The organism is Methylocystis sp. WRRC1, from assembly GCF_020733155.1.
Classification (GTDB): Bacteria; Pseudomonadota; Alphaproteobacteria; order Rhizobiales; family Beijerinckiaceae; genus Methylocystis.
In genome coordinates this window covers 611,567-725,819 of the sequence record NZ_JAJFZJ010000001.1, presented here as the reverse complement: position 1 = coordinate 725,819, position 114,253 = coordinate 611,567, and the positions used below count along the sequence as shown (strand labels likewise).

The 114,253-nt window shown below is 62.4% G+C and carries 103 protein-coding genes, 3 tRNA genes and 1 pseudogene (2 of these 107 cut by a window edge); 58 read left to right on the top strand and 49 right to left on the bottom strand.

Translation table 11 applies throughout. The annotated features are described in order from the left end of the window. The 3 genes from LG047_RS03675 to LG047_RS03665 all read right to left on the bottom strand — a co-directional run. A protein-coding gene (locus LG047_RS03675) for an arylsulfatase (RefSeq protein ID WP_227965475.1) crosses the window boundary here: on the bottom strand, nt 1–1,366 show its 5' portion. The gene continues 1,088 nt to the left of window position 1, outside the view; only the first 1,366 of its 2,454 coding nucleotides appear in the window; the start codon lies at nt 1,364–1,366; the stop codon falls past the left edge of the window. Between the two features lie 140 nt (nt 1,367–1,506). Beyond that, nucleotides 1,507–3,825, bottom strand: coding sequence for a tetratricopeptide repeat protein (locus LG047_RS03670; protein ID WP_227965474.1), 2,319 nt, complete (start codon nt 3,823–3,825; stop codon nt 1,507–1,509). 514 nt (nt 3,826–4,339) lie between these two features. Further along, on the bottom strand, nt 4,340–4,678 hold the full coding sequence (locus LG047_RS03665) for an HdeA/HdeB family chaperone (protein ID WP_255679531.1): 339 nt from the start codon (nt 4,676–4,678) through the stop codon (nt 4,340–4,342). A 347-nt stretch (nt 4,679–5,025) separates the two neighbouring features. On the opposite strand from LG047_RS03665, the gene LG047_RS03660 reads away from it, so the two are divergent. Then, on the top strand, nt 5,026–5,448 hold the full coding sequence (locus LG047_RS03660) for an alpha/beta fold hydrolase (protein ID WP_227965473.1): 423 nt from the start codon (nt 5,026–5,028) through the stop codon (nt 5,446–5,448). Between the two features lie 139 nt (nt 5,449–5,587). On the opposite strand, the gene LG047_RS03655 is transcribed toward LG047_RS03660, so the two are convergent. Further along, complete coding sequence (locus LG047_RS03655) at nt 5,588–6,088, bottom strand: MEKHLA domain-containing protein (protein WP_227965471.1); 501 nt, start codon at nt 6,086–6,088, stop codon at nt 5,588–5,590. Between the two features lie 313 nt (nt 6,089–6,401). Here LG047_RS03655 and LG047_RS03650 point away from each other — a divergent pair, with 313 nt between their 5' ends. Together LG047_RS03650 and LG047_RS03645 are read left to right on the top strand one after the other, a co-directional pair. Beyond that, nucleotides 6,402–7,514 (top strand): glycerol dehydrogenase, encoded by a 1,113-nt coding sequence (locus tag LG047_RS03650; RefSeq protein ID WP_227965469.1) that lies wholly within the window; start codon nt 6,402–6,404, stop codon nt 7,512–7,514. Nucleotides 7,515–7,744: 230 nt separating this feature from the next. Then, a complete protein-coding gene (locus LG047_RS03645; protein ID WP_036282384.1) occupies nt 7,745–8,290 on the top strand; it encodes a DUF992 domain-containing protein in 546 nt (181 codons plus the stop codon). Nucleotides 8,291–9,365: 1,075 nt separating this feature from the next. Here the strand turns inward: LG047_RS03645 and LG047_RS03635 are convergent. Then, on the bottom strand, nt 9,366–10,076 hold the full coding sequence (locus tag LG047_RS03635) for a L,D-transpeptidase (RefSeq protein WP_036287420.1): 711 nt from the start codon (nt 10,074–10,076) through the stop codon (nt 9,366–9,368). Nucleotides 10,077–10,257: 181 nt separating this feature from the next. Further along, nucleotides 10,258–10,333: transfer RNA gene (locus tag LG047_RS03630), tRNA-Glu, on the bottom strand. A gap of 115 nt (nt 10,334–10,448) precedes the next feature. Here LG047_RS03630 and LG047_RS03625 point away from each other — a divergent pair. Then, nucleotides 10,449–12,302 carry an ABC-F family ATP-binding cassette domain-containing protein gene (locus tag LG047_RS03625; RefSeq protein WP_227968423.1) on the top strand — a complete coding sequence of 618 codons (1,854 nt, stop codon included), beginning with the start codon at nt 10,449–10,451 and terminating at the stop codon, nt 12,300–12,302. A gap of 461 nt (nt 12,303–12,763) precedes the next feature. On the opposite strand, the gene LG047_RS03620 is transcribed toward LG047_RS03625, so the two are convergent. Beyond that, on the bottom strand, nt 12,764–13,051 hold the full coding sequence (locus LG047_RS03620; protein WP_227965467.1) for a GNAT family N-acetyltransferase: 288 nt from the start codon (nt 13,049–13,051) through the stop codon (nt 12,764–12,766). Nucleotides 13,052–13,152: 101 nt separating this feature from the next. Next, nucleotides 13,153–14,706 carry a sulfatase-like hydrolase/transferase gene (locus tag LG047_RS03615; RefSeq protein ID WP_036282381.1) on the bottom strand — a complete coding sequence of 518 codons (1,554 nt, stop codon included), beginning with the start codon at nt 14,704–14,706 and terminating at the stop codon, nt 13,153–13,155. Nucleotides 14,707–14,962: 256 nt separating this feature from the next. Between LG047_RS03615 and proS the strand changes: the two genes are divergently transcribed. From proS to LG047_RS03600, 3 genes are read left to right on the top strand one after another with little or no spacing between them, the layout of a single operon-like run. Beyond that, a complete protein-coding gene (proS, locus tag LG047_RS03610; protein WP_227965464.1) occupies nt 14,963–16,306 on the top strand; it encodes a proline--tRNA ligase in 1,344 nt (447 codons plus the stop codon). Beyond that, nucleotides 16,303–17,595 carry a lipoprotein-releasing ABC transporter permease subunit gene (locus LG047_RS03605; protein ID WP_227965459.1) on the top strand — a complete coding sequence of 431 codons (1,293 nt, stop codon included), beginning with the start codon at nt 16,303–16,305 and terminating at the stop codon, nt 17,593–17,595. Before proS ends, LG047_RS03605 begins: the two co-directional genes overlap by 4 nt. 5 nt (nt 17,596–17,600) lie before the next feature. Continuing rightward, nucleotides 17,601–18,284, top strand: coding sequence for an ABC transporter ATP-binding protein (locus LG047_RS03600; protein WP_036282376.1), 684 nt, complete (start codon nt 17,601–17,603; stop codon nt 18,282–18,284). Nucleotides 18,285–18,288: 4 nt separating this feature from the next. Here the strand turns inward: LG047_RS03600 and LG047_RS03595 are convergent, their stop codons facing one another. Then, entirely contained in the window at nt 18,289–18,864 is a 576-nt protein-coding gene (locus tag LG047_RS03595; protein ID WP_227965458.1) for a hypothetical protein, read from the bottom strand. 364 nt (nt 18,865–19,228) lie between these two features. Between LG047_RS03595 and LG047_RS03590 the strand changes: the two genes are divergently transcribed. Then, a complete protein-coding gene (locus LG047_RS03590) occupies nt 19,229–19,930 on the top strand; it encodes an enoyl-CoA hydratase (RefSeq protein ID WP_227965457.1) in 702 nt (233 codons plus the stop codon). Nucleotides 19,931–19,937: 7 nt separating this feature from the next. On the opposite strand, the gene LG047_RS03585 is transcribed toward LG047_RS03590, so the two are convergent. The 3 genes from LG047_RS03585 to LG047_RS03575 form a co-directional block, all read right to left on the bottom strand. Next, nucleotides 19,938–22,229 carry a bifunctional diguanylate cyclase/phosphodiesterase gene (locus LG047_RS03585; RefSeq protein ID WP_227968421.1) on the bottom strand — a complete coding sequence of 764 codons (2,292 nt, stop codon included), beginning with the start codon at nt 22,227–22,229 and terminating at the stop codon, nt 19,938–19,940. Between the two features lie 25 nt (nt 22,230–22,254). After that, nucleotides 22,255–23,193, bottom strand: coding sequence for a crotonase/enoyl-CoA hydratase family protein (locus LG047_RS03580; protein WP_051134082.1), 939 nt, complete (start codon nt 23,191–23,193; stop codon nt 22,255–22,257). 303 nt (nt 23,194–23,496) lie between these two features. Beyond that, nucleotides 23,497–24,843 (bottom strand): multicopper oxidase family protein, encoded by a 1,347-nt coding sequence (locus LG047_RS03575; RefSeq protein WP_227965456.1) that lies wholly within the window; start codon nt 24,841–24,843, stop codon nt 23,497–23,499. Between the two features lie 602 nt (nt 24,844–25,445). On the opposite strand from LG047_RS03575, the gene LG047_RS03570 reads away from it, so the two are divergent. From LG047_RS03570 to LG047_RS03550, 5 genes are all read left to right on the top strand, one after another. Further along, nucleotides 25,446–26,000 carry a hypothetical protein gene (locus LG047_RS03570; RefSeq protein WP_227965454.1) on the top strand — a complete coding sequence of 185 codons (555 nt, stop codon included), beginning with the start codon at nt 25,446–25,448 and terminating at the stop codon, nt 25,998–26,000. 221 nt (nt 26,001–26,221) lie between these two features. After that, nucleotides 26,222–26,306, top strand: a tRNA-Leu gene (locus LG047_RS03565). Nucleotides 26,307–26,385: 79 nt separating this feature from the next. Continuing rightward, nucleotides 26,386–27,735, top strand: coding sequence for a trigger factor (tig, locus tag LG047_RS03560; protein WP_227965452.1), 1,350 nt, complete (start codon nt 26,386–26,388; stop codon nt 27,733–27,735). A 115-nt stretch (nt 27,736–27,850) separates the two neighbouring features. Then, nucleotides 27,851–28,483 carry an ATP-dependent Clp protease proteolytic subunit gene (locus LG047_RS03555; RefSeq protein WP_036282353.1) on the top strand — a complete coding sequence of 211 codons (633 nt, stop codon included), beginning with the start codon at nt 27,851–27,853 and terminating at the stop codon, nt 28,481–28,483. A gap of 131 nt (nt 28,484–28,614) precedes the next feature. Then, nucleotides 28,615–30,624: an acetyl/propionyl/methylcrotonyl-CoA carboxylase subunit alpha gene (locus tag LG047_RS03550; protein ID WP_227965450.1), complete on the top strand. Its 2,010-nt coding sequence runs from the start codon at nt 28,615–28,617 to the stop codon at nt 30,622–30,624. Nucleotides 30,625–30,672: 48 nt separating this feature from the next. Here the strand turns inward: LG047_RS03550 and LG047_RS03545 are convergent, their stop codons facing one another. The 3 genes from LG047_RS03545 to purE all read right to left on the bottom strand — a co-directional run bounded on the left by LG047_RS03545 (nt 30,673) and on the right by purE (nt 33,055). Continuing rightward, entirely contained in the window at nt 30,673–31,404 is a 732-nt protein-coding gene (locus LG047_RS03545; protein WP_227965448.1) for a DUF2490 domain-containing protein, read from the bottom strand. A gap of 104 nt (nt 31,405–31,508) precedes the next feature. Then, on the bottom strand, nt 31,509–32,588 hold the full coding sequence (locus tag LG047_RS03540) for a 5-(carboxyamino)imidazole ribonucleotide synthase (protein ID WP_227965446.1): 1,080 nt from the start codon (nt 32,586–32,588) through the stop codon (nt 31,509–31,511). A 2-nt stretch (nt 32,589–32,590) separates the two neighbouring features. Then, entirely contained in the window at nt 32,591–33,055 is a 465-nt protein-coding gene (gene purE / locus LG047_RS03535) for a 5-(carboxyamino)imidazole ribonucleotide mutase (RefSeq protein ID WP_227968420.1), read from the bottom strand. Between the two features lie 188 nt (nt 33,056–33,243). On the opposite strand from purE, the gene LG047_RS03530 reads away from it, so the two are divergent. Beyond that, nucleotides 33,244–34,446, top strand: coding sequence for a sodium:proton antiporter (locus LG047_RS03530; RefSeq protein WP_227965444.1), 1,203 nt, complete (start codon nt 33,244–33,246; stop codon nt 34,444–34,446). A gap of 2 nt (nt 34,447–34,448) precedes the next feature. Here LG047_RS03530 and LG047_RS03525 read toward each other — a convergent pair whose 3' ends face one another. The 4 genes from LG047_RS03525 to LG047_RS03510 form a co-directional block, all read right to left on the bottom strand. Beyond that, nucleotides 34,449–34,682, bottom strand: coding sequence for a hypothetical protein (locus LG047_RS03525; RefSeq protein WP_036282348.1), 234 nt, complete (start codon nt 34,680–34,682; stop codon nt 34,449–34,451). Between the two features lie 97 nt (nt 34,683–34,779). Beyond that, on the bottom strand, nt 34,780–34,998 hold the full coding sequence (locus LG047_RS03520) for a YdcH family protein (protein ID WP_036287403.1): 219 nt from the start codon (nt 34,996–34,998) through the stop codon (nt 34,780–34,782). A 119-nt stretch (nt 34,999–35,117) separates the two neighbouring features. After that, nucleotides 35,118–36,536 carry a protein adenylyltransferase SelO gene (locus LG047_RS03515; protein ID WP_227965442.1) on the bottom strand — a complete coding sequence of 473 codons (1,419 nt, stop codon included), beginning with the start codon at nt 36,534–36,536 and terminating at the stop codon, nt 35,118–35,120. Nucleotides 36,537–36,665: 129 nt separating this feature from the next. Then, the gene (locus LG047_RS03510; protein ID WP_036282345.1) at nt 36,666–36,845 is read right to left on the bottom strand and encodes a YdcH family protein; all 180 of its coding nucleotides are present in this window, start codon (nt 36,843–36,845) and stop codon (nt 36,666–36,668) included. Between the two features lie 279 nt (nt 36,846–37,124). On the opposite strand from LG047_RS03510, the gene LG047_RS03505 reads away from it, so the two are divergent. Continuing rightward, a tRNA-Val gene (locus LG047_RS03505) sits at nt 37,125–37,199 on the top strand. Between the two features lie 334 nt (nt 37,200–37,533). Here LG047_RS03505 and LG047_RS03500 read toward each other — a convergent pair. Further along, nucleotides 37,534–37,770, bottom strand: a complete 237-nt coding sequence (locus LG047_RS03500) for a helix-turn-helix transcriptional regulator (protein ID WP_227968419.1) — start codon at nt 37,768–37,770, stop codon at nt 37,534–37,536. A 110-nt stretch (nt 37,771–37,880) separates the two neighbouring features. Between LG047_RS03500 and LG047_RS03495 the strand changes: the two genes are divergently transcribed. From LG047_RS03495 to LG047_RS03480, 4 genes are all read left to right on the top strand, one after another. Further along, nucleotides 37,881–38,192 carry a type I restriction endonuclease gene (locus LG047_RS03495; protein ID WP_227965440.1) on the top strand — a complete coding sequence of 104 codons (312 nt, stop codon included), beginning with the start codon at nt 37,881–37,883 and terminating at the stop codon, nt 38,190–38,192. Between the two features lie 58 nt (nt 38,193–38,250). After that, a protein-coding gene (locus tag LG047_RS03490; protein ID WP_370634952.1) for an IS3 family transposase occupies nt 38,251–39,401 on the top strand; the annotation gives its coding sequence in 2 pieces (ribosomal slippage) (nt 38,251–38,512 and nt 38,512–39,401; 1,152 coding nt in all). Nucleotides 39,402–40,140: 739 nt separating this feature from the next. Next, nucleotides 40,141–42,396 carry a tetratricopeptide repeat protein gene (locus LG047_RS03485; protein ID WP_227965438.1) on the top strand — a complete coding sequence of 752 codons (2,256 nt, stop codon included), beginning with the start codon at nt 40,141–40,143 and terminating at the stop codon, nt 42,394–42,396. A 64-nt stretch (nt 42,397–42,460) separates the two neighbouring features. After that, on the top strand, nt 42,461–43,423 hold the full coding sequence (locus LG047_RS03480; RefSeq protein ID WP_227965436.1) for a TylF/MycF/NovP-related O-methyltransferase: 963 nt from the start codon (nt 42,461–42,463) through the stop codon (nt 43,421–43,423). Nucleotides 43,424–43,875: 452 nt separating this feature from the next. Here LG047_RS03480 and LG047_RS03475 read toward each other — a convergent pair whose 3' ends face one another. Further along, nucleotides 43,876–44,028, bottom strand: coding sequence for a hypothetical protein (locus LG047_RS03475; RefSeq protein WP_227965434.1), 153 nt, complete (start codon nt 44,026–44,028; stop codon nt 43,876–43,878). 224 nt (nt 44,029–44,252) lie between these two features. On the opposite strand from LG047_RS03475, the gene LG047_RS03470 reads away from it, so the two are divergent. Beyond that, the gene (locus LG047_RS03470) at nt 44,253–44,606 is read left to right on the top strand and encodes a hypothetical protein (RefSeq protein ID WP_227968418.1); all 354 of its coding nucleotides are present in this window, start codon (nt 44,253–44,255) and stop codon (nt 44,604–44,606) included. A gap of 305 nt (nt 44,607–44,911) precedes the next feature. Here the strand turns inward: LG047_RS03470 and LG047_RS03465 are convergent, their stop codons facing one another. Continuing rightward, nucleotides 44,912–45,142 carry a hypothetical protein gene (locus tag LG047_RS03465; protein WP_227965427.1) on the bottom strand — a complete coding sequence of 77 codons (231 nt, stop codon included), beginning with the start codon at nt 45,140–45,142 and terminating at the stop codon, nt 44,912–44,914. Nucleotides 45,143–45,369: 227 nt separating this feature from the next. Between LG047_RS03465 and LG047_RS03460 the strand changes: the two genes are divergently transcribed. Continuing rightward, nucleotides 45,370–46,908, top strand: a complete 1,539-nt coding sequence (locus tag LG047_RS03460) for a PLP-dependent aminotransferase family protein (protein WP_227965426.1) — start codon at nt 45,370–45,372, stop codon at nt 46,906–46,908. Nucleotides 46,909–46,929: 21 nt separating this feature from the next. Here the strand turns inward: LG047_RS03460 and LG047_RS03455 are convergent, their stop codons facing one another. From LG047_RS03455 to rsmI, 7 genes are all read right to left on the bottom strand, one after another. Further along, the gene (locus tag LG047_RS03455) at nt 46,930–47,184 is read right to left on the bottom strand and encodes a hypothetical protein (RefSeq protein ID WP_227965424.1); all 255 of its coding nucleotides are present in this window, start codon (nt 47,182–47,184) and stop codon (nt 46,930–46,932) included. Nucleotides 47,185–47,302: 118 nt separating this feature from the next. Continuing rightward, on the bottom strand, nt 47,303–48,256 hold the full coding sequence (gene haoB, locus LG047_RS03450; protein ID WP_227965422.1) for a hydroxylamine oxidation protein HaoB: 954 nt from the start codon (nt 48,254–48,256) through the stop codon (nt 47,303–47,305). Nucleotides 48,257–48,388: 132 nt separating this feature from the next. Beyond that, the gene (locus LG047_RS03445; protein WP_227965420.1) at nt 48,389–50,110 is read right to left on the bottom strand and encodes a multiheme c-type cytochrome; all 1,722 of its coding nucleotides are present in this window, start codon (nt 50,108–50,110) and stop codon (nt 48,389–48,391) included. Nucleotides 50,111–50,291: 181 nt separating this feature from the next. Continuing rightward, complete coding sequence (locus LG047_RS03440; RefSeq protein WP_227965418.1) at nt 50,292–51,248, bottom strand: transketolase family protein; 957 nt, start codon at nt 51,246–51,248, stop codon at nt 50,292–50,294. Beyond that, a complete protein-coding gene (locus LG047_RS03435; protein WP_227965416.1) occupies nt 51,241–52,071 on the bottom strand; it encodes a transketolase in 831 nt (276 codons plus the stop codon). The genes LG047_RS03440 and LG047_RS03435 overlap by 8 nt, the downstream gene beginning before the upstream one ends. Before the next feature lie 64 nt (nt 52,072–52,135). Continuing rightward, nucleotides 52,136–52,516 carry a YraN family protein gene (locus LG047_RS03430; protein WP_036282303.1) on the bottom strand — a complete coding sequence of 127 codons (381 nt, stop codon included), beginning with the start codon at nt 52,514–52,516 and terminating at the stop codon, nt 52,136–52,138. Between the two features lie 112 nt (nt 52,517–52,628). Next, a complete protein-coding gene (gene rsmI / locus LG047_RS03425; protein ID WP_227965415.1) occupies nt 52,629–53,558 on the bottom strand; it encodes a 16S rRNA (cytidine(1402)-2'-O)-methyltransferase in 930 nt (309 codons plus the stop codon). A 320-nt stretch (nt 53,559–53,878) separates the two neighbouring features. Here rsmI and LG047_RS03420 point away from each other — a divergent pair, with 320 nt between their 5' ends. Beyond that, entirely contained in the window at nt 53,879–54,991 is a 1,113-nt protein-coding gene (locus LG047_RS03420; RefSeq protein ID WP_227965414.1) for a penicillin-binding protein activator, read from the top strand. A 128-nt stretch (nt 54,992–55,119) separates the two neighbouring features. Here LG047_RS03420 and glyS read toward each other — a convergent pair whose 3' ends face one another. The 7 genes from glyS to carB form a co-directional block, all read right to left on the bottom strand. Then, a complete protein-coding gene (gene glyS / locus LG047_RS03415) occupies nt 55,120–57,729 on the bottom strand; it encodes a glycine--tRNA ligase subunit beta (RefSeq protein WP_227965413.1) in 2,610 nt (869 codons plus the stop codon). A 72-nt stretch (nt 57,730–57,801) separates the two neighbouring features. Further along, nucleotides 57,802–58,176 carry an endonuclease domain-containing protein gene (locus tag LG047_RS03410; RefSeq protein ID WP_051134081.1) on the bottom strand — a complete coding sequence of 125 codons (375 nt, stop codon included), beginning with the start codon at nt 58,174–58,176 and terminating at the stop codon, nt 57,802–57,804. Nucleotides 58,177–58,349: 173 nt separating this feature from the next. Beyond that, nucleotides 58,350–58,589 (bottom strand): CDGSH iron-sulfur domain-containing protein, encoded by a 240-nt coding sequence (locus LG047_RS03405; protein WP_036282297.1) that lies wholly within the window; start codon nt 58,587–58,589, stop codon nt 58,350–58,352. 12 nt (nt 58,590–58,601) lie between these two features. Further along, the gene (gene trxB / locus LG047_RS03400; protein ID WP_227965412.1) at nt 58,602–59,543 is read right to left on the bottom strand and encodes a thioredoxin-disulfide reductase; all 942 of its coding nucleotides are present in this window, start codon (nt 59,541–59,543) and stop codon (nt 58,602–58,604) included. A gap of 71 nt (nt 59,544–59,614) precedes the next feature. Further along, nucleotides 59,615–60,604, bottom strand: coding sequence for a mitochondrial fission ELM1 family protein (locus LG047_RS03395; protein WP_227965411.1), 990 nt, complete (start codon nt 60,602–60,604; stop codon nt 59,615–59,617). Then, nucleotides 60,597–61,070, bottom strand: a complete 474-nt coding sequence (greA, locus tag LG047_RS03390; RefSeq protein WP_036282292.1) for a transcription elongation factor GreA — start codon at nt 61,068–61,070, stop codon at nt 60,597–60,599. The genes LG047_RS03395 and greA overlap by 8 nt, the downstream gene beginning before the upstream one ends. Before the next feature lie 204 nt (nt 61,071–61,274). Next, nucleotides 61,275–64,607, bottom strand: a complete 3,333-nt coding sequence (carB, locus tag LG047_RS03385) for a carbamoyl-phosphate synthase large subunit (protein ID WP_227965409.1) — start codon at nt 64,605–64,607, stop codon at nt 61,275–61,277. Between the two features lie 461 nt (nt 64,608–65,068). On the opposite strand from carB, the gene LG047_RS03380 reads away from it, so the two are divergent. Next, nucleotides 65,069–65,320, top strand: coding sequence for a hypothetical protein (locus LG047_RS03380; RefSeq protein WP_227965407.1), 252 nt, complete (start codon nt 65,069–65,071; stop codon nt 65,318–65,320). Between the two features lie 174 nt (nt 65,321–65,494). On the opposite strand, the gene LG047_RS03375 is transcribed toward LG047_RS03380, so the two are convergent. Beyond that, nucleotides 65,495–66,280, bottom strand: a complete 786-nt coding sequence (locus tag LG047_RS03375) for a LuxR C-terminal-related transcriptional regulator (RefSeq protein WP_051134080.1) — start codon at nt 66,278–66,280, stop codon at nt 65,495–65,497. 43 nt (nt 66,281–66,323) lie between these two features. Here LG047_RS03375 and LG047_RS03370 point away from each other — a divergent pair, with 43 nt between their 5' ends. Together LG047_RS03370 and LG047_RS03365 are read left to right on the top strand one after the other, a co-directional pair. Continuing rightward, entirely contained in the window at nt 66,324–66,854 is a 531-nt protein-coding gene (locus LG047_RS03370) for a cytochrome c (protein ID WP_227965405.1), read from the top strand. Further along, nucleotides 66,854–67,234 (top strand): GtrA family protein, encoded by a 381-nt coding sequence (locus LG047_RS03365; RefSeq protein WP_036282276.1) that lies wholly within the window; start codon nt 66,854–66,856, stop codon nt 67,232–67,234. Before LG047_RS03370 ends, LG047_RS03365 begins: the two co-directional genes overlap by 1 nt. On the opposite strand, the gene hemF is transcribed toward LG047_RS03365, so the two are convergent. The 4 genes from hemF to LG047_RS03345 all read right to left on the bottom strand — a co-directional run bounded on the left by hemF (nt 67,235) and on the right by LG047_RS03345 (nt 70,264). Then, nucleotides 67,235–68,143, bottom strand: a complete 909-nt coding sequence (gene hemF / locus LG047_RS03360) for an oxygen-dependent coproporphyrinogen oxidase (protein WP_036282273.1) — start codon at nt 68,141–68,143, stop codon at nt 67,235–67,237. A gap of 92 nt (nt 68,144–68,235) precedes the next feature. Continuing rightward, the gene (locus LG047_RS03355) at nt 68,236–68,883 is read right to left on the bottom strand and encodes a hypothetical protein (protein WP_227965398.1); all 648 of its coding nucleotides are present in this window, start codon (nt 68,881–68,883) and stop codon (nt 68,236–68,238) included. 181 nt (nt 68,884–69,064) lie between these two features. Continuing rightward, complete coding sequence (locus LG047_RS03350; RefSeq protein ID WP_227965391.1) at nt 69,065–69,694, bottom strand: hypothetical protein; 630 nt, start codon at nt 69,692–69,694, stop codon at nt 69,065–69,067. Nucleotides 69,695–69,787: 93 nt separating this feature from the next. Beyond that, complete coding sequence (locus LG047_RS03345; RefSeq protein ID WP_227965384.1) at nt 69,788–70,264, bottom strand: tRNA (cytidine(34)-2'-O)-methyltransferase; 477 nt, start codon at nt 70,262–70,264, stop codon at nt 69,788–69,790. 261 nt (nt 70,265–70,525) lie between these two features. On the opposite strand from LG047_RS03345, the gene petA reads away from it, so the two are divergent. Genes petA through LG047_RS03330 form a run of 3 tightly spaced genes read left to right on the top strand, consistent with a single transcriptional unit; the run spans nt 70,526 to nt 73,243 of the window. After that, the gene (gene petA / locus LG047_RS03340) at nt 70,526–71,059 is read left to right on the top strand and encodes a ubiquinol-cytochrome c reductase iron-sulfur subunit (protein ID WP_036282265.1); all 534 of its coding nucleotides are present in this window, start codon (nt 70,526–70,528) and stop codon (nt 71,057–71,059) included. Nucleotides 71,060–71,118: 59 nt separating this feature from the next. Continuing rightward, complete coding sequence (locus tag LG047_RS03335; RefSeq protein ID WP_227965382.1) at nt 71,119–72,348, top strand: cytochrome b/b6; 1,230 nt, start codon at nt 71,119–71,121, stop codon at nt 72,346–72,348. A gap of 1 nt (nt 72,349) precedes the next feature. Beyond that, a complete protein-coding gene (locus LG047_RS03330; RefSeq protein WP_227965380.1) occupies nt 72,350–73,243 on the top strand; it encodes a cytochrome c1 in 894 nt (297 codons plus the stop codon). A gap of 17 nt (nt 73,244–73,260) precedes the next feature. Here LG047_RS03330 and LG047_RS03325 read toward each other — a convergent pair whose 3' ends face one another. Continuing rightward, the gene (locus LG047_RS03325) at nt 73,261–73,884 is read right to left on the bottom strand and encodes a MarC family protein (protein WP_227965378.1); all 624 of its coding nucleotides are present in this window, start codon (nt 73,882–73,884) and stop codon (nt 73,261–73,263) included. Between the two features lie 99 nt (nt 73,885–73,983). Between LG047_RS03325 and LG047_RS03320 the strand changes: the two genes are divergently transcribed. Then, nucleotides 73,984–74,466 (top strand): hypothetical protein, encoded by a 483-nt coding sequence (locus LG047_RS03320; protein ID WP_227965376.1) that lies wholly within the window; start codon nt 73,984–73,986, stop codon nt 74,464–74,466. Nucleotides 74,467–74,470: 4 nt separating this feature from the next. On the opposite strand, the gene smbP is transcribed toward LG047_RS03320, so the two are convergent. Then, nucleotides 74,471–74,827, bottom strand: a complete 357-nt coding sequence (smbP, locus tag LG047_RS03315) for a small metal-binding protein SmbP (protein WP_227965374.1) — start codon at nt 74,825–74,827, stop codon at nt 74,471–74,473. Nucleotides 74,828–75,024: 197 nt separating this feature from the next. Here smbP and LG047_RS03310 point away from each other — a divergent pair, with 197 nt between their 5' ends. Next, nucleotides 75,025–76,323, top strand: coding sequence for a homoserine dehydrogenase (locus tag LG047_RS03310; protein ID WP_036287380.1), 1,299 nt, complete (start codon nt 75,025–75,027; stop codon nt 76,321–76,323). Between the two features lie 19 nt (nt 76,324–76,342). Beyond that, on the top strand, nt 76,343–77,329 hold the full coding sequence (locus LG047_RS03305) for a fructose-bisphosphatase class II family protein (RefSeq protein ID WP_227965372.1): 987 nt from the start codon (nt 76,343–76,345) through the stop codon (nt 77,327–77,329). A gap of 87 nt (nt 77,330–77,416) precedes the next feature. On the opposite strand, the gene LG047_RS03300 is transcribed toward LG047_RS03305, so the two are convergent. Next, nucleotides 77,417–77,902 carry a hypothetical protein gene (locus tag LG047_RS03300; protein ID WP_084678937.1) on the bottom strand — a complete coding sequence of 162 codons (486 nt, stop codon included), beginning with the start codon at nt 77,900–77,902 and terminating at the stop codon, nt 77,417–77,419. Nucleotides 77,903–78,251: 349 nt separating this feature from the next. Between LG047_RS03300 and LG047_RS03295 the strand changes: the two genes are divergently transcribed. The 3 genes and pseudogenes from LG047_RS03295 to LG047_RS03285 all read left to right on the top strand — a co-directional run. After that, on the top strand, nt 78,252–79,553 hold the full coding sequence (locus LG047_RS03295; protein ID WP_227965371.1) for an RsmB/NOP family class I SAM-dependent RNA methyltransferase: 1,302 nt from the start codon (nt 78,252–78,254) through the stop codon (nt 79,551–79,553). An 8-nt stretch (nt 79,554–79,561) separates the two neighbouring features. Then, a complete protein-coding gene (gene guaA, locus LG047_RS03290) occupies nt 79,562–81,166 on the top strand; it encodes a glutamine-hydrolyzing GMP synthase (RefSeq protein WP_227965369.1) in 1,605 nt (534 codons plus the stop codon). Nucleotides 81,167–81,459: 293 nt separating this feature from the next. Beyond that, nucleotides 81,460–81,795, top strand: a pseudogene (locus LG047_RS03285) (Arm DNA-binding domain-containing protein); the annotation flags it as partial. A gap of 38 nt (nt 81,796–81,833) precedes the next feature. Here the strand turns inward: LG047_RS03285 and LG047_RS03280 are convergent. Beyond that, nucleotides 81,834–83,228: a HAMP domain-containing sensor histidine kinase gene (locus tag LG047_RS03280; protein WP_227965367.1), complete on the bottom strand. Its 1,395-nt coding sequence runs from the start codon at nt 83,226–83,228 to the stop codon at nt 81,834–81,836. Continuing rightward, nucleotides 83,225–83,914, bottom strand: coding sequence for a response regulator transcription factor (locus LG047_RS03275; protein WP_227965366.1), 690 nt, complete (start codon nt 83,912–83,914; stop codon nt 83,225–83,227). Before LG047_RS03275 ends, LG047_RS03280 begins: the two co-directional genes overlap by 4 nt. 979 nt (nt 83,915–84,893) lie before the next feature. Between LG047_RS03275 and LG047_RS03270 the strand changes: the two genes are divergently transcribed. The 10 genes from LG047_RS03270 (at nt 84,894) to LG047_RS03225 (ending at nt 97,864) form a co-directional block, all read left to right on the top strand. After that, nucleotides 84,894–87,086: a TonB-dependent siderophore receptor gene (locus tag LG047_RS03270; RefSeq protein WP_227965365.1), complete on the top strand. Its 2,193-nt coding sequence runs from the start codon at nt 84,894–84,896 to the stop codon at nt 87,084–87,086. A gap of 15 nt (nt 87,087–87,101) precedes the next feature. Further along, the gene (locus tag LG047_RS03265) at nt 87,102–88,628 is read left to right on the top strand and encodes a PepSY domain-containing protein (RefSeq protein WP_227965364.1); all 1,527 of its coding nucleotides are present in this window, start codon (nt 87,102–87,104) and stop codon (nt 88,626–88,628) included. A gap of 178 nt (nt 88,629–88,806) precedes the next feature. Next, nucleotides 88,807–90,057 (top strand): aminotransferase class V-fold PLP-dependent enzyme, encoded by a 1,251-nt coding sequence (locus LG047_RS03260; RefSeq protein WP_227965363.1) that lies wholly within the window; start codon nt 88,807–88,809, stop codon nt 90,055–90,057. Nucleotides 90,058–90,144: 87 nt separating this feature from the next. After that, nucleotides 90,145–92,175, top strand: a complete 2,031-nt coding sequence (locus LG047_RS03255) for a TonB-dependent siderophore receptor (protein WP_227968417.1) — start codon at nt 90,145–90,147, stop codon at nt 92,173–92,175. A 570-nt stretch (nt 92,176–92,745) separates the two neighbouring features. After that, nucleotides 92,746–94,080, top strand: coding sequence for a sorbosone dehydrogenase family protein (locus LG047_RS03250; RefSeq protein WP_227965362.1), 1,335 nt, complete (start codon nt 92,746–92,748; stop codon nt 94,078–94,080). A gap of 167 nt (nt 94,081–94,247) precedes the next feature. Beyond that, nucleotides 94,248–95,060: an IS5 family transposase gene (locus tag LG047_RS03245; RefSeq protein ID WP_227965361.1), complete on the top strand. Its 813-nt coding sequence runs from the start codon at nt 94,248–94,250 to the stop codon at nt 95,058–95,060. A 287-nt stretch (nt 95,061–95,347) separates the two neighbouring features. After that, nucleotides 95,348–95,758, top strand: coding sequence for a DUF350 domain-containing protein (locus tag LG047_RS03240; protein ID WP_036282203.1), 411 nt, complete (start codon nt 95,348–95,350; stop codon nt 95,756–95,758). A 4-nt stretch (nt 95,759–95,762) separates the two neighbouring features. Further along, on the top strand, nt 95,763–96,122 hold the full coding sequence (locus tag LG047_RS03235) for a hypothetical protein (RefSeq protein ID WP_227965359.1): 360 nt from the start codon (nt 95,763–95,765) through the stop codon (nt 96,120–96,122). Then, the gene (locus tag LG047_RS03230; protein ID WP_227965357.1) at nt 96,119–97,276 is read left to right on the top strand and encodes a glutathionylspermidine synthase family protein; all 1,158 of its coding nucleotides are present in this window, start codon (nt 96,119–96,121) and stop codon (nt 97,274–97,276) included. The genes LG047_RS03235 and LG047_RS03230 overlap by 4 nt, the downstream gene beginning before the upstream one ends. 129 nt (nt 97,277–97,405) lie before the next feature. Then, nucleotides 97,406–97,864 carry a YbhB/YbcL family Raf kinase inhibitor-like protein gene (locus LG047_RS03225; RefSeq protein ID WP_227965356.1) on the top strand — a complete coding sequence of 153 codons (459 nt, stop codon included), beginning with the start codon at nt 97,406–97,408 and terminating at the stop codon, nt 97,862–97,864. Between the two features lie 58 nt (nt 97,865–97,922). Here LG047_RS03225 and LG047_RS03220 read toward each other — a convergent pair whose 3' ends face one another. Then, a complete protein-coding gene (locus tag LG047_RS03220) occupies nt 97,923–98,312 on the bottom strand; it encodes a DUF3147 family protein (RefSeq protein WP_227965354.1) in 390 nt (129 codons plus the stop codon). Nucleotides 98,313–98,431: 119 nt separating this feature from the next. On the opposite strand from LG047_RS03220, the gene LG047_RS03215 reads away from it, so the two are divergent. The 5 genes from LG047_RS03215 (at nt 98,432) to LG047_RS03195 (ending at nt 104,252) form a co-directional block, all read left to right on the top strand. After that, on the top strand, nt 98,432–99,517 hold the full coding sequence (locus tag LG047_RS03215; protein WP_227965352.1) for a hypothetical protein: 1,086 nt from the start codon (nt 98,432–98,434) through the stop codon (nt 99,515–99,517). 130 nt (nt 99,518–99,647) lie between these two features. Further along, complete coding sequence (locus LG047_RS03210; protein WP_227965350.1) at nt 99,648–101,375, top strand: adenylate/guanylate cyclase domain-containing protein; 1,728 nt, start codon at nt 99,648–99,650, stop codon at nt 101,373–101,375. A 231-nt stretch (nt 101,376–101,606) separates the two neighbouring features. Then, the gene (locus tag LG047_RS03205) at nt 101,607–102,371 is read left to right on the top strand and encodes a tetratricopeptide repeat protein (RefSeq protein ID WP_227965348.1); all 765 of its coding nucleotides are present in this window, start codon (nt 101,607–101,609) and stop codon (nt 102,369–102,371) included. Between the two features lie 106 nt (nt 102,372–102,477). Beyond that, nucleotides 102,478–103,878, top strand: coding sequence for a ribosome biogenesis GTPase Der (gene der / locus LG047_RS03200; RefSeq protein WP_036282166.1), 1,401 nt, complete (start codon nt 102,478–102,480; stop codon nt 103,876–103,878). A 59-nt stretch (nt 103,879–103,937) separates the two neighbouring features. Then, the gene (locus tag LG047_RS03195) at nt 103,938–104,252 is read left to right on the top strand and encodes a PepSY domain-containing protein (RefSeq protein ID WP_051134075.1); all 315 of its coding nucleotides are present in this window, start codon (nt 103,938–103,940) and stop codon (nt 104,250–104,252) included. Between the two features lie 41 nt (nt 104,253–104,293). On the opposite strand, the gene LG047_RS03190 is transcribed toward LG047_RS03195, so the two are convergent. Beyond that, nucleotides 104,294–104,905: a poly-gamma-glutamate hydrolase family protein gene (locus LG047_RS03190; protein WP_227965346.1), complete on the bottom strand. Its 612-nt coding sequence runs from the start codon at nt 104,903–104,905 to the stop codon at nt 104,294–104,296. A gap of 146 nt (nt 104,906–105,051) precedes the next feature. Here LG047_RS03190 and LG047_RS03185 point away from each other — a divergent pair, with 146 nt between their 5' ends. Continuing rightward, nucleotides 105,052–106,062: an acetylserotonin O-methyltransferase gene (locus LG047_RS03185; RefSeq protein ID WP_227965344.1), complete on the top strand. Its 1,011-nt coding sequence runs from the start codon at nt 105,052–105,054 to the stop codon at nt 106,060–106,062. Here LG047_RS03185 and LG047_RS03180 read toward each other — a convergent pair. Continuing rightward, nucleotides 106,055–106,627, bottom strand: a complete 573-nt coding sequence (locus LG047_RS03180) for an HXXEE domain-containing protein (RefSeq protein ID WP_227965336.1) — start codon at nt 106,625–106,627, stop codon at nt 106,055–106,057. The two genes, LG047_RS03185 and LG047_RS03180, sit on opposite strands and share 8 nt — an antisense overlap. 207 nt (nt 106,628–106,834) lie before the next feature. On the opposite strand from LG047_RS03180, the gene LG047_RS03175 reads away from it, so the two are divergent. The 8 genes from LG047_RS03175 to nrdR form a co-directional block, all read left to right on the top strand. Continuing rightward, nucleotides 106,835–107,254 (top strand): rubrerythrin family protein, encoded by a 420-nt coding sequence (locus tag LG047_RS03175; RefSeq protein ID WP_036282154.1) that lies wholly within the window; start codon nt 106,835–106,837, stop codon nt 107,252–107,254. A gap of 113 nt (nt 107,255–107,367) precedes the next feature. Continuing rightward, entirely contained in the window at nt 107,368–108,714 is a 1,347-nt protein-coding gene (locus LG047_RS03170) for a heterodisulfide reductase-related iron-sulfur binding cluster (RefSeq protein ID WP_227965334.1), read from the top strand. A gap of 161 nt (nt 108,715–108,875) precedes the next feature. Then, nucleotides 108,876–109,466 (top strand): DUF3501 family protein, encoded by a 591-nt coding sequence (locus LG047_RS03165; protein WP_227965333.1) that lies wholly within the window; start codon nt 108,876–108,878, stop codon nt 109,464–109,466. A 66-nt stretch (nt 109,467–109,532) separates the two neighbouring features. Further along, a complete protein-coding gene (locus LG047_RS03160) occupies nt 109,533–111,122 on the top strand; it encodes a peptide chain release factor 3 (RefSeq protein ID WP_227965331.1) in 1,590 nt (529 codons plus the stop codon). A 93-nt stretch (nt 111,123–111,215) separates the two neighbouring features. Continuing rightward, nucleotides 111,216–111,866, top strand: a complete 651-nt coding sequence (locus LG047_RS03155; RefSeq protein ID WP_227965328.1) for a DJ-1/PfpI family protein — start codon at nt 111,216–111,218, stop codon at nt 111,864–111,866. 81 nt (nt 111,867–111,947) lie between these two features. Continuing rightward, a complete protein-coding gene (locus LG047_RS03150) occupies nt 111,948–112,577 on the top strand; it encodes a plasmid pRiA4b ORF-3 family protein (protein WP_227965326.1) in 630 nt (209 codons plus the stop codon). A 182-nt stretch (nt 112,578–112,759) separates the two neighbouring features. Beyond that, a complete protein-coding gene (glyA, locus tag LG047_RS03145) occupies nt 112,760–114,037 on the top strand; it encodes a serine hydroxymethyltransferase (RefSeq protein WP_227965324.1) in 1,278 nt (425 codons plus the stop codon). 210 nt (nt 114,038–114,247) lie between these two features. Then, on the top strand, nt 114,248–114,253 hold the start of the coding sequence (nrdR, locus tag LG047_RS03140) for a transcriptional regulator NrdR (RefSeq protein ID WP_227965323.1). 495 nt of this gene lie beyond the right edge of the window; the window shows 6 of its 501 coding nt (coding positions 1–6); it begins with the start codon at nt 114,248–114,250; its stop codon lies off the right edge, out of view.

The following is a 114,253-nucleotide window of genomic DNA, read 5'->3' as shown; positions in this document are numbered from 1 at the left end:
TGCCATTACGTGTGCCGCCATAGTTCGACGCGACCTGCTTCGTCCAGGTGAAAGGCGTGGCGCCTGCCACCGCCCAGCCCGCGGCGTAATGATTGTAAGTCTTGGGACTGCCGAGTTCGTTATAGTGCTTGAGCACGTCCTTGACGCTTTCCGGGACCATGTTGAAATAGGTCGACTCATTGTAGAGGCCGGCCATGCCGCCCTCGGCGCTCGCGCCGTTGTCGCCGACGATATAGAAAATCAGCGTGTCGTCGAGTTGCCCAACGGATTTGATCGCATCGATCAACCGCCCGACTTCCGTATCGGCGTATTCGCCGAAAGCGGCGAAGACTTCCATCTGACGCGCGAAAAGCTTCTTTTCATCCGCTGTCAGCGCGCTCCAGTCCTTTATGGCTTCCGGCTTCGGCGCCAGCTTCGTATCCGCCGGAACGACGCCGAGCTTCTTCTGGCGCTCCAACGTCTCTTCGCGCAGCTTATCCCAGCCCTGATCGAACTTGCCCTTGTATTTCGCGATCCATTCTTTCGGCACATGATGCGGCGCATGGGTGGCGCCCGGCGCGAAATAGATGAAGAAGGGCTTATCCGGCGTCAGCGACTTCTGGTAACGCACCCAGGCGACCGCCTGATTCGTCATGTCGGTCATGAAGTGGTAGTTGGGGTCTTTCGGCGTTTCTATCTGGTTCAGCCCGTCATAAATGAGCGGCGACCATTGATTGGTCTCGCCGCCGAGGAAGCCGTAAAACTTGTCGAACCCGGAGCGTGTCGGCCAGCGGTCGGTCGGACCCGAAGGACTCAGTTCCCACGCCGCCGTCTCATGCGATTTTCCAAAGGCGGCCGTGCTGTATCCGTTCAGCCGCAGCATCTCGGCGAGCGGCGCCACACTGTTTGGGCGCTGTCCGGTTTGTCCGGGAAAAGCGGTGGCGGTCTCGGTGATGGAGCCCATATTGTTCATATGATGATTGCGGCCGGAGAGCAGCGCGGCGCGCGTCGGCGAGCAAAGCGCCGTCGTGTGAAACTGATTGTAACGCAGCCCCGCGTTGGCGAGGCTTTCGACAGTTGGCATATGGATGGGGCCGCCGAAGGCGCTGGACTGTCCGAAACCCATATCGTCGATCAGCACAATCAGCACATTGGGGCTGCCTGTGGGCGCCCTCACCTCGAACCGAGGCGGCGGCGAGGCGTTGCGTGCGTCCATTACCGTGCTGTGCGGATATTGAGGTTCGGGGATGGGCAACACCGTGCGATCCATCGGCGTAACGACTTGCGCGGGAGCTAAAGCGGACTGCGCGGCGAGGGGAGACGCGCCGGGGAGCGCAAATGCCAATATGATCAGGAAATTTCCCAGATTACAGATCGAGATGTTCATGGAGACGATCTCCCTCGCGCCCTACTCGATAGTAGGACGGGACGTTACACGCAGAATGGAGCCACGGCCTCGAGACAACGTCAAGCGCAGATGCAGCGGGCGCGGGACGGCCAATCGAAAATTTCTGGGTTTCGTGCGCCCTATCGGTGATCCTTGAGCTCTGCAGCAAGTCGCGCGATTTCCGCGTCGTCGGGCGCCATCTCGGCGAGCGTGCTCGCCACGGGCGCGGCGCGCTTTACATCCTCGGCCTGAATCGCGTCCTGCAACTCGAGTTGCAAAATGTCCATGTCGTAAGGAAATCGTCGCAACGCCTTGTCGAGAAGCGCGCGGTATTCTTGCTCGCGTCCCAGCGATTGCAGCGCGACTATATGGACATAGGCGTAGCGCGACTCGTCGGGCGCCAATTCGACGGCGCGGCCAAGCTCCGAAATCGCTTCGTCATATCGCCTCTGCCGCACCAGACTCAAACCCAGCGCGTGATGGGCGGCGGCGGCGTCGGGAGAAATTGCAATCGCCTTGCGCAAAACCTTTTCGCTTTCCGCTTCCTTTCCCTGCCCGCGATAAAGGTCTGCGAGATTTACGGATAGCGGCGCCGCCGCGGGTTCAAGCTTCAGTCCCGCGAGATATTCCGCCTCGGCTTCCGCAGGCTTGCCGCGACGAAGGAGGAACATTCCAAGATTGGCGCGCCCCTCCGGCCGGTCAGCAATCAACCTCTGGCTCGCTTCATATTCAGCCCAGGCCGCTTCGAGACGCGAGGCGTCTTCCTTCGAAAGCGTGTCGACAGGCTGGTCCGCCAACGCAACCGCCGCCTCGATGCGAACGGAGCGCACAGGGTCCGACAATAGAGGTTCCGCGCGCCGCCAGCGCTGATCGAGCGGCAGCGATGGCGACAGCGCGCGCACCGCGGCCATGCGCACAATAGGATCAGGATCAGAGAGCGCCTTGTTCGTCGCTTGTTCCACCGACATCGAGGGCAATCTTTGCGCTTCGGAAATTGCAGTCGCGCGCGCGACGGCGGGCGTCGATGCGTCGTTGGCGAGTTTCAACAGAAGTTCTCGCGCGGACGGCTCCCCCAACCGCGCCTTGTGAAACGCCTCCGCCCAGTGCTGATAGCCCTTGCGAACCGGCCCATGCCATTGCTCGATTGCCTTCGCCGCCCAGCTTGCGGATCTATCCTTATGGCAGGCGTTGCAGCTATTTGGCGCGCCGAGCGTAACGGAAAGGTCGGGTCGCGGAATACGGAAAGAATGGTCATGACGCTCATCCACGACCATGTAGGTGCGCGCGGGCATGTGGCATGAAACGCAATCCGGCGCGCCCGGCCCGCTCGTGTGGCCGGTATGCGTCGCGGACGAGAAGCGTTCTGCTTGATGGCATTGCCCGCAAACGTCCGCGCGCGCGGCCTTTAGCCTGCCCGAATGCGGATCGTGACAATCGCTGCAATTGACGCCCCTCGCGTACATCAAACTCTGTTTGAAAAGATGATCATTGAAGACTTCGTCCTTCATCTGGCCGTCGTCCTCGAAAAGATCATGGGTCAGCAGTGCAGGCGCATGCGTGTCCTCGAGCGGCTTGCCGGGGCGCCAGTCTTCAGTGAGCTGGCCACGTCTCGAATGGCAGCGAGCGCATAATTCCACTTCGTCGCCAATCGGGCGCGACGCAGATTGCGCAGGGCTGCCGGTCTTCTCGTCAGGCGACCAGTCGATATGGGGTCGACGCGCATGCGCCGCTGCGAAACCCCGGTTTTTCGCGAGTGGATTGCGAGCGCCTTTCGCCCAGTCGACATGACCAGAGGCGCCCCCGTGGCAAGCTTCGCAGCCAACGCCCAACTCTGAGAAGCTGGTCCGAAAGCGATCCTCCTTCGCGTCATAATTTTTGTGTAGATCGGTCGTGTGACACTCCGCGCACATGAAGTTCCAGTTCTGCATGGAGCGGGTCCAATGCAGCGGATCGGAACTCGGCGTCGCCTGATCGGGGTAGAGATGGAACCAGCGCTGGCCGCCAGAGTCCTTTGGTCGCGTATCCCATGCCCAGGGCAGGGCCTGAAGGCGCCCGTCCGGAAAAGTCACGAGATATTGCTGCAAGGGCTCGACGCCGAAAGTATGACTGACCTCGAAGCGCGCCGTCTTGCCGTCGCGCCCGTCCGTTTCGACGACAAAACGGCCGCCGTCACGGAGGAATTTTCCTTTCGAGCCGTGGCTTTCGGCCGTCGCATTGTTGAAGTCGCCGCGCACGGTCTCCGTGGTCGCGGGCGCCATCGCAGCTGCGTGATGGGACTTTTTCCACGCGGCGCTCTCCGCCGGGTGACAGCCCGCGCAAGTCTCTGAACCTACATGAGACGAACCCGGTGACGTCGCTGAAGTCTGCTGCGCCAATGTGCTGCATGGGGGTCCGAAGAAAATCCATAGCGCAGCGACGATGAAGGCCGCAACTCGGGAAATCTCTTGCGCGATGGTCATATCATTCCCTGAAACCGAGTATCTTCGCGCGTCGTTCAAATACGCGACGAGTCATTCTCACTCGCCTGTCGACGCTTGCAAAGAGGGATCGAGACTCTCCCCCCGAGAAAAATCGAGGCTGGACGAAGCCGAACAAGGCAGCGCGGCTTGTTGAAGCGACCCCCCCCCCGACCCGCTATGGCGACTGGAAGGCCTTTTTTTCGATGGAAATCGTCGCGAAGCTCTTTGGCGTCTGGCGTGACCTTATCAGGAAGCTACGCGCCCCATTTCATTTCAATCTGCGGCGTAACCCCTCGGAATGTGCGCAGCATAATTTGAAGAAATGTAGCGACCGGCTTCTGGAACAGCCATTTCTAGTTGCGCCGACGCAGCCGATTGCACCTAAATGCCTGTTGTCAAAAAAGGAATACCGGCTAAGTCCGACGGGAAGACCGACAGCGCCGCTGCGCAACCTTGCGCGGCGGCTTTGTCGTCGGCAATCGAATCCCGACTGTGAGTTCGTCGCCCGTTTCGATTACTGCTTGTCGCGCTCTTCCTTGAAGAGCACGTCGAGCGCATGAATGATCTTTTGATCACGATGCGCCTTGCAGTAGACGATCAGCTCGTGCTCCAGACCCTTCGAGCGGGTCATGTGATAGTAGTGCTTTTTCGCGAGGCCGTTGTACCAACCGGAATACCAGAATGCGAGGGCGTTGGCGTCTTCCTGATAGGTGTTTGCGAGTTGGTCGCAGGTGAGTGCTTGTACATCGAGATAGCCATTCTTGTCGACATATGTGTCGAGCCCGACGGCGGCTGAGGCCGACTCAGCCATGATCGAGATCATGGCTGCAACGGTCAGAGTTGCTAGGCGCATATTCTTTCTCCCACTCTTGTGCGGTGAATTTTTGACATTCCACAGCTATGGTCCGGCGTGGCCAGCCCGTCCGACTGTTTAGCGATGTTAGAGAAACGGGGCTATCCGCTTTTTGATAGACGAAAGCATATTTTCATTTGACGACAGGTGCGCCGATTAATGTAAACAGGCGACGCTCTTCTGTTTCGTGGCTAGCCTTTCACATCATAAGAAATCACATCAACCGAATGGCGCGGGGGGACGCCTCGAGATTCGGCCGTTACGACGACAAATTGCGTCAGGACACAATGCATTCGCCAAAGCGCATGGCGCTGTCTTGAAGTGGAGTCGTAAAACGATTGGCTCCGATGATGCTCAACTCACGCTTTATCATCACGAACGACGATGTCCGCCTGCACTATCTTACAGTCGGTCACGGCAGGCCCATGGTCTTTGTTTTGGGCTGGTCGCAAACTGCGGCAATGTTCACGCAGTTGCTGGATGATTTATCAAAAGACTACACAGTCATCGCCATCGACACGCGCGGTCATGGCGCGTCGGAAAAGCCGGATTGCGGCTATCGCATAGCATGGTTCGCCGCCGATGCCGCTGGTGTAATTGCCGCGTTCGATCTTGACTGCGCGATATTGGTTGGCCATCCGATGGGGTGCGCGGTCATATCGAGCTACCTCGAAATGTTCGGCAGGGATTGCGTCTCCCGACTGGCTCCCATCGACCAGGCGCCTGTTGTCACGGCATGGCCGGATTGGAGCGACTGTCGAGATTTTTGAAGAGCAGGAAGGCGACAGTCATATCATGTGACTCGAAAACCCAACGAAATTCCTTCGCTCAATCCGCGCATTTCTCGCGTGACGCATTGGGAGAAGCGATTGCGGACGCAATGTCATTTTCCCAAGCCTTCGATCTCCATCACGACAGATATGTCCAGCGCGGAAATGTCGCCGCCTGACCCAGTGCGCGACCGGACGAGTCCGTCACATTCCAGATCGTCACGTCATGGATGCTGAAGCGCCGACCGGTCGCACTGATACGAACGCCTTCATAAGCGCTGACATATCCCTTGCGGGCCGTTTCCGCCAGCAGGCGCTCGCGCGATTCCCTCAACATCGGCTCGGCCGTCAATCGGGACGGGGTGGAGACGAGATCCTCCGGCGTCATTTCCCATAAGAGCAAGGCTTGTCGGTTGCCGTAATTGAGAACAGGATCCTGTTCGGTTCCGTGCGACACCACTACGAAGGGCGCAAGAAACAGGCGCTCCGCCTCGTCGTGCGGGTCACCGCCTCTCTCAATCAACTCCAGGCCAGTCCGTTCACGAAACGAATCCAGTAGCGCCGTTGAATGCGCTATCCATCGATTCAGGAATTCGGCGGGCAAAGAAGCGGCGGCTGGCTGTTGGTCATAGTTGGACATTCTTCGATCAGTTCCCCGTGTTGTCTTTCAGCGTGGCGAGGATCGCCGCGGATCCCACTCGCTTTCCGGTTCGCAACAGGGGCGGAACCGGAAAACTGTCGAAGCGGCAAAGAGGACAGGATTAATGATGAAGCGCTCTCAAGTCACGCTTTCGGCCCACCCTCGAAAAAATTGTCGTCGCCGAATTCCCGAGTCAACGCTGATAAGCTTGTCAAAGCGTTGACATTTTATCAATGGAAACTTCGACGCGTATCTTTGCGTAAGGCGATGGCGTAACATCTGTGGCGATCCCCTCGTGGAGGACGGCGTCGCCATGCTCAGTGTCTTTTGTTCACCGGCGCGTTATGTGCAGGGACGCGAGGCAACGCGATTTCTCGCGTCGGAATTGCAGAGATTGGGTTTTGTCGGCAAGGCGCTCATCATCGCAAGCCACAGTCCGCGCGAAGTTCTCTTCCCCGTCTGGCAAACGACATTTTCTGTTTGTGAACTGACTTTCGAAATTCTCGATTTTGGCGGCGAATGCTCTTTTTCCGAGATTGCGCGCGGGAAAGATGAGGCGCGTCGGGTCGGGGCATCGCTCATTATCGGCGTCGGCGGCGGGAAGGTTCTCGATACCGCGAGAGCCGTCGCAAGCGAGCTCTGCTTGCCCATCGCATGTTGCCCGACGACAGCGTCGAGCGACGCGCCATGCAGCGCGTTGTCCGTTGTTTACACCGAGAAAGGCGTCTTCGAAAAATGTCTCTATTACCGGCGAAACCCAGATCTTGTCCTCGTCGACACGAGCGTTATTGCAAAGGCCCCGGTTCGTCTGCTGATTTCAGGCATGGGTGACGCGCTTGCGACCTATTTCGAGGCGGAGGCCTCGATCCGCGCCCATAAGAAAAATGTTGTCGGGGGAGCGAGTACGTTGGCCGCCGCAACGATTTCAGAACTTTGCTACCGCACTTTGTTGAAGGATGGCGTCGCTGCGGTTGCCGCCGCTCGGGCTGGCGTGGTGACTCCTGCTTTCGAGCGTATCGTCGAGGCAAACACATTGCTATCGGGTCTGGGTTTCGAGTCGGCCGGGCTCGCGGTCGCGCATTCGGTGCACAACGGGTTGACGGCCGCTCCCGAAACGCATGATCGACTTCATGGCGAGAAAGTCGCCTTCGGAACGCTTGTTCAACTTGTTCTGGAGGGCAGGGACTCCGGGCTCCTGAACGAAGTCTTGGGCTTTTGCCTTTCGGTCGGATTGCCGACGACGCTTGCGGAACTCGGGCTGGAGGCTATGTCGATGGAACAAGCCCGCGCGATTGCGGAGCGGGCGGTCGCCGAAGGCGAGAGCGCGCACAATGAGCCTTTCGAGGTCACCGCTCAAATGGTGATGGATGCGATGTTCGCCGCGGACAGTTTGGCAAAATCAGTGAAGGCGGGAGAGTGCGTGTAACGCGCTCGTGTCGCGTGATGGCGGGAGACTTGGGCGCTTGTGTGTACAACCAGTTTGTCGGTTTAAAGCGCGGCTGTAAGTAAGATTTACATTTGCGCGGCGGGAGAGTTGTCCATCAGCGTCATGATCGGCAATCTTTCGAAGGCGCAGGATGCGCCCGTGAACTGAAATTTGCCGCAATCCGGCCTCTATTAGCGAGGATCGGTTCGCTCACTTTCAAGAGGTATGCAATGTCCTTCTCATGGCTTTCTGGCCGTCTCTGCGCTGTTTCGCTGATCGCCGCGTTGGTTCCGATGGCTGCGTCGGCGCAATCGGCGAAAGTCGGTTCGCTGGTGTGCCATATTTCCGGCGGCGTCGGGATGATCCTTATGGAGAACCAGGCGCTCGACTGCGTGTATCAGGATGCGTCGGGCGCTCCGCCTCAGCATTATATCGGCCGTCTCACCAATGTCGGCTTGAACATCGGAATCAGCGGTCCGGGGCAGCTTGTGTGGGGTGTCGTAGCGGCCACGAACAGTGTGGCGCCGGGCGCTCTCGCCGGCGACTATGTCGGCGCCCAGGGCAATGTCGCTGTCGGCGCCGGCGCAGGGGGCGCGGTGCTCGTTGGCGGCTCCAACAAGACGATTTCGCTGCAGCCGATTTCTGTCTCCGCGGATACGGGCCTCAATCTCTCGGCCGGAATCGGCAACATCAGCCTACAGTATATGCCCGTAACGCCGCCCCCGCCTGCGGCCGCCGCTGCGGCTCCGGCTCCGCGCAAGAAGGGCCGCCATTGAGCGCTGGCCGCTCAATAGTCGCTGCATAAGCCGCGCCCCCGCCGCCTGTTTTCAGGCGGCGGGGGCGCCTCGCGCTCTGATGGTTGATTGCGGTGCGAGAGAGAGCTGACAGTCGGCAGGAGCCCTCTCGGAACGCGTCGTCGATATTGCGCGTTCGGTCGTGCAGGAGGCCGATGCTACCCGGTCCTCTGGTGACGCGGTTGCGTTCTGCGCGGGAGTGTCTTCGTTGTCTGCGTAACTTTCTCAAGTCGCTAAAAAATAGCCCGGGCGCGTTCAGCGCTCGGGCGGCCTCGATCTTGGAATCACCGCTCGCAACGCGTCCGAGTGATAAAGGCTTTACAGATCTTGCACCGCCGCCGCAGCATTAGCGACGATGATCTCGGTTCCGATCGAAAATTAAGCAAGCACTGCCGCTGAAGCTTTTGACTCCGGAGGCCAGCGGACGAAACCGCTTTGAGCGTGAGCCAGGACGACGCGCGCGCCAACTGGGAGATTGAAGCGGTCATTGGCTGTTATGGTGATAACTATCATCTCGACAAGGCGCTGGCGGCATGACCATGCAGGTCAACAAGGTTGATCGTGTCATGACGATCGATCGGGGCGCTGGACAAATTGGCGAAAGCGTCGACTTACTTCACGAAGTCGTGAATGAAGTGGACATGGAGGAGCCGAGCATCGCATGGAAAGAAATCGTCTCGCCCATGCGACTGGCGACGCGATCAACGCCATCCTCGCTCCGCCGGCTACAACTTCCGGCGACTGCTCGCATGGCGGGCGCTTTCGCAGGCGCTCTTCCTTGCCAGACCGGGTCCCGCGACTCACTCAGAAAATCATCCCGTCGTCGCGTAATCAGCGTTCTTCACAAGCGACGGGCTAACCCCGTCCTGCTTCCGCGTTCGTCCACTCATGTCCGGTAACGCCTTTTCCTTACGTCGCTGAATTCTGATTGACTGAAATTCGCGACGCATTGATTTCATTGGCGCATGGCAGAGGACAAAAAGAGTAAACTTCTCCCGGAGGACCGTCGTCTTCCGAAGCCCTTTTAACGAACTGACAAGGGGGGTGACGCCGTTGGCTATGCTGGCAGCATGACCACCTTCGTCTTGACCGGCGTTCGCGAATAGAGGTCGAGCATGTCCTGACTGAGGAGGCCGGTACAGCCGCTCGTAATGGCGGTCCCGATCGTCTCTGGGTCGCTCGTGCTGTAGATCGTGAAGACTGTGTAGACGCCGTTTTTATAGAGATAGAGCACTCGGGCGCCGAGCGGATTGTCGAGCCCTCCCGGCATGCCGGCGGCATATTTGCGCGCTTCCGGCTGGCGCGCGATCATCTCCTTGGGCGGCGTCCAGACGGGCCACTCGGCCTTGCGCCCGACATAAACTTCACCGTTCCACCGGAACCCTGGTCGGGCGACATTGGCTCCATAGCGGGTGGCCTTTCCGTCGCCTTCGATGCGGTAAACAAAGTAATTGCCGGGATCGACGATAATCGTGCCGGGCGCCTCTTTGGTGTCGTAGCGCACTGTCTGGCGCAAAAATTTCGGATTTATCTTGCTGATATCGACCGCCGGGATCGGGAACTTCTCGTCGGGGACCAGCGCGTAGAACTTCGCCGCCTCGGCGCGCAGCATGTCGTCGGACGACACGCAACCGGCGAGCCCCAGCGCGCCGAGTCCGGCCGCGGAGCCGGACAGAAACGACCGGCGGTTCAGACGCCCCGACTGAAGTCCAGGCAGAGCCCCCTCGATTCTTTCGCCAGTATCGGCAATCCCATCGCCCATGATCATGATTTCGGAGTTTCCCATGTCCTGTCGCCCGGCCAGAGAATGCTCCGGCACTTACCCGCTGAACGTCTTTGCCGAGCTTAAAATGCCATCACTTGCTTTCGGGTATGTGAACGTCGGCGTTTCTCGGTAATGAGTCAGGACTCTTTTGTCCGCACGGGGAAACAGCGGTTCCCCGGAAACTTGGCGCGCCCAAGGGGATTCGAACCCCTGTTTTCGCCGTGAAAGGGCGACGTCCTAGGCCTCTAGACGATGGGCGCGGGCCGCTCGGCCGCGTTGCGGCGGAGCGAGGGCTGTATAGATGGGCGCGGGGCGCAAGACAAGCCCTTGCCGACCGTTTGCGCGCGCGGGCCGGAGGTCCTAAAGCTCGCGGCGATGCTGACCGTCAATGATCTCACCTACCGGCTGGGCGACCGCCTGCTTTTCGACCACGCCAGCGTGTTTCTGCCTGGCCGCTCGCGCGCGGGATTCGTCGGCCGCAACGGCGCGGGCAAGACCACGCTCTTTCGGCTCATATGCGAGGAGATCGCTCCCGAATCAGGAACCATCTCGCTCCCTTCGCGCACACGCCTCGGGCGGGTCGAGCAGGAGGCGCCGGGCGGGCCGACCAAGCTCATCGATTTCGTGCTGGCGGCCGACATCGAGCGCGCCGAACTTCTCGCGCGCGCCGAGACCTCGCATGACGCGCATGACATCGCCGAGATACAGACGCGCCTTGCGGATATAGACGCACATTCCGCGCCCGCTCGCGCTGCGGCGATTCTCCATGGCCTCGGCTTCGACGCCGCCGCGCAGCAGCGTCCATTGTCGGAGTTTTCCGGCGGCTGGCGCATGCGGGTGGCGCTTGCGGCAGTGCTGTTCTCCCAGCCCGACCTGCTGCTCCTCGACGAACCGACCAACTATCTCGATCTCGAGGGCACGCTCTGGCTCGTCGACTATCTCTCGCGCTATCCGGCGAGCGTGCTCGTCATCAGTCACGACCGCGATCTGCTGGATGACGTGGCGACGCATATCCTGCATCTCGAGCGCGGCAGGCTGACGCTCTACAAAGGCGATTATTCCTCATTCGAGAAACAGCGGCGCGAGGCGCAAATTCTTGCCGCCAAGGGCGCCAGGAAGGCGGAGGAGCAGAGGAAACACCTGCAGGCCTTCGTCGACCGCTTCCGCGCCAAGGCCACCAAGGCGCGGCAGGCGCAGTCCCGTCTCAAGATGCTCGAAAGGATGGAGCCGATCGCGGCGATCGTGGACGACAGCGTTTTGCCGATCCATTTGCCGTCGCCGGAAAAGCCGCTGTCGCCGCCGATCATCGCGCTCGACAAGGTTTCCATCGGCTATGGCGAGCGTATCGTGCTGTCGCGGCTAACCCTGTCGCTCTCCAACGACGATCGGATTGGCCTGCTGGGCGCAAACGGCAATGGCAAATCGACCTTCGCCAAGCTGCTCGGCGGGCGCCTTTCGCCCATGTCTGGGAATATGGTGCGGGCGGCGAAGCTGGAGGCGGGGTTTTTCGCCCAGCATCAGGTGGACGATCTCAACGAGCAGGACACGCCCTACCTCATTTTCTCGCGGCTGATGCCGGACGCGCCAGAGGCGAGGGTGCGGGCGCGGGCGGCGCAGACGGGTTTTTCCGGCGCGCGCGCCGACACCAGGGTCGCGCATCTCTCTGGTGGCGAAAAGGCGCGACTACTTCTCGGCGTCGCGTCATTCAACGCCCCGCATCTGCTGATCCTCGACGAGCCGACCAACCACCTCGACATCGACAGCCGCGCCGCGTTGATCGAGGCCATCAATGAATATGAGGGAGCGGTGGTGCTGGTCTCGCACGACCGCTATCTGCTGGAAGCCTGCGCCGATCGCCTGTGGCTCGTCGACGGCGGCACGGTGAAGGCCTTCGACGGCGATATGGATGAATACGCCAGGCTGGTGCTGTCGAAAACCAAAGGCGAGGAGCCGAAACGCGAAGCGCCGCCCCAAGCGTCGGCGCCCGAGGCTCCGCGACGGCGCGACGCCGGCTTTTACAGGCGCCGGCTGGCGGCGGCTGAGGAAAAAGTCGAAAAGTTCACCCAGCTCCTCGCCCGTGTCGACGAAGCGCTCGCCGCTCCCGACGCCTTTTCACGCAATCCGCAGGAAGCCTCGAAGCTCGCGGCGCAGCGCGAGGAACTGGCGAAAGCGCTGGCGGCGGCCGAGGAGCAGTGGCTGGAGCTGGCGGCCGAAGCGGAAGGTTCGTGAGCCTGTCGCGACGCCGCAGCCGCCGGCTCGGGAAAAATCGGATGCGACAAGTTGCGCGCCGCCGCGCCCGCGGTCGGCGCCGCGGCCAAAGCGCTGCGGCTTATCCGCCGTTCAGTAGTCGCCGCTTCCGACCAGTGGATGGATGCCGCCGGAGCCGCCGCGACTTTGGCGCTGAGCGGGCGCCCGCTTTTGTTTTGCAACTTGCACGAACGAGTCCGCTTTCGACAGCGAAACCGAATTATGGCTGAGCGCCGGCAGCGCTGAGGCCGGGGGCGCGCAAATCGCGCAAATGAATATCGCTGCAAGAAAATAACGCATGTCGTCGCTCCTTCGGGGCGAGAGGCTCTCGGGGCCGCCATATACTTAACACATATTGTCTCCGTCGGGGAGGAAGAACTCCCCTTACGGCCGGTCCGACGGAACCGATGCTTGGGCGCTTTGCTTTGCGCGGTCCTTCGTCTTCATCCCGCCAGATCCGCAAACTCCGGGTGCCGCTTCAGATAGGCAATCACGAAGGAGCACGTCGCACGGACCTTCAGCCCGCGCTCGCGCGCCGTCAGCAGCGCTTCATGGATCAGCTTCGATGCGGCGCCGCGTCCCTGCAGGGCGGGAGGCGTCTCGGTGTGAAAGAAGGTCATCACGCCGTCGTCGACACGATATTCCGCGAGAGCGATAGCCCCGTCGATTTCAAGTTCGAAGCGGCTACGCGCGGGATTGTCGCGCACAGCGCCGAAATTCTTCTCGGTCATCCTGTCCTCCTGCCGGCCCATGATCGTCAATCGGAGGCGGGGGGTCAAAAGGAAAGGCCGCGGGGTCGCCCGCGGCCTCGAAAGGGCATTGGCGGACCAGACTATTTGGCGCCCGCGCCGCGTGTAACCGCTTCCATCACGCGGTCGAGGTTGAAGCTGCCCGGCTTCTGGCGCGGCGGAAACTCCTTGAAGCTTTGCAGCCATTGCCCGACATATCCGGCCGCCGGCGCGATCATGAACATGCGGTCGAGATACCATCGCTGGTAGCCGACTGCATTCTCCTCCTCCGCGCGCTCGAACGGGTCCATGCGCAGATTGGTCAGCAAAGGCGCCCGCAACTCCTCGAAGGGCGTCTGCCAGACCTTCAGGCCAACCGCGTTTTGCTTGAGGAAGGTCACTTTCATGTTCTGGTAGCGCATTGCGGCGACGGAGCCGTCGTCGGTCCAGTAGATGAACTCCTTGCGCGGCCATTCCGCCTCGCCTTTCAGCGCCGGCAGCAGATTGTAGCCGTCGAGATGGACCTTGTAGTTGCGGCCGCTGATGCGCTTGCCTTTCAGCAGTTCGGATTTGATATCCGGGTCCCCCGCCGCCGCAAGCAGCGTCGTCGCCATGTCCTCATGGGCGGCGATCTCATTGCTGATCGTGCCGGGCTTGATCACGCCCGGCCAGCGGATGACCGTCGGAACGCGATAGCCGCCTTCCCAGTTCGTATTCTTCTCGCCGCGGAACATGGTCGTGCCGCCGTCGGGCCAGGTGAAGGTCTCGGCGCCATTATCGGTCGAATACATCACGATCGTGTTGTCTTCGATTCCGAGCTCCTTCAGCTTGGCGAGCAATTGTCCCACCATCGCGTCGTGCTCGATCATGCCGTCGGCATAGACCCCGAGGCCGCTCTTGCCCTCGGATGCGGGCTTGAGATGCGTGAAGATGTGCATCCGGGTCGAGTTCCACCAGATGAAGAAGGGCTTGTCCTCCTTCACGGCCTTCTCCATGAAGCCGAGCGCCGCAGCGGTGGTTTCCTCGTCCACCGTCTCCATGCGCTTGCGGGTCAGCGGACCCGTGTCCTCGATCTTGCCGCCGGCGAAGCTGTGAATGACGCCGCGCGGGCCGAATTTCTTCTTGAAATCGGGATTTTTCGGATAATCCGGGTTCTCCGGCTCTTCCTCGGCGTTCAGGTGATAGAGATTGCCGTAGAACTCGTCGAAGCCGTGGTTCGTGGGCAGCATGTCGTCGCGATCGCCGAGATGGTTCTTGCCGAACTGGCCTGTCACATAGCCAAGCGGCTTGAGGAGCCCAGCGATGGTCGGGTCTTCCTTCTTCATGCCCTCCGGCGCGCCGGGGAGGCCTACCTTGGTGAGGCCGGTGCGAATTGGCGACTGGCCGGTGATGAAGGCGGCGCGGCCGGCGGTGCAGCTCTGCTGGCCATACCAGTCGGTGAACATCGCGCCCTCCCGCGCGATGCTGTCGATGTTGGGCGTCCGGTAGCCCATCATGCCGTTATTGTAGGCGCTGACGTTGAACTGGCCGATGTCGTCGCCCCAGATAATGAGAATGTTGGGCTTTTTCGACGTTTGTTGCTCGGCGCGAGGAGCCGATGATGTAATGATTGGAGAGACGAGCGTCATAGCAGCCAGTAATATATACGCTTTCTTCATAAGATTGACCTCCCCCGAAGCAAGTGTTGACAATAATAGCTCGCTTCATCATGGATGGGCATAATATAGGCTGTGTGTCCGGCCTATCGATAAAAAGTTTAGGCCTGTTCCGGGATGGTGAAGAAATCCGCTCACTTGCGTTTTCCCCCGCGACGGGCTTCAACGGCCCCCGAGAGCGTGAGCCTCGCGCCGTTTCCTTTAGCGGCGGACGGGCTATGCTCGCCCACCTTTCCGATTCGCCCGACTGGAAGACGACATGCGCCTGTCCCGATATTTCCTGCCCATACTGCGCGAGACGCCGAAGGAAGCCGAGATCGTCTCGCACCGGCTGATGCTGCGGGCGGGGCTCATCCGGCAGGAATCGGCCGGCATCTACGCATGGCTGCCGCTCGGACTGAAAGTTCTCAACAATATCACGAGAATCATTCGGGAGGAGCAGAATCGCGCCGGGGCCATAGAGTGCCTCATGCCGACGATCCAGTCGGCGGACCTCTGGCGCGAATCAGGCCGCTACGACGCCTATGGCAAGGAGATGCTGCGCATCACCGACCGCCACGACCGCGAGATGCTCTTCGGCCCCACCAATGAGGAGATGATCACGGAGATCTTCCGGGCCTATGTGCGCTCCTACAAGGACTTGCCGCTCAATCTCTATCACATCCAATGGAAGTTCCGCGACGAGGTGCGCCCGCGTTTCGGCGTCATGCGCTCGCGCGAATTTCTCATGAAGGACGCCTATTCCTTCGACCTGACGGCGGAGGCGGGGCGCCATTCCTACAACAGGATGTTCGTGGCCTATCTGCGCACCTTCGCCCGCATGGGATTGACCGCCATCCCGATGGCCGCCGAATCCGGCCCGATCGGCGGCAATCTGAGCCACGAGTTTATCATCCTTGCCGAGACCGGCGAGAGCGAGGTCTTCTGCCACAAGGACTTCCTGTCCTTCGCGCCGCCGCCGGCCAATGTCGATTTCGACGACGCGCCCGCGCTGGAGGAGATCGTCGGCAAATGGACGAGCCGATACGCCGCTACGAGTGAGATGCACGACGCCGCGGCCTATGAGGCTGTGCCCGAAGCCTCGCGGGTTTCCGCCCGAGGCATCGAGGTCGGCCATATTTTCTACTTCGGGACGAAGTATTCCGAGCCGATGAAGGCCGTCGTCAACGGCCCGGACGGCAAGGAGGTCGTCGTGCAGATGGGTTCCTACGGCATCGGCCCGTCGCGTCTCGTCGCGGCGATCATCGAGGCGGGTCACGACGAGGCCGGCATCGTCTGGCCGGAGCAGGTCGCGCCCTTCCATGTCGGCGTCGCGGATCTCAAGGTCGGGGATGCGAACACCGGAAAGGTTTGCGGCGACCTCGTCCAGCAGCTCGAAAACGCCGGGCTCGACGTCTTGCATGACGATCGCGACGAGCGCCCCGGCGCGAAATTCGCCACGCTCGACCTCATCGGCCTGCCCTGGCAGATACTCGTCGGGCCGAAGGGCCTCGCCGAGGGCAGGGTGGAGGTGAAGCGTCGCCGCACCGGCGAGCGTGAGCTGCTCTCTCCCGAGGACGCCGTCGCGCGGATCGTCGAGGCGGTCAAGCAGGCGCGCGCATGAGCGACAGCGCGGAAGCCGTTACGTCGACGGCGAAGGGCGCCGGGGCCTTCTCGGCCTTCGAATGGATGGTGGCGTTGCGCTATCTGCGCGCGCGCCGCGCCGATGGCTTCGTTTCGGTCATCGCCGGTTTCTCGTTTCTCGGCATCATGCTCGGCGTCGCGACGCTGATCGTCGTCACCTCGGTGATGAACGGTTTCCATCGCGAGCTGATGGACAAGATCATGGGCATCAACGGCCACGCGTTCCTGCAGGCCGTCGAGACGCCTTTCACCGATTGGGACGACGTCGCCGGCAAGACCGAGAAAGTTCCGGGCGTGAAGCTCGCGATTCCGATGGTCGAGGGTGCGGCGGGCATATCGACGCAATTTGGTCAGTCGGGCGTGCTTGTGCGCGGCGTGCGTGAGAAGGACATCATGCGCCTCCCGGGCGTCACCGGCAATGTGAAGGATGGTTCGTTCAAGGGTTTCGACGCCGGCGAGAGCGTTGCGATCGGCCAGCGTCTGGCGGAGAATCTCGGCGTCGCCGTCGGCGACAAGGTGAGCCTGCTCATCGCCAAGGGCGCGCAGACGCCTTTTGGCGTCGCGCCGCGCATCAAGGCCTACAAGGTTGCGGCGATCTTCTCGATCGGCATGTCGGAGTTCGACAACGTCTTCGTCTATATGCCGCTTGCCGAGGCGCAGGCCTTCTTCAACAAGGACAATGAGGCGACGGTCGTCGAGGCCTTCGTCGACGACCCGGAGCAGATGGACGCCTTTCGCGCAAATCTCGAAAAGGCGGTCACGCGGCCGATCATTGTCACCGACTGGCGACAGCGCAACAAGACCTTCTTCGACACGCTGCAGGTCGAGAAGAACATACTCTTCATCATCCTGACGCTGATCGTCATCGTCGCGGCCTTCAACATCATCTCCGGCCTGACCATGCTGGTGAAGGACAAGACGCAGGACATCGCCATCCTGCGGACGATCGGCGCGACGCGGGGGGCTGTGCTGCGCGTCTTCCTCATCATCGGGGCGTCGATCGGCGTTCTCGGCACGATCGCGGGTTTCGTGCTTGGGCTGCTGCTCGCCAAGAATCTCGATTCGATTCGCGTCCTGCTCAACAGGACGCTCGACGCCAATCTGTTTCCAGCCGAATTTTATTTCCTCTCGCGGCTGCCGGCGATCGTCGATTCGCGTGAGGTGACGATGATCGTCTTCATGACGCTGGTCATCGCCATTCTCGCCTCGATCTATCCCGCCTGGAAGGCCGCCTCGCTCGACCCGATCGAAGCGCTCCGGCACGAGTAAGCGCAATGACCGAAGCCGTCCTCGAATTGCGCAACATCGCGCGCCATTACCGCGAAGGCGAAGCGCGGCTCGACATTCTTGTCGACATCAACCTGTCGATTTACCCGGGCGAGACGGTGGCGCTAGTCGCGCCATCGGGCGCCGGCAAGTCGACCCTGCTGCATATCGCCGGACTCCTGGAGCGGCCTGACGGCGGCGAGGCGCTCATCAATAATGCGCCGACCTCGCGCATGAGCGACGCAGAGCGCACCGGGCTGCGGCGCTCGGCGATCGGCTTCATCTATCAGTTTCACCATCTGCTGCCGGAGTTCTCGGCGCTCGAGAACATTGCGCTGCCGCAGATGATAAACGGGCTCGATCCGAAGGAAGCGCGCGCTCGCGCGCAGCAATTGCTGGATTATCTGCGCCTCGGCGCGCGCGCGTCGCACCGGCCGTCGGAACTTTCTGGAGGCGAGCAGCAGCGTGTCGCCATCGCGCGCGCGGTCGCCAATGCGCCGCATCTTCTTCTGGCTGACGAGCCGACAGGAAATCTCGATCCGCGAACGGCGGAGCACGTCTTCGCGACGCTGATGGCGCTCGCCCGCAACACCGGGCTGGCGGCGCTGATCGCGACGCATAATCTTGAACTAGCGGAACAAATGGACCGCCGCGTAACATTACGCGACGGCCGCATCGAGGACTTGCCCTGAAGCCTCAGGCCTTTGCGGCGGGCTTCTTGTCGACGAAGGCCTTCTTGTACCAGAGGCCGAAGCCAACGAGCGCCAGCGCGCCGAAGAAGACGGCGATGGTGAGGTCCTTGGTGGCGGTCAGGCCGACCGAGAAGGGGAAGCGCGCGACATATTCCTTTGTGCCGTCGTCGCTCTTGGCCTTCACGATGCCGATATATTTCCCTTCGTTGACGAAGTTGTGGTCGAAGGTCAGCGTGCCGGTCTTATACTTCTTCGGCGGCGAATAATATTCCGTATTGGCTTCGAGATTCTCGCTGTCGTCCTTCTGGCCGACGTCGCGCAGGACGCGCATCTCGAGATTCATGTCACGCAACTCGTCCTGCTGGGCGTCGAGCGTGATGATCGTCGGGCCGGCGTCCGGAATGTCGTCGCAGAACTGCTCGCGTGACTTGGCGGGCTGATAGCCGGTGAAGCTCATCGTGTCCGGGCCGATCTTCATCAGGCACTGGCCCTGGTTGGACCCCACGTCGCCATGCGCGTGAGCCTGCGCCACCCATCCGAGCGTCGCCATCGTCATGACGGCGAGAAAGCGCATCTTCATTCCTTTTCTCCCTTTCGAATAATTCGGCCGCTTCTTTTTCTGCCGAGCGGTTTTGGTCCCCAATCGACGCGCCGTTGGAACATGCGCCCCGAGACGCTCCCAGCTGACAGACCGCCCGCCGAGGCGCCGTCGGCGCGACGCGGGGCCGGGTAGCAGCTGAAAGTTATCTTATATCAAGGATCGCCGCCTGTCCCGCGACCTTCAGCCACACGGGGGCCTCATTCGGACCGCGCGCTTCTTTGGCGGCAAGTCCGAATGATTAAAAAATTTAACGATATTTAACGAAAATTAACCGCTTTTACGGGCTTCGGATTAATGCTTAGTTTACGCTGTCTTCAGCCGTTCCGCCCCCCGGAGTCGAGGCATGACCGTAGTTTTTTCCAATGATTCTAGGTTGTTGCTGGAAAATCTGCCTGACGCTGCAGCGCAGCTTCCGGGCGTTCGTCAGGTCTGGATGAGGCAACACGACGCGATCGTGCTGTCAAAAACGCACGCCGGTTTCGACAAGGCGGGCGTCGAAACGATCTCGGCTCTGCTCGGCTCCATCACGAGAGGCGAATATGGCGCGCTGAAGTTTCTGATTTTCGATTTTGCTCATGGGCCCGGGGCGGCTTCCCCGGCCGCCGAAGGCTTCGCCGCAATGGTCGCCGCGAATGCGGAGTTGATTGTCGATACGCCCGTCATCACGCTGGCCTGGGCGCGTTCGCTGATGAGCGGTCCGGATTTCGATTTCGCCATGCATTGCTCCGCAATCGTCGCGGAAGCCGGCGCGAAATTCTCGTTCGAGGGCGAGCCCTTTGAATTGTTCGGGCTCTATGCGGCGCTCGGCCGCAGAATCGGCTTCGTGAAGACCGAGCGGCTGATCGAGAGCGATTCCGTCATTGGCGCGGAAGAGGCGCGTGAATTGATGATCGTCAAGGATGTCGTCGAGCCGCAGCCCGAGCTTGCCGCAATCGACGCCTATCTGCGGCTGTTCGGCCGACGCTATAATGCGTCGCATGCGATTTTCCGCGCCGAACGCATGGCGCAGCCGCCCATCGATCGCCGCGCGCTGGACCGCCGGTAAAAATCGGTTACGCCGCGCTCTCGAGGCGCGGCGCGTCTTGCCAATGGGCGAGATGCGGCGCGAGTTCCTCTATCGGGCGCGGTTTGCTGTACAAGTAACCCTGGATGAGGAAGATGTTCTTGCTCGCCATGAAGGCGAGCTGGTCATGGTTTTCGACGCCCTCTGCGACGAGGTCTATGCCGAGGTCGCGCGCAAGCAGCGATATCGCGCCGATGATCGCCTGCGTTTTCGGCGAATCGATCGCCTGCCGCGCGAAGGACTGGTCGATCTTCACTTTCTTCACCGGGAAACGGTCGAGGTAGCCGAGGCTGCTGTAGCCCGCCCCGAAATCGTCGAGCGACAGACGGACGCCCAGCGCGTCTATCGCGCGCACCTTGCGTTCGACGTCGTCCGTTTGCGCCATCAGCGTCGTTTCCGTGATCTCAAGTTCGAGCCGGTCGGGCGACAGACCGGTTTCGCTGATTGCCGCAGCGATCGTCGTGACGAGATCGGTCTGATGAAACTGTCGGGGCGAAAGATTGACCGCGACGCGAACATGCGCCGGCCAGGCCATTGCATCACAGCACGCTCGCTTCAGCGCCCATGCGCCGATGTCGACGATCAGTCCGGTTTCCTCGGCGACCGGGATGAATTCGACCGGCGAGACGAGGCCGCGCTCGGGGTGGCGCCAGCGCAAGAGCGCCTCCATGGCGACGACCGCTCCGCGGCGCGAGTCGACGATCGGCTGATAATGTACAATCAGCTGATCGGCCTCGAGCGCATGACGCAGTTCCGTCTCGATCTCGCGCTTCCTGCTCAGCGCCTCCTGCATCTGCGGCGTAAACCAGACCGCCGTTCCGCGTTGACCGGACTTGGCGCGGTACAGCGCCAGATCGCTGCATTTGAGCAGGCCGATGGGCGTTTCCGAGTCCTGCGGCGCCGCCGCGACGCCGATGCTTGCGCCGATGCTAATCGTGTTGCCGTCGATGAAGAATGGGCGGTTCATCTCCGCGATCATTCGCTGGGCCAAAGCGTCGATGTCGGGCAACTCCCTCGTGGCGCGCACGAGCACGCAGAATTCGTCGCCGCCGAGACGCGCGACCATGTGCGGCGCGGGCGCGCAGGCGCTCAGACGCGCCCCGACGCTCGCGAGAAGCTGGTCGCCGACGGTGTGGCCGAGCGTGTCGTTGACCTCCTTGAACCGATCGAGATCGATATTGATCAGAGCCGCCTTCAGGCCGCGCTCCTTCAGCTGGACAAGGTTTTCGCCGAGCGTGTCCTGGAACTGATAGCGGTTGGGCAGGCCGGTGAGATCGTCGAAATGGGCGATGCGCTCGATTTCACGCAGCGCGCGCTGTTGCGCCGTCACGTCCTCGATCACGGTGATGAAAGCGTTTCCCTCTGCGCGCTCGCAGTGGAAGTCGAAGAAGCGCTCGCCGATCTTGTGGGTGAAAACATTTGCGTGCGGCATGGCGGCGTGGCGCTTCCACCTTTCGGTGAACATGGTCGTCTCGACGGAGGACATGGAGACGCTTCTGCCGATCGCATGCGCCAGCGCCTCGAGCCGGATGGGGGTCGTCGCCGCGACGATGCCGAAAAACTCGATCACGCGGCGATTGACGACGGTGATGTTAAGCTCCGAGTCGCCCATGCACAGGCCGTGCGTCATCGAGTTGAGCGCCAGGCTGAATTTCTGCCGCTGGCGCGACGCGTCGCGACCATTGCGCAGCGCCGACTCGAGATGGCCCTTCAGGAATTTCGTCGTCTTGAAGACCGACAGCGCTCCGAAGATCAGAAACGCCGAAATACCCCAATACCAGACAGAAAAGCTGAAAAACACGGTGATGGCGAGCGGCATGCAAGTGCCGACCACCTGCCAGAAGACGATATTGGGCCGCGCGGCATTGCGCGCGGCGAGATTGCCGGTGACGCCGGTCATGATGATCACGCCGTAATAGCCGATCATCTCACTGTGATGCTGACTGAACAGGATCGCTGTGGAAAACCCCAGCAGGGCCATGAAGCTCACGGCGCCGATCGTATAGCGATGCTCCCATTTGCGCGCGTCGCGGCGGCGCTCCGCAATGGGGGTGTGGTTGTGCGAGAGGAGGACGTGGATGCGATAGGCGCCGATGCAGGACATCAGCGCGACGAGCGCAAGATAGGTCGCTTCGCCGGTCGAGAGCCAGGCGATCATTGGCGCGAGCAGGCCGAAGACGATCCCCGCGATCAGGGTCTCCGTCGTGTCGAACAGCGTCTCGACGAGGTCGGCGTAGATTTCCGCCTCGGCGGAAACTCTCTGGTTCGTCAGAGCCTGCATCAATATCCGTCCATTTGTCGCGCCGTCACTCCGAACAGGTCTTTTCGAGAGACTGCCCGGACGTCCGGTGGCCAATCTCGGCCGCTGCTCCGGACAGCCGGCGCTGCGCGCGGACCAGACGGTCCATGTGGCGCAGGTCGCGGTCGTCAATGCGCGCCGAGCATTCCGCCCAAAGCTCCGTGATCCGGATGAGTTCGTCGTGCGTCACGGGGTTGCAGCGTCGTCGCGCCTCGGCGATGGCGCGTCGACGACGCCAGCGTTTATCTCCGTCCTCGCGCATCCACTCCACGGCCGCGTCCTTCACGCGGCCCGTCGGCGAGAGCGCGTCGATGACGTCGAGCTCATGCATCTGACGACCCGTGTAGGTCCGCCCCTCCATGATGATCTGCTGCATCAGCGCAGGACCGACGCGGCGCGTGAGCATCGTCACCGCTCCCATCCCGGGGAATGTATTGAACATCACCTCCGGGAGTCCGAAGACCGCGTCTTCCTCGGCGATGATGAAATCGAAGGCGAGGGCGGCTTCGAGCGCGCCGCCGAGGCATTGACCGTGTACGGCGCAAAGCGTGACGATCGGCAGGTCGAGGCTTTGGGAATAGCTGTAGACGAGGTCGACGCAGGCGTGCGCATAGGTCACGAGCGTCGACAAATCATTCCGCCGGATCGCCGCAGCGAAGGTTGCGAGGTCGCCGCCGAGGGAGAAGACGCCCGGTCGTTTCGACGCCATGACGAGATAGCGGAACGGATAACGGCTCGTGGCTCCGCTCTGGTGCAGCGCGCGCAGCGAGTCGCGCAGTTGCAGAAGTTCGACGAGCATCGTGAGCGTGTAGCAATGCGGCGCGTCGGCGCGGTAGCTCATCCAGATCGACCGGGTTTCCGGCTGGTAGTCGATATCCAGCGTCTCGAACCGCCAGCGCGGAAATTCGGCGGGATCCTTGGGGCCTCGAAAGACGATCCCTGTCATCGCCTGGCTTCCGCGGAAGGGTGCGACGGCCCGGAAATGAGCCGAGCGCTTTCGCCATCGGCGTCAGGCGCGGCGGTTGTCGGACATCGGCGGGCGGCAACGTAGATGCGCATGTATTCGTCCGGTCGGCGATTTTAGGCGACTGCTGTCAACAGTTGACCTATTTCGCGAAAACCTAAACCGCTGGTTGAAACTCTGGCGCTCACTGAGTCGACTGTGCCTCATAATGCTGAAAAAAAGGCAAAAATCCTCTCAATATTTCAACAGGATGAATTTTTGTTGGGGAGTGTGGGCAATTTCACTCTAGTCAGCCTGGAACCAGCTCGCGAGGCCGGCGGCTTCGTGTTCGAGAATATCGTCGTGAATCGCCCATTTTCCGGGGCTGTCCGGGATGAAAGCGACATGCTTGGTCTTGCCCGCGGGCACGATGACCCCATTGCGCCAATAGGGCTCCCACCCGTCGTCGAGGTCGTGCAGCAGGCGCATGCATTGGCCATGGACATGCATCGCGAGCGGAGTTTGTGATTTGTTGACGAACCCCAGCGTCACCGGTGTTCCGGCGGGGACCCGAAAGAGCGGGGCGCCTTCATAGCCTTTGGTCACGGCGCCGTTGATGGTCCATCCGGCGCCGGACTGCTCCTTGCGCGGCGCGATGACGAGATCGACCTTCCTGGCGTTGGCGAGTTTGATCTCCGGCGGCAGCGCCGGGTTCTTCGGCGCGGCCGCGATGGGCGGGCGCTTCTCCGTTCTGGCGCCTTTGGCCGTAGCGATGAGGAGGTCGCTGTCGGCTCCGTCCGGCCCACGCAGGATGACGCGCGCCTTGGCGCCTTCGGTCTCCGGCATGTCGAACATCAGCTCGAAACGGGCGCCGGGCGCGACGGGGATGCTGCGGCGCACGGGCTCGAAGGCGTCGCAGGGCTGGCTGTCGATGGCGATGACGAAGGGTTTCACGCCATCGAAGGTGAGGATCATGATCCGCGCATTTGCGAGATTCGCGAGGCGCAGGCGGACGCGCGCCCCCGGCGCGAAGTCATGCGTCGCGGGAGCCGCCTTGCCGTTGACGGCAAGGAGGGGACCGGTGCGACCGGCGCCGCGCGCTTCGGCGGCGTCGTCGAAAGCGCCGCTGATCTTGCCTTGCGCGTCGAGCCGCCAGTCGTCGAGGACGAGCAGCAGGTCCGCGTCGGCGGAAAGGGGCGCGGGCTCGTCGACAAGCATCAGGCCCTTGAGCCCGCGGCCCATCAACTCGGGCGTCTTTCCGTAGACGCTCGGACGGTAGCAGAAGAGTCCGTGGTCGGGCAGCTTGCGGCGGTAATCGAAGGAGCCGCCCGGAGCGACGGCGGGCTGCGTCAGAGGCGCGACGCCGTCCATGGCGTTTTCGCCGCGCATGCCGTGCCAGTGAATGCTCGCGGGCAGGTCGAGCTTGTTGACGAGGCGAACGGCGAGTTCATCGCCCTGCCTGAAGCGCAGAAGGGGGCCGGGCGTGACGCCGTCGAACCCGAGAATGTCCGTCTCGCCCGATGCGGCGATCTTCGCCGCCCCGGCTCGCGCCTCCAGCACGCGGGGAGCGGCGGGCGCCTCTGCGCGGGCGGGCAAGGTCACGAGGCTTGCGGCGACGCCGGTGAGAAAGGCGCGGCGGGAAGGCGAGGGCATGGGCGGCGCTCCGCGTTGGACCGCGCGGGGCGGCGGCGTTTCCCCCTATGGCTCAGTCGCGGGAAGGGGGCAACCTTCTGCGGTTTCAGCGCGGTCTCTCGACCGTGCTCCGACGTGCAGCCCTGGTTGTCGACTCAAGGTCGCTTCTCGCCCCTGTTCAAAATCTGCGCCTGTCGGCGCGAATAGACCCGGCGTGGCGAAGCGATGGCGATGCTTCGACGAGCTTCCAATGCTCGCGTCGGTTCCGCGCCGTTTCTTTGATCGTCTGAACGGTCCGCGCCTGACGTGTTCATGGCAATCATTCAGGCTAATACTTATCAAGAAATCAATGTAGGCTTGGCAACAATCATGATCGAAATGTCAAGTTTCAGTAGTATTTTTAAAAAAATATTTAGGCATCGGAACTTAGGTGTTTGTGTACAGTTAATTGAACGTGATTGAAGTTCATGGTTTGGGGCAAAGAGCTTTGGCTCTGCCCTCATTTCCTCTGACGCCTCACGGGAAGCGCAAATAATAGCTTTGCAGTGCTTCGGCGTCGGGACTTCTCAATCACAGGCATCGCTCAGCCTGACCGACTGAGCGTAGTGCGAGAGGGTAAAGCTATGAAAAAAATACTGATCATGGCCAGCGCAGGCTTTTGCATTTCCATGTTTGCGCCCACGACGAGCCAGGCAGGCTACGAAATTTTCGATCCCTCGGTTTCCAGTTGCACTGGCCTGAACTGCAGCTCGATCGTGATGGGAGGCACTGTTCTGAATGCGGTGGGACTATCGACAGCGAGATGGGAGGCGGCGGTTTACGCAAATCCGGGTGAGTGCCTCCGGGTGGATGAAACCGCGATGTTCGGCTCGGGAGCCGATGACGAAATCGTCGTGGTCGGACCCAATGGAACCGTTTGGCGGAACGATGATTTCACCGGCCTGCGCCCGAGGGTGGCGTTCATCGCGCCGCAGCGGGGCTGGTATTATGTGACCATCGCCCGGTTCAATGGGGCTCCTGCGCCGGAGCATGATTTTTACCTGGCCTACGGGCGCTATATCGGAACCGGCAACCCGAATTGCGCAAGCCCGACTCCGGGTTTCGCGCCTGCTCAGGCGGCGAAGGTTCCGGGCGGAGCGGGCCAGGCCGCGCCGCGCAATACGCCCACCGGCCAATAGCACTTCTGCTAATCGAAGTGCGGATATCAGAAGAGGGCGGCTCGTCGGGCCGCCCTTTTTCGCGTCATCCTGCGACGGGACGCGCCATTCTGGTCGATGGCGCCACCCAGGCCCCCAACGCGCAATTTTTTCCGAGCATCCCGCGCCGACCATGCTATAGAGCGGCGCCCGCGCCAGCGGGCTAAGGGTTTCGCGGCGGGCCCGGCAAGGGGCCGCCTGTCGCGGGCGTGGCGGAACTGGTAGACGCGCCGGATTTAGGTTCCGGTGACGAAAGTCGTGGGGGTTCGACTCCCTCCGCCCGCACCAGATGCCGCAGTTTTGCGGACATTTCTCTAGCACCGCCGCGCGCTTGCCGGCGGTTTTGAAGTTGTAGAAGGCGATCGACATGCAAGTTACGCAAACCTCCTCGCAGGGTTTGAAGCAGGAATTCAAGGTCGTGCTGCCGGCGGCCGATCTCGCCGCCAAGCTCGGCGCGCAGCTCGCCGAGGTTCAGGCCAAGGCTCAGATCAAGGGCTTCCGACCCGGCAAGGCGCCGATCGGCCATCTCAAGAAGCTCTACGGCAAGAGCATCATGGGCGACGTGCTGCAGGAGGCCGTCAACGAGGCCAACCGCAAGATCGTCGAGGATCATCAGCTGCGAATCGCCGTCGAGCCGAAGCTCGATTTCCCCGGCGGTCAGGAGGAGGTCGAGCGCGCGCTCGAGGCCGAGGGCGACCTCTCCTTCGTCGTGACCTTCGAGACGCTGCCGAAGATCGAGATCGGCTCCTTCGATGACATTTCGCTCGAGCGCCCGGTCGCGCAGGTCAGCGACGAAGATATCGAGAAGGCGTTGAAATCGCTGGCCGAGCGGGCGCAGGAGTTCGAGGCGCGGGAAGAGGGCGCCAAGGCCGAGAAGGGCGACAAGCTCACGATCGACTTCACCGGCAAGCTCGACGGAGTGCCCTTCGAGGGCGGCACGGGCGGCGACGTCGACATCGTGCTGGGTTCGGCTACTTTCATTCCGGGGTTCGAGGAGCAGCTCGAGGGCGCGGCCGCTGGCGAACAGCGCCTCGTAAAGGTGAAGTTCCCGGAGGACTATTCCGCTAAGCATCTCGCCGGCAAGGACGCCGAATTCGACGTGACCGTGAAGTCCGTCGCCGCGCCGAAGGCGCTCGGCCTCGACGAGGAGCTGGCCAAGAAATACGGCTTCGAATCGCTCGAGGCGATGCAGACGGCCGTGCGCGGGAATCTCGAAGCCGACTTCGACAAGGCCTCGCGCGACAAGATGAAGCGCGCGCTGCTCGACGCTCTCGACGGCCGCTACTCCTTCGAGCTGCCGGAGACGCTGGTCGAGCACGAGTTCAACAACATCTGGGGCCAGCACGAGCAGGAAAGCAAGCGCGCCGGCCGCCCGCTCGCCGAGGAAGGCAAGACAGAGGAAGAGACCCGGGCCGAGTTCCGCAAGATCGCCGAACGCCGCGTGCGCCTGGGCCTGGTTCTGGCGGAAATCGGCCAGAACGCGGGCGTGAAGGTCGAGGACAAGGACCTCACCGAGGCGCTCGTCGAGCGCGCCCGCATGTTCCCGGGTCAGGAAAAGCAGGTGTGGGATTTCTACCGCAACAATGAGCAGGCGCTGGCCCAGCTGCGCGCGCCGATCTACGAGGAGCGGGTCGTCGATCACATCGCCAAGCTCATCAAGATCACCGACAAGACGGTGACGCGCGACGAACTCTTTGCAGAAGAGGAAGAAGCGTAAGCTTCGTTTGCGTCTTGCCGCAGCGCGGAATATGACGGAACGGTGATTTCATCGGCGGAGGGCGGCTCCCACGCGCTCCGCCGCATGGCCGCAAGCGGCCAAGGAAGGCGACACGATGCGTGATCCGATCGAGGTCTACAGCCAGTATCTTATTCCGCAGGTCATCGAGAACACCTCGCGCGGCGAGCGCGGGTTCGACATCTACTCGCGCCTGCTGCGCGAGCGCATCATTTTCGTGACCGGCCCGATCGAGGACCACATGGCCTCGGTCATCATCGCCCAGCTGCTTTTCCTCGAATCGGAAAATCCGAAGAAGGAAATTTCGCTCTACATCAACTCGCCGGGCGGCGTGGTGACCTCCGGCCTCGCCATCTACGACACGATGCAGTTCATCAAGCCGAAGGTCTCGACGCTCTGCGTCGGACAGGCCGCGTCGATGGGCTCGCTTCTGCTCTGCGCCGGCGCGGACGGCCTGCGTTACGCGCTGCCCAACGCCCGCGTGATGCTGCACCAGCCGTCGGGCGGCTTCCAGGGTCAGGCCTCGGACATCCAGCGCCACGCGGAAGACATTCTGAAGGTCAAGAAGCGCCTGAACGACATCTATGTCCGTCACACTGGCAAGGATTACGACACGATCGAGCGCACGCTCGACCGCGACCACTTCATGTCGGCGGAAGAGGCCAAGTCTTTCGGCATCATCGACAGCGTGCAGGAGAAGCGCGCCGAGGACGAGACCGAGGCGAAGTAAGGCATTTTCCGCCGGAGCGGATCACGTTCCGGCGGAGAAGATGCGGCAGGGTTGAAAGAAGGGAGCTGGCGCCGGCGGCGTTCTCGTCAAGAAGAACCGCAGCGCCATATGCTTGAGGAATTGGGGCGCGCATGTTTCGCAAAATTCTGATCGCCAATCGCGGTGAAATCGCCTGCCGCATCATCAAGACCGCCAAGAAAATGGGGATCGCCACCGTCGCCGTCTACTCGGACGCCGACGCCGACGCGCTCCATGTCGAAATGGCGGATGAGGCGATCCATCTCGGTCCGCCGCCTGCCGCCCAGTCCTATCTGCTGATCGACAAGATTGTCGCCGCCTGTAAGGAAACCGGCGCCGAGGCCGTCCATCCGGGCTATGGCTTCCTCTCCGAGCGCGCGGCTTTCGCAAAGGCGCTCGCCGACGCCAATATCGTCTTCATCGGCCCGAACCCGCGCGCCATCGAGGCGATGGGCGACAAGATCGAATCGAAGAAATTCGCCTCGGCGGCCAAGGTCAATGTCGTGCCGGGCTATCTCGGCGTGATCGAGGATGCGCAGGAGGCGATCCGGATCGCCGACGAGATCGGCTATCCCGTCATGCTGAAGGCCTCCGCCGGCGGCGGCGGCAAAGGCATGCGCATCGCCTACAAGGCCGACGAAGTCGCTGAAGGTTTCACGCGCGCGCGTTCGGAGGCCGCGTCGTCGTTCGGCGACGATCGCGTCTTCATCGAGAAGTTCATCGTCAATCCGCGCCACATCGAGATTCAGGTTCTCGGCGACAAGCACGGCAACGTCATCCATCTGAACGAACGCGAATGCTCCATCCAGCGCCGTAACCAGAAGGTGATCGAGGAAGCCCCGTCGCCGCTGCTCGACGAGAAGACCCGCGCCGAAATGGGCGCGCAGGCCATCGCGCTGGCCAAGGCCGTCGACTATGATTCGGCTGGAACGGTCGAATTCGTCGCCGGGCAGGACAAGAGCTTCTACTTCCTGGAGATGAACACGCGCCTGCAGGTCGAGCATCCGGTGACGGAGCTGATCACCGGCATCGACCTTGTGGAGCAGATGATCCGCGTCGCCGCCGGCGAGCCGCTGCAGCTCACGCAGGATCAGGTAAAGATCAACGGTTGGGCCGTCGAGAGCCGCATTTACGCCGAAGACCCGTCGCGCAACTTCCTGCCGTCGATCGGTCGTCTCACCAAATACCGCCCGCCGGAGGAGAAGCGCGAGAACGGAGTCACCGTGCGCAACGACACGGGCGTGACCGAGGGCCGCGAAATCTCGATCCATTACGATCCGATGATCGCCAAGCTCGTCACCCATGCGCCGGAGCGCCTGCGCGCCATCGAGGCGCAGGCCGACGCGCTCGACCGCTTCCTGATCGAGGGCATCCGCCACAACATTCCGTTCCTGTCCACGCTCATGCAGATCGAGCGCTGGCGGACGGGCAAGCTCTCCACGGGTTTCATCGCCGAGGAATTTCCGGACGGCTTCACGCCGCCCGAGCCGAAGGGCGATCTGGCCCAAACGCTCGCCGCCGTCGCCACGCTGATGGATCACATCGGCAATGAGCGAAAGCGCCAGATCAGCGGCCAATTGCGCTCGGGCAGGCCGGTCGAATTTGCGCGCGAACGCGTCTGCATCCTCGGCGAAAGCCGCTTCGACGTCTCCATCGAGGAGCAGGGCGAAGCGCTCGTCGTGCGCTTCGCGGAGGGCGACCAGCGCGCGCATCGCGTCTCGTCGCACTGGCGGCCGGGCCAGCCCGTGTTCAAGGGCGACGTCGACGGCCTCACCGTCTATGTGCAGGCGCGGCCGATCCTCAACGGTTATGAGCTGTCGCATCAGGGCGTCAGCGTCGCCGCGCGCGTCTATACGCAGCGCGAGGCCGAGCTTGTGGCTCTCATGCCGAAGAAAAAGGACGCTGGCGCGACAAAGCATCTGCTGTGCCCGATGCCCGGCCTCGTGAAGACGATCGACGTCGTAGAGGGACAGGAGCTCAAGGCCGGCGAGCCGCTCTGCATGGTCGAGGCCATGAAGATGGAGAACGTGCTGCGCGCCGAGCGCGACGTGACGATCAAGAAGATCCTGGCGAAGCCCGGCGACAGCCTCGCTGTCGACGCGGTAATCATGGAATTCGCGTAAACGAAAATCACGCAGCGCGGCTTTTTTCGCCGCGCTGCCGCCTTGGCCTTACAGATTCAGGAACATGCTCACCGAGAGGATATGATTCATCCGCTCGTTGAAGCCCTGCGCCCTGCGCGTCACGGTGCGCAGCTGGATAAGCTGATTTATATAGCCCACCTCCACGCGCGCCTGCTTGCTGAAGGTATAGCCGATCCCCGCGAAGGCGCGATTCTGGTCGAAGCCGAAGCGCGTTCCCGGCGTCGTCGAATTCAGCCGCACGAAGACCTCGTCCCAAACGACGAAGCTGAAAGCTGACCCTTCCACGATCGGTCGGGAGAAGCGGACAAATTCGCGCAGCCGCCACTCGACCGGATCGACATTCTGGATGAAGCGCTGTTCGAGGCGCGTGCGGCTCATGAGATCGCCGAATGACGGCTTGTCGGTCAGGAGCAACTGCTGCCAGATGCGGTGCTCATGCTGGATGCGCGCCTGTGGGCGCGGATAATTCCCCACATGCGCATAACCGAGCCATATGCTCGCGCGGTCGGTGAGCTGATAACCGATGGCGGTGCGCGCAAGGCTCTGGTCGAGCGCGCCGGCGTCGTCGCGGAAGCGGCCCTGTCCCTCCAGCCACCAGCGCCACTTGTCCAGCTTCGGGTCGAGCGAGCCGAGATTGGTTATGGCGGTGATATTCTCCCACACGCGGAAGTCTTCCTCGGCGGCGATCGCCTTGGGCGCGGTCATGAGAACCGCGATGAGCAATCCGGCGGAGACTGCGCGGATGGGCGCGTTTGTCATGGAACCTCCAGCTTGGCGCTTGACGCGCATCGCCTTTGATTCGAATTTCTAACGCGAAGTCCCCGAACAACTCAATGGAGCCAGTCAAGGCTTTGTTTGTTGGATCAGTCTCGGGAAACCACGCGCGTCACATGGCCCATCTTGCGGCCGGCGCGCGTCTCCTTCTTGCCGTAGAGATGCAGACAGGCGCCGTCTTCGGCGAGAATGTTCGCCCATTTGTCGGCGTCGGCGCCGATCAGGTTGCGCATGACGACCTTTTGTCCATGACGGCGCGTCGAGCCCAACGGCATGCCGGCGACGGCTCGCATATGCTGCTCGAATTGCGAGGTCACGGCGCCGTCGAGCGTCCAGTGGCCGGAGTTGTGCACGCGCGGCGCAATCTCGTTGACGACGAGCGTCTCGCGGCCCTCGTCTTCGACGACGAACATTTCAACGGCGATGACGCCGACATAGTCGGCCGCCTCTGCGATCCGTCGGGCGACGTCGACCGCCGCTTCGGCTGTCTCGGGGCCGATCGCCGCCGGCGCGGTGGTGGTCGCGAGAATGTGATGCTCATGCACGTTCTCGCAGACGTCGTAGGCGCGAAACTCCCCATCGAGACCACGCGCGGCGACGACCGACACTTCCTTGGTGAAGGGCACGAAGCTCTCGAGAATACAGGGAACGCCGCCCAGCGAGCGGAAGGCCTCCGCGAGATCGGCGCCCTCCCTTATTTGCGTCTGGCCCTTGCCGTCGTAGCCGAAACGGCGGGTCTTCAGGATCGACGGGCGACCAAGGCGCTCCACCGCCCGCGCCAGACCTTCGGCGTCGAGCACATCTGCGAATCCTGCGGTGGGAATACCAAGCCCCTGCACGAAATCTTTTTCAACGAGACGGTCCTGCGTCAGCGCCAGAACCTTGGGATTCGGCCGGACCGGACGGCGCGCTTCGAGAACCTCGGCCGTTCGCGCAGGCACATTCTCGAATTCATAGGTCACGACGTCGACGGCCTCGGCGAAGGCGGCGAGCGCCGCCTCGTCCAGGAAGTCCGCCCGCGTATGCGCCGAGCAGACGTCGAAAGCGGGGTCATCGTCGACGGGCGAAAACACATGGCTCTTGAGGCCCAGTCGCGCGCCGGCGAGCGCCAGCATGCGGGCGAGCTGGCCACCGCCGAGTATGCCAATCGTCGAACCGGGCTTCAGCATGGTCAAACCTCGTCGCGCGGCGTGAGCGCCACGCTTTCAGTCTGCTTTGCGCGGAACGCGGCCAGCCGTTTGGCCAGAGTCCTGTCGGTGAGAGCGAGAATCGACGCCGCGAGGATTGCGGCGTTGATCGCGCCGGCCTTGCCGATGGCTAGCGTCCCGACCGGAACGCCGCCGGGCATCTGCACGATGGAGAGAAGCGAGTCCATGCCCTTCATCGCTGCGGATTCGATCGGCACGCCGAGAACGGGCAGGTTGGTCATGGAGGCGGTCATGCCCGGCAGATGGGCCGCGCCGCCGGCGCCGGCGATCACGACCTGAAAGCCCTCGCCCTCGGCGCCCTTGGCGAAAGCGACGAGTCGGTCCGGCGTGCGGTGGGCGGAGACGATGCGGGCCTCGCAGGCGACCTCGAGCGTTTCGAGCGTCTCGACTGCATGGCGCATGGTCGCCCAGTCGGACTGCGACCCCATGATGACAGCGACTGGCGTCTTCGGCTTCGCCACTTTGCTTCCGTTCATGCTCGGATATAAGGAAGCCATGCGGCATAGACGATGGCCCGCGCATAAGCAAGGGCGGGAAACTGCCGCCGGCGCGTCGATTTTCCCATGCAGCCGCGCCATGGACCGAACCGGAAACGCCGCAGGAGCGAACTACCGACATGGACGAACAACTGAGGCAGGGGGTCGCCATCCTCGCGGTTGCGATGATCGTCGCCATCGCCGCGCGGCAGGTGCGGCTGCCTTACACGGTGGGACTGGTTATCGTCGGCGCCGTCATTGCCATGACCGCGCCGGACGTTGGCCCGCATCTGACGCACGACCTGATCTATGACCTGATCCTTCCGCCGCTTCTCTTCGAGGCGGCGCTGACGCTTTCGTGGCGCGAATTGCTGCGAGACTCCCTGCCGCTGCTGGCTCTGGCCGGCGTCGGCACCGTGGTTTCGGCCGCTTTCGTGACGACGGCGACGGTGACGCTACTCGGCTGGCCGCTGCCGTCCGCTATGGTTTTCGGCGCATTGATCGCGGCGACGGACCCCGTCGCGATCATCGCAATGTTCAAGGACAATGGGCTGAAGGGCCGGCTGCGGCTTCTCGTCGAGAGCGAAAGCCTGTTGAACGACGGCGCGGCGGCGGTGCTGTTCGTCATGGCGCTGGCCTGGGCGGAGGGTTCGGCCGGGCAGGGCGCGGGCGACACTCTCCTGACGCTGTTGAAGATCGTATTCGGCGGCGTCGCCGTCGGGGCCCTCTGCGGCGGGGCCGCAATAATTGCCTCCTTCCGCACATCGGAGCATTTGATCGAGGCGGCGCTGACGACCATCGCGGCCTTCGGTTCCTTCCTCCTTGCCGAACATTTCCATTTTTCGGGCGTGCTGGCGACGGTGACGGCGGGTCTGATGATGGGCAATCTTGGCCTGCTGCGCGAGGGCGAGGGCGGCTATCTCAGCCTCAAGGGCCGCGAATTCGTGCATGGCTTCTGGGAGTTCGCGGCCTTCGTCGCCAATTCGGCGGTGTTTCTGATGATCGGCCTCGATGTGGCGACAACTCCCTTCGAATCATACGGGCTGCCGCTCATTTTCGCGATCATAGGCATCACGCTAGCCGGACGCGCGCTGACCGTTTATCCGCTCAGCGCGCTTTTCCTTCCCTCGCGCTGGAAGGTGACCTTCTCCGAGCAGCATGTTCTGTGGTGGGGCGGGTTGCGCGGCGCCCTCGCTTTGGCGCTCGCGCTATCGCTGCCGGCGACGCTGCCGATGCGCGACACGATCGTGGTCGTCACATTCGGCGTCGTCGCCTTCTCCATCGTCGTGCAGGGCCTGACGATGCCGTTCCTGCTCCGCGCCCTCGGCTTTCTGCCGAAGTAGGTTCAGTGCGGGAAATGGAACAGTCGCCACATGGCCAGCGACATCGCCAGCATGGCGATGATCGAGAGCGCGAAGGCGAGCTTGAGGAAGAGCGGGCCGAACAAGGGCCGCTCCGGCTTCTCGCCGACATGGTAGACGCCGTTTACGTGGCGCACCCGGCGTCCGAAACGATCCGGTTTGCTGACCTTGCGGCGCGCGTCGAAAGATTCGCTGATCGAAAGACCGAGACGGGGCATGGCCTGACTCCCTGAAATTGACCGAAGGCGATCCGCTTCTGTCCCGAATTGGGACGGTGGATCGGCCTATGGTCCGGGGGCTTCAAGCCGTGTGCCGTCAGGCGATGATGTCGGGGGTCAGCTGGTCTTCGAGGGCCGAGATGCGGTCGCGCAACAGCAGCTTGCGTTTCTTGAGACGCTGGATCTGCAACTGATCTATCGCGCCGACGGCGATCAGCGCGTCGATGGCGGCTTCCAGGTCGTGATGTTCGAGACGCAGGCGCTCTAGCTCGGCGCGAATGGCGCTCTGCTCGGCGTCGCTCGGATTATCGTTCATCGCCGCATCCGTATCGCGCTTCACAGCGCGCGAGAATCGAATTTCTCTTCGGTGCGATTATCGCGCCGCACCCAAGTCGCGTTCAAGCGGAAATGGCGCCGCGTCTGTCGCGAAGCTTGTCACGCCTCATAGGCGTCGCGCATCTGGGCGATTTCCGCGATCTTGGCCTGAATCGCGGACCAGTCGTCCCTCTCCGCGATGGGCGCCCAGATCGCCTCGACTTCGTCGATCAGCATCGTGCACGGCGCGGGGCGACGGAAATAGGGGTGGTCGAGCCGAGCGGCCGGCGTCGCCTCATGCTCGGCGAGAGCGGCGCGCAGGGGCGCGAATTCTGCCGTCTCGTAATAGGAGGCCGACGGGCTCGACCTGGCCCGATCCACGCTCGCGAGGCCGCCGCGCCAGTCGAAGAAGGTCTGCTCGAAGGGCGCCCGCGTCGCGATGAGGAAATCCACGAAAGCCTTGGCGAGCCGGGCGTCGGCCTCCTCACCCGCCGGCGCGAGCGCGAGCCGCCTAAGCAGCGCCGCGCGGAACTCCTGCTGGATAAGGCCTGGAAACACGTCCAGCGCCTTCTCGGCCGCCTCCAGCCCCGTCAAATGCAGGAGACATTCGGCAAGTCGGGCGAGATTCCACCCCAGCGCGCCGGGCTGCCGGCCAAAGGCGTAGAGCCCGGTTTCGTCGAAATAGGCGGCCGTGAACTGCGGGTCGTAGGATGGCGCGAAGCGCCATGGCCCGTAATCGAAGCTTTCGCCGGTGACGTTGATATTGTCCGAATTCAGCACGCCATGGACGAAACCCGCCGACATGTAGCCCGCGCCGAGCCGGGCGACCCGGGCGACGACTTCCCCCAGAAATGCGAGGGCCTTGGCGGGGCCGGGCAGCTCCGCCAGAGCGGGGAAATAATGCCGGCAGACATGGTCGAGCAACCGATCGATCGCGGGCTTGTCCTCATGGAAGGCGAGGCGCTGGAAGGTGCCGATCCGGATATGCGAATGCGACAGCCGCACCAGCACGCTGGAGCGCGTCGGCGAGGGCTCGTCGCCGCGCATGAGCGCTTCGCCGGTCTCGATCAGGCTGAAGGTCTTGGAGGTGTCGACGCCGAGCGCCTCCAGCATTTCGGTGGCGAGGATTTCACGCACGCCGCCTTTCAGCGTCAGGCGTCCGTCGCCGCGTCGCGACCAGGGCGTCTGGCCGCTGCCTTTCGTGCCGAGGTCGAGTAGGCGACCGTCCGCGTCGTCGCGCAACTGAGCGAAGAGGAAGCCGCGGCCGTCGCCGAGGTCAGGGTTGTAAACGCGGAACTGATGGCCGTGGTAGCGCAAGGCGAGCGGCTGGCGCAGGCCGTCGGGCAGGGGCTCGAAACGCCCGAAATGGGCGATCCATTCCTCATCCGTCAGCCCATCGAGCCCAACGCGCGCGGCCCAGCGCTGGTTGCGATAGCGCAGTACATGCTTCGGAAAGCGCGCCGCCTCTACCCGGTCGAAAAAGGGATCGCCGAGACCTTCATGGAGGGTCTCGGGGCGGTAGCTGTCGGTCACGGGCATGGGGCGGCGGTCTCTTTGATCTGGCGCGAGCGAGGAGCAAGCTATGCGCCAAAAAATAAGGCGGAGATCGCTCTCCGCCCATGGCTGCCTTTGACCCTCATCGGTCGTCAGGATGATACAGTGATCGCTTCAGTGTCGCGTTTCGCTGACCGCCAATTTGGCCAGTTCATCCTTTATCTGCAACTTCTTCCGCTTCAGCTCCAGGATTTTCGTTTCGTCCGCGTGGGGGTGGAGCTGTTCCTTCTCGATTTCCTTCTTGAGCGCCTCGTGGCGGCGTTGGAGTTCGACGATATGACCTTGCAAGGACATGCGAAACCTCCTTTGTAGCTCTCCTCTCGTCGAGCGAGGGCATGGCCAAGCATGCCACAACCATCGTGGCCCGCAAGGAGAGAAATCGTCGCGCGTCACAAATCTTTCACGCGCCGTCGGCCGAAATTTTACGATTCGCTAACAATTGAGCCGGCCGGGGCCCGCATTCCGGCCGATCGCCCCGGGAAAACAGGAATTTCGACGACCAGCGCCGTTGGCGCTTGCGCGCCGCCAGAATCGCCAGTATATGCGGGGCGCTCGAGCCGTTCAGCGGCTCTGGGGCGCGTAGCTCAGCGGGAGAGCACTACGTTGACATCGTAGGGGTCACAGGTTCAATCCCTGTCGCGCCCACCATTCAAATCAAAGACTTGCAGAAAATACCAGCGACCGTGCTGAAAGGCGGGGACGCATGGGGGACGCAAGCGGGGGATTTCGCGGCTCGATGTAGGCGCTGTCGTCGCGCCCCCGATCACACCCGCGCCAACTGGCCACCGGCCCGCCCCGCCATCGCCGGCCGTCTGCGCTAGGGACATAGGAGTGCGCCCGGTGGTCGGCGCAATATGGTGAGCCGATCGTGGCAGGCGCGGCGCAGAAGCGGTCGGGCGATCAGTCCGCGCGCCGAGCGGCCAGTGGCAGCAACCGGGCCGGATGTCGACGAACGGGACGCCTGAGCGCTGATCTTCGGTCATCATCTGCCCTCCACGCCCCCGTCGATCATCTCCCCTGACGCGAGGAAGACGACGCCGGCCGCTTCGAGGGCTTCGCGCACCTTCTCAACCGTGGCCTGTTTCACGTCCTCGCGCCCAGCCTCGATCCGGGTGATCGTCTCATGAGAAACGCCCGTAATCTCGGCAGCTTGTCGGACTGACAGGCCGAGCGCGACGCGCGCCGCGGGCGCAACCGGTCTTGCCTGCTCAACCCGCAGCTGAGATATTGTTGTTTCTTAGGGTTGATTTGGTGTGGCGGCAACGAGATGAGAGGAAGAATGGATATTTCACGCCGCAAGTTTGAAATGAACAAGTCTGAGGCAGCCCATTGACGACGGCAGAAAGCAAAATTGAGCGGGACCTAATCTCCAAGCTCCAAGAACTTAAGTATAGTTACCGTCCGGACATCCACGATCGCGCCACTCTGGACCAGAACTTCCGTGAGAAGTTCCAAGCGCTGAATGGCGTCCGCCTCACTGACTCAGAATTTGACCGCCTCATCGACGAAATCATCACGCCCGATGTCTTTACCGCCTCCCGCACCTTGCGCGAGCGAAACAACTTCACGCGAGATGATGGCACCCCGCTCAACTACACTCTCATCAATATAAAGGACTGGTGCAAGAACACCTTTGAGTGAGCTGCTGCCGGTTTCGTGGACGCCGAGAAACGGTGTTTCATGAGGCCGGAGGTTTGTTATGGCGAGACGGATATTCAGTCGGGAGTTCAAGGTCGAGGCGGTTCGGTTGGTGAAGGAGCGCGGCGTCACCGTCGCGCAGGCCTGCCGCGATCTGGATGTGCATGAGAACGTGTTGCGGCGCTGGGTTCGGGAGCTGACGACGGATCCCGTGCAGGCCTTCCCCGGACACGGCCAGCAGAAGCCGGAGCAACTGGAGATCGAAAGGCTGCGCCGTGAGGTCGCCAAACTGCGGGCGGAGCGCGACATTCTAAAAAAGGCCGCAGCCTTCTTTGCGAGGGAAGCGAAATGAGGTTCGCTTTCGTCGCAAAGCACCGGAGCGTCTGGCCGGTGGCGTGGCTCTGCGAAGCGCTGGACGTGTCCCGATCGGGCTTTCACGCCTGGCTGCGTCGCGGGCCGAGCGCCCGATCGGTCGCGGACGAGGAGCTGACAAAGAAAATCCGCGCGAGCTTCGTGGGCAGCGCCCGAACCTACGGCGCCCGCCGCGTCTGGCGGGACGTTCTAGCCGAAGGCGTCTCCTGCGGCCTGCACAAGATCGAACGGTTGATGCGGGCAAACGCCTTGCGGGCGCGACCGCGTCGCCGGGGTCAGCCGAAGGACGACGGACAAAGGTCGGCGGTCGTCGCGCCGAATGTTCTCGACCGGCAGTTCGCCGCGCAAGCGCCGAACCAGAAGTGGATCGCCGACTTCACCTATATTTGGACGGCGGAAGGCTGGCTCTACGTCGCCGCAGTCATCGACCTGTTCTCGCGAAGGGTCGTCGGCTGGTCGATGAAAGCCGAGATGACCGCTGGTCTTGTCGCGGATGCATTGATGATGGCGATCTGGCGTCGCGGCAAGCCGGACGCCTTGCTGCATCACTCCGACAGGGGCAGCCAATATACGAGCGAGCAGTTCCAGCGCCTCATGGCCGACAATGGCGTCGTTTGCTCGATGAGCCGATCCGGCAATGTCTGGGACAATGCGGCGATGGAGAGCTTCTTCTCTTCACTGAAGACGGAGCGGATCGGGAAGAAACTCTACCGCACGCGTGACGACGCCCGGGCAGACGTCTTCGATTACGTCGAGCGGTTCTACAACCCCGTCCGCAGGCATTCGACGATCGGCTACGTCAGCCCGGTTGAGTTCGAAAAGAAGGTGGGAGTAACTTAACTCGGCGTCCACGAAACCGGCAGCAGCTCATCTCGCGTGCTTCTTCGCGCGATAGCGTTGGGGTGCAACGGTAAACAGCGTCGGTCAACACACTTCTCGTTACGGTGTTTTTTTCGCTTGTATCGGTGTGAATAGTCATTTGCTCGTTGCCCCCCAGAGACGACCGCGAACAGTAGCACTAAAAATGTAATATAATCAAATCGATAGGGGCATTTGTTTTCGACCGCTCGAACTGCGTCGTTTGATTGTGCATGTTTCGTGCAAGTCCGATTGTGCGGGTTTTCGCGCGGAATAAATCAATAAAAACAATGCATTGGATGCGCGCATTGAGGATTCGTGCGTTGACGTCGTAGGGGTCACAGGTTCAATCCCTGTCGCGCCCACCATTTTATGTCAGATCCTCAGCGTAAATCACCAGGAACCGGTCGTATCCTGCGGAAACAGTAGGCCCGGCAAATGGCGGCGCGTTGTGAGGCCCACACCTCTGCGTAGTCTCAATGCGTCGACCGACCCTCCCTCGCCTCGCTGGCGGGTTTCTTCGTCTCCGCATCACTGCGCCCGTTTCGTCCGGCTGCTATTCCGACAAACTCTGCGCGACCCGCGCCGTCCATTCGCCCCCGTTTTCAATGAATTGCTCTGATGTCCGTAGACGCCCATTGGCGACGCACGCATATCCGTGTCATTTTACATAAAATATGGCATTGATGGCGCTGGGCAGAAACACGGCCAAATTCGAAATATGTCTGAGACGCCTTGTCGCATAGGGAGCGTTCCCGAGCCGCCAATACCCGACAGCAAGCCGACCGCGGGGGTAACGGAGATTGCCGGCATCACCGCCTCGGACATAGACGCCGCCGGCGCGTCGGAACGCGACGACCGAGCCGCCGAGATCCAGGCGCTTCTCGAAACCGGTTGGGAGAGGGTGCAAGATAGCGAGCCGGCGGAGGCGATACGGGCGTTTCAAGCGGTCCTGGCCCTGATGCCCTTGCATATCGGCGCGCTGAACGGACTTGCCGCCGCTTATTTTCATCAGGGCCGGCGCGAGGAGGAGTTGGAAGTAGCGCTCAAGGCTGCCAAGATCGCGCCGGAAATCGCCGGGTTGCAGGTGCAGGCGGCGCAACTGCTCGGGAATTTCGGTCGCTGGGACGAAGCCGCAGCCGCCTTCCAAATCGCGCAATCAATCGACCCGAGCGTCGCCGGGACTTACGCGTCACTTGGCGCAACATTGAAACAGCGGGGCGAAGAGAACGAGACGATTGCCGCATTGCAGGCTAAAATAGAACTCGCGCCAGGCAATCCGGAACTGCGCGTGGATCTGGGCCACTTGCTGTTCAGGACGCGCCGGCCTGACGAGGCGGCAGAAGCGGCGTTTCGCGCCGCTCTGACGCTCGCCCCACACCACGCGGGCGCGCTCGTTGCGTTGACCACGATCTTTTTTCGACGCGGAAGGCTGGAGGAGGCCATCAACCTTCTGCGCGACGCTATTGCGCATGTCCCGGGAAACATGGCGCTGCAGTTGCGACTCGGCCAGTTGCTGGAAGAGAAGCATGAGATCGCCGCCGCCCGCACGGCGTTCGCGGCAGCGGCGCGCATCAACCCAGGTAACGCCACGGCGCAAGCCGGCCTGCGCCGCACGCGCGATCCGGATGGGCTGTTCGCATTATTCGAAAACTTGCTGGGGCCAAATCCGCGAGAGGGCAATCTCGCCGCGCTCGCCGGGGAAATGAATGTTCCGCAGACCCGGCTGAACGCTCTGCTGAACTTCGCACGCGACCCGCGCGAGTCCAGCATTGCGGATCTGGCCACCACGCCAATCGAACAGGCGTTGCTTCAGACAATCATTGTGTCAGCCGAACGGAGCTCATACGCGAAACGTCACATGCAGAGCGCGCCGCTCGCGAGGCTGCAAGTGGCGAACGAAACGCGGGACGCGATCGCAGAAACACGCGGGCATGAAAGCTGGAGCGCGGTCCACTGGCTGAACGCCTTCAAATTGCGCCAGATTCGGCCCAGCCGTCGCGCCGCGGTGGTGGCGACGATGCGCGACGAAGGTCCCTATTTGCTTGAATGGGTGGCGCATTACCGCGTGCTAGGGTTCGACACGCTGTTCATCTATTCCAACGATAATCTGGATGGCTCCGAAGGCCTTTTGCGCAGCCTCGCGGAGCACGGCGTCATCACCTATATCGACAACAAAATGGATCCGGCCCGGCCGCACGATCCGCAGCAAAAGGTGTATGCGCACGCGCTGCACCTTCTGCCGGAACTGTGGGAGCATGAATGGGCGCTGGTGATCGACGGCGACGAGTTCCTCGTGCCCGCAGAGCATTATGGTTTTTCGATCGGCGCGCTCATCGACGATGCGCTGGCTCATTTCCCCGCGCGCGCTCCTTCCGCGATCTGCTTCAACTGGGTCTTGTATTTCAGCGGCTACGTCTATGCCTATGAGCAGCGACCCCTATGCAGGCGCTTTCCGCATGGGAAGGGGCGGCCGGGAATCAAAAGCCTTGTGCGGCTACGCGACATCATCTCCCTGCACCGCGTCCATTACCCGAACATTCCGCCCGACGGATTTCTGGCGCGCGCGGATTTCACGAGGCTGGACTGGTCGTTACGGCAGAAGAAACTTGATCCGGTCTTTACCAGCGGCAGGCTCGCGCATTACTGGTGCAAGTCGTTCGAGGAGTTCGCTGTCAAGAAAGCGCGCGGCGACGCGTTGACCAATCATACGATTTGGAAGCGCGAGTTCAAAGACTTCTTCACTTTCACCAACAACGCGCGTGAGACGCCGCGGAATTACCATCCGGCGCCGGAGTCGCTGATCCGCGCCGTCGAGGCCGAGATGCAGATGCTGCGCGCACTTCCGGGCGTTGCGTCGCATTTGGCGAAAATAGAGGAGAAGCGGCGCAGCCTCCTTGAACAGTTCGAGCCGGATGGCGGGTTGCCCGCCATCTACGAGAGCGTGAAGGAGGCCGTTCTGGGGCGCGGCGCTTAAAATACGGCAAGGCGGCGGAGCAATTTAACGCATCTGTTGTGCCGATAAGCGAGAAGAGGTCTTCATGACGCAGCCGATCTACCCAATTGCCAACATTCCGCACTTCAAGGAGCACCAGGCGCTCCAGAACCTCTTTGATTTTTGCAGCAAGGACGGCGTTCGCATCGGTCTCATCGGCTTCAACGAATGCGCCAAGCACTTGGTCAATCTATGCGGCGACGCGATCATCGGTTTTCACGATCCTGCTGAATGGAAAACCGGCATCACCTTCCGCGGCAAGCCGGTGGTGAGCGACACGGAGCGGCTGGACATCACGCATCTGGCGGTGTGCGACTACCTGCTGGCCTATGACTACGCTGACCGCATTGCGACATTCTATGGCGATGCAGTCCGTTTGCACATCCCCCCGCGCTTCGGCGAGCGGCCGACGCAAAAGATCGATCCATTCACTCAGGAACAGATTTACAAAGATATTTTCGCGCAGGCCGATAGTGCCCCGCTTACCATGATGACTCGCCAAAAACTGTGTTTCCTCATGGAGCTTCTCCGCTACTCTTTGCGCCTGCCCGGCGATGTGATCGAGGTCGGATCTTGGCAGGGTGGCAGCGCCTGGTATCTCGCGAAAATTCTTTCCTGGAACAAGGAAGAGCGCCACCTCTATATTGTCGATCCGTTCGAAATGCATGCTACCAGCAACACCGCGACCATGTGCAATGACGAGATCGAGCGCGCATTGGCATTCTATCCCGGCGTAAAGATGCTCGTAGGGCGCGCCAACGAAAAGGCGATTCTGGCAAAACTATCCACTTGCAGCTATTGCTTCGCGCATTTCGACCTCACCCTGCAGGCTGAGGCATGCAAACATATTTGGGACCGGCTGGCGCCCGGAGCACCTTTCGTGCTTGACAATTACGGACTAACTGGCGCGCACCCTGGCCGTTTCGAAAGGTTTTTCGCGGACCGCGGCTGCCGCATCATCCGTCTCCCCTGGTCCGAGCAAGGCGTGGTCTTCAAGCATACGTCCTGAACAGACATTGCCGAGGGGGAAGTTTAGGGGAGGTAACCATATCGGAACTCTCCGAAATCGGCGGGTGCGGCAAATTGGGGAATTGCATCCGAGTTTCAATCGTCGCTCTATGCGGGACGATGGAAATTAAGAAATGATACGTCCGCAAATTTTCAACGCCGTAGCCATATCAATGCTCGTCGCAGCGTTGGGAAGCTTTGCGATGATATTTGGCGGCGGCTGATGGAAAGCATTACGCTGGGTGCTCCATAGTCGGATATTTACATCATCTGGAGTGTCAGATTGATTGCCGACGCGGGTTGATTGATGGAAATTGGCTTCACGCTTTGGCGTCGAGGTTGAGGGCGAGCGTCGCTAACGATCTCACCTGCGTTTTTCCAAAGGTCCTGATCCGGCAGTCACTGCCTATCAAACAGGCGGCCGCGCCGGGCGAGACGGTGGACCGATTCAAATCACGTGAAGGGATTTTGCGTCTCACTGTCGTGGTCTGGATAAGCGGGCGCATTCTCAGTGCGGATCGCGCCGTGGGGAAACGGGGGGCGCGAGAACTTGTCGCCCGTCAGTCCGCGCGCGCCTGCGCCGTTGTGCCCGTCGGCGAAATCCATGCTATCGATCGTTGATGAGGCGGCGGGAAAGCGGAATTGGCGATGGAGCGCCGACGCCTTCGTTCTCATGCTCGCCGGATTGTCCGTGATTTGGGCGCGGCCGCCAAAATATTTGATGATGGCGCTTTGTCCACAAGCATCACGGCGACCGCTTGATCGACCCCGTCGACAATGTTTCGCTTGCGGCGACGGTAGCCGGAGCTGAGGCAGAAGCGGAGGATCATATGGATTTCCCGACGATCGACCCATTGATTGCCGCAGGGGTCGTCGCATCGACGGCGATCACCGACGCTGTCTATGTATTTTTCAATGCGGCCGTTTCCGAGCGCCGTCGAATTGCGGCCGCGAGCTGGAGCAGCATATGGTACCTGCTTTCCGCATTTGCGGTCATCAGCTACACGTCGAACTGGGCCTATGTTCTATTCGCGGCTGTCGGCGCGTGGATCGGCGGATTCCTGTCGATCACGGCGCTCACTCACGTCGCGCCCTTGCGAGGCGGGAAGAGGTTGGCGCAAATGCGAGAGGAAGCGAAAACCGGGCAGGCGGCCTCTGCGCCGACCACGCGGGATCAGCCGTAAGCCCAACCGATGAGGGCGGCGCCCACGAAGAAACCGAGGGTACCGATAATCATGAGCTTCACAAGGCCATCCGGCATGACGTCCTCCTCACAGCGAAACGGCCCGTCGCTACATCCGCGCTCGGGCCGCATCTTCGATCACGCCGTTAGCGTCACCTTGTGGAAGAGATAGGAAGCCGGTTTCATCAAATCAAGGCGGCGGACTACCGGTTGGCCGCTCTGCCGAAAGACCTTGAACGAGCGGTTCCGGGCAACAAAAAAGGCGCCAATATTGGCGCCCGGAAGTCGGGAGGAAGAGGAGCGCCGTCAGTCGGCGAGTTCGGCCTCTTTCAAAGGCTTCGCGTCGCGCGCGTCCAGGGCCGTCGTCTCGGCAGCCACTGCGCCGATGGGCGCCGGCGAAGACTTTGCCGCCTTGACGCTGCGCGTGGCCTGAGCGCTGTGGCGCTTTTCCGGACCAGAGGAACTGGTGATGAGGCCAAGCACCAGAAAGCCGACCCAAAACGCGGTCGGAACGATTTGCGAGTGAGTCAGAGCCATTCGTTTCCTCCCCGAGCGCCGATTTAGCGCAATTAAAGCTTCGACCAAAAAATGGCCGTTAGAAAGCGCCAGAACCCGGGAAGCTAATGGCGCCAGTTAAAGGTTTTTTGACATCTCGTTGGTTGCGATCTTTGGTCGCAGCAAGATGTATCGTGGCGCCAGTCCGCCAATCGGGCGTGGATCTATGTATTGGACCAAACGCCTCTTATCTGTGTGTCAGGAGGCACATGATGGGCATTTCCACGATAGGTCGTCCGGTTCCCGTTGTTCGGAGCGGACATGTGCAATTGTCGATACTTCTGCGGGAGTCGGACAAATCGACCCTGCAGAATCAGATCTTCGACCAGATCCGCTCGATGATCCTCAACGGGCAGCTTCGGGGGGACGATCCTTTGCCGACGACGCGTGAGCTGAGCAATCAGCTCGGCGTGTCGCGCAATACTGCGGTGCTTGCCTATGAACGGCTGATTGCGGAAGGCTATATCCGCACCAAGCCTTACGTCGGCACTTTCGTCTCGCCGGATTTGCCGGACACGGCCTTCCTGTCGTCCGCAAACAATGGCGGCGGCCATGCGGCGGAGCCTGCGGCCGAGGATGAGCCCGAGCCCGTCGCTCCCGGGGGCGCGCTACGCACCCATCGCCTCGCCGACCCCGACCGGCGCCGGCTCGTGGCCGACTTCTGGGTCGGTCGTCCTGATCCGCGGTCCTTCCCGCTGAAGGCGTGGTCGCAACACATCAAGGCCCGGCTCAAGACCGCGGGCTCAAAGCTTACCAGCTACAACGATCCGGCCGGCCTGCTCGAACTGCGGCAGGCGATCGCCAAGCATCTAGCGCCGGCGCGCGGCGTCATCGCCGATCCGGACCAGATCATCATCGTCGGCGGTTGTCAGGACGGCTTCAATCTTGTCGGCCGTCTGCTCGTGAAACCCGGGACGACGGCGGTGATCGAATCGCCCTGTTACCAAGGGGCGGCCTTCGTGCTCGAGAGCCTCGGAGCCAAGCTGCATCCGGCGCCGATCGACCACGACGGACTCGACGTGTCGCGGTTGCCACATGTGCGGGACGCCGTGGCCTATGTCACGCCCTCGCATCAATATCCGATCGGCGTGACGATGAGCTTGCAACGTCGCATCGAATTGCTGTCATGGGCGACGCAGTACGACGCCTACATCATGGAAGACGACTACGACAGCGACTTCCGCTTTGTCGGCTCGCCGCTGACGGCGCTCAAGGGCCTCGATCGCAACGAGCGCGTCATTTATCTCGGCACCTTCTCGAAATGCATGGGGCCTGGACTGCGCCTCGGCTATGTCGTCGCGCCGCGCAGGCTCGTCGACAGTTTCCGCCGCATGAAGATGCTCATGAACAATGGCCAGAGCTGGCTGGAGCAGGCCGCCATGGCCGACTTCATGGCCAGCGGCGAGTTCGGCCGTCATCTGCGTCGCATCCGTCAGCTCTATCGCGAGCGCCGCGATGCGCTGCTCAATGCGCTGGCGAAACATTTCGGCCACTGCGAGGTCTTCGGCGACCAGGCGGGCATGCATCTGGTCTGGAAACTGCCCGAAGGTCTACCGGACGCCGCCGAGGTCGAGGCGAGAGGGCTCGCCGCAGGCGTCGGCGTTTGCTCCCTCGCGACCGGTTCGGCGCTGCGCTTCGACAAGAATGACGGCGGCGATCGTTTGCTGATGCTCGGATTCGTTGCGCTGACCGAGAAAGAGATTGAGGACGGAATCGCCCGTCTCGCAGGAGCGCTGCGCAGCAGCTAGGCCGCGCGGCGCCTCACGCCATCAGTTGCGATGCAGGGGCGGGCTTGAGCCGTCCTTGCACGTCACCTCGTCCCTGTATCGAACTCCATCCCATTTCCACTCGGTCTTGCAGCCGAGACGGCCGGCTTCCGCGCGTTGGCGCCAGCCATTGTCATCGCGCTGATAGCCGTTCTCCGGTTCCTTGCCGCTGTCATCCTTGCGAGGTTCGGCGCCTGCTGCGGACAACCAGCCGGCCAGCGCAATCGACAGCGCGGCTGTGACGTAAAGTCGTTTCATCACGCGCCTCCACTTTTGCGACGTAATGAGTCAACTGGCGAGCGCGGAGCATGTTCCTCTTTCTGCAAATTGAGGTTGCGATCCTGCGCCGCGCCACGGACGGCGATGGACTTCCAACTCAATCTTTCAGTCGGTATATCCACCAGCCCTTGTGCTGATAGACAAGTTCCAGCGCTTCGAGCTGCATTGGGTTCGACGTCGAGAAGGGCAGGAGCTTCGCTACGAGCGCATCGCTGTCGCCCTTGCTTTGGAAATAATGCAGCCGCGTCGCGCCGCCTATTGGCTCGACCGCGAAGCCTCCCTCCACCTTTTGCTCGCGCATCCATCGCTGCGCGGATTTGATAACGCCATGCGAAACGCCCGACGAGGCGAAGTCCTTGAAGCCGATGGAGAAACGCTCCGGCTTCACAGCCGCGGCTTTCCAGACGTCCGAAATATGCACGGCCACATAGGCGGGCTTGCCGCCGGCGAGTTTTTTCAGCGTCGCCGCGCCCTGCGCTTCATCCGTCGCTGTGAGCGCGTCGATGAATTGGCCAAACGACTCCGCAGATTGCGGATTGGCGCCGGCGCCCCATCGGGCGCGTTCGTCGCCGCGCGCCCCGGCCCAGGCGGCGGGGATGAGGAGTCCGCGCGCCTGCGGGTCGTCGAGCGGCGCCTGTCGTTTTGCGGCGACGCGAATGGCGCGTGAGAAATCCCACCACGCGAGAACGACGGCGTCCTCCGGGACATGTTCGCGGATGGCTGCCAGCACCTTGGTCATGTCGGCGGCGGAGGCGTCGGCGAAAAAAATCGGCTCCGTCACTTCGTTGCGCCAGACGATCGGCGCGAGGCGGGTTTCGTCGCGCGCAACGAGCCCGGTTGCGACGGGGCGGCGCTCCTCGGGGCTCGTAATCTCGACACGCTGCAACGCCTCTGGCGCGAGGCCAAGGTTTTCGACCTCCTTCACGGCGTCGGCCCGGGCGGGCGCCAGGGTGAAAGTATAATGCGCGACCGGATGCAGCGTGGAATAGGCGACCCAGCCGAGCAGGGCCACGCCCACTGCGATAAGCACGGCGCCGATGGTCTCTCTCATAAAAGGTTCAAACCTCTGTCTCGCGCTCTGTCCTGACGGCGAGAGCGTCGGAAAAAGAAAAAAGCAATCCAGAACCGGGTTACGGCTCCGGATTGCTTGTCAAGTTTACGCACCTCTCACGCGAGGGGCGCCTTACGCCTTCTTTCTGTCGCGAAGGAACAACAGGCCGGCGCCGATGAGCACCGCGAGACCGCCGAGCCCGGCCGCCCAGGCGCGGCGCGCCGGCGAGTCGAGATCGTAGAGTTCGCCGCGCTTCTGGCCCGAGATGCGCTTCAGCTCGGCGCGGATCTCTGCGGCTTCACGCAGGCGCGTGTCCTCGTCGTTGATCTTCGCCGCGCTCTTGATGAGCTGCGACCAGCCGTCGGAGTAGGTGTATCCGCCGGGATTCATGTGGGCGAGCGCCTTGTAGTGCTTGATCTGGTGGTGCTCCCACATCTCGGCGAACTCGTATTCCACCGCCGTCGGGTTGTTGCCCTTCTGCCAGAACAGCTGGAAGAACGCGCCGGGCTCGTCCTTCTCCGTCGGAGGCGGAGCAGGGCGGTTGGTCGTCTGACCCGGCAGCAGCTTGTCGTTGTAAAGCTTCACGAGCACGCTGCGCGCCTGCTCCGTGATGTTGATGCCGGAAATCACGCCCTTGTCCATGTCGTCGAGATAGGCGCGGGCGAAGCTGTCGGAGTGACAGTTCGAGCAGGTCGAAACCCACGATTCCTTGCGCTTGACGAACCACGGATGGTTCAGATTGTCGGCGATCTTCGGCATGGGCAGGAAGGCCCAGCGCGACTTGCGCACCATGTTGTGGGTGAACTTGCCCTCATATTCCATATGGCAGAACTGGCAGGTCGGGGCGTTCATATTGCCCTTTTCCATCGCGTCCGCGAGACGCGCGTTCCAGTCCCAGCTGTCGCCGCGGGTCTGGTAGACCGTGCCATGCTTCGAGAGCATGTAGTTTTCGAATTCATTGTGGTCGACGCCGTTGTGGCACTGCGCGCAGGCCTGCGGCTTGCGGGCTTCGACCGAGGAGAATTCGTGGCGCGTATGGCAGCTGTTGCAGGTCGTCTGCGGCGTGTGACAGAAGGTGCAGCCCTCGGCCACTTCGCGCTGCTCCATCGCGGCCCAGATCGCGTTCTCGACATTCGCCTTGTAGGAAAGAGCGTGTGAGGGATGACCCGGATTCCACTGGCCCTGCGGCCAGGTGAAGGTGTCGCGCTCCGATTCACGCTCGGCGAATTGCTGGACGTGACACTGACCGCAGGCCGCGGCGTCGGGCATTTTCAGCTCGGCCTTGTGCTGGCCGTGGTCCTTGCCGACGCCCATGTGACAGTCGATGCAGCCGACTTCCTTCAGATTCTCGCCGGCCTTCAGCGTTCCCATCGAACGCAGATTGTCCTCGACCTCCTTGATCATCGCCTTCTTGTAGGCGCGTGAATCGGAGTCGGGGAGCTTGCGGATCTCGTCGAGATTGCCGTGAACGCTCTTTTGCCAGCTATGGGTCCAGCCGGGCGTGGTCTGCTGATGGCACTCGACGCATTGCGCGCGCGAGGCGTCGATGTCGATGGTCTGTGGCGGCTTGTAGAAGCTGTGGGGGTTCAGATATTTCGAAATCGGGATCGGCTCCCAATATTTCGCAAGCGACCCCTTGCCGGCGCCCTGAGCTTCGTCGTGATAACGCTTCGTCAGCGCTTCGTAGAGCTCCTTCGGCGACGCGGACTTGGTGAGGCCAAGCGCCTTGTAGGTCTCGTCGGGCGTCTCAGCCGAGGCCGGCCCCGCGAAGGCGAGCGTCATCGCGCAGGCGAACGCTCCGAGAATGGCCGCGACTTTTCGCCGGCCATTCAAAATCGTTTTCAGTTTGAACATGTTGACTCCCGCCCGGGATACGAATCCGGCTTGACGCCGCTATTGTCGGCGCCCACGTGGCGAGAGGGAAGGACCACCGCTGGCGGCCTTCATGGCGCCACCCTTACGCTTTCGATCCCCGCAGGCTGCTTGCACAATAGGCGATTGAGACGGTTTTCGCCACGTGTTGCTTAATCGCTGTTCAGCCCGAGCTCGCCATGCGCTTCAGAGGGGCGCCTGTCGCAAGCGCGCTCGCAATGGCGTCCTGAACAGTCATCGCATCCAGCCCATAGCGTCCGCGTAGATATGACTGGTCGCCGACAATGCTCGGGAAGACGTCGCCGAGCGCGACGCTTCTGAAAAACCCCGGCCGCGCGCCCGACGTCACCAGCGTTTCAGCAACGGCGCCCATCAGGCCGCCGACGCGGTTGTGCTCTTCGAGCGTCACGATCCCGCCGGTTTCCCTTGCAGCCGAAAGGATCGCCTCTTCGTCCAGCGGCTTGATCGTGTGCATCGCCTCGATGCGGCATTGGACGCCCCGCGCCGACAAACTGTCGGCGGCCGCGAGCGCTTCTCGCATTATTGCGCCCGTCGCGATGATGGTGGCGTCCGCGCCTTCGCGCACGCGACGCGCCTTGCCGACAGTGGCGCGCTCGCCCTCACGGCGCGCCATGCCGCCCGCGTCCTTGTCGATGCGCAGATAGGCCGGCCCTTTTTGTCGCGCGAGGTCGCGGGTCAGATCCTGCGCCTCCCATTTCTCGGTCGGCGCCACGACGCGCATGTTCGGCAGCGCGCGCATGATGGCGAGGTCTTCGGTCGCGAAATGCGACATGCCCAGTTGTCCATACGAGAATCCGCCGCCCACCGCGACGATGGTGACGTCGCAATCGTGGTAGCAGATGTCGTTGCGCACCTGCTCGAGGCAACGCAGCGTCGGAAAATTTGCGATGGAATAAGTGTAGACCCGCCAGCCTGCTAGCGCCATGCCAGCGGCGATGGACGTCATGTTCTGCTCGGCGACGCCGGCGTTGACGAATTGATTGGGAAAGCGCTCAACGAATTTTGTCAGCACGCCATATCCCAGATCGCCGGTGATGAGCACGACGCGCGGGTCTTCGGCTGCGAGTTCAGTGAGCGTCTCGATGAAGGCGTCACGCATCGGCCGACTCCAGCTCCGAAATCGCCTGATCGAAATCGGCGCCGAGCGGCGTGCGATAGTGCCAGGCCACCTGATTCTCCATGAAGGACACGCCTTTGCCCTTCGTCGTATGCGCAATGAGGACGCCGGGTTTTCCGGGCGCGAAGGGCAGGCGGTCGAAGGCGTCGAGGAGTTGCGCATGGTCATGGCCGTCGATTTCCTCGACCGCCCATCCGAAGGCGCGCCATTTGTCCGCGAATGGCTCCAGCGCGAGAGTGTCGGCGACGCTCGCGAGGCTTTGCAGCTTGTTGTAGTCGATGATGGCGACGAGATTGTCGAGACTGTGATGCGCGGCGAACATCGCCGCCTCCCATGTCGAACCCTCGTCGCATTCGCCGTCACCGAGCAGCGCGAAGGCGCGCCAGTTCTCGCGGCCGCGTTTCGCCGCCAGCGCCATGCCGGTCGCGACATTCAGCCCATGGCCGAGCGCGCCGGTGGAAAGCTCCACCCCCGGCACGCCCTTGTGCGAGACATGCCCCGAGAAGATCGAGCCGTTCTGATAGTGCTGCTCCAGCAGCGTCGCGTCGAAGAAACCCGTCTCCGCCAGCGCCGCATAAACGGCCGCGCCGGCGTGGCCCTTGGAGAGAATGAAGCGGTCGCGGTCGGGATTTTGCGGATCGAACGGATCGACATTCAACGCCGCGCCGTAAAGCGTCGCGAGAATGTCGGCGATGGAGAGCGCCGAGCCGACATGTGAGCTTTTTCCGCGGTTCGTCATGCGGATGACGTCGAGGCGGATACGCCTCGCGAGCGCGACGGTGTCGAGTTTTGGGGTGAGGGGCATTGGGTCTCGCGCGGTGGAATCAGTTGCGCGAATGGTAAGGCTCTGGGTGTTGATAAAGAGTTGTTTACCCAAACCCGAGCTCGAACGCATTTTCCACATGGCGCGGCAGTTTCCCCGGCGCCACGAAGATCGCGTCGGCGCGCAGCGTGCAGTTCATCGCCCAGGGGTGGGTCGCGACCCAGCGGTTGGCGGCGCGCGCAATTCGGCGTTGCTTCTGCGGCGTGATGGCGACGGCGGCGTCATCGAGGTCGCCGCGCGCCTTCACCTCGACGAAGGCGATAGTGCTCCCGCGCCGGGCGATCACGTCGATTTCGCCGCCGTTGACGCGGTAGTTGCGATCGAGAATCGAATAGAGATGGGCGCGCATCCAGAGCGTGGCGACGGTCTCCGCGCGCAGGCCATAGGCATAGGCGTTGCGGCGGACATCGCGCCTGTCGTCGATCACGCCTGTTACTCTCCCTGTGCGCCGCCCGCCGACTTGCGGGAGTGAAGCTCAAAATCTGCGCCAGCGTAAACGCAGCAATAGGGGTGTTCAATCCGCTCTTTCGCGGAAATGCTCAGGGTCGGGGAGGGGCCTTCTCCCGCTCCGCCGCAAGTTGCAGCGCCCGCGCATAAACCTGCCGGCGCGGCCGGCCGGTGGCGGCGGACACGACGCTGGCTGCGTCTTTTACCGAATAGGCGCCGAGCGCCTCGTTGATTTTTGCGTCGAGGTCGGCCTCGGCCAATTCGGCCGCGCCGGCCTCGGGCGGCGCCACGAGGAGCACGATTTCGCCGCGAGGCGGCTCCTCCCGCGCCAGCGCGGCGGCGAGCTCGTCCAACGGACCCCGCCGCACGGACTCGTACATCTTGGTTAATTCCCGCGCGATGGCGGCGTTGCGGGGGCCGAGCGCCGCCGCGCAATCCTCGAGCGTTTCCGCAAGCCGTCGCGGGCTCTCGAAAAACACCAGCGTGCCGGGCACATGCGCCAGCTCCGCCAGCCGCGCCCGGCGCGGTCCGCTCTTGTGCGGCAGGAAACCCTCGAAGAAGAAGCGGTCGGTGGGCAGGCCCGCGACGACCAGCGCCGTGAGGACCGCGGAAGGGCCGGGAACGGCCGTGACATGCAGGCCCTTTTCCAGAGCCTCCTGCACCAGCTTGAAGCCGGGGTCGGAGACGAGCGGCGTGCCGGCGTCCGAGACCAGCGCCAGTCTGGCCCCGGACTCGAGCCGCGCCAGCAGATGCGGGCGAATCACCCTGGCGTTGTGCTCGTGATAGGCGACGAGCGGCGTCGATATGCCGTAATGCGCCAGCAGCGTCTTGGTGACGCGCGTGTCCTCGGCGATGACCGCGTCGGCGGCGGCGAGCGTCGACAGCGCGCGGAAGGAAATATCCTTCAGATTGCCGATAGGGGTCGCGACAACATGAAGCCCCGGTTCGATTTTTTCCGCCTCGGCGCGCAAGCCGAAGGCGGTGTAGCTCGCGGCGGAGGGGGAGTCGACGTCGCTGGCCATAGGTTTCCTCCGCACGCGCCGTTCTATAAAAATGATCTTTTGTTCGTTTTGTAGAACAAAAGCGCGAATCATCGCAAGGCCGCAATTACTGCGTAATGAGTAATCTATTGACTTTCCGCCGGGGAGACGGACCTTATCGGCGGGGTAAGGCGCAGGCGCGGCCAAAGACCGCCGGAGCGCAGGGGGTTGGTTTATTTATGAAGACTATTTCTCGAACCGCGCGCCAGAGCCTTGTCTCCGCCGCCTTCCGTGCTGCGGCATGCGTCGCGGTCGTATCGCTTGCGGCCTGTAATCCCACGACAGGACCGGGCATTCCAGGTATGCGCGATCTGCGCCTCGGCGCGCCGGCGGGCCCCGCCGCCCCGACTGATCAGCAGGCTGACGCCGGCGAAGTCATCGGCAACGGCGCCGTGAAGATCGGCCTTGTCGTGCCGCTGACCGGCGCGAACGGCCCGTCCTCGGTCGGCGCGTCGCTGCGCAACGCCGCCAAGCTTGCTTATGCCGACAGCGGCACGAACGACGTCACGATCCTTGTGAAGGACGACCGCTCGACGCCCGCCGGAGCCGCCGCGGCGACGCAGGCGGCGATCAACGAGGGCGCCGAAATCATCCTCGGTCCGGTGTTCGCGACGGATGTGAAGGAGGCGGGCCGGGTCGCCCGTTCTTCGAGTCGCCCGGTCATCGCCTTCTCCACCGACGCTTCGGCGGCGGGACGCGGCAATTATCTCCTGTCTTTCCTCGTCGAGGGCTATGTCGAGCGCGGCGTCGAATTCGCCGCACAAAAGGGCAAGAAGTCCATTGCGGCGCTGGTGCCGGAGAACGACTACGGCACGCTGGCGATGGCGCAGTTCCAGCAGAGCGCCGCCAATCACGGGCTGCGCGTCCCGATGATCGAGCGTTACAAGCCCGGCGCCTCCGCCGAGTCGGTGAAGCGCCTCGCGGCCGCGCGCGACCAGTTCGACGCGCTCTTCATTCCCGAGCAGGCCGACGCCATGGCGGCGGTCTCGAAGGAACTCGTCGCCAACGGCCTCGACTCGAAGAAAGTGCAGATCATCGGCACCGGTCTGTGGAACGACTCACGCACGCTCGCCCTGCCGGCCCTGCAGGGCGCATGGTTCACGGCGCCGGAGAACGCCGGCTTCAACGCCTTCGCGCAGCGTTACAAGGCGAAATTCGGCTCGGACCCGGCGCGCATCGCGACGCTCGCATACGACGCCGTGTCCTTGGCCATCGCCCTCTCGCGCACGCAGGGGTCGCAGCGCTATTCGGAAAGCGTGCTCACCAATCCGTCGGGCTTCAACGGCGCGGATGGCGTGTTCCGCTTCCGCCCTGATGGCATGAACGAGCGCGGCCTGTCGGTGCTGGAGATCAACGGCGGCGCCGCGAAGATCATCTCGCCCGCGCCGCGGTCCTTTACAGGGAATGGGGCGTAAGGGAAGCCGATTTCATCCTTCGAGACGCGCCTTTCAGGCGCTCCTCAGGATGCGGACGGCGACAGGGGTTTCCTCATCCTGAGGAGCAAGCGAAGCTTGCATCCCGAAGGACGAGGAAATCATACCCCTCACGCCATCCCGGCCTCTCCCGCGATTTTCCCGAAATCCGCGACGCCCATCATCACGCGGCGCAATTCCGCGAGCAGGCGCAGGCGGTTGAGGCGCAGATCGGCGTTGTCGGCGTTCACCGTCACATGCTCGAAGAAGGCGTCCACGGGATCGCGCAGTTTTGCAAGCGAGCGCATGGCGCCGGCGAAATCTTCCTTCTCCAGCTTTTCGGTCGTCTCCTCGCGCGCCCGCGCAATGGCCGCGGCGAGCTTGTGCTCCTGCGGCTCGACGCGCAGATTCGGCGCATGGCGGTGGGAGTAGGCGCGCGGCCCGTCCTTTTTCTCTTCGGCTTTCAGAATGTTGACGGCGCGCTTGTAGCCCGCGAGCAGGTTCTTGCCGTCGTCGGTTGCGAGAAATTTATCGAGCGCTTCAACTTTTTTCGTAATCATGAGCAGGTCGTCCTGTAACGCCGCGCTCGCAGTCTCCTCCTCGGACTCATCGAACGCAACGGCGCCGAGCGCCGCATCGATAAGATCGTACCTGGCGCCCTTGTCGCGCAAGTAGACCTTCAGGCGGTCGATGAAAAATTCGAGGAGGTCCGACGCTCTCCGGTTGATTGCGATCAAGATTGGGTCTTTTGCTACGTCAAATATCTGCCTTATCTCACCGAGCCAGTTAGCGATCCAATTCATGTCAAGCGCACTGAATTGGCCGACGAACCTCAGGGAAATAATTCTTTCGATTAGCTGATCGACGGTCCTATCAAGAACTACTACGCCGCGTTCTTCCCGGAGCAAGTCAAGCTCATTGCGGAACAACGCGTCCTCGTAAGCTTGTGTCAGGTCGCCAAACGGTGCGAACGTCTCTCCGTCTAAAGTCTTGTCAAAATCAGATGAGCGTCTGTGACTTATCGCCGTGGTTAGCACATCGAACACGGTGTCGAAATTTTCATCCGTTCTGAGGAAGCCGGCTTGGATGGGATGCGCACTCAGCCAAGACGCCATTTCCTTCTTGAAAACGGATTCATGATCATTAGGCGCGGTTAGAAGGACGTCGGCTAAATCACCGCGCCCCCATCCCTCTTTTGTTAAAAGCCACCCGTACAAATGCGCAAAAAAGGTATGGAGACTTATGCGCAGCTCATTCTCCAGCACGATCCTGATCACCCCCAACGCCGCCCTGCGCAGCGCGTAAGGGTCCTTGCTTCCCGTCGGCTTCTCATCGATCGCCCAGAATCCGACGAGCGTATCCAGCTTGTCGGCCAGCGCCACGGCGATGGACACCGGGTCCTTGGGCGCATAGTCGCCCTGGCCCTGCGGCTTGTAATGCTCGTAGCAGGCGTTTGCGACAGACGGGTCTTCGCCTTGCGCGCTCGCGTAATAGCTGCCCATCAATCCCTGAAGCTCGGGGAATTCGCCAACCATTTCCGAGACGAGATCGGCTTTGCAGAGCGTCGCGGCGCGCGCGGCCTTGTCGGGGTCGGCGCCGACGATCGGCGCCAGCTCCCGCGCCAGCGCCGCAATGCGCTTCACGCGCTCGCCCTGCGTGCCGAGCTTCTCATGGAAAACGATCTGATCGAGCTTCGGCAGTCGGTCTTCGAGTTTTGTCTTCAGATCGGTCTCGTAGAAGAATTTCGCATCCGACAGGCGCGCCGCGATGACGCGCTGATTGCCCGCGACGATCGTCGCGCCATGGTCGCTCGCCTCGATATTCGAGACGAGGATGAAGCGGTTGGTGAGCTTGCCGTCCTTGCGCAGCACGAAGCATTTCTGGTTCACGCGGATCGTCGCGCGAATGACTTCCGGCGGAATGGAGAGGAAGCTCTCGTCGAAACTGCCCATCAGCGTCACGGGCCATTCCACGAGCCCCGCCACTTCTTCCAGCAGGCCCGCGTCCTCCACCAGCTCCAGCCCCTGCGCGAAGGCGAGGTCTTTCGCGTCGTGCAGGATGATGTCGCGCCGGCGCTCGGGGTCGATGACGACCCTGGCGCGCTCGAGCGACATTGCATAATCCTCGAAGCGCTTCACATGGATCGCCGCCGGCGCCATGAAGCGATGGCCGTGCGTCGTATTGCCCGCGACGATCCCGTCCACCTCGAAAGGCACGACGTCCGGGGTTTCGGTCTCCGGCCCGAAGGTCGCGACGATGGAATGGAGCGGGCGCACCCAGCGCAGCGAGTCCGTGCGCTCCGAGGCCGCGCCCCAGCGCATCGACTTCGGCCAGGGAAAGCCCTTGACGATTCCGGGCAGGATTTCCGCAAGCACCTGAATCGTCTCGGCGCCGGGGCGCTCGATGACGGCGAGATAGAATTCCGCGCCTTTCTTGTCCTTCTCGATCCTCGCCTGATCGAGCGACGCCAGCCCCGCGCTTTTCAGAAACCCCTGTATGGCCGCGTCCGGCGCGCCGACGCGCGGACCTTTCCGCTCCTCGCGCACGTCCGGCTGGCGGCCGGGCAGGCCAACGACCTGCAACGCAAGGCGACGCGGCGTGGCGTAGGCGCTCGCGCCCTCATAGGTCAGGCCGCGCTCAACGAGCGCATTGGTGACGAGCCGCCTGAGGTCGTCGGCCGCCTGACGCTGCATGCGCGCGGGAATTTCTTCGGAAAAGAGTTCAAGGAGAAGGTCGGGCATGGGCGGTGTTGTCGCACGGCTCGTTTCCCTCCCCCGCTTGCGGCGGGGAGGGGCAGGGGTGGGGGGACACGGTTACTGCTCGGGTGTTTGGTAGAGCGCGGCGCAAACCGTGTCCACAACGCTTTCGAGGTTACTCAGGACTTCCGCGTTCCAAAAGCGTAGCACGCGGTAGCCATTCGACTGGAGAAAACGCGTTCGGGCCTCGTCGTGGCGGCGTGCCGCGTCGATGCCGTGCTGCTCGCCGTCAACTTCGACAACAAGGCGGGTGCGATAACAGGCGAAGTCGGCAAAATAGGGCCCGATAGGCGCCTGGCGGCGAAAGTGGCTGCCGGCGATTTCCAGCTGCTTCAGTTGTGACCAGAGTTTTCGCTCGGCGGGAGTGGCGTCGCGTCTGAGCGCTCTGGCGCGGGAAGTTCTCGGGTCGGATCGGTCGGATTTGTTGCCCATTGCGCGAGCCCCCCACCCCTAACCCCTCCCCACCGCAAGCGGGGGGAGGGGAATCCGTGAGCCTTTCCGGGGATCGCGCGAACTCCTCATGTGATCTTGATCCAGTGAGGATTGCTCCCCTCGCGCATGCGGGAAGGATTAGGCGCGGTCCGGCTGCCCGAGTTTTGGCGGCCTCACAGCTCCTTGTGTGTGCCGTCGCAGAGCGGCTCTTTCTTGCTGTGCTTGCAGCCGCAGAAGAAAGCCTTGCCGGTCGCCTCCGCCTTGTAGGCGACGGGCTCGATCCCCGTGCCCTTGTGGGCGCCGTCGCAGAACGGCTGTTTGGCGCTGCGTCCACAGGCGCACCAATAGTAGGTCTTGCCGGCCTCGACCTCGATCGGCATGGCTTTCTTCTGGAAGATCACGCGTTCCGTCACGTTTTTTTCTCCTCACGCGTCCAGCAGGAACTTCTCCACCTCGAGCGCGGCCATGCAGCCGAGCCCAGCGGCCGTCACCGCCTGGCGGTATACCTCGTCCGCGACGTCGCCCGCCGCATAGACACCCGCAATATTGGTGCGCGTCGTGCCCGGCTCAACGGCGATGTAGCCGGACGGCTTCAGGGTAAGCTGACCCTTGAAGAGTTCGGACGCCGGCGCATGTCCGATGGCGATGAAGACTCCCTCCACGTCGAGCGTCTGCGTCTCGCCGGTCTTGACGTTCTTCACCCTCACGCCCGAAACGGTCGGCGGCTCGTCGTCGCCCGTGATCTCGTCGATGACGTGGTCGAAGAGGACGGAGATGTTTTCGCGCTTGCTCAGGCGCTCCTGTAGCACGCGCTCGGAGCGCAGCGTGTCGCGTCGATGCACCAGGGTGACATGCGAGGCGAGGTTGGAGAGATAGAGCGCCTCCTCGACCGCCGTATTGCCGCCTCCGACCACGACGACCTTCTTGCCGCGGAAAAAGAAGCCGTCGCAGGTGGCGCAGGCGGAGACGCCGAAGCCCTTGAATTTCTCTTCGCTCGGCAGGCCGAGCCATTTCGCCTTGGCGCCGGTCGCAATGATCAGCGCGTCGCAGGTATAGGTGTTTCCGCTGTCGCCGATGAGCGTGAAGGGGCGCTTGTCGAGCCGCGCTTCCACGATGTGATCCGAGACGAGCTTCGCGCCGACATGCTCCGCCTGCAGCCGCATCTGCTCCATCAGCCAGGGGCCTTGAATGGGCTCGGCGAAGCCGGGGTAATTCTCTACGTCGGTGGTGATCATGAGCTGTCCGCCCTGATCGAAGCCGGCGATCAGCATCGGTTCGAGGAGGGCTCGCGCGGAGTAGATCGCCGCCGTATAGCCGGCCGGCCCGGAGCCGATGATGATGACGCGCGCGTGTTGTGGGGCTGACATTTGGGACTCGCTGGGGGCCTCGAAGGAGCCCGCAATCTAGCGATTATGCGTCGCGCTGCAATCCCTCCGCCTCATGCCGCGAAGCGCCGGAAGGCTTCCGCGACGCCGCGCGCGATCGTCGGCGTGGAGTTGATCGGCTTGTAGGTCCAGTCATCGAAAGGACCGCTCCAGATGCGGATGGCGCCCGCTTTCTCCAGCGCGGCGAGATAGGCCCTGAGCTTTCTGCGCGTCACGAAGGGCTCGATGACATGCACCGGCGCGCCGGTCGCGACGGCCTCTCCCACCATATTCACGCTGTCGCCCGTGACGATGATGCGGTCGGCGTTGGCGAGCATGGATAAATAGGGGTTCTCGCCTTCGCCGCCCCAGAAATAGCCGCCCGGAGCGGAGAGCGCCCCGCACAACATTCGTGAGATTTCCGGCGGCGTGCGGCGGGAGGGCGTCGCCATCACGCTTTCGCCGGCGGCGAGCAGGTAACTCGCAATGAAATCGAGATCGTAAACAACGCCCTCGGCGCTGCCGATCAGCATGGCGGCCCGGGGCCGGGGCAGGGCGGCGATGCGCGGATCGGGCGCGGCGCGCGCTCGGGCGAGGCGCTCGGGCGTGACGCGATTCGCCGGAGTGAGCGCCGAAATGACGTTAGGGGCGGAGAGGCGGTCGTGGCGGGGCGCGACGATGAGGTCGGCTGTCCCCGGCCCGGTAGCCGGCCTGTTGACGTAGACCGTGAAAGTTGCGCCGCCCGAATCCCGCTTCAGCCGCCGCAGCGCCGGTATCGTGCGGCGCCCTGCGGCGATGGCGATGTCGGGATAAGGCGGAGCGAAGGCTGGCGCGTCCTGCGGGTCGGGCGGTCCGAAGGGCGCGATCCAGTCGTAGAATTTTCGAGGCGCGACGCGCCTGATGTCGGGCGTCAGGCCAAGCGCCTCAGCGATCCCCAGCGTCTGCGCCTCATGGCCGGCGCGGCCGTCGGAGAGGATGCGAAGGGTGGTCGCGGGCGGCAGGAGGGGCGCAAAACTACTCTCCCCGCTAGCGGGGAGAGGACCCGAGCGGGCTCCGTCACACAAACGCGACCTTCAATATCTCGTAGCTTTTGCCGCCGCCGGGGGTTTTCACCTCCACCGTGTCGCCGACCGTCTTGCCGATCAGCGCGCGGGCGATGGGGCTCGTGATGGAGACGCGGCCGCTCTTAACATCAGCCTCGGTCTCGCCGACGATCTGATAGGCCTTTTCCTCGTCGGTGTCCTCGTCGACGACAGTGACTGTCGCGCCGAACTTGATGGTCGAGCCCGTGAGCTTGGACACGTCGATCACCTCGGCGCGCGAGAGCTTGTCCTCCAGCTCGGCGATGCGGCCCTCGTTGAGCGACTGCGCTTCCTTGGCGGCGTGATATTCGGCGTTCTCCGAGAGGTCGCCATGGGCGCGCGCCTCCGAGATCTGCTGGATGATGCGCGGGCGGTCTTCCTGCTGCCGGCGGCGCAGTTCTTCTGCGAGCGCGGCGTAGCCGGGGGCTGTCATGGGCACCTTGTCCATCGGTCTCGCTCTTCGCCTTTCGTCGATTCGCCTCTTTATCGGGGAAAACCCGTCTCTCCCGCGGGCATGGACGCCGGCGCGGGACTCCCCGAATCATGGTCGCGTTGAATTTGCCGCCACAGCGGCGCCCCGCGCTTTCGCCTCTACGGCGACCGGGCCCCGGGCCCGCGCGACGGAGCGTCGCCGATCAACCTTTGGTTTCCGTCAGTTGCGGGGTTCGAAGTAATCCTGCAACGCCCGCGCTTCCAGATCTCCCGAAACATATGCCCGAATGCCCTGAGCGGCGGCGATGGCCCCCGCCAGAGTGGTATAATATGGAACCTTATGCAGAAGCGCCGCGCGGCGCAAGGAACGGGAGTCGGCGAGCGCCTGAGCGCCCTCCGTCGTGTTGAACACGAGCTGGATCGAGCCGTTCTTGATTGCGTCGACGATATGCGGCCGGCCCTCCGAGACCTTGTTGATCTTCTGCGCCGAGATGCCCTGTTCGACCAGATAGCGCGCCGTGCCGCCGGTCGCGACGACGGAAAAGCCGATCTCTTTGAGAAGCCGGATGGCGGGAACGACCCGGGCCTTGTCCTCGTCGCGGACCGATACAAAGACCACGCCCTCGCGCGGCGCTTTCGTTCCGCCGCCGAGCTGGCTCTTTACGAAGGCCGCGTCGAAGCAGCGGTCGAGACCGATGACTTCGCCGGTCGAGCGCATCTCGGGGCCGAGGACCGTGTCGACGCCGGGGAAGCGCGCGAAGGGGAAGACCGCCTCCTTCACGCCGACATGGGCCGGGCGCGTGTCGGGCAGGGTGAAATTCGCGAGCTTTTCGCCCGCCATCACCCGCGCGGCGATCTTGGCGACCGGCGCGCCGACGACCTTGGCCACGAAGGGCACCGTGCGCGAGGCGCGCGGATTGACTTCGAGAACGTAGATCTCGCCGTCCTTGAGCGCAAATTGCACATTCATCAGGCCGACGACGCCAAGCGCCATGGCGAGGCTCTTCGTCTGCTCCTCGAGCGCCAGGATGGTTTCCGGCGGCAGGGAGCGCGGCGGCAGTGAGCAGGCGGAGTCGCCCGAGTGGATGCCCGCTTCCTCGATGTGCTCCATCACGCCGGCGATGGCCGCCTGCTCGCCGTCGGCGAGGCAGTCCACGTCCACTTCGATCGCATCGGTGAGATAGCGGTCGAAGAGCAGCGGATTCTTGCCGAGCACCATATTGATCTGCCCGGTCTTGTCATTGGGATAGCGCGCCTTGATCTCGGAGGGCACTAGCGTCGGCAGCGTGCCGAGCAGATATTCGTCGAGCTCCGACTGATCGCGGATGATGGCCATGGCGCGGCCGCCGAGCACGTAGGACGGGCGCACGACGAGCGGCAGCCCGAGTTCGCCCGCGACGATGCGCGACTGCTCGACCGAATAGGCGATGCCGTTCTTCGGCTGTTTCAGTCCGAGCTTGTCGAGCAGGCGCTTGAAGCGGTCGCGGTCCTCGGCGAGGTCGATCGAATCGACCGGCGTGCCGAGAATGGGCGCGCCCGCCTGCGCGAGACCATGCGCGAGCTTCAGCGGCGTTTGCCCGCCGTACTGGACGATTACGCCGACGAGCGTTCCGTTCGACTTCTCGACATCGAGAATTTCCGCGACGTCCTCGTTCGTGAGCGGCTCGAAATAGAGGCGATCCGAAGTGTCGTAGTCGGTGGAGACCGTCTCAGGATTGCAATTGATCATGATCGTCTCGTACCCGGCGTCGGCCAGGGCGAAACAGGCGTGGCAGCAGCAATAATCGAATTCGATGCCTTGTCCGATGCGGTTCGGCCCGCCGCCGAGAATGACGATCTTCTTCTTGTCCGTCGGCCGGGCTTCGCTCTCGGGCGCGCCGATGAAAGGCGCCTCGTAGGTCGAATACATGTAGGCCGTGGGCGAGGCGAACTCCGCCGCGCAGGTGTCGATGCGCTTGTAGACCGGACGGACCTGCAGCGCGTGGCGGGCGGCCCGCACGTCCTTCTCCTCGAGTCCCGTCAGCGTCGCGAGGCGCACGTCGGAGAAGCCGGCGAATTTCAGTTTGCGGAAATTCTCGGCGTCTTTCGGCAGGCCGAATTTTCGCACCTTGTCTTCGAGCGCCACGATTTCCGCGAGGCGGTCGATGAACCACGGATCGATCTTGCAGGCCTCGTGAATCTCTTGCCGGGACATGCCGAGGCGCAGCGCCTGACCGACAACGAGCAGGCGATCCGGCGTCGGCGTGCCGAGCGCGCCGCGCAGCACGTTCATGTCGTCGCCCTTGCCGAGCCCCTCGATCTCGATCTCGTCGAGACCGGAAAGGCCGGTCTCCAGCGAGCGGAGCGCCTTCTGCAGCGACTCGGCGAAATTGCGGCCGATGGCCATCGCCTCGCCGACCGATTTCATCGCGGTAGTCAGGACCGGCTCGGCGCCCGGAAATTTCTCGAAAGCGAAACGAGGGATCTTCGTGACGACATAATCGATCGTCGGCTCGAAGGAGGCGGGCGTGGCGCCGCCGGTGATGTCGTTGGCGATCTCGTCGAGCGTGTAGCCTACCGCGAGGCGTGCGGCGACCTTGGCGATGGGGAAGCCCGTGGCCTTGGACGCCAGCGCCGAGGAGCGCGACACGCGCGGGTTCATTTCGATGACGATCATGCGGCCGGTGCGCGGATCGACCGCGAATTGCACGTTGGAGCCGCCGGTCTCGACGCCGATCTCGCGCAGCACGGCGAGCGAGGCGTCGCGCATGATCTGATATTCTTTATCGGTCAGCGTCAGCGCCGGGGCGACGGTGATCGAGTCGCCGGTGTGAACGCCCATCGGGTCGATGTTCTCGATGGAGCAGACGATGATGCAGTTGTCCGCCTTGTCGCGGACGACCTCCATCTCGTATTCCTTCCAGCCGAGGACGCTTTCCTCGACCAGAACCTCATTGGTCGGCGAAGCGTCGATGCCGCGCTCGACGATCTCGATGAACTCGGCCTTGTTGTAGGCGATGCCGCCGCCCGTGCCGCCCAGCGTGAACGACGGCCGGATGATGGCCGGCAGCCCGATGTCGTCCAGCGCCTCCAGCGCCTGCGGCAGCGTCTTGATATGGTGCGAGCGCGGCGTCTCCAGACCGATCTTGGTCATCGCCTCGCGGAAGAGTTCGCGGTCCTCCGCCTTGTCGATGGCGTGCGCCGTGGCGCCGATCATCTCGACGTCGAATTTTTTCAGCACGCCCATTTTTTCGAGGCTGAGCGCGCAGTTCAGCGCGGTCTGGCCGCCCATGGTCGGCAGCAGCGCGAAGCCGCCGGGGACCGCATAGCGCTCCTTCTCGATGACCTTGGCGACGAATTCCGGCGTGATCGGCTCGACATAGGTTCGATGCGCCAGATCCGGGTCGGTCATGATCGTCGCCGGATTGGAGTTGACGAGCACGATCCGGTACCCCTCAGCCTTCAGCGCCTTGCAGGCCTGCGTGCCGGAGTAGTCGAACTCGCAGGCCTGTCCGATGACGATGGGCCCCGCGCCGATGATCAGGATTGTCGATATGTCGGTTCTTTTCGGCATAAGCGTCCTTCTGGACGCCCGTCCTGAGCGGGCGGGCTTGAGTCGTCTTCGTGTTTCGCCGGGTGGCGAGCGCGCAAAAAAAAGGCCGCTTCCGGCCTCTTGGACCGGAACGCGTCCCGGAATGCCCTTTAAGGGCGTCTGATAAGACGCCCGTCCCATGCGACAGGTCATGGGGCGGCGAGCGGGCGCGCCCGGCTCGAAAGTCGTGGTTCTGTTAGACGATTATTGCGGCGTTGAGAAGGGGTGAGAACGCGTCGCCGCGTTTTCCTGTCCGACGGCCGCATGGACTTGAGCCGCGCCGACGCCAGTACGAAATCACGTACTTCATGTAACCATGCAAAATATATTACATTTTAATGCATGAGACAGCCCTGCGCGCCTTTTCGACAAGCATGGTGGCAAGTGCAAAGCTTTGATGCGGCGGGACTATTAGACATTGTAGGATGTTGAAGGGTTCTAAAATGCGTGGGGCAGATGTTCGCCTGGCCGAGGCTGTAGGGCAAAAGGTTCTGGAGTGGCGTGGCGCAGAGTTTCTCGAGTTTCTTTACCTCATCCAGGAACGGAACGCGCTCGAAACACTGCGTGAATTGTGCCGTCTGAATGACGAAGACAAAAAAAGGGTTATGACTTTCTTTCAGAACGTCAACAACAGAGACGATATCGAGATCGAAGTCTGCGAGTCGGGAATCACAGCTCGGCCGAAGACGCTATAGTTTTTCCGGAAGGCGGGCATTGCGTCCGGAGCGTCTGGAAGCGCAGCCGGCTTGTCGGCTCCTCCAAGTATTACATGATATGTGTTGTAATGACCGGTGCGCCCCGCGCGTGGTCCGATCTCGTCGTCATTCGCGCGCGGGCGATGCAAGCGTGGCGAGACGCGGGAAGGGATATCAGGAAATCAGGCCGTAGCGCATCGCCAGAACGATCGCGGCGGTCCGATTGACGGCGTTGAGCGCCTCCTTGGACTGGCGCATGTATTTGTCGACCGTATGTTGGGAGACATCCAGGATCGCCGCGATCTCCCAGTCGGTCTTGCCGAGCGCGGCCCATTTCAGCACTTCGCTCTGGCGGTCGGTCAATTTCGGCTTGCTCTTGCACATCCTGTCCACCTTCACCATCCGCGCGAATGCGTAGTTGGCGATGAAGGACAGAATTTCCATCGCGGTCTCATCACGCGACAGATTTTCGCCAAGGAAGGCGAAACCGCATTGCATGTCGGCGACGGTGACGATCGGAAAGACGATGCGTTCGCCGTCCGGCCAAGCCTCTGCGTCGTTATCCCGCGCGTAAACGAAACGCAGGTGGGAGGCTTCGCCGGTCGCGGCGTCGCGGGTGAAGATATGCGTGGTCTGCTTTTCGAGATCGATCAGCAGTTCCGATTGCAGTTTGTTCTGCGCCAACGCTTCACGCGTCAGCAGTGCGGGCCAATGTCCCGGCGTCTTTTCGTCGCCGTGATCCATGTGGTGGTTCGCGCTCGAGGGGAGGACGCCGGCCACAATTGCCTCGACGCCCAGAGGAGATGTTATCTCCAGCAGGCTGTCGCCAAGCTCGTCGGCGGTCGCGACGCTGTCCAGCCGACGGATGATCTCCAGCGTCGCGTCGACCCGCGACGCCAGCCAGTTAGCGATCGGCTTGGCGACCGTTCCTGCAGGGGGGTTCTTCGGGCGTCGGACCATCACGGTATCGCAGTCGATTGAGGTTCGCGGAAATTATGTAAACATGAAATATTTATTATTCTTGAAGCCGGTTGAAGAAAAACGATGTAAAATTTTACGTGAATTACCCCTGACAACTTTGACGCCCCCGAGGCGGAAACGTTTGTCGTGTTTTGATAAATCAGCCGAAATCATCCGTGTCCCGCCAACGGCGGATTTGCGAACTTGCTGCGAGACGTTCGGCATGGCATTGCTCATCAGGCTCGTTTGGGACGCTGTTATGGTCAAGGTAGCGTTGATTTTCCTGAGGACCACCTTTTTTCTTTTCGTCGCGGTTGCTGCGACCGGCGCGCGCGCGGAGGAGCTTCCCGAGATCCTCGTTCAATGTGCGGCCTGCCATGGCGTGGACGGAATTGCGAAAAGCGCCGACGTCCCGCATCTCGCCGGCCAGCACGAGGTCTATCTCTTCAACCAGTTGCGGGCGTTCAAATCCGGCAAGCGGCCGCATAAGGAGATGCGCTACATGAGTCGCCAGATGTCCGACGCGGAGATGGCGGACATTGCGGCGCATTACGCCCGGATGCCGCGCCAATAATGTCCACGACGCGGCAGCTTGCGACCTACGCCTCGGTCGGCGTCGGCGCGACGATCGTCCATTACGCGATTCTTGTTGGTCTGGTCGAAGGCGCGGGTTGGCGCGCGGTCCCGGCGACGCTGTGCGGCTATGTGGCCGGAGGGGTCGTCGCCTACATGCTCAACCGGCGACACACTTTCGCGAGCGACCGTCCGCACGGGGAGGCGACATGGCGCTTCGCGCTCGTCGCCTTCGCCGGCTTTTGTCTCACCTACGCGCTGATGAGCCTCTTCGTCGAGCGATGGGGCGCGCCTTATCTACCCGCGCAGGTCGTGACGACCGTCATCGCAATGTTCATGACCTTCGCTCTGAACCGGGCCTGGACGTTCAGGGTCGGGTGATCAGGGCCATTTCACCATCGGCGGCATGGAGGAAAGGATCGAGTCCACATTGCCCCCGGTTTTGAGGCCGAAAATCGTCCCGCGGTCATAGAGCAGATTATACTCGACATAACGCCCGCGACGCACGAGCTGTTCGTCCCGCTGGGCTTCGCTCCACGGCGTGGCGAAGTTGCGCCTCACGAGCTCCGGATAGATCGACAGAAAGCTCTCGCCGACGTCGCGCGTGAAGGCGAAATCACTGTCCCATGCGCTGTTCGCAGGGTCGCCGGCGCTGTTGAAATAGTCGTAGAAAATGCCGCCGATTCCCCGCGGCTCGTTTCGGTGCTTGAGGAAGAAATATTCGTCGCACCATTCCTTGAAGCGTTTGTAGTCCGCGACCGGGTGACGCTCGCAGGCGCCGCGCATCGCCGCGTGGAAGGCGATCGTATCGGGATCGTCCTGTGTGCGGCGTGCGTCGAGCACCGGCGTCAGATCGGCGCCGCCGCCGAACCAGGCCTTCGTCGTCACCACGAAGCGCGTGTTCATGTGCACGGCAGGCACATTCGGATTCCACGGATGCGCGATGAGCGAAATGCCGGTGGCGAAAAAGCGCGGGTCCTCGGCGGCTCCGGGAATCTGCCTGGCGAATTCGGGCTGAAACGTTCCGAAGACCGTCGAGCAATGAACGCCCGCTTTCTCGAAGACGCGGCCATGAATCATGCCCATGCGGCCGCCGCCGCCGGGTGCGCCGCTGTGGTCCGTGCGTTCCCAGGGCGTGAGGCTGAAGCGGCCGGGCGCCGTCGCCTCCGGAGAAAACGGCCCCGGCGCTTCGTCCTCGAGCGTCTCGAAAGCGGCGATGATGCGAAGTTGCAGCGACTCGAACCACTCGCGAGCGGCGATTTTGCGCTGTTCCAGCAGGCTTTCCGTCAAGATGGCGTCATCCCGGGCGTTCGATTGCAGGGCCGATATGGGCGGCTTTTTTCCAACTCCCGGCGCGGCTTGTCAATTTGAGGGCGGGCGCCTCATTCGGCAACGTCCGGTTCGAAGCGCGCCCCCATCGCCTGCACGACCGCGGTGCGTACGTCGTAGCCGCGGTTGGTCAGTTCGATGTCGTAGCAACTGACCGGATAGCCGATATCCGAGGGCTTGTGCGTTGCGAGCTCGTTGCGCTTGATCTGCGACCGAACGGTTTCGGTCTGCGCGGGATTCTGGATGATCCTGACCAGCCGCTTTTCCTCGAGCGCCTTGTCCGTCGCATTGTCGGAGAGAATGTCGGCGTTTGGCTTTTCGAATTGGCAGATGTTTTTCAGCAGGCCGACATTCATTATCCGAACGAGGCCCTTCTTATCGAGAGACTTCAGGCCCTCCGAGGCGTTGGCGGCCTGCTCCGGACCGTAAAACGCCCGCAGATTGCTTGTGGTGATTTCCGAATATTTGACCTTCCTGTTGATTTCCGCGGGGCTGAATTTCGCCCCGACGCCCAGCGCGTTGACCTCGACAAGGAGCGGAAGCTTTTGCGCCAGCCCGCGAAACCCCGACGTGATCACGTCGAAATTGAGCAGGACGACAGCGGTCAGAACGCCGAGGAAGACGGCCTTCAACAGGCTTTCGAGCCAGGAAAGCGAACGCTCGAGCGTCGCGAAGAAGCGCTGGAAAAATCCATTGTCCATATGAATTCGCTCCAAAATCCCTGCGCGTCGCACATGCGCGAGTAGTAGAGGGTAGCGCGGGACGCGCGGAAGGCGAATAACGTATTCGTCGGGAGTCGCGCCGGCCCCCGCGCGATCAGCAAAAAAATAGCGCGGAGCGTCTATCGACGGACCGCGCCAGCCATCGAACGGCGGGGTAAACTCAATTGCTGGCTTCCTGATACGGCTTTGCCGCAGGCGCATCCTTCTCGCCGAGACTCGTCGCCAGATTTGCGGCGAAGACATGCATCATCGCAGTCCGGACGTTCATCCCGCGCTTCGTCAGCGTGACCTTGTAGCAGGCCCGCGGATAACCGATGTCGGATTTTTCGCCGCTGGCTTTGAGCTTCTGGGCAATCCTGTCGCGCTCGGCTTCGTCGAATTCGATCACCGCGAGTTCGCGTTCGCGCAAGAAAATGTCGGCGGCGTATTCCTGAGCCATTTCATGGGTCGGGCGCTCATACTCGCAAGGCTTGTCCAGAAAGCTCAGGCTAAGCAGCCGGACCACCGCCCGCGCATCGAAGGCCGCCATGTCGTTTGCGATGGCCCGTCTTTCGGCGGGGGCGAGATGGCTGAAGAGGTCGGGACGCACATATTTGCGGATGGCGGCTTCGCTGAACTCCAGCTTCACGCCGGCGATCTCCGCCGATTTCAGCTGCGCCCCAAGGTTCCCGACGGCGTAGAAGATCTGGTCGCCCTTCGCGTAAAGGGTCGCCGGAAGCGACAATCCGATGAGCACGGTCGCAACCTTTTTGGCGACGCCGAGCATTTCATTGAATTCGGTCATAGTCATTTTCGCCTCCCGGCGTGAATAAATTGAAGCAACGAAATATTAAGACTTTTATGCATCGCGCCGCTGTGCGGTCGCACACATCCCTGTCGACAGTCAGTCAGCGCCCAGTTGCCGCAGCGCCTCGCTGAGCACGATGGCGGCCGAGACGGCGACATTGAGGGACCGGGCGCCGGGCCGCATCGGGATTCGCACGGCGATATCGGCGGCGGCGAAGACATCGTCGGGGACGCCGGCCGATTCGCGGCCGACCAGCAACACATCGCCGGGCTGATATGCGCAATCGGCGTAGCTTTTGCTTGCGCGGGTCGAAAGCAGGACGAGGCGGCGGCGGTCGCCAGCCTCGGCGAGGCGGGCTCGCCAGTCCATGAAGGCCGCGAAGGAGACGTGACGCGCAATGGTCACCTGATCGAGGTAGTCCATGCCCGCTCGGCGGAAATCGCGGTCGGCGACGGGAAAGCCGGCCGGCCCGATGATAGCGGCGTCGGCGCCGAGGCAGGCGCATGTCCGCAGCATCGCGCCGGCGTTCTGGGGAATGTCGGGCTGGTAGAGGGCGAGGGTCAGGGGGGTCATTGCGTCGGGTTCCCGCCGCTATCTTGAGAATTTGCGGCAAATCGCCGCGAAAGCCCGGAAAGCCGCGGAGAAAGGCGAAAAATCCCGTGGCGGACTTGTGGACATAGTGCGCAAATTCCGCCACAAATCCCGCCCGCGGGCGCAGACCACAGTTAGCGCCCGCAGCGGCGGACCGCAAAGCGAATCTGGCGCTTGCGGTCAAAACGTGAAACGATTGCGCCGAGCGCGCCTTTAGTCGGAGCAGTTGGGAGAGGGTAGAGCGTGGGCACCAGGGACGTAAGCGCAAAACCGTCGGCGGAGGCGAACCGCCGCGACATTCTCTACATCGCCACAGGGACGGCGGCCGTCGGCGCGGCCGGAGCGGCGGTCTGGCCGCTGATCGCGCAAATGAACCCGGACGCGTCCACGCTGGCTCTGGCCTCAACGGAGGTCGACCTTTCCGCCATTCCCGAAGGTCAGATCGTCACCGTGAAATGGCGCGGCAAGCCGGTCTTCGTTCGCCACCGCACGGCCGAGGAGATCAAGGCCGCCGAGAATGTGGAGCTCTCCGTTCTCCCTGACCCGGAAGCTGATTCGCAGCGCGTCCAGAAACCGGAATGGCTCGTCGTCATCGGCGTTTGCACGCATCTCGGCTGTATTCCGACCGGCAAGGAGGGCGAGTTCGACGGCTGGTTCTGCCCCTGTCACGGCTCGACCTACGACGTCTCGGGCCGCATTCGCAGCGGTCCGGCGCCGACCAATCTCGAGGTGCCGAAATATACCTTCCTGTCGGACACCAAGATCAAGATCGGCTAGGTGAGGCGTAAAACCCTCCCGCCGCCTCCTGTCGCCCGCGACGCATTCGAGAAATTTCCATGAGCGGACATTCGCAATATACGCCCAAGAGCGGCTTCGCCCGTTGGCTGGAGCGCCGGCTGCCGATCATCAGCTTCATGTATGATTCCTTCGTCGCCTATCCGACGCCGAAGAATCTCAACTACATGTGGACCTTCGGGGCGATCCTGTCCTTCATGCTGGTCGCTCAGATCGTGACGGGCGTCGTGCTGGCGATGCACTACACGCCCGAAACGACGCTTGCCTTCGACTCCGTCGAGAAGATCATGCGCGACGTGAACTGGGGCTGGGTGCTGCGTTACGCGCACGCCAACGGCGCCTCGATGTTCTTCCTCGCCGTCTACATCCACATCTTCCGAGGCATGTATTACGGCTCATACAAGGAGCCGCGCGAGGTGCTCTGGATTTTGGGCGTCGTCATCTTCATGGTCATGATGGCGACGGGCTTCCTCGGCTATGTGCTGCCCTGGGGCCAGATGTCGTTCTGGGCCGCGACCGTCATCACCAATCTCTTCTCGGCCATCCCGGTCGTCGGAACCTCGATCACAACCTGGCTGCTCGGCGGCTATTCGGTCGACAATCCGACGCTGAACCGCTTCTTCGCCCTGCATTACCTCTTGCCCTTCATCATCGTCGCGATCGTGGCCCTGCACGTCTGGGCGCTGCATGTGACGGGGCAGAACAATCCGGCGGGCGTCGAGGTGAAGGACGTCGAGAAGGAAACCGTTCCCTTCACGCCCTACGCCACCATGAAGGACGGTTTCGCGATCGGGGCCTTCCTCGTTCTCTATGCCTGGATGACCTTCTTCGTGCCGAATTACCTTGGCCATCCCGACAATTACATCGAGGCCAATCCGCTGGTGACGCCGCCGCATATCGTGCCGGAATGGTATTTCCTGCCGTTCTACGCGATCCTGCGCGCGATACCGAACAAGCTGCTTGGCGTCATTGCGTTGTTCCTGTCGATTCTCATCACGGCGGCGCTGCCCTGGCTCGACACTTCGAAGGTCAAGTCGGCGACCTATCGTCCCGTCTTCCGCAAGCTGTACTGGGTGTTCGTCGCCGTCTGCATCGGGCTCGGCTATCTCGGCGCGCAGCCGGCTGAGGGCGTCTATCTCTGGGCCGCGCGTATCCTTGCGACCTATTATTTCCTGCACTTCCTGGTGATTCTGCCGTTGCTCGGCAAGCGGGAGAAGCCCGATCCGGTGCCCGAGTCGATCGAGGCCGCCGTCGCGAGCCGGGGAGCCTGACATGCTTGATGCGCGAAAGAACGCCGAACAGGATCCGTCGATGAAGCGCCGACTGACTTTCTCTCTCATTTCGGGCGTCGCTCTGGCGCTTGCCGCGTTGGCCGCCCCCGCCCATGCGAGCGATAGCCCGAAGCATGAGGAAAAACCTAATCGGCAAGAGTGGAGCTTCGCGGGCGTCTTCGGCCGCTACGACAAGGCGCAATTGCGCCGAGGCTTCAAGGTCTACAAGGAAGTCTGCTCCAGCTGCCACTCGATCAAGATGCTCGCCTTCCGCAACCTCGGCCAGCCGGGCGGACCGGAGTTTTCCGAGAAGGAAGTTGCGGAGCTTGCCGCGAGCTACAAGATCAAGGACGGTCCGAACGACACGGGCGAATATTTCGACCGTCCCGGCCGTCCCAGCGACCGTTTCCCGCCGCCCTTCGCGAATGAACAGGCGGCGCGCGCGGCGATGTCGGGCGCCTATCCGCCGGACATGTCGGTGCTCGCAAAGGCGCGCGGTTATTCGCGGGGCTTCCCGACCTTTCTCTTCGACGCGTTGCCGGGCCTCGCCTATCAGGAGCACGGGGTCGATTACATCGTCTCGCTGATGGAGGGTTATTCGGACCCGCCGCCGGATGTGAAGCTGCCCGCCGGCCAGTTCTACGATCCTTACGTGCCGGGTCGCCGCATCGGCATGCCGCCGCCGCTCGCCGATGGATCGGTGACCTATGACGACGGCGCGCCGCAGACGATCGATCAATACTCAAAGGACGTCGCAGCCTTCCTGATGTGGGTAGCGGAACCGCATCTGGAGACGCGCAAGCGCATCGGCCTCGGCGTCCTGTCCTTCCTGATCGTGTTCGCCGGCTTGCTCTATTTCACCAAGCGCAAGATCTGGTCGAACGTGGCGCATTGAGCTTAGGGGGCGCGGGCTTAAAGAAGGCTGCGCGCCCCATCCATGACGAACTGCACGGCAAGCGACGCGAGGATCACGCCGAGCAGCTTGGCCATGACGATATTGACCGAGGTCCCAAAGACGCGTTCGACGCGTCCGGCCAAAATGCAGACCAGAAAAGAGATCGCGATCACCACAGCGATCGCGCCCAACAGGCCGGCAAGCCGCGTGGGGTCTCCGGCCATCTTTCCCGCGATCAGCAAGGTTGCCGTGATGGCGCCCGGTCCCGCCATCAGGGGGATCGCGAGCGGGAAGGCGGCAATGTGACGGCCGTTTTCCTCGACCGCCTGCGCAGCGGCGTCCGCCTCCCGACGGATGCGCACGCCGAGCACCATTTCAGACGCGATGGAAAACAAGAGGAGCCCGCCGGCGATATGGAAGGCGGGCAGGGTGATGCCCATTGCGTGAAGCAGCCGCTCGCCCCCGAGCGCCGCGCCGGCGAGAATCACGAAGGCGTAGAAACAGGCGCGGGCTGCGATTCGCGCGCGCGAACGCTCGCCGCGTCCGGCCGTCGCGGCGAGAAAGATCGGCGCGAGGCCGAGCGGCTCCACCACGACGAGCAGGGTGACAAAAGCTTTCGCGAGCTCGTTGAAATCGGTCACTGGCGTCCTCTCGCCAAATTCTGCGCGATGACGGATCGTTTAGCCTGTATCCGGCGTTTTCTCCTTGATAGAAGACAGATGTCTCTCATAGGAACGCCGATGAAAATCAGCCATATTTTTGCTTGCTCCATCGCCTTTTTCACCAGCTTGCCGCTCGCCTGGGGCGGGGAGAAAAACAACTCGACTGCTTCCGCAGTCATTTCAGGAGTGGAGGCGCGCCTGTTTTACGAGGGAACGGGAATCCTCTCCGACAATATAGCGTCTCCGGCGCCCTTTAACGGCTGGAACACCATGATCGGCGAGGGCGACGCCAAACAGCCGGCGAATGACCTCATCGTTACCGTGTCCCTGACCAGCACGCCGGCCGAGGCCAATGTGAAGGGACCGCTGATCATCTCCGTCGTCAACGAGAAGGGGCGCACCATCGCCAGCCGCAAGTTCAAGTCCCTGTTCTTCAAGGATGGCAAGGCGGTGAAGGCGCTGTACCTTCGAGACGCCGCCTGTATAGGCAAGGTCACCCTCAAGGCGCGCCTCGGCGCTCAGGAGCGCATCGGCAATATCGAGCTGAATTGCGGCGACTGACGCCTTACCTGATCTTTTTCAATTCTGTCAGCGCGTCGACCGAATGTTTCGTTGCGCTGGCGACGTCCCCGAAGCGCGCGCGCATCTCCGCCTTTCGCAGGTGGCGGATCGCGTTGTGCAGCAGCTTGTTCGCGGCGCGGTCCATTTCGACCGCCTTCTCGTGCAGAGCCTCGCGGGCGTGGCCAAGCGCGCTCGAGACATGGACGAGGATTTCCTCGGCGTCGCCCTTCGCGCCGTCTTCGATCGCCTCCCGAGCGTGCTCCATGGCGGCTTCCACATGCACGCCGACGCCCGCCTGCGCGCAGATCGGCGAGAAAGCGACGAAAAATCCGATGACAGCCGTCGCGCTCCAGTGCTTCATGCCGACATCCTCCTCCAAATGATCTCCATGCCCGGTTTTCGGGCCACGTCCTAAGGGTGGGGCGCGAGCCTGGCCGGGACAAGCCTCGCCATGCGTTCGCGGCGAGCTTCCTTGATCCCCCTCGCGAAATCGGGCACAAGGCCATCTCGTCCCCGGCCGCTGCGGCCGATTCAGGTTTTTTCCCGGAAAGAGTCGAAATGTCGGAGATTTTGCGCGTCGGCATCGCGGGGCTCGGCACCGTCGGCGCGGCGGTGGCGCGGCTTCTCCATCGGCAGGCGGACGCGCTCACTGCGCGCACGGGCCGCCGCATCGTGGTTACGGGCGTTTCGGCCCGCAATCCGGAGAAGGAGCGCGACGCGGACCTTTCCGGCGCGGAATTCTTCCATGATCCGGTGAAGCTCGCCGCCTCCGGGAATATCGATCTCTTCGTCGAGCTGATCGGCGGCTCCGAGGGCGCCGCCCGCGCCAGCGTCGAGACCGCTCTCGCCCATGGCAAATCCGTCGTCACGGCCAACAAGGCGCTGCTCGCCGCTCATGGGCTGCATCTCAGCCAGCTTGCGGAGGAGAAGCATGTCGCGCTCGCCTTCGAGGCGTCGGTCGCCGGCGGCATTCCGATCGTCAAGACGCTGCGCGAGGGGCTCGCCGGCAATTCGATCGAGCGAGTCTACGGCATTCTCAACGGCACCTGTAATTATATCCTCTCACGAATGGAGCGCGAACAGCTTTCCTTCGAGGAATGTCTCGCCGAGGCGCAAAAGCTCGGCTATGCGGAGGCTGATCCGACCTTCGACATCGGCGGTTTCGACACCGCGCACAAGCTGTCGATCCTCACCTCGCTCGCCTTCGGCGCCCGCATCGCCGCACAGGCGATCGACATCGAGGGGATCGAGAGCGTTTCGCTCGCGGACATCGAAGCCGCCGACGAACTGGGCTTCCGTATCAAGCTGCTCGGCGTCGCGCAGCGCACGGCGGACGGCGTCGAGCAGCGCGTGCACCCAACCATGGTGAGCAAGAATTCCGCAATCGCGCAGGTGATGGGCGTGCTCAACGCCGTCACCATCGACGCCGACGCGGTGCATGAACTTACGCTCGTCGGCCCTGGCGCCGGCGGCGACGCCACCGCCTCCGCGGTCGTCGCGGATATCGCGGACATCGCGAGGGGCGTGCGCTCGGCGCCTTTCGGCCTGCCGTCGGCGCAGCTCACCGAATTGAAGCGCACGCCGATGCGTCGGCACGAGGGCGGCTATTACATCCGCATGTCGGTGCGCGATGTGGCGGGCGCCTTCGCCAAGATCGCGACGCGCATGGCGGAGCGCGGCATCTCGCTCGACAGCATCATGCAGCGCGGCAGCCGCGGCGCGCCCGGGGCGTGCGTCGACGTCATTCTCATCACCCATGCGACGAGCGAGCATCTGGTGCGCGAGGCGCTGGACCATATTTTCCAGGATGGCACGATCGTGTCGCGCGCGCAGGTCATCCGCATCGAGCGCGAATAGTTCCGGAGGCGACCGAGCCATGGCGCAACAGCCCGCCTTCGACCAGAAGTCGATCGACCGCTTTCTCACCATCGAGCTTGCGCGCGCGACCGAGCGCGCCGCCGTGGCGGCCGCGCGCCTGCGTGGGCGCGGCGACGAGATGGCGGCGGACCGCGCAGCGGTCGAGGCGATGCACGAGGAACTCGCCCGTCTTCCCGTGCGGGGGCGCGTCGCCATAGGCGAAGGGGAGAGGGAGGCGGAGCCGCTTCTCTATGTCGGCGAGGAGATCGGCGCCGCTGCAGGACCGAATTACGATCTCGCCGTCGCTCCGATCGAAGGCGCGACGCTTTGCGCCAAGGACATGTCCGGTTGCGTCTCCATCGCCGCCGCGGCGGCCGCCGGGGCGCTGCTTCATGCGCCCGACGCTTACATGGACAAGATCGCCATCGGCTCCGGCTATCCCGAGGGCGTCGTCGATCTCGATCGCGAGCCCGCGGAAAATATTCATGCCCTCGCCGCGGCCAAGGGCGTGGTGCCGGGCGAGATCACAGTCTGCATCCTCGACCGTCCGCGCCATGCGCAGCTCATCTCCAAATGCCGCAAGGCCGGAGCCTGTGTGCGGCTAATCTCGGACGGCGACGTGGCCGGCATCATCTTCACCACCGATCCCGCAGAGACGGGCGTGGACATGTATCTCGGCCGCGGCGGCGCCTCGGAGGGCGTTCTGGCGGCGGCGGTCCTTCGCTGCGCCGGCGGCCAGATGCAGGGGCGGCTCGTGCTGGAGACGGGCGAACAGATGGCCCGCGCGGCGCGTCACGGCATCACCGACCCGCGGAAAAAATATGGCGTCCGGGAGATGGTGTCCGGCGATGTCGTGGTCTGCGTGACGGGCGTCACCGACGGTCCGCTCGTCGACGGCGTCGTCTTCGGCAAGGGCTTCATTCGCACCGAAACGCTCGTCTACCGTTCCGCGACCGGCACGGTTCGCTGTATCGGCGCGCGCCGGCGCGTTTCGGGCGGCGATTGACGCGCGGGCGCGATCGGCGTTTGCCGAAATGATCTGCTGACGGAGAACGGGGCCGCATCCAGGCATGGATCGTGGCCCCTTCTTTCATCACATCGGCGTCTGGCCGCTGGGCGGCATGCCCGGCGCCCCGAGATTGCTGCCCGGATTCCCGCCATGCGAGAAGCTCGGCGGCGCGCTGTGATAGCCCGGATTATGCGTCAACGGCGGCGGCCCGCCGTAGCCAGGGCGCCCTGACGGGGGCGCTATCTCGTTTCCGCGGCTGCCGAGCGGCGGCATGCCGGGACCGGCAATGTGGCCGATCGGCGGCGCGACCGGCCCGCCATGCGGGCCGTAATTCGGGCGCCCGCCGTCGTAGCCGTGGCGTCCGTAGCCGTAGCCCCGGCGATAGCCGTAGCCCGGACCATAATCACGATAGCCGTAGCCCCGGCCGTAACCGCCATAGCCATAGCCGCCGTAACCACCGCCATAGCCGCCATAGTAACCGCCGCCGTAACCGTCGTAGCCGCCCGTGGGCCCGCAACCGGCGAGCGCGCCGGCCGCAAGCAAAATTGCCCAACGCAAATGTTTCGACATGCCCAAATTGCTCCTTTGCGCTCGACTATCGCGCACAGGATACATTCCGCGACGTCTGGTGAACTCGAAGTGAACGACGCAAGGCGATCAAAGCCGCCGACGGCGCTGCGCCGTCATTTCTCGAGGGCGGATCCTGTTTCGAAGAGTTCATCCATCGAACAGTTTCGTCGCACCACTTAGACTTAGCCAGTAACTCGCGTACACACAACCCGCTTCGAATCGGCATTCGCCGCCAAGGATATCTCCGGACTCGCAAGTTCATCGAGACGTCTCGCGACCCCTGTCTCCTTTATGGGCGCCTCCCGGCGACAAGGTTGCAGGCCGGCCTTTCCGGCCTTATCGAGTTACAATGACTCCCGCAGCCCATGTCTCCGCCGCGATCGAAATTCTCGACGCTCTTGCCCGACGCCGCCGGCCTGTCGTTGACGCGCTGAAGGAGTGGGGCGTCTCGCATCGTTTTGCGGGCTCGAAGGATCGCGCCGCCATCGCGAGCCTCGTCTTCGACGCGCTGCGCAAGGCATCCTCGGCCAGCCATGTGATGGGCGCCGACACGCCGCGCGCGCAGATGCTCGGGGCGCTGCGCGAGGCGAGGGGGATGGACGCCGCCGCCATATCGGCGCTCTGCACCGGCGAGCGCCATGCGCCGCCGCCGCTATCGGACGAGGAGCGCGCGCGGCTGGAAAGCGCCACGCTAGCCGACGCGCCCGACCATGTGCGCGGCGACTATCCTGAATGGCTCGCCGATCGATTTGCGAGCGCTTTCGGATCACGCGCGGCGGAGGAGGGCGCCGCGCTCGCGGCCCGCGCGCCGGTCGATCTGCGCGTCAATATTCTCAAGGGCTCCCGCGATCAGGCGCTGGAGAAGCTCGCGCATCTTTCGCCTGCGCCGACGCCGCTCTCGCCAATCGGTCTTCGCATCGAGGTCGGGCAGGGGCGCGGCCCTGCGCTCACGGCCGAGACGGCCTATGTGAAGGGATTTGTGGAGCCGCAGGACGAAGCCTCGCAACTGGCGTCCCTCCTTTGCGCCGCCAGCCCGGGCGAGCAGGTTCTCGACCTTTGCGCCGGCGGCGGCGGCAAGGCGCTGGCGCTCGCCGGGCAGATGCACAATCGCGGGCAACTCTACGCCTATGATTCGGATGGCCGGCGCCTCATGCCGATTCACGAGCGGCTGGAGCGCGCCGGGGCCCGCAACATCCAGGTCCGCGCCCCGCGCGGCAAGGCCGACGTGCTCGCGGACCTCGAAGGCCGCTGCGACCTCGTGCTGATCGACGCGCCCTGCACCGGCACGGGCACCTGGCGGCGTCATCCCGACGCCAAATGGCGCCTCGCGCCCGGCGCGCTGGAGCTTCGCCTGAAGGAGCAGGCCACGCTGCTGGAGCAGGCGGTGCGCTTCGTCAAGCCGGGCGGCCGGCTCGCCTATGTGACCTGCTCTGTCCTGCTCGAGGAGGATGAGGAGCAGATCGCCGTCTTCCTCGGCTCCCATTCGGACTTCATGGCGCTTTCCGGCGCGGAAATGGCCGATAACGCCGGGCTTCCGGAGCTTGCCCGCTACGCCTCACCCCACGGCCCCGGGCTGCGCTTGTCGCCGGCGACGAGCGGGACGGACGGGTTTTATGTTGCGTTGTTGCAAAGGAGCGGGCCAATCCCGTAAGGCAGGGCATGACCACCGCCACAGAAACATTCCACCACGACATCGCCGATCGCCACGACAAGGTCCTGATCGTCGATTTTGGTTCGCAGGTTACGCAGCTCATCGCGCGCCGCGTGCGCGAGGCCGGAGTCTATTGCGAAATCGCGCCGTTCCAGAACGCCGAACGCGCCTTCGCGGATATTCGCCCCAAGGCGGTGATTCTCTCCGGCGGCCCGTGTTCCGTCACCGACGAAGGCTCTCCCCGCGCGCCGCAGTCAATTTTCGAATCCGGCGTTCCGGTGCTTGGCATCTGCTACGGTGAGCAGACGATGGCGACGCAGCTCGGCGGCAAGGTAGAAGCTGGCCATCATCGCGAATTTGGCCGCGCCGACATCACCGCGCTGGAGAGTAGCGCGCTATTCGACGGAGTCTGGGAAAAGGGAACGAGCCACACGGTCTGGATGAGCCACGGCGACCGCGTCACGAAGCTGCCGGACGGCTTCCGCGTCATCGCGGCTTCCGGGAACGCGCCGATGGCCGCCATCGCAGACGAGAAGCGCCGCTATTATGGCGTGCAGTTCCATCTCGAAGTCGTGCACACGCCCGACGGCGCGAAGCTTCTCTCTAACTTCGTGCACAAGGTTGCGGGGCTCAAGTCCGATTGGACCATGGCGGCCTTCCGGCAGGAGGCGATCGCCGCGATCCGTCATCAGGTCGGCGACGGTCGCGTGCTTTGCGGGCTTTCGGGCGGCGTCGACAGCGCCGTCGCCGCGGTGCTGATCCACGAGGCGATCGGCGATCGACTCACCTGCGTCTTCGTCGATCACGGCCTGTTGCGCCTCGGCGAAGCGGAGGAAGTCGTCAGTCTCTTTCGCGACCACTACAATATTCCGCTGCATCACGTCGAAGCGGCGGACCTTTTCCTCGGCGCGCTTGAAGGCGTCGAAGATCCCGAGGTGAAGCGCAAGACCATCGGGCGTCTCTTCATCGAGACGTTCGAGGCCGAGGCGATGAAGATTGCGCAGGACGGGCGCGGCGCGCCGCAGTTCCTCGCACAAGGCACGCTCTATCCGGACGTGATCGAGAGCGTTTCCTTCACCGGCGGACCGTCGGTGACCATCAAGTCGCATCACAATGTTGGCGGCCTGCCGGAGCGCATGAACATGGCGCTGGTGGAGCCGCTGCGCGAACTCTTCAAGGACGAGGTGCGCGCGCTGGGCCGTGAACTCGGACTGCCGGAAGCCTTCGTCGGGCGCCATCCCTTCCCGGGACCGGGCCTCGCGATCCGCTGCCCCGGCCTCATCACGCGCGAGAAGCTCGACATTCTGCGCAAGGCCGACGCCGTGTATCTCGACGAGATCCGCAAGGCGGGTCTTTACGATGAAATCTGGCAAGCCTTCGCCGCGCTGCTGCCGGTGCGCAGCGTCGGCGTGATGGGCGACGGCCGCACATACGATTACGTGCTGGCCCTGCGCGCCGTGACGAGCAGTGACGGCATGACTGCGGATTTCTATCCCTTCGACATGAACTTCCTTGGCCGCGCCGCGACGCGCATCATCAATGAAGTGAAGGGCGTCAATCGCGTCGTCTACGACGTGACATCGAAGCCGCCGGGGACGATCGAGTGGGAATAATCTTTGCCCATCCGAGGGTATCCGGAACTACGCCACCGTGCGACGCAACTACCTGAAAAAAATAAATAATCCTGCCGATGCCTATCGGGGGCTATCGGTGGGCATGAATCGCGTCTGGCGGCCTCGCTGACGGACCTCGCTCCCATTGATCAACCAGAAAATCGAAAGTACCGTCACGGCAAATGAGGCTCGTGACGGTACTTTTTTTGATCTAACGCACTGAATAGTAATTTTTTTCACCGCCACGAGCCTCCGAAAACCGCGTGACGGTACTTTTCGCGAGGTGGCTCAGCATGTTGACCGATGCAGCGCTCAAGGCTCTGAGACCTAGAGAGAAAATGTTCAAGGTGACCGACCGGGACGGCATGTATGTGCGCGTGGCACCGTCTGGCGCTATCTCCTTCAGGCTCGACTATCGGCTGAACGGCAGGCGGGAGACCGTCTATCTCTGCAAGTACGCCCGAGACGGGATCTCGCTCGCCCGGGCTCGCGAACTATGCCTAGACGCGCGCCGGGCGATCGCAGAGGGGCGGTCCCCCGCCATCGAGAAGCAGCGGGAAAAGCGCCGGATCAAGGAAGCCAAGATTTTCGGCGAGTTCTATGACCCGGGGCGGCCATTCGCGTCAGCTGCTCTCAAAGTCAAGTATGTGTAGCGGCCAAGTTGTTGTTACGGCGATAGAAGCTCAGGGCATCGTGCTCCAGCTGCCGCGAACGACAGCCGGAAGGTTGCACCTCCACCCGGCGTTCCAATCGCCTCAATCGCCCCGTGGTGTTTGTCCATCAGCTCTTTCGCGATGGCGAGACCAAGGCCCGACCCCGGCGTCTCCTCGCTCCCCCGCCAGAATGGTTCGAATATCTTGTCGCGAGTGTTGGGGGGTATCCCTTGTCCGTGGTCCGCGACTTCGACCACGCCTTCGGCGTAGATTCGCACGACGACCGCGCCACCGTGAGGTTCGGCGCGTAAGGCGTTGTCGATGAGGTTGCTCAAGATGCATTCGATCGCGCGCTGGTTCCCTTTGACGCGCGCTTCGGTGACAGCCGGCTCGAAGTCGATTCGTCGATCGAGATCGACCGCGAGACGAAAATAGCCAGCGATTACCTGCTTTGCGACCCCGACAAGATCGACGACCTGATCGAGCGGCGCTTGGCGTTCGGTCAGCCGCATCGCTATAAGCATTTGCTCGACTGTTGCGCGAAGTTGGCTCGCTTCGCTCAGCAAATTGCTCCGCAGCGGCGACTCTTCCGCATTGTCCAGTTGCGCGCGCATGATCGCCAAAGGCGTGCGCAATTCGTGCGCCGCATTGGCGAGAAAGCGGCGCTGTCGCGCGACGCCGGCGCTAACGCGGTGCAAAGCCTCGTTGACGGCGTCAACCAGCGGGGCGATTTCCGCAGGTGCAACATCGGCCGGGAGGCGTTGATTGAGCGAGTCCATGTCGATCAACGCCGCTTCACGCGTTGCGTCGCGCAATGGCGTAAGGCCTTGGCGAACAGCGAACCAAGCCACCCCCGCTGATATGAAGCCAGCAATGAGGAGATAGGCGGCAACGTCGTAAAAATCATGACGCATTGCATAAAAAATGTCGTCCCAACGGAAGCGCTGTCGATACATTGCAATGTAAAAGCGGCCATGGGGCGTCGGTCGGGGCCGCATAAACCCCAGCGGCGGCAGGCCCGGGTCACCCGGCAGGACGAAGTGCGAATGCGACGAACTCACGAGCACCATCTCCTTCAAGGCTGAAACCAGTTCGGGATAAGAGCCCTCCACAGGCGCTCGGGTGTGAAAATCGAAAGCGGCGAATTTCAGCAGGGGCGCGCGCGCCATTTCGGTTTGAAGCGCCTCTGTCGGTTCAATGCGAAAGCCCGTGCCCTTATCTAGCTTCAATGAATCTATAATCAGCGCCTCCGTGCGAGGAACCGCGAGCTCATCCCACGATCCGGCGAACATCTCGACACCGGCGAAGCCGAGAAACACAGTCACGAGCCAGGCGATACAAAAGGCGAAAACTTGCGCGATCGTGAGAAATACGACGGTCCGCAGTGCAAGTGAGGAGCGCGCCTTCACGCGCTTGTCGTCCCCTTGGCCCGGCATATCATGTAGCCGAGGCCCCGTGCGGCATGAATTTCCACATCAGCGCCCAGTTCATCCAGGCGCAGTCTCAATCGCGACACTAGCGCCGTCAGCGCGTGCTCCTGTACATCGTCCCCTTCACCGTAGATGCGGACGTTCAATGTTTCGCGCGGTACAACGCAATTCAGATTAGTGACAAGCGCTTCCAGCAAGGCGAGCTCCCGGCGCAAAAAGACTGCCGGCGCGCTCGCCACGGTCACTCTGCGGGATCGCAGATCGAAAGTGAGCTTGCCAAGAGACACGCTATGCGCCTGATCACTACCCTGACTGCGCAGATGCGCGCGTATGCGCGCCATCATCTCGTCAAGATCAATCGGCTTCGTCAAATAGTCATCGGCCCCAGCGTCGAGCCCTTCGATCCTGTCGTCGACGGCGTCGAGGGCAGTGAGTATCATGATACGAATATTCGTTCGCTGTTTGCGAAAACGCGGAATGAGCGACATGCCGTCACCGTCCGGAAGACGACGGTCAAGCATGGCAAGCGCGTGTGACCGTGTATCGAAAACTGAAATCGCCTCAGCGATCGTCGCTGCCTGATCCACATCGTATCCGCTTTGCCCTAACTTAAGGGCGATCTCATTCGCCAATCTCGATTGATCTTCAATCAAGAGAATTCTCATGGGCGCCGCTCCCAATTCTCTGTCTGCAGACCATTACAATGCCAAGAACGTAATTCTTGCAAGCCGCGCCGGAAATTGATGAGGCTGACGCCTGTGGCGCCGATGCAACAAGAGGAACAATTTTTTCCCCAAGGCTACGATATGAGGTTCACATGATCTTTGCGCCTTAAGCTTGTCTATGGCCAGAATGGCCGGATGGATTTGCGACAGAGGGCGTCCGATAATGTTTGGACAGAGGAGAGCCAAGGCTTGGGGAGCGCGTCAGGCGATTTCCCGGCTCGTCGGCATTTTCCTCGCAGTCATGCTCTGTTCGCAGCTAACCGCATTTGATGCGTGCCCTGCGTCCCCAACACAGCCGGGAGTTGAGGCATCGACGGTCCCGTCGACCGCTGACTGCAATTCGCATGTCCTAGGCGGCGGTCGCTCCGATAGCGGCAAGGGCCACGGAGCCACCTGTTGCCTGCTATGCGACGCCCGTGGTTTCGACCCGGCCATACAGCCTGCGGAAAGCCTCGGCGATGCGATTGTCGTCCCGTCGGATCGAGCGTTGCCGGCATGGAAACGACGTCCGGAGATCCTCGCTCCATTTCCGATCGGATGGAAGACTTCCTGGTCCGCACAGGCGCCGCCCGCGATCGCCTAAAGCGACTGAGCGTTCGCCTTTTTGTCCTGCGCCGCGCAGGCTTCCAACATCTCCACAGGAATTCACATGTCCCGATCGCACCTTTCGTGCGGCGCTTCGGTTGCCGTTCTATGTCTGATCCTCGCCGAGTCGGTCAACGCTCAGCAGTCTTTGCCGATAATCGACGTTGGCGGCGCTCGCCAACGCACTGTCCGTCCGGTTCCATCCGGTCGGCCCTCGAGTGCAACGGCGCCTTCGTCGACGCCGGTAACGTCACCCAGCACGCCTCTGATCGCTCAGGACGGCCCGGCCTCGGCTTCCCCGTCATACACTGGCTTCAACCCCCCGAATAGCAAGTTGCAACTTGACACCCGCACGACAACATCGAGCCGTCTTGGCCTCACGCCGCGCCAGACGCCATCCTCGATTGTCATACTAGACAATGCAACGATGCGCGCACGCGGCGCGAACACCACGCAGGAGGCGCTGTCGCGCGCGCCGGGCATTATCGTTTCGCAGCAGCCGGGTTCGGCGGGCACGGTCTGTATGCGGGGCTTTTGCAATACTGAAATTACACAGCTTTTTAATGGGATAGACGTGGCCTATGGCGGCGTTGCGGGCCGTCCGGTCGACACCTGGACGCTTGACCGCATCGAGGTGCTCGGCGGCCCATCATCTTATCTTTGGGGCCAGGGCGCCGTCGGCGGCACGATCAATTACGTCAGCAAGATCGCCAACCGTGAGCAAAAGGGAATCGAGGCATTCGGTCTTGGAGGCATGTTCTTCAACCGCCGCGCGGGGGTTAGCTACAACGGGCAAATCGGCAATACGCCAAACTGGATTCAGGCTGCGGCGGGCTATTCCGGCTCGGATGGCTATGTCGAGCGCACGCCGCACAACGCCGGCGATTTCTCGCTGTCCTGGCTCAGCGACATCAATTCGCAGGTGTCCAACACGATCGCGGCCGAGTTTCACACAGAACAACGCGATGCCTATTGGGGCACGCCGCTGCTCAACCCGGTCTTTCTCGGCAATGTCTATGAGCTCCGCACGAACGGTCTGCCGGTTTTCGACGCGCAGATTTTGCCGGGGACCCGTTACAAGAATCTGAATGCCCTCAATCCCGTCTTCGACCAGCAAGTTGTGCTGGCGCGAAACATCACGGAATACGCCTTTAGCGAAGCGCTCCAGTTCAAGAACACACTCTATTTTTATCGCGCGGATCGCCAGTGGGAAAATATCGAGGCGGGGAGCTACAACGCAAGGAACCAAGCCTTTGCGGGGGGCGCCTTCCTTCCCAACTCGTTGATCAACCGTTCCGAAGAATTCGCCGTCCGTCATCTCCACAGCCTGATCGGCAATCGGACGGAGGCATTCTATCATGCCGACATATTCGGATTTCCGACCCGGACATCGGCGGGCGTAGACGCCTCGTGGAATGACCAGACGCGTAATCCCAGTCTTCCCAACCCCTTCTTCTCAAGCACCGTGCTTCCTTACGGTTTCACCGGTGGAATTCCGTACAACGAGATTTTTGGCTCGACCGGCTGGGTCGGAGGCGCGCGTGGACAGCTCCGGACAATCGCTCTCTTTGCCGAAAACCGGATATCGATCCTGCCGCAGTTGCACCTCACTACGGGCCTCCGCTGGGAGGACATCGAATATTCTCGAACCAACTTCCGGACGCCGACGCCGCCGGCTCCCCCTCTCGATTTGATCGGCGATCCAGCCTTCTTCCGGCGCGAATACAACCCCATCACCTGGCGCGCCGCGCTCAGCTACGATGTGGCGAAGGACGTCAATGTCTACGCCACCTACAGCACGGCGGCCAATCCGCCCGCCGGGTATATTCTGACCGGAACTCCGGCCCAGTTGCGCCAATTCGGACTCTCGACGGGGTGGCAGGTGGAGGGCGGCGCCAAGTTCGACTTCTTGGACGGGCGCGGATCCGCGACGATCGCCGGCTACTTCATCGAACGCAACAATCTGGCCATCCGCACCGGCCCCAATCCGAATCAAGTCGCGCCAGTCGGAAAGGTGGCGTCCAACGGCATCGAGTTCAACGCCGGCCTTCAGTTGACGCCAGAGGTAAGCCTGCAAGGCAACGTCGCCTGGACAAACGCAAAATTCGTCCAGTTCGATGAGGCGACGCGCGACTTTTTCCGGCCAATTCTTCCGCGTCTGCCTGCGGCGAATGCGGCCATTGTATCTCGGGCGGGCAATCGACCCATCAACATCCCCCGCTGGACCGCCAACGCCTTTCTCACATGGCAATTCATGCCGGAATGGCAATGGCAGTTCAACACCCGCTTTGTTGGCGACCGATTTGCGAATACGGCGAACACTGTCCGTTTGCCTGCTTATACACTGTTCGACACGGCGATCGCCTGGTCGCCAAAGTTCTTGCCGTTTGGTCGTGAAACGACGCTGACAGCACGGCTGAAGAACATCACCAACGCGCAATGGTTCGAATGGGGCCAGACGTTCAACGACGTCGCCCTGATCGGTGCGCCTCGCACTTTTGAGATGTCCATGTATACCAAGTTCTAATGCGAGGACCGTGAGATGAAGCGCTATCTCTACCTCGTTCATCGCTGGCTGGGGATAACGCTTTGTCTCTTCATGGCGATGTGGTTCCTTTCGGGAATCGTCATGATGTATGTCGGCTATCCCAAGCTGACCGCCGACGAGCGCCGGGCGGGCGCCGGGTCGATCGACCCCGCCCGGTGCTGCGTCGATCTCGCGACCGCTCTCGCCGCGACGGGCGAGAGCAGACCTCCAGACAGCGTTCGGCTGACTTCGATTGCCGGAACGCCGACCTATGTTTTGACCTATGGCAAGACGCAAGCCATCGCCGTGCGGGGCGATACGGGCCTGCGAGTCCAGAATGTCCTGCCGGAGGCGGCCGTCCAGGCCTCGCGCTCGTTCGGCGGCGGGGTGGACGCCGAATATGCGGGCGAGATTCAGGAAGATGCCTGGTCACATTCGAAAGCGCTCACCGCGCATCGGCCGCTGCACAAGGTCTACCTTTCCGATCACGCCCAGACGCTGATCTATGTTTCGAGCGCCACAGGCGAAGTCGCGCTCGACGTGCCGCGTACCGAGCGCATCTGGAACTGGGTGGGCGCCTGGATCCATTGGCTCTATCCGTTTCGCGGCGGCGCCATAGATGCCTACTGGCACGACATTGTCGTTTACGGCTCACTTGTCGGGACGATTCTCGCGCTCACCGGTTTTACCGTCGGCCTGATGCGCTGGCGTTTTGGCGCGCCCTACAAGACCGGCTCACATTCTCCCTATCGCGAGGGATACATGTGGTGGCACCACATTGTCGGCCTCTGCTTTGGCGTCACCGCGGTCACGTTCGTTTTCAGCGGGATGATGTCGATGAATCCTTGGAAACTGTTCGATCCGTCCGAGACGACATTTGACGTGAAAGCGTTCACCGGCGGCGACATCGAACCCTCGCACTTCAGGCTGAATGTCTCGCAGGCGCTGACGCTCTTCAAGAAGGACGAATTCGATCCCGCTGAAATCGAATGCCGCGTCGTCGATGGCAAAGGCTATTACGTCGCGTTTCGCGGCGATGGCGCAACGCGCATTCTCGCGGCGGAGCCGGGCGCGGAGCCACAGGAAAGACTGTCTTTCGATCTGCTGACGGGTCCTGCATCGCGCCTCGTCAAGGCCAATGTCGTGCGCAACACAATCCTGACCGCTTTCGACACGTACTATTTTCCGCGCGAGCCGCACACATTGTACGGAAACGTCGACAAGCGGCTGCCGGTGATGCGGCTTGAGTTCGACGACGCCAACGGCACTTGGGTTCATATCGATCCTCATACGGGCACGGCGCTGGGCAGGATTGATGTCCAGCGCCGCATGAGTCGCTGGTTGTTTTCCTTTCTCCACAGCTGGGACTGGCCCGCCCTGCTCGACGCTCGCCCGCTATGGGACATGTTCATGATCGCGCTCAATCTCGGCGGCTTCGGGATCAGCGTGACCGGCGCGGTGATCGGCTGGCGAAGGTTGAAGAAGAAATTTGCCCGTTCCATCAGCGCGCCATCGCTCGAACGCAAGACCTCATCGACATGAGACTTCGTTGGATCATCATGGCGGCGTTTGGTCGCGCACAAAAGGAATGTTCGTGTTCGAAGTCATCATGGGCGTTTTTGCGAGTCGTGTGCGCGGCGATAATCAATTGTCTGGCGCGGGTCGGAGGAAAGGCTGTTCGAGTCGCATTGCTTCATGAGAAGTCGAGGCCGAGAGCGTCATGATCGCGTTAGAGCTACATCGTCGCGATGTTATCAAGTCGATCACGCTGGCGGGAGTAAGCGCCTTGCTGATTTCAAATAGTTCCACGACGGCATCCGAAGCGGAGGACGAATGGGAAAAAATCGGGGCCGCGTTCGTCCGGCAGGAGCCTTTGATCAATCTGAACAATGCGGCCGTAAGTCCGCCGACCCTCGCGACCGAAGCGGCGATGATCGATGCCTATCGCTTCGCGAACAAGAATCCTGACGTCAACATGTGGCGGACAATCGACAGTTCGCTGATTGACATCAAGCGGAAGCTCGCTGGGATCGCCGATTGCGAACCGTCGGAAATTGCTCTCAACCGCAACGCCACCGAAAGTCTCTGCCCGGCCATATTCGGCATTCCGCTGCCCAAGGAAGCGGAGGTCGTGATATCGGATTGGGATTTTCCGAGCATGCGAAAGGCATGGGAGCAACGCGCAAGAAGGGAGGGCGTCAAGGTCCGGACCGCGAAGTTCGATCTGCTCGACAGCGATGAGGACATCGTCGAAGCCTATGTCCGGGAATTTGGCCCAAGGACCAAAGCGATCCTGCTTACGCACATGATCCATTGGAATGGTCGCGTGCTTCCAGTCGCGAGACTATGCGAGATCGCAAGACAAAACGGAATTCTGTCGATCGTCGATGCAGCCCAGAGCTTCGCACACATCCCACTGAGCTTTCGCCAGATGAATTGCGACTATCTTGGCGCGAGCCTTCACAAATGGCTGTGCGCGCCCTACGGCAATGGCATGCTGATCGTGCGAGCCGCGCGCATCGATGAGACTTGGCCGCTTCTGGCGCCGTTCGATCCCGAGCCGTTGGCGATCGAGAAATTCGAACATTTCAATCTCGGAACCTATTCCTCTCCCGCGCAACGCGCCGTCGAATCGGCGATCAATTTTCATAACACGCTCGGCGTAAGTCGAATTCATGCCCGTCTGGCAAAGCTGACCCGATATTGGGTCTCGCAGGCTTCCGACATCAATGGATTCAACTTGCATACGCCGCTCGACCATCCGGATACGGGCGGTCTCGCGCTGTTTTCCATCGAAGGCGTCAGGCCGGAGCATATCGAGAAAAGACTGCTCGAAGACTTCAAGATACGCGTTCGGTATCGCCGCAACATGAATCTGGAGGGCGTGCGGGTTTCGCCTCAGATCTACACGATGACGTCGGATCTCGACCACTTCGTTACAGCGCTGAGAACGATCGCGCGGGAGGGATAAGCGCTCCTGTGAAGACGCCAGTCATTGGCAGAATATCTGCGTGAATGAGGGCGATGCGTGCGCGGAAAGAAGGTGTCCATCCGCTTGATGTTTCTGTTGGGGGCGCTCGTCGCGCCGCCCTCGGCGCGTTCGGAACAGGGATCGTCGCCCCGCGCCGACGAAAAGCCTGTTGATCGCGAGAGAATACATCATGCGAACACGCGTGCTCATTCATCCGAACCGGTCTCACAAGCGCAGCGTCTGGGTCGAGACGTTTCCGGCGTGTTTGTCAACGCTTCGGCGGTGAATTCAGGTTATTCGCCCCGATTTGTCATGCGGGGATTCCCAAGCGGATTGACGCTGTTTGATGGCGCGTCGCACGGGTTCACGTCTCAGACTGTCGACCTGTCAACGGTCGATCATGTCGAGTTCTACAAGGGCCCGAGCGCGATGTTGTTTGGCAAGGCGCCAGGCGGTTATGGCGGCGCCGCGAATTACATTCGCAAGACGCCGACGGAGGAAAGCTTCACGCGTTTTACAGGCACATTGGGCGCGTTCGGCGTTCGACGCGTCACGATGGACGCCAACAGACCTTTGATGGACGACAAATCGCTCTTGTTGCGGGTTACCGGCTCGGCCCAGAGTGTCGGTAGCTTTGTCGATTTCGTCGGACGGCGCGGATTCGACATCGCGCCGATGCTGACTTTCGTCGCGGACAATGGCGACCGATTGTCCTTGCGCGCGGAACACAACGCCGTGCGCCTCGTCTATCGCGACGGCTTTCCCGCTGCGCCCTTTTTTTTCTACGTGCCCCGAGAATTCTATGCCGGCGCGCCGGTAAACGAGCATGAAACGCCGTTCTACGACGACATAACCTTCACATACGAGCACGCCTTCGACAGGAACTGGCGCCTGACGTCGGTGGTCGACTACTACCTTTCTGCGAATAACTGGGGGTGGTCGACGGGATGGGGCTATGACGGCTTTCAATCTGTGACGCTTGGGCGTCCCGCGAGGACGCGCGAGGCGGTCCGGAATTTCGATGCGCAACTGCGTCTCGACGGCCAGTTCGACACTGGCTTCCTGACCCACAAGCTGTTCTTCGGGCTGGAGCACTGGGATTATTTCCAAGGCTACTCTCCGAAATTCGCTCGCGACGCATTCGCGCCGATCAACGTCTTCAACCCGGTCTATCCTCTCGGCGTCAGCTATTTGGGCGCCGAATGGGCAAACGGCGTGGCCCGCGCGTGGAGCCAGTCCGTGTATGCGCAGGATCTTGTCAATCTGACGCCCGAGCTGCGAATTTTGATCGGCGGACGCTACGATCTTCTCCGTCAGCGCGAGCGCGTTCTCGACCCGTTCGGCGCATTGTCGGGGCAGCCGACATCGAGTCTCAGCAAGGGGGTGAAGGGCTATTTCAGCCCAAGAGCGGGCGTCCTTTACGACCTCTCGGATGCAACACAGCTCTATGCCGCTTTTGGCCAGTCGCTGATCCCGAATATCAGCGCCCGTCTGCAAAGTGGCGAGGCGCCCGCGCCGCAGCGCGACACTCAATACGAGATCGGTTTTAAGCGCCTCTTTCTCGATCGCAAAATGACGTTCGAGGTTGGACTGTTCGACATCACACGTGACAACGTCGCAATTCCCAATCCTGCAAATCCTTCCGGCTTCTATGATCTCGTTACCGGCCAGCAGCACAGTCACGGGATTGAAGTCAATGTGGGCGGTGAAGTGCTTCCAAATCTGCGCGTCAACGGCTCCGCGACATTCTTGCACGCGCAGGTCACCAAGGACGAAAACCTCCGGTCACAGAAAGGCAGCGATCTCCTGGGGGCCCCGCGTCGGGTCTATAGTCTGACGGCGAACTACGCCGTCAATGCCGGCCATCTGAAGGGGCTCGACTTCGGCGGCAGTTACTACTTTGCGAGCAGCGCCGAGGCGACGATGCCAAACACATATGGCTTCGTCCTGCCGCCTCAGGAAATGCTGGGCGCCACGGTCGCCTACAGTTTCAATGATCACGTAAAGCTTGAGGTGAGCGCGGCGAACCTTACAAATCGCGCAAACTGGACATCGAATGGAGCGTTATTCTATGGCGAGCCGAGGAGCGTCTCTGCGAGCTTGAATTGGAGATACTGAACGCTTCGTTCTCAGCAGACAGGATGGCGACCGTAGATAAAAGCCAAAGGGACCACGAGGGTGCCGTGGGGGCATCGCCTTCCGCATCGACGCGAGGCGGAGTTTGGGAGCGAGGGGGCTCGGATCGGACAGTTCGGGGCGCATCTTTTATGATGCGCTCACACTTATGGCTGGAATTATCGCCATGTAGAATGCGCAAATCCAGCCCCCTTAGCTGGGTGGTATCGTAGTTGGTATTGTTTTGGAGGGCGCGCGAAACGTCCGGCAATTACAATGTGAACGCAAACCCATTGACCATCGAGTGTGAGTGACGGATACAAACGGAGGCAAATTTCGAGGCCGCGCGATCGTCTTCCCATTTCGCATCTCACATCCGCTGAACTGGCGTTCTCCATCTGCAAGTTGGCAATTCGGATCTGCGCCCTCTCTCTGAACTGATGGGGTGGAGAGGGCATCCACCTCATCAGTTCACGCGCATATCCTGGCCGAGGCTTGAGAAGCGCGGGCTTCGCGCCATTTTTCAATCGTCGGCGCGTTTCAATGCCATGCGCCGACCTTGTGGGAGGCTAGATGTTCACAAAAAGTTTCTCAGCACGATTTCTCGCTTGCGCCGCGGCGGCGGCGCTGGGGCTTGCCGCTTGCAATCGCGGGACAAGCCTGCCCGAGAGCGCGGGCTACGGTCCGAATCCGACCTTGCCTGAACCGACTCCATCCCCGGCCTGGGCGCCCTATGTCAAAACGGCGCGCGCGGTCGGCTGGGCGCCTGACGAGGAGCCGACGCCTGCGGCAGGGCTCTCGGTGAAAGCTTTCGCCGGAGGACTCAAACATCCGCGCTGGCTGTACGAACTTCCCAACGGCGATGTTCTTGTCGCCGAGACCGACGCGCCGCCGCGCGCGCCGGGAACCAGCGGCGTGATCCGGTCGTTTTTCATGGGGGTCTACATGCGCAAGGCCGGCTCGCACATGCCGAGCGCCAACCGCATCACCCTGCTGCGCGACGCCGACGGTGACGGCGTGGCGGAGACCAAGACCGTTTTTCTTGAACGTCTGAATTCGCCCTTCGGCATGGCGCTCATCGGCGATCGGCTCTATGTCGCCAACGCCGACGCCCTGGTCAGTTATCAATATACGGACGGACAGACGCGCATCGATTCCGAACCGCTGAAGGTGGCCGACCTGCCAGCGGGACGCAATCACCACTGGACAAAAAGTCTCCTGGCCGATCCGTATGGTTCGCGGCTTTACGTCGGCGTCGGCTCCAACTCCAATGTCGGCGAGAATGGCATGGATGAAGAGAAAGACCGCGCCGCAATTCTGGAGATCGATCCGACGAACGGCGCAACGCGCGTCTTCGCGTCGGGGCTGCGCAATCCGGTGGGCATGGACTGGAATCCGGTGACCGGCGAGTTATGGACATCGGTCAATGAGCGCGACGAACTCGGCGACAATCTCGTGCCGGATTACATGACCTCGGTGCGTGACGGCGCCTTTTATGGCTGGCCTTACAGTTATTTCGGCCAATATCTCGACCCGCGCGTCGAGCCTCAAAATCCCGAGCTCGTGAAGAAGGCCGTTAAACCCGATTACGCCCTCGGCTCGCATACGGCGTCGCTCGGTTTCACTTTTGTTGGCGAGGCCGATCTTGGCCCCTTCCAGAATGGAGCATTCATCGGTCAGCACGGGTCATGGAACCGTGATCCGCGCGCCGGTTATCGGGTGATCTTCGTGAAGTTCCGGAATGGCGCGCCCATAGGCGGGCCGGAAGATGTTTTGACCGGTTTCCTGAGTCCGACAGGGGAGGCGCGCGGGCGTCCGGTGGGCGTGATGGTGGATCGTCGCGGCGGACTGCTTGTCGCCGACGATGTCGGGAATACGGTGTGGCGGGTGAGCGCTGCAAAGGACTGAGCCAGGCCGACAATAGAGCCGGTGTCGACATAACGACGCCGAGCTCTCCATGACAGACAGCGGCGCCGGGTTCGCCTCGCGCTTCATTGATACGCAATCCGAGCGCTCGCATCCGGTACCTAGAGGGTGTTATGTACTTTGGTCGTTGATTGCCTTAGTAGAATCGGATGTCTCCGATTCGGAAGCCTTATCCGTCTGACGTCAACGACGAAGAGTGGTCGCTGGTTGCGCCGTATCTGACGCTCATGGACGAAAGCGCGCCGCAGCGTCAACATTCGCTGCGCGAGCTGTTCAACGGGCTACGTTACGTGCTGCGCTACGGCATCGCATGGCGCGCCATGCCTAATGATCTGCCGCCGTGGTCGGCCGTGTATCAGCAATCGCAGCGCTGGCTGGCGGCGGGCGTATTCGAGGCGCTGGCGCAGGATTTGCGCGCCGTCTCGCGCGTCGCCTCCGGGCGGGCTGCCGAGCCGACGGCGGCGATCATCGACAGCCGCACCTTGCGGTCGACCCCGGAGAGCGGCCCGCGAGCCGGTTATGACGGCGCAAAGCGCAAGCGTGGCTCGAAGCTGCACATGGCGGTCGATACATTGGGCCATCTACTGGCGCTGCATGTCACGCCGGCCAACGTCGACGACCGCGCCGAGGTCGGCAAGCTCGCCGCCGCCGTGCAGGAAGCGACCGGCGACAGCGTCGAACTCATCTATGTCGATCAGGGCTACACCGGCGAGAACGCGGCCGAAGCAGCAAAAGCGCAGGGCGCCGAACTTTGCGTCGTCAAACTCGCCGAGGCGAAGAAGGGCTTCGTGCTGCTGCCCAAGCGCTGGGTGGTCGAGCGTTCATTCGCTTGGGCGACGCGATGCAGGCGGCTCGTCAAAGATTACGAGCGCTATGCTCAGACCCTCGCAGGACTACACGTCGTCGCTTTCGCATGTCTCATGCTCAAGCGCGCCGCGGAGTTCATCATACAGAGTGCATAACACCCTCTAGAGACGCGCTCACTTGTCGAGAGCGCAAAGTGCAGGCGGCGCGCCATTGTGGAATTCCACAATTGCAGCCCAAACCCGCTTGGCGACGATTGCAATGTCGTAAGTTCTGCTTTGTTCGGGCGTTCAATCCGATACCGTGACGGTGGCTGGCGTTCCGGGATTACGCCGTGACCGTTCTGACCCGCTTCTTCCCGCCGCCGCGGACCGTATGCCGTAGCCTGTGTCGCTCAAGCTCGGTAAATGCTAACATTGACTCCGACTCAGCCTGACGGGGGTCGATGTTCGTGCCTGAATTTCTGTCCGGCCTGCTGGCCTTCTCCGTTTATTTCGCCGGCGCGGTAGGCTTCTGCGCTGTCTTCTGCCTCGTCTATACGCGCGTGACGCGGCACGACGAGTTCGCCCTGATCGTCGAGCAGCAGAACGCTTCGGCGGCGATCGCCTTTGGCGGAAGTCTCGTCGGATTCTCCATTGCGCTGGCGGGCGCGATCCATCACACGGGCTCGGTTCTCGAATTCGTGATGTGGGGCTTCGTCGCGCTCGTCACCCAGATCATCGCCTATTTCCTCGCGCGTCTCGCACACCCGGGCCTGTCGCTGGCGATCGAGGAGAATGCGCTCGGAGCGGCGCTCTGGGTAGCGGCAGTCTCGGTTTCGGCGGGGCTGCTCAGCGCCGCCTGCATGAGCCCGTGAGCGCATGACGGAGAAGGGCAAGGAATTCGGCAAACGCGGCCCGGCGCCGCCGGTCGTGACCCACAGGGCGAAGGCGCCCGCGGGCGGCGGGCCGTCGTCGCAAAAGCGGTCGCTCGCCGTTTCATTGGCGATCATGGGCGCGCTGTCGCTCGGCGTCTATGAAACGATCGACTGGCTCGACAGGAAGCTCAACTGCGAGCCTGACCCAGCGAACCCCGACGAGCTGATCTGCAAGCATCGTAGCGGCTCGACATACCACCGTTCGAGCAGCGGTTGGCGTTGGGGTGCAGTCGGCTCATCCTCGCATGGCGCGTCCTTCGGGGGCTTCGGTCATTCCGGCGGTTTTCACTTCGGCGGCTCATGAGACGCGAATCCTCGCCGCCGCGCCCCGATTTCGAAAGGCATTTCGCGGAAATCGGCTTCACTTACGCCAATATGGACGGAGTGCGCTATTGGGACGAAAGCGCGCGCTATGCATTCTCGCTGCGCGAGATCGAGGAGGATATCGAAGCGCCGACGGCCGAACTCGACGCGATGTGCCTCGATCTCGTCGGGCGTATCGTCGAAAGTCAGGAGATGATGGAGCGGCTCCGCATTCCAGTACATGCGCGCGATCTTGTTGCGGAGAGCTGGAAAAAGCGGGAGCCGTCGCTCTACGGACGTTTCGATTTCGTATATGACGGGAGGGGTCCTGCGAAACTTCTCGAATACAACGCCGACACGCCGACGAGCCTTTATGAATCCGCCGTCGTGCAATGGTATTGGCTTGAGCATCTGGTCGAAAGCGGTGATTTGCCGCGCGGCGCGGATCAGTTCAACTCGCTTCATGACAAGCTCATCGCGCGTTGGGGCGAGATAGCGCAAAAGTCTCTGATTCATCTCGCAGCGATAAGCGACAGCGTCGAGGATTTCGGCACGACCGCCTATCTGGCCGATTGCGCGACGCAGGCGGGAAGCGTCGCCGCTCTGCTCGACATGCAGGACATCGGCCTCAAGGGCGCCAATTTTTACGATCGCGAGGGGCGCCGGATCGAGACCTTGTTCAAGCTCTATCCATGGGAATGGATGTTCGCCGACGAATTCAGCCATGCCCCGGCGATGCGCAACACGCGCTTTGTCGAACCGCCGTGGAAAACCGTGCTCTCCAACAAGGGGATGCTGGCGCTGTTGTGGGAGATGGCGCCTGGTCATCCCAATCTGCTCGAATGCTATTTCGCCGATGAGCCTCGCGCGGCGGCGCTCGGCGAGAGCTACGCCCGGAAACCGCTCTACTCGCGCGAGGGCGCCAATGTCTCGCTCGTCAGGGATGGCCGCGCCATCGCCAGCACGCCGGGCTCGTACGGCGCCGAGGGGCACGTGCTGCAGGCGCTCCATTTGCTCGGGAATTTCGACGGCCGCTATCCGGTGCTTGGATCATGGCTCGTCGGCGGCGCGCCGGCGGGCATGGGCATTCGTGAGGATGTATCGCCCTTGACGTCGAATAGCTCACGATTTGTCCCGCATGTCATTCTGGATTGAAGGCGCCGTCGCGCTCGCCGAACTCCAGTCCGGCGCTAATTTGGCGCAGTATGCATCCTGCATCGAGGATGTAGGATTACACGGCTGGCGGCTGAAATAGCCTGGCCTTTGCTATGGGGCGATGGATCGATGCGATTGACTTCCGACGCATTCTCCGGGGGCGAAAAAATCCCCCAGGAATTCACCTGCGAGGGCGACGATCGCTCGCCGCCGCTGAAATGGTCCGGCGCGCCGAAGGAGACGAAAAGCTTCGTCCTGCTCTGTGAAGACCCGGACGCGCCGCGCGGCGTCTTCCGCCACTGGGCCTGTTACGACATCCCCGCCTACCACACGGAGCTGGTGGAAGGCGCTGGACGCCCAGAGGGATTCGAGGATTTCCGGCACGGGATCAACGACTTCGATGAGCTGGGCTACAACGGCCCGTGCCCGCCGCACGGCCATGGGGTCCACCATTATCACTTTCGACTGCTTGCGCTCGATTGCGCCGAACTGCCCATTCGCACGCACCCGACCTGCAAGGAGGTCGAGGTCGAAGCGCGCAAGCATCTGTTGGCGGAAACGGAGCTTGTGGGGATCTTTCACCGGTGACGGCGTCGGATGCCTGCGGGCTACAAACGTTCGTGAATATTCAGCGGCCGGGCCGAAGCTAAAGTCCGACGCCCATCCTGCGCAGCAGCGACAGCATCAGGACATAGGCGCCCGCGGTCGCGGCGATCGACGCGCCGAGGCTGAGCCAGAAGCCGACCCCGTTCCTGAGCAGAAAGGGCAACAGCGGAAACAGGATCAGCGACGGGATGATGAGCCAGAAGATCTGGCCGGACAGCTCCGCGATCTTCTCGGGCGGCGCGCCTTCGATCCGAAGCCAGACAAAGGCCAACAGCGAGGTGAGCGGTAGAGACGCGACGAGAGCGGCAAAGCCCGTCGATCTCTTGGCGATCTCCGAAATGGCGACGATGACGAGCGCCGAGACGATGGCCTTGGTGGCGTAATAGAGCATGGTGGAAGGAATGTAGCTTGCCTCCATCGCCTGAATCAATGTGAGCGCGCGCCCATTTCGGGCGAGCGTCGCAATCTCGCCCCCTTAACGATGCGCGCCTCATGGGTTAATGGATTTCGTCGCCGTCCCGAAATTTCCTTTCACCGGGAGCTTGCCGCTTGCGCCTTTGGGACATTTTCCGGTTTGGACGCGGAAACGACGCCATTGACGAATGCGATCCCGCGATCGAGGCGATCGCCGACGCCATATGCGCTAATCTGCGGGCGCTCGGGCTGTATACGGACGCAAAAAAATACGGGCGCAGCTTCTGGGAGATCAGGGCGTCGTCGTCCGCGAAGATGATCACCGTCCCCGACGGCAAGGAGGCGTCCGGCGTCGCCTTACTCCTCGCGGGTAAATTCGATCCCCCCTCGCTGGTGTTCGAACAGATAAATTCGCTGAGGCCCGGGCTGGGGCGTCAGATGGTCGGCGCGGCGATTGCCGCCCTGGAGGAGAACCCCGGCGTTTTTCGACAGATAAGAGTCAATGATCTCTCGCCGCGACAAAAGGACGGCCGGAGATGGTGGGAGCATGTCGCCGCATCTCATTCCGGGTTCGACTGGCGCATCACCCATGACGAGGATACGACCCATTGGCCGGCGCCCCGACAGTCGCCACCGGCGGCGACAGGCGAGGAAGTTGCGTCATCGCCGGATTTCATCCGAAAGCGCGAGATTCTCGAAGGGCTCGTCCGGGAATTCGGCTGCGACCCGAGCAAGGTGACGCTGAGTCCGGAGAAGAAGACCTTCGATTATCTCGGTCAGAGTTTCACCTCGGAAGGCGAGGCGCTGCCCGACGGCTCCATAAAGATCTATTATGATCCCGCGATGAGCGACGCCCGCATGGGGTGCTGCCTCGCTCATGAGCTTCAGCATGTGCGCTATTTCGCCGTGCGCGACGCCTATCGCGCCGAGGCGGCGGATGGCCCGCTACACCAGATCTTTGCGCGGTTTACGCCGGAATTGCTGGCGGCTCAGCGAGGCGTGTCCAATTACTCGAACGAACATTGGGACGCGTGGAAAGGCGACGCCCTGCCGGCGCTTTTCTCCATGGAGCTGGAGGAAGGCGGCAGCGAGCCGATCAACGAGACAATCGCCGAGGTCGCCAAAGGGTTGTATAACTGGGGGCCGGACGTGCGGATCAACTCCGTGTGGAAGGAATTGCACAAGGCGATCAACGACGCATACGAAAAAATGGGAAAGTAATCGAACGGTCTTCGGTTTTGACGCGTTTTGCAGCGATCGGCTTTTTTGATCGGCGTCAGACGACGTGAGGCGCCGGGGCGTCGAATGCCGGGCTCTTTTCCGGCGCATGACGATTCAAGGAAATCTCGTAATGATTCAGTTATCCATCAGGCGAAAGATCATGGGCGTTGCTTTGGCGCTTATCGTGCTGATGGCGCTAACGTCTTTCTTGTCGATGATTTACATCATGCGCGTCGGCGCCCATTTCGAAGAGCTGACGCGCAGCTACATCCCGGCCTATGGCAGCCTCGCGCGCGCCAACATTTCATCGCTCGAACGCGCCCTCGCGCTTCGACGGATGATCATCGGCAAGATCCAGCTGGGCCCGGGCGATGACCGAACCGCCGCAAACCTCGAAAAATTCGAAGCGAAGGGCGCCGCCGTCGAACAGAATATCGCGAGCGCACACGCCCTGATTGGAGCGCTTATCGAGAAGGGAAGCACTTTTGGCGACGCGACGAGGCTCACCCGCATCGATGACCGCATAGAACATGCCGTGGATGCGCGTCGCCACCTCAATGACGAAATCCAGCGGTTTCTGAAGCAGCTCGACGCAAAAGACTCTGCAACTCTTTCAGACAATCTCGAGCGCGTCGACGCGCTGCGGGATGAATTGAACGGGAAGCTCGACTCGGTTCGGTCGGATATGCTCGCGCTCCTGACCGCCGACGCGGAAATCACGGTTCAGACCCAGCATGAGGCCATGATCGTCGCCGCGGCTCTCACCTTCCTTGCCGCCTTGCTCGGCGTATTGTTTTCCGTGCTGGTCAGTGACGGTCTGACGCGTCCGGTCCGCCAGTTGCTCGAGGGGACGCGCGCCGTCGAGATGGGCGATCTCGACAGGGTAATCCATATAACGACGCGCGACGAGATCGGTCATCTGACCGCAGCCTTCAATCGTATGGTCGAGCAGTTGCGTCTGAAGGAGCACATTCGCGCGACCTTCGGAAAATATGTCGATCCGCGCATCGTCGAAGGTCTGATCGACCAGCGGGCGCTGGCCTCCGACGGACAGCGCCGCGTCATGACGGTCTTGTTTTGCGACGTCACCGGCTTCACCAGCGCCAGCGAGAGGATGACGCCGCAGGGCCTGGTGAAAATCATGAACCGGTATTTTTCCGTGATGTCGGAGCCGGTCCGGCGCCATGGCGGCGTTATCGACAAATATATCGGCGACGCCATCATGGCCTATTGGGGGCCGCCCTTCAACGACGCGGAAGATCATGCGCGGCTCGCGAGCCTCGCCGCCATCGACATGCTGGAATGCGTCGGGCAATTGCGCGCCGAGTTTCCCGAGCTGTTGGGCGTGCGCAATGTGCCGATCGCCTTCGACATACGGATTGGCGTCGCGACCGGCGAAGTGGTTGTCGGCAGCGTCGGGTCGGATCACATGATGAGCTACACCGTGCTCGGCGACGCGGTGAATCTGGCGTCGCGGCTCGAGAGCGCCAACAAGATATATGGCTCCCGCATCCTTCTGTCCGAACGCGCCGCAGCCGGCGCCGAAGACGTCGTCGAGATCCGCGAAATCGATCGTGTGGCGATGCTGGGTCAAACGCAGCCGGAAACGGTGTTCGAGGCCATGGGGCCGAAAGGCGGGCTAAGTCCCCGCCTGATGGAGCTGCAGCTGCGATACGCCGAGGGCCTCGCCGCCTATCGTGCGCAGCGTTGGGACGAAGCCCGCCGGGCGCTCGCCCTGGCGCTCGAGGCGGCGCCCGGCGACGGGCCGTCGATGACGCTGATGCGGCGCGTCGAAGATTTGGCGACGGCGCCTCCCGCCGCTGATTGGGACGGCTCATGGCGCCTCGATCAAAAATAGCCGGTTCCCGACAAGCTACTGAAATTACTGTATAATATGACGGAAGCGACAGAAGGTCGGGCATTCGCGAGGCAGGAGGCGCGCGTCCGCTCCAGCCTCGGCCGCTCCTGCGCGGCGGAACAGGAGCGCTCCCGCCGTCCGGCGCGTGATACTCGCCTTTCCCGCCGCCCTGTGCTAACGCCTTGCCCGGGCGCCAAGCTCCAATAGCCGTTACAAAAGGGTCGCGAGCAGATGTCGGATATTTTCCACGAGGTCGACGAGGACGTCCGTCGGGACAAGGCCGCCGATTTCTGGCGGCGTTATCAGACGCCGATTTTCGTTGTCGCTTTCCTGATCGTGGCCGCGACCGGCGCATGGAGTTACTACCAGGACAAGCGCCAGAAGACCGCCGAGGCCGCCAACGCCCGCTTCGAGGCCGCCGTGGCTTTGGCCAATGAGGGCAAGAACGCCGAGGCCGCCGCCGCCTTCGACGCGATCGCCAAGGACGGCCCGAAAGGCTACGCCGCGCTCGCCCGCATCCGCGCCGCCGAGGCTCGCCCGGACAAGTCGCAGGCGCTGGCCGAGCTCAACGCCATCGGCGAGGATCCCACGGTCGACAAGCTCATGCAGGAAGTCGCGCTGCTGCGCGCCGCGCTGCTGGTTATGGAAGGCGGCGACCGCGAGAAGCTGGAGCGCGCTCTGGGTCCGCTGATGACGTCGAACGGGGCTTTCCGCTTCTCCGCTCAGGAATGGAACGGGCTCGACGCCCTCGCCAACGACGATTTCGACGAGGCGGAGCGCGTGTTCGAGCAGGTGCTCGCCGACCGTGACGCGCCTCAATCCATGCGTCAGCGCGCCTCCGCTTACAAGGGCCTGCTGCACGCCAAGCGCGGCCCCAAGAAGGCGGCCGCCTCCGGCGCCGGCGGGGCCGATGGCGGAGTCATCCCCGTGACGCCGGTAATCGAGTCGGAAAAGGGCGACGCCCCCGCCGGCTCGGCGCCGATCGAGGCCAAGTAACAGGCCACGCCTCATTCATTTCTTGCGAGCCTGAAGGCCTGCGGTCCAAGACGCCTCTGGACCACGGGCCTTCAGGCTCGCATATTTTGAAACGAAGAAAACGCAAATGTCCTTCTCGCTCGCCATCATCGGCCGGCCGAACGTCGGCAAATCGACGCTGTTCAACCGGCTGACCGGAAAGAAACTGGCGCTGGTCGACGACCGGCCGGGCGTAACGCGCGACCGCCGCGAGGGCGAGGCGCGGCTTGCCGATCTGCGTTTCACCATCATCGACACGGCCGGGCTGGAGGAGGGCGCGAGTGCCACGCTCGAAGGCCGCATGCGCGCCCAGACCGAGAACGCGATCCTCTCCGCCGACGCGATCCTCTTCGTCATCGACGCGCGCGTCGGGGTGACGCCGGAGGACAAATATTTCGCCGATCTCGTGCGCCGCGCCGGCAAGCCGGTGATTCTCATCGCCAACAAGGCGGAAGGGAAGGCGGGCGAGGCTGGCGCGCTCGAAGGCTTCGCGCTCGGCCTCGGCGATCCGGTCCCGCTTTCCGCCGAGCACGGCGAGGGCATGAGCAATCTCTACGACGCGCTGCGCGAGGCGCTGCCCGAAGAGACCGCCGAGCCCGAGGAAGAAGAAGCCGACAAAGAAGAAAACCTCTACGACGACGAGGAGGACGGCAGCGACCTCGACGTCACCAAGCCGCTGCGCATCGCGGTGGTCGGACGGCCGAACGCGGGCAAATCCACGCTGATCAACCGAATTCTCGGAGAGGATCGGCTTCTCACCGGCCCCGAGGCCGGCATCACGCGCGATTCGATCGGCGTCGATTTCGTCTGGCGCGACCGCAAGATGAAGCTCTTCGACACGGCCGGCCTGCGCAAGCGCGCCAAGGTCGTCGACAAGCTGGAGAAGCTGTCCGCAGCCGACGCGCTACGCGCCGTGCGTTTCTCGGAAGTCGTGGTCCTGCTGATCGATTCCACGATCCCGTTCGAGAAGCAGGATCTCACCATCGCCGATCTCGCCGCGCGCGAGGGCCGCGCCTTCGTCATCGCCCTTGGCAAATGGGACCTGATCGAGGATCGGGGGGCGAAGCTTTCCCTGCTGCGAGAGGAGGCCGAGCGCCTGTTGCCGCAGGTTCGCGGCTGTCCGGTCGTGCCCGTGTCGGGCGCCACGGGGCAGGGGCTCGACAGACTCATGGAGGCGATCGTCGCGACGCATGCCGTGTGGAACAGGCGCATCGCCACGGCGAAACTGAACCGATGGCTCCTCTCCGCGGTGGAGGAATCTCCTCCGCCGGCGGTCTCTGGACGCCGCATCAAGATACGCTACATGACTCAAGCTAAGTCGCGTCCGCCTCATTTCGTGATCTTCGGCAATCAACTGGAGGAACTGCCCACGAGTTACGAGCGGTTCCTCATCAACGGCCTGCGCAAGACCTTTGATTTGCCGGGCGTGCCAATCCGCATTTCGAGAAAGGCGGGCGACAACCCATATGCGGGAAAGAAAAAGAGTTAGGGATTTTGCGTCGACGCCGCATCGTCGGGCGCCAATAATCGGTCGAGGAAAGAAGAGTCATGATCAATCGCTCATTTTCGCATAGTCTTAAAGCGCTCGCTCTTTGCATCGGCCTTACGGCCGGCGCCGCATCCGCTGACGACCTCTTTGACATTCTGCCGTCGACGAATGACAGCGCGATCCTGCCGATGGAGACGATTCTCGCCCGGGCGCATGAAGCAGCGCCGGGAACTGTGACCGAGATCGAACTGGAGCGGAAGCGTGGCCGCTGGGTCTATGAGGTCGAGGTTCTGTCCCCGAATGGCCGGAAGACCGAGCTGCTGATCGACGCCCGCACCGGGCAAATTCTCTCACAGAAAATCGAGCGCAGATAGTTGTGGCGGGCGCGGCGCGCGTTGCGCCGCGCCGGCGACTCTCAACGGACGCCTGCCAGTTCGTCGCTCAACGCAGCGCGCAGGGCGTTGGCGAAGGCGTGACGATGCGCCGTGTCGGCCGCGAATTTGATCCGAAGGGCCTTCGGCATTTCGATTTGCACGCCTTTGCGGCGACGGCCCCGATTGCAGATGTTGGCCGGGTCGCGGCCCGCGAGGCGGTGGCCCTCGCCGACCGCCTTGGCGCGGAAGCCGCTTTGCAGCAGCGCATCGCAGATCGCGTCCCGCAATGTTTCATGCAGTCCGCCAACCCAGACCGACGCCTCGTCCTCACCATTCTTGCGGCCATGCACGCCGATGGCGACGTCTGACGCCTCGATCAGTCTCAAGGCTCGCGGCTCGTCGAAACGCGTGGACGTAATATGGAGGCCGTCGCCCCTGGCCCGCATCGTCAGGCTTTCGAAGCAATAGAGCGAGAAACGATCCGCGGCGATCGCCGCCGCTACTTCCGACGTTCCCGGCTCGATCAATCCGCCATGCGGCGCGACGACCACGACCGGCGACGATCGCGCGGCGACATGGATGCGGTAATGCACGCCCTCTATTTCGCGCGCCGCAAGCGACTGAAAACTCTCGTAGCGGTCAGCCAAGCGCACTGTCTCCCGGTCGTTCGCTCATTGACAAATTAAGCGGCGACGCTTGCATCTTCAAAGGTAAACGGCGAACAGCCAATCCCGTAACAGGCGGCGTTCAATATAACCTCGTCAAGCGCGGTGACGACGTTTTCAGCAGGAGTATCCCCATGACGTTGAAGCCCTCTCCCGAGAAGTTGCTCGCTCTCGGCATGTCCTTCTGGAACGCCAAGACGCTGCTCTCGGCGGTGGAGCTCGGCGTCTTCGACGCGCTTGCCGACGGCCCCGCCGATCTCTCGACGCTGACAAAAAAGCTCGGCCTCCACGAGCGTTCGGCGCGCGATTTCCTCGACGCGCTCGTGGCGATGAAGATGCTGGACCGAGAGGGCGGGCAATATCGCAACACGCCGGAGACGGATTTTTTCCTCGTGCGCGGGAGGCCGAGCTATGTTGGCGGCCTGCTGGAGATGGCCAATGCGCGCCTTTATTCAAGCTGGGGCAATCTGACGGAGGCGTTGAAAACCGGCCAGCGACAGAGCGAGAACAAGGAGGAGGGCGATCTCTTCGGGGCGCTTTACGCGGACCCCGACCGTCTGCGCGGCTTCCTTGCGGCGATGAGCGGCGTCAGCGCCGGGGCGGCCCATGCGATTGCCGAGAAATTCCCGTGGTCGGACTACAAGACTTTCATCGACGTCGGCGCCGCGCAGGGCATGGTTCCCGTCACCGTCGCGCGCGCCCATGCGCATCTCTCGGGCGGCGGTTTCGATCTGCCTGCGGTCGGCCCGATCTTCAATGACTTCGTCGCGGCGAATGGCCTTGCCGACCGGCTGCGATTCCATCCGGGCGATTTCTTCAACGACGCGCTTCCTGCCGCCGATGTCATCATCATGGGCCACATCCTGCACGACTGGGATTTGGCGCAGAAGCGCATGCTGCTGAAAAAGGCCCATGACGCGCTGCCCGACGGCGGCGCGCTGATCGTGTATGAAGCGATCATCGACGACGACCGCCGCCAAAACGCCTTCGGTCTTCTGATGAGCCTCAATATGTTGATCGAAACCGCCGGCGGCTTCGATTTCACGGGCGCGGATTGCGAAGGCTGGATGAAGGAGGCGGGCTTCGCGAAAACCCGTGTCGAGCATCTCGTCGGTCCCGACTCGATGGTCATCGGCTTCAAGTAGCGGCGAGCGCCGCCCGGCGGCGCAGGGCATAGGCGATGATGGCGGCGTGAATGGAGATCGCGACGCCGACGCCCGTCGCCTGCCACGCCAAGCCGCCGGCGCCGAGCGCGTCGAATCGCATCACACTATAGGCGCCGAGGGGACTAAAGAGGACCAGCGCCGTCGCGAGGCCGGGATTATAGCCGCGGAAGGCGATGGCGTGGACGGCGTGCACGACGGCGTTGACCACCGCCAGATAGACCGCGATCAGCCCAAAGCCGGGATTGACATTCGCCGACAGATAGCAGGCCGCGACGATCACGCACCACACTCCGAAAATATTGATGATGAAAACGGCCGCAGGCTTAAGGACCTCGCGGCCGCCGCCGATCGTCCGGTTGAAGAACAGCCGGAAGCGGTCCGCGTCATGTTCTTCATACTGATGCACAATATAGATCGGTAGGAAGAGAAAGGTCAGCCGGAGCGGCTCCGACCAGTGCTCGGCGAGAAGCGGATAAAGCGCGAGCAGCGCGAGTCCGGCGAGAAAGCCGCCGTAGACCCAGTTGTGGACAAGCCGGTCGAACATGTTCTTCCCCCGAAATTGCCAAGACACAGCCTGCTCGTCGGGGGCGTCAAACCCGCCGGTCCCGCGTGCGGCGTCCCCTGCGGCGAAATCTACCGGCGGATTGTCGGATTTTGGTTGGACGCCGCCTAGTTTTGAATTATTCTAATTCTCGCCTCGCCGGTAAGCGCAGAGAGCGATTCCGGCGAAGTGACTTTTCTGGAGGCAACAATGGCTACGCTCAAGGGCAGCAAGACCGAAGCGAATCTCAAGGCGGCTTTCGCCGGCGAATCGCAGGCCAATCGCCGCTATCTTTATTTCGCTCAGAAGGCCGACGTCGAGGGCTACAACGACGTCGCCGCCGTGTTCCGCTCCACCGCGGAAGGCGAGACCGGCCACGCCCACGGCCATCTCGAGTTCCTCGAGGGCGTTGGCGACCCCGCCACGGGCCTGCCGATCGGCAAGACCGCCGACAACCTCAAGGCCGCCGTCGCCGGCGAGACCCACGAATACACCGACATGTATCCCGGCATGGCGCGTTCGGCCCGCGAAGAGGGCTTCGACGAGATCGCCGACTGGTTCGAGACGCTGGCCAAGGCCGAGCGTTCGCACGCCGGCCGCTTCCAGCGCGCGCTCGACGAGCTGAAGTAACCGACTTTCGTCATTGCGAGGGAGGCCGGGGCGATCGGGACTTATGACGGAGCCCTTCGACCGCCGCCGCTTCACCTCGCAATGACGGCTGACGCCCGCCAGGCAGGAACATCATGAGAGAAGGCAGTCTCGAGGCCCCGACCCGGCATCCGCTGGATTGGGAAAACCCTGATTTTTACGACGAGGCGAAGCTCGACGCCGAAATGCGGCGCGTTCTCGACATCTGTCACGGGTGCCGCCGCTGCTTCAATCTCTGCGATTCGTTTCCGCGTCTTTTCGATCTCGTCGACGAGTCGAAAAGCGGCGAACTCGATACGGTGGCGAGCGCCGACTTCAAACAGGTCGTGGACGCCTGCACGCTGTGCGACATGTGCTTCATGACGAAGTGCCCCTACGTCCCGCCGCATGAATTCAATCTCGACTTCCCGCATCTGATGCTGCGCTATCGCGCCGTCGAGGCGAAAAAGCACGGGATCGGCGCCGCCGATCGCGCGCTGGCCGAGACCGACCGTAACGGCAAATGGGCGACGCTGATCGCCGGCGCCGCCAACTGGGCGACGCGTCGTGAGAACACGACCATGCGCGGGCTGGAGGAGAAAATCGCCGGCCTGGACCGCAACGCCGAACTGCCGAAATACGCCAGCCATACGCTGGAGGCCAAAGCCGCCGCCAATCCGCCCGCGCGCAACGAGAGCGGGCCGGCGAAGGCCCGCAAGGTCGTGCTCTACGCCACCTGTTACGGCGACTACAACGACACCTCGATCGGCATGGCGGCCCTGCACGTTCTCGCGAAGAACGGCGTCGAGACCAAGGTCGTCCACCCGCATTGTTGCGGCATGCCGAAGCTCGAACAGGGTCTGATCGGCGAGGTCGCCGACGCCGCGCGCAAGGTCGCCGCCGCTTTCGCGCCCTACATCGACGAGGGTTACGACATTGTCGCGCCGGTGCCGTCATGCGCGCTGATGCTGAAATTCGAGTGGCCGCTCATCCTGCCCAATGACGAGAGCGTGAAGAAGCTCTCCAAGGCGACGTTCGACCTTTCAGAATATATCGTCGACATCGCCAGGAAAGAGGGCCTTGCCGAAGGCATGACTCCCGTCGAGGGCGGCGTCGCCTTCCACGTGTCCTGCCATTCCCGCGCGCAGAACATCGGCCAGAAAGGCGCGGAGCTGCTCAATCTCATTCCGCAGGCGGATGTCGCGGTGGTCGAGCGTTGCTCGGGTCACGGCGGCGCCTGGGGATACAAGAAGGGCAATTTCGAAATCGCCATGAAAGTCGGCAAGCCCGCCGCGCGCCAGCTGAATACGGCCGGAAAGAAACATGTCGTCTCGGAATGTCCGCTCGCCGGCATACATATCGAGCAGGGGATCGGCGCGCTCGGCGGCGACGCTCCGAAGCCCGAGCGTATCTCGCACCCGATCGTGCTGATGGCGCGGGCCTATGGGGTCGGGAGCGAGTAACCCGGCGGGATTGGCTTTCCTCGTCCTGAGTAGGCCGCGCGGCCGTCTCGAAGGACGAGGAAAAAGCGGATCGCAGATGTGGCCTCGCCCCCGTGCTTCGAGACGCGGCGATAGATCGCCACGCCTCAGCATGAGGGCTCAGGTTCAGGAGCACCAACAAGATGACGAACCGTCACGAACTCACACCATCCGACATCCTGCCTTGGGCGGAATACGCGAAAGACCGCGCGGAGCATCGCCGCCGCATAACCGCAATCAAGCGGAATCGTCGCGTCGAGGTCGGGCCCTTCGTGACCTTCTATTTCGAGAGTTTCGACACGATGTGGCTGCAGGTGCAGGAGATGCTGCACATAGAGAAGGGCGGGCCCGCGCAGATCGCCGACGAACTCGCGGCCTATAATCCGCTCATCCCCAAGGGGCGAGAACTCGTCGCAACCTTCATGATCGAGATCGACGACCCGCTGCGCCGCGCCCGCGTGCTTTCCGGCCTCGGCGGCGTCGAGGAAACCGCCTTCATCGAGGTCGGCGGCGAGCGCGTCGCCGCGAGGGCTGAAGAAGATCAGGACCGCACCACTGCCGAGGGCAAGGCCAGCTCCGTGCAATTCGTGCATTTCCCCTTCACGGACGCGCAGGTCGCGGCCTTCCGCGAGCCAAATACAAGGGTGATCCTCGGCCTGACGCACCCGAATTACAGCCATATGGCCGTGCTGTCCGAGGCGACCCGGGCGGCGCTGGCGGAGGATTTTGCGTAAATCGTTGCAGGCGGGGGCGCTAGCCGTTAAGCCGGGCGCCTGACCATTTCGCCTGAACCGAGCACAATGACCAACCCCATCACCCGCGACCCCGTTTCGCGGCGCCGCACTTTTGCGATCATCTCGCACCCCGACGCCGGCAAGACCACGCTCACCGAGAAGCTGCTGCTCTTCGGCGGCGCTATCCAGCTCGCCGGCGCGGTGAAGGCGAAGCGCAACGCCCAGCAGACGCGCTCGGACTGGATGAACATCGAGCGCGAGCGCGGCATTTCGGTCGTCACCTCGGTGATGACGTTCGAATACGCCGACTGCGTCTTCAACCTGCTCGACACGCCGGGCCACGAAGACTTCTCGGAAGACACCTATCGCACGCTCTCCGCCGTCGACGCGGCGGTGATGGTGATCGACGCCGCGAAGGGCATCGAGGCGCGCACGCGCAAGCTCTTCGAGGTCTGCCGCCTGCGCGACATCCCGATCGTCACCTTCATCAACAAGCTCGATCGCGAAGGCCGCGATCCGTTCGAGCTTCTCGACGAAATCGAGAAGACGCTGGCGCTCGACGCGACGCCGATCACCTGGCCCATCGGCGGCGGCAAGAATTTCGCAGGCACCTACCGCTTCGCGACGAAGACGATCCGGAAGATCGACAAGGACGACGAACTCACGCAGACGAGCGGCCTCGACGATCCGATCTTCGACTCGCTGCTGCCCCCCGGCGCCGCCGACGCCTGGCGCGAGGAGGCGATGCTGGCGGCGGAGGGCTCGAAGCCCTTCGATCTCGCCGCCTTCCGCGAGGGGCATCTCACGCCCGTCTTCTTCGGCAGCGCGCTGCGCAATTTCGGCGTGCGCGACCTCATCGACGCCATGGCCGAATATGCGCCGAGCCCGCGCGCGCAGGAGGCGGATAAGCGCGTGGTGGAAGCGAAAGAGCCAAAGATGACCGGCTTCGTCTTCAAGATTCAGGCGAACATGGACCCCAACCACCGCGACCGCATCGCCTTCATGCGCGTGTGCTCGGGCAAGCTCACGCGCGGGATGAAGGCGAAGCTGATCCGCACGGGCAAGAACATTCCCATCAACGCGCCGCAGTTTTTCTTCGCGCGCGACCGCTCCATCGCGGACGAAGCCTTTGCGGGCGACGTCGTCGGCCTGCCGAACCACGGCCAATTGCGCATCGGCGACACGCTCACCGAGGGCGAGGACATTGTCTTCCGCGGCGTGCCGAGCTTCGCGCCGGAAATCCTGCGCCGCATTCTCATTTCGGACGCGATGAAGGCCAAGAAATTGCGCGAAGCCCTGCAGCAATTGGCGGAGGAGGGCGTCGTGCAGGTCTTCACGCCGCATGACGGCTCGGGCTCCATCGTCGGCGTCGTCGGCGCGCTGCAGCTCGACGTTCTGGCGACGCGGCTCGAAGCCGAATATGGGCTGCAGACGCGCTACGAGCAGTCCCGCTTCACGATCTGCCGCTGGATCACTTCGGACGACCCCGTGAAGCTGAAGAGCTTCGTCGACTCGAACGGCTCCAGCATCGCCGACGATCTTGACGGCGCGCCGGTGTTCATGAGCTCGTCGGCGTTCCAGCTCAACTATGACGCCGAGCGCAATCCGGCGATAAAATTCTCGGATGTAAAGGACTATCAGAAGAAGGCGGCATGATCGTCGGAGCGCGGCACATGCAGGCGGACGCGGCGAGGGCACCGCCGATGGCGAAAAACGGCGCCTCGGTCGCGGCCTCGAGCGGAGCATGACATGCAGCAGATCGGAATGCTCATCTATCCGATGATGTTCGACGTGGACCTCGTCGGGCCGCTGACCTTCATGCAACGCCTCGGGGACGCTAATGTCTTTCTCGTCTGGAAAGACCGGGCGCCCGTCGTCAGCGACCTTGGCGTCTCCTATTTCGCGCGGCACGATTTCGAGAGCTGCCCGAGAGACCTCGACATCCTCTTCGTCCCCGGCGGCCTCAAGGGCACGATCCCGGCGATGCAGGACCGCGCCGTGCTCGATTTTCTCGCCGACCGCGGTTCCCGGGCGAGATATGTCACGAGCGTCTGCACGGGCTCGCTGCTGCTCGGCGCGGCCGGGCTACTCAATGGGTACAAGGCGACAAGCTACTGGATGGTGCGCGACCTGCTGCCGCTTTTCGGCGCGGAGCTGGTGACGGAGCGCGTCGTGATCGACCGCAACCGCATCACCGGCGGGGGCGCGACCGCGGGGCTGGATTTCGGCCTGACGCTCGCGGCGATCCTGCGCGGCGAGGACCATGCGAAGATGTTGCAGCTTGCGGTGGAATATGATCCGCAGCCGCCGTTCGACGCGGGCGCGCCGGAGCGGGCGCCGGCGTCGGTCGTCGACAATTTACGGGAGATGCGCAACGGTGAATTGGAGGCTGCGCGTTAATATGGTCACTGGACCATCCGAACCGAATCAGAGACCCTTTGATTTCATGTTCGTTTCTTAAGTGCAGCCGCGGGTCAGGCAATGCCGTTTAACAAACCTAATATGGTTCAACTCAGAATCGAGCTTCTCGGAATTTACCCTGCCATTTGGAGACGAGTAGTCATTCCACTTTCTTGGAATCTTGAGCAGCTGCACCTTGCGATTCAAGCAGCTTTCAATTGGTGGAATTACCACTTACACGAATTCAATATTGGTGGGCTAATTTTTACCGATATAAAGTCCTTGGATGGTCTTCTAGACTCAGCTGAAATGCAAAACTTCGATGAGAAGACTGTCCGATTGCAGGATTTCGACCCATTCGCTGCTGTATCGTTCTTATATAGATATGACTTCGGTGATCGTTGGGAGCATCTCGTAGAAATTGAGAAGATATTTCCAGCAGGCGTTTTTTTGCCAAATGCCACTTGTATCGAAGGCGCAAGAGCGCGGCCGCCCGAAGATGTCGGGGGTATACAAGGCTATCAAGATTTCCTTTGCGCTCTCGCCGAGTCCAGCCACCCGCGACACTGTGAACTCAAAAAGTGGTGTGGAGGCTATTTTGACCCCGAATGGTTCGATTTGAGTATTATAAATAAAGATTTGAAGAATGCTCTAAAGCCGGCCGTTCGCCGACGGCTGTATCAGCCGAAGCCGAAACGTGTGTTGCTTTGAACATTGGTGGGGTTCGAACGCACGGAGTAGGCCGCGCCAATCCGCCACTCTTCCCGTCCCGCCCGCGCCGTGATAAGGCGAACGCCTCAACTACGCGCGTCAGGAAGGCCGGATTCGCCGACAGGGACCGGGGGAGCCGTCTTTTTCGCTTATTTTTCGCGCCCTTAGGCTAGAGGAAACCCATGAGCCAGTCCGGATTTTTCACCACCTCCCTTGCGCAGTCCGACCCGGAACTCGCCAAGGCGATCGACCTCGAACTCGGCCGTCAGCGCCATGAGATCGAACTGATCGCGTCGGAGAACATCGTCTCCAAGGCGGTGATGGAAGCTCAGGGCTCGGTCCTGACCAACAAATACGCCGAGGGCTATCCCGGCAAGCGCTATTACGGCGGCTGCCAGTATGTCGACATCGCCGAGAATCTCGCGATCGACCGCGCCAAGAAGCTCTTCAACTGCGGTTTCGCGAATGTGCAGCCGAATTCGGGCTCGCAGGCCAACCAGGGCGTGTTTCTCGCGCTGCTGCAGCCGGGCGACACATTCATGGGCCTCGATCTCGCCGCCGGCGGCCATCTCACCCACGGCTCGCCCGTGAACCTGTCGGGCCGCTGGTTCAAGCCCGTCAGCTACACCGTCCGCAAGGACGACCAGCGCATCGACATGGAGCAGGTCGCCGCGCTTGCCCGTGAGCATAAGCCGAAGCTCATCATCGCCGGCGGTTCGGGCTATTCCCGCATCTGGGACTTCGAGGCGTTCCGCAAGATCGCCGATGAAGTCGGCGCCTATTTCATGGTCGACATGGCCCACTTCGCCGGCCTCGTCGCGGCGGGCCTGCATCCGTCGCCGTTCCCGCACGCGCATGTCGTCACCACGACGACGCACAAGACGCTGCGTGGCCCGCGCGGCGGCATGGTGCTGACCAACGACGAAGACATCGCCAAGAAGATCAATTCGGCGATCTTCCCCGGCCTGCAGGGTGGTCCGCTCATGCATGTCATCGCGGCGAAGGCGGTCGCCTTCGGCGAGGCGCTGACGCCCGAGTTCAAGGCCTATCAGCAGCGCGTCAAGGACAACGCCCAGACGCTGGCCAAGACCCTCGTCGACGCCGGTCTCGCGATCGTCTCCGGCGGCACCGAGAACCATCTGATGCTGGTCGATCTTCGCCCGAAGAAGATCACCGGCAAGGCGGCGGAAGCCGCGCTCGGCCGCGCCCACATCACCTGCAACAAGAACGGCATCCCCTTTGATCCGGAGAAGCCCTTCGTCACCTCCGGCATCCGTCTCGGCACGCCGGCGGCGACCTCGCGCGGCTTCGGTCAGTCGGAGTTCACCGAGGTCGGCAAGCTGATCGTCGAGGTGCTGGACGGCCTGTCGTCGAAGGGCGAAGAGGGCAATTCGGCGACCGAAGCGGCGGTGAAGGAAAAGGTTCACGCGTTGACCGCGAAGTTCCCGATCTATCCGTAAGTCGGGACTATTTTACGCCCTCCCCGCAATGGGGAGGGTCGCGCCGAAGGCGCGGGGTGGGGCGCTTCCAGAATGTTGGGACGCGCCCCGGTCCCTGCGCCTTCTGCTTTAGGCAAATCCGGCAAGCGTTCGGGCCGTCACCCGATCCCGATAGGCTGGCCGTTCGACCCTTTCCCTCCGGTGGAGGGTGAGTGAGCGCCGAGGGTTTTGATGCGC

Coding starts and splice junctions, on each gene's coding strand:
- LG047_RS03245 (WP_227965361.1), top strand. CDS start 94,248: ATGTCTCCGATTCGGAAGCCTTATCCGTCTGACGTCAACGACGAAGAG.
- LG047_RS03320 (WP_227965376.1), top strand. CDS start 73,984: ATGAAAATCAGCCATATTTTTGCTTGCTCCATCGCCTTTTTCACCAGC.
- LG047_RS03230 (WP_227965357.1), top strand. CDS start 96,119: ATGAGACGCGAATCCTCGCCGCCGCGCCCCGATTTCGAAAGGCATTTC.
- rsmI (WP_227965415.1), bottom strand. CDS start 53,558: ATGGCCAGCGACGTCGACTCCCCCTCCGCCGCGAGCTACACCGCCTTC.
- LG047_RS03250 (WP_227965362.1), top strand. CDS start 92,746: ATGTTCACAAAAAGTTTCTCAGCACGATTTCTCGCTTGCGCCGCGGCG.
- LG047_RS03665 (WP_255679531.1), bottom strand. CDS start 4,678: ATGCGCCTAGCAACTCTGACCGTTGCAGCCATGATCTCGATCATGGCT.
- LG047_RS03470 (WP_227968418.1), top strand. CDS start 44,253: ATGGATTTCCCGACGATCGACCCATTGATTGCCGCAGGGGTCGTCGCA.
- LG047_RS03635 (WP_036287420.1), bottom strand. CDS start 10,076: ATGATCATGGGCGATGGGATTGCCGATACTGGCGAAAGAATCGAGGGG.
- LG047_RS03510 (WP_036282345.1), bottom strand. CDS start 36,845: ATGTCCTTGCAAGGTCATATCGTCGAACTCCAACGCCGCCACGAGGCG.
- trxB (WP_227965412.1), bottom strand. CDS start 59,543: ATGTCAGCCCCACAACACGCGCGCGTCATCATCATCGGCTCCGGGCCG.
- LG047_RS03295 (WP_227965371.1), top strand. CDS start 78,252: ATGACTCCCGCAGCCCATGTCTCCGCCGCGATCGAAATTCTCGACGCT.
- LG047_RS03480 (WP_227965436.1), top strand. CDS start 42,461: ATGACGCAGCCGATCTACCCAATTGCCAACATTCCGCACTTCAAGGAG.
- LG047_RS03370 (WP_227965405.1), top strand. CDS start 66,324: ATGAAATATTTATTATTCTTGAAGCCGGTTGAAGAAAAACGATGTAAA.
- LG047_RS03615 (WP_036282381.1), bottom strand. CDS start 14,706: ATGAAGAAAGCGTATATATTACTGGCTGCTATGACGCTCGTCTCTCCA.
- LG047_RS03170 (WP_227965334.1), top strand. CDS start 107,368: ATGAGAGAAGGCAGTCTCGAGGCCCCGACCCGGCATCCGCTGGATTGG.
- LG047_RS03625 (WP_227968423.1), top strand. CDS start 10,449: ATGCTGACCGTCAATGATCTCACCTACCGGCTGGGCGACCGCCTGCTT.
- LG047_RS03210 (WP_227965350.1), top strand. CDS start 99,648: ATGATTCAGTTATCCATCAGGCGAAAGATCATGGGCGTTGCTTTGGCG.
- LG047_RS03205 (WP_227965348.1), top strand. CDS start 101,607: ATGTCGGATATTTTCCACGAGGTCGACGAGGACGTCCGTCGGGACAAG.
- LG047_RS03530 (WP_227965444.1), top strand. CDS start 33,244: ATGGACGAACAACTGAGGCAGGGGGTCGCCATCCTCGCGGTTGCGATG.
- LG047_RS03520 (WP_036287403.1), bottom strand. CDS start 34,998: ATGAACGATAATCCGAGCGACGCCGAGCAGAGCGCCATTCGCGCCGAG.
- LG047_RS03355 (WP_227965398.1), bottom strand. CDS start 68,883: ATGGACAATGGATTTTTCCAGCGCTTCTTCGCGACGCTCGAGCGTTCG.
- LG047_RS03305 (WP_227965372.1), top strand. CDS start 76,343: ATGGCGCAACAGCCCGCCTTCGACCAGAAGTCGATCGACCGCTTTCTC.
- LG047_RS03445 (WP_227965420.1), bottom strand. CDS start 50,110: ATGTTCAAACTGAAAACGATTTTGAATGGCCGGCGAAAAGTCGCGGCC.
- LG047_RS03595 (WP_227965458.1), bottom strand. CDS start 18,864: ATGAAGATGCGCTTTCTCGCCGTCATGACGATGGCGACGCTCGGATGG.
- greA (WP_036282292.1), bottom strand. CDS start 61,070: ATGGACAAGGTGCCCATGACAGCCCCCGGCTACGCCGCGCTCGCAGAA.
- LG047_RS03195 (WP_051134075.1), top strand. CDS start 103,938: ATGATCAATCGCTCATTTTCGCATAGTCTTAAAGCGCTCGCTCTTTGC.
- LG047_RS03585 (WP_227968421.1), bottom strand. CDS start 22,229: ATGCAGGCTCTGACGAACCAGAGAGTTTCCGCCGAGGCGGAAATCTAC.
- LG047_RS03650 (WP_227965469.1), top strand. CDS start 6,402: ATGCTCAGTGTCTTTTGTTCACCGGCGCGTTATGTGCAGGGACGCGAG.
- LG047_RS03275 (WP_227965366.1), bottom strand. CDS start 83,914: ATGAGAATTCTCTTGATTGAAGATCAATCGAGATTGGCGAATGAGATC.
- LG047_RS03235 (WP_227965359.1), top strand. CDS start 95,763: ATGACGGAGAAGGGCAAGGAATTCGGCAAACGCGGCCCGGCGCCGCCG.
- LG047_RS03225 (WP_227965356.1), top strand. CDS start 97,406: ATGCGATTGACTTCCGACGCATTCTCCGGGGGCGAAAAAATCCCCCAG.
- LG047_RS03150 (WP_227965326.1), top strand. CDS start 111,948: ATGCCGTTTAACAAACCTAATATGGTTCAACTCAGAATCGAGCTTCTC.
- LG047_RS03185 (WP_227965344.1), top strand. CDS start 105,052: ATGACGTTGAAGCCCTCTCCCGAGAAGTTGCTCGCTCTCGGCATGTCC.
- LG047_RS03485 (WP_227965438.1), top strand. CDS start 40,141: ATGTCTGAGACGCCTTGTCGCATAGGGAGCGTTCCCGAGCCGCCAATA.
- der (WP_036282166.1), top strand. CDS start 102,478: ATGTCCTTCTCGCTCGCCATCATCGGCCGGCCGAACGTCGGCAAATCG.
- LG047_RS03475 (WP_227965434.1), bottom strand. CDS start 44,028: ATGGATTTCGCCGACGGGCACAACGGCGCAGGCGCGCGCGGACTGACG.
- LG047_RS03265 (WP_227965364.1), top strand. CDS start 87,102: ATGAAGCGCTATCTCTACCTCGTTCATCGCTGGCTGGGGATAACGCTT.
- LG047_RS03310 (WP_036287380.1), top strand. CDS start 75,025: ATGTCGGAGATTTTGCGCGTCGGCATCGCGGGGCTCGGCACCGTCGGC.
- LG047_RS03515 (WP_227965442.1), bottom strand. CDS start 36,536: ATGCCCGTGACCGACAGCTACCGCCCCGAGACCCTCCATGAAGGTCTC.
- LG047_RS03555 (WP_036282353.1), top strand. CDS start 27,851: ATGCGTGATCCGATCGAGGTCTACAGCCAGTATCTTATTCCGCAGGTC.
- guaA (WP_227965369.1), top strand. CDS start 79,562: ATGACCACCGCCACAGAAACATTCCACCACGACATCGCCGATCGCCAC.
- LG047_RS03455 (WP_227965424.1), bottom strand. CDS start 47,184: ATGAAACGACTTTACGTCACAGCCGCGCTGTCGATTGCGCTGGCCGGC.
- tig (WP_227965452.1), top strand. CDS start 26,386: ATGCAAGTTACGCAAACCTCCTCGCAGGGTTTGAAGCAGGAATTCAAG.
- LG047_RS03175 (WP_036282154.1), top strand. CDS start 106,835: ATGGCTACGCTCAAGGGCAGCAAGACCGAAGCGAATCTCAAGGCGGCT.
- LG047_RS03440 (WP_227965418.1), bottom strand. CDS start 51,248: ATGCGTGACGCCTTCATCGAGACGCTCACTGAACTCGCAGCCGAAGAC.
- proS (WP_227965464.1), top strand. CDS start 14,963: ATGCGCCTGTCCCGATATTTCCTGCCCATACTGCGCGAGACGCCGAAG.
- haoB (WP_227965422.1), bottom strand. CDS start 48,256: ATGAGAGAGACCATCGGCGCCGTGCTTATCGCAGTGGGCGTGGCCCTG.
- purE (WP_227968420.1), bottom strand. CDS start 33,055: ATGGGGTCGCAGTCCGACTGGGCGACCATGCGCCATGCAGTCGAGACG.
- smbP (WP_227965374.1), bottom strand. CDS start 74,827: ATGAAGCACTGGAGCGCGACGGCTGTCATCGGATTTTTCGTCGCTTTC.
- LG047_RS03540 (WP_227965446.1), bottom strand. CDS start 32,588: ATGCTGAAGCCCGGTTCGACGATTGGCATACTCGGCGGTGGCCAGCTC.
- LG047_RS03335 (WP_227965382.1), top strand. CDS start 71,119: ATGAGCGGACATTCGCAATATACGCCCAAGAGCGGCTTCGCCCGTTGG.
- LG047_RS03165 (WP_227965333.1), top strand. CDS start 108,876: ATGACGAACCGTCACGAACTCACACCATCCGACATCCTGCCTTGGGCG.
- glyS (WP_227965413.1), bottom strand. CDS start 57,729: ATGCCCGACCTTCTCCTTGAACTCTTTTCCGAAGAAATTCCCGCGCGC.
- LG047_RS03670 (WP_227965474.1), bottom strand. CDS start 3,825: ATGACCATCGCGCAAGAGATTTCCCGAGTTGCGGCCTTCATCGTCGCT.
- LG047_RS03575 (WP_227965456.1), bottom strand. CDS start 24,843: ATGCCCTCGCCTTCCCGCCGCGCCTTTCTCACCGGCGTCGCCGCAAGC.
- LG047_RS03550 (WP_227965450.1), top strand. CDS start 28,615: ATGTTTCGCAAAATTCTGATCGCCAATCGCGGTGAAATCGCCTGCCGC.
- LG047_RS03590 (WP_227965457.1), top strand. CDS start 19,229: ATGACCGTAGTTTTTTCCAATGATTCTAGGTTGTTGCTGGAAAATCTG.
- LG047_RS03525 (WP_036282348.1), bottom strand. CDS start 34,682: ATGCCCCGTCTCGGTCTTTCGATCAGCGAATCTTTCGACGCGCGCCGC.
- LG047_RS03645 (WP_036282384.1), top strand. CDS start 7,745: ATGTCCTTCTCATGGCTTTCTGGCCGTCTCTGCGCTGTTTCGCTGATC.
- LG047_RS03580 (WP_051134082.1), bottom strand. CDS start 23,193: ATGACAGGGATCGTCTTTCGAGGCCCCAAGGATCCCGCCGAATTTCCG.
- LG047_RS03545 (WP_227965448.1), bottom strand. CDS start 31,404: ATGACAAACGCGCCCATCCGCGCAGTCTCCGCCGGATTGCTCATCGCG.
- LG047_RS03465 (WP_227965427.1), bottom strand. CDS start 45,142: ATGGCTCTGACTCACTCGCAAATCGTTCCGACCGCGTTTTGGGTCGGC.
- LG047_RS03460 (WP_227965426.1), top strand. CDS start 45,370: ATGATGGGCATTTCCACGATAGGTCGTCCGGTTCCCGTTGTTCGGAGC.
- LG047_RS03570 (WP_227965454.1), top strand. CDS start 25,446: ATGAAAAAAATACTGATCATGGCCAGCGCAGGCTTTTGCATTTCCATG.
- LG047_RS03655 (WP_227965471.1), bottom strand. CDS start 6,088: ATGTCCAACTATGACCAACAGCCAGCCGCCGCTTCTTTGCCCGCCGAA.
- LG047_RS03345 (WP_227965384.1), bottom strand. CDS start 70,264: ATGACCCCCCTGACCCTCGCCCTCTACCAGCCCGACATTCCCCAGAAC.
- LG047_RS03350 (WP_227965391.1), bottom strand. CDS start 69,694: ATGACTATGACCGAATTCAATGAAATGCTCGGCGTCGCCAAAAAGGTT.
- LG047_RS03435 (WP_227965416.1), bottom strand. CDS start 52,071: ATGCCCCTCACCCCAAAACTCGACACCGTCGCGCTCGCGAGGCGTATC.
- LG047_RS03605 (WP_227965459.1), top strand. CDS start 16,303: ATGAGCGACAGCGCGGAAGCCGTTACGTCGACGGCGAAGGGCGCCGGG.
- LG047_RS03410 (WP_051134081.1), bottom strand. CDS start 58,176: ATGGGCAACAAATCCGACCGATCCGACCCGAGAACTTCCCGCGCCAGA.
- LG047_RS03255 (WP_227968417.1), top strand. CDS start 90,145: ATGTTTCTGTTGGGGGCGCTCGTCGCGCCGCCCTCGGCGCGTTCGGAA.
- LG047_RS03365 (WP_036282276.1), top strand. CDS start 66,854: ATGTCCACGACGCGGCAGCTTGCGACCTACGCCTCGGTCGGCGTCGGC.
- LG047_RS03620 (WP_227965467.1), bottom strand. CDS start 13,051: ATGACCGAGAAGAATTTCGGCGCTGTGCGCGACAATCCCGCGCGTAGC.
- LG047_RS03420 (WP_227965414.1), top strand. CDS start 53,879: ATGCGCGATCTGCGCCTCGGCGCGCCGGCGGGCCCCGCCGCCCCGACT.
- LG047_RS03240 (WP_036282203.1), top strand. CDS start 95,348: ATGTTCGTGCCTGAATTTCTGTCCGGCCTGCTGGCCTTCTCCGTTTAT.
- LG047_RS03300 (WP_084678937.1), bottom strand. CDS start 77,902: ATGTCGAAACATTTGCGTTGGGCAATTTTGCTTGCGGCCGGCGCGCTC.
- LG047_RS03180 (WP_227965336.1), bottom strand. CDS start 106,627: ATGTTCGACCGGCTTGTCCACAACTGGGTCTACGGCGGCTTTCTCGCC.
- glyA (WP_227965324.1), top strand. CDS start 112,760: ATGAGCCAGTCCGGATTTTTCACCACCTCCCTTGCGCAGTCCGACCCG.
- LG047_RS03600 (WP_036282376.1), top strand. CDS start 17,601: ATGACCGAAGCCGTCCTCGAATTGCGCAACATCGCGCGCCATTACCGC.
- LG047_RS03155 (WP_227965328.1), top strand. CDS start 111,216: ATGCAGCAGATCGGAATGCTCATCTATCCGATGATGTTCGACGTGGAC.
- LG047_RS03375 (WP_051134080.1), bottom strand. CDS start 66,280: ATGGTCCGACGCCCGAAGAACCCCCCTGCAGGAACGGTCGCCAAGCCG.
- LG047_RS03330 (WP_227965380.1), top strand. CDS start 72,350: ATGCTTGATGCGCGAAAGAACGCCGAACAGGATCCGTCGATGAAGCGC.
- LG047_RS03260 (WP_227965363.1), top strand. CDS start 88,807: ATGATCGCGTTAGAGCTACATCGTCGCGATGTTATCAAGTCGATCACG.
- LG047_RS03380 (WP_227965407.1), top strand. CDS start 65,069: ATGCGTGGGGCAGATGTTCGCCTGGCCGAGGCTGTAGGGCAAAAGGTT.
- LG047_RS03160 (WP_227965331.1), top strand. CDS start 109,533: ATGACCAACCCCATCACCCGCGACCCCGTTTCGCGGCGCCGCACTTTT.
- LG047_RS03660 (WP_227965473.1), top strand. CDS start 5,026: ATGATGCTCAACTCACGCTTTATCATCACGAACGACGATGTCCGCCTG.
- carB (WP_227965409.1), bottom strand. CDS start 64,607: ATGCCGAAAAGAACCGACATATCGACAATCCTGATCATCGGCGCGGGG.